We start from the raw sequence: 113,366 nt of genomic DNA on the forward strand, positions 1-113,366 counted from the left end.
GCCCTCGGCGACACCCTGAAGTTGTTACCGAAATACTGCAACGACCCATCCGACTTCACCGCAAGAACGTCCGCGAACCCGTCACCGTTGACATCAGCAGAGCTGACGTGTTTCATCCCGGCCCACCCCGAACCGACCTGATAACCACTCCCGAAAGGCGCCCTCGGCGACACCCTGAAGTTGTTACCGAAATACTGCAACGACCCATCCGACTTCACCGCAAGAACGTCCGCGAACCCGTCACCGTTGACATCACCAACGGCCACATGCTTCACCTCCGCCCACCCGGAACCGACCTGATAGCCATTGCCGAAAGGCGCCGTGGGGGAGGACTTGATGTTGTTGCCGTAGTAGTGGAGCGTGCCGTCGGCCTTGACCGCGAGGATGTCGGCGAAGCCGTCGCCGTTGACGTCGCCGATCGCGGCGTGTTTCATCGTGGCCCAGCCCGCCCCGACATTCCTGCTGTCGCCGTACGGGGCCTGGCGCGAGCTGTTGAAGTTGTTGGGGAAGTAGTGGAGCGACCCGTCGGCCTTGACAGCGAGCAGGTCGGCGTAGCCGTCGCCGCTCACGTCGGGAATACGGTTGCTGCCGGCGCCGCAGTTGCGGCTGACGACGTTACGGTAGGTCTGCCCGTTCTTACTGCCGTACGGCACACCGTTGAAGACGGTCTGCACCCGCTCGTCGCCTGGCGCGCCCATACCGGTCTTGCCGTCGCCGTTCTTGTCGAACCACGTCTCGAAGTGCAGGTGAGGGGTGTTGCCGTTGGAGCCGGTGCCGCCGACCGCGCCGAGCGGATCCCCCTGTTGCACCCGGTCGCCCACCTCGACCGAGCGGTACTTGAGGTGCAGGTAGGCGGTGAACCAGCCGCCCCCGTGATCGATCTTCAGCATGTGGCCACCGCCCCTGCCGAAGTACGACTTGATCACGGTGCCGGCGGCGGGTGCGATGAGCTTGGCGCCATCGGTCGCGCTCTGCGGCTCCTTCACCATGTCGAGCGCCGGGTAGTGGCCCCAGGTGTCGAAGCGCCATTTCTCCCCGCAGAGGAACGGCATCTGGAAGTCGGGACGGGCGCCGGCCTCGGCGGGCACGGCGATCGCGCAGGCCGCCAGGACACCGACGATGAGTAAGAACTTTCGCATGGCACGGGAACGTAGTGACGCCCTGTCATAGATCCGGCATAAGGATGAAGGACAGAGCAGGGAGGAACCGAGCCCCCGTCAAGCGTCGTGACCGGCCAGCAGCGGGTCACCTCGTCCGGCATGTCCCCGAGAGCGGAGCCGGGCGGGGACGCCCGCGCTGATGTCGGGGTTCACGGCCCCGATGACGGCCAGCAGCTCGCGGGCCCGCGCCTGGGCGGACGCCGCCGCGGCCTTGGCGCCGCGCTCGCTGTGCACCTCGGCCAGCTGGTGCAGTGCGCGCGCCTCCCAGATGGGGGAGTCGATCGAGATCGCAAGCCGGTGCGCCCGGCCGAGCCGGTGCAGCGCGATCTCGTGCTCGCCTCGCGCCCTGCTGGCCGCGCCGAGCGCCAGCCACGCCTTGGCCTCGACCAGCGGCTCGTCCACGGCGCTCGCCAGCTCGATGGCCTGACGGAGGAATTCTTCACCGATGGCGTGCCGACCCCGCTCGATCTCGAGGTAGCCGAGACCGTAGCGGGCGAACGCCTCGCCCCGCAGGTCGCCGAGGCCCTCCACTGTGCTGAGCAGGTCGGTGAACGCCTGCTCGGCCTCGTCGAGCCGGTCGGAGCCGAGCAGCAGTTCGCCGATCCGGTAGACGACCTCAGGATGGGCGCGCCGGTCCAGCGCCATGCTCGCGGTGAGCGCCTCGTGCAGGTAGGGGCGGGCCGAGTCGAGGTGGCCGACGTCCATGAGGAGCTGCCCGAGCAGCCTGAGCACGAGGATCTCCGCACCCGCGTCGCCCACCTCGCGGATCGCGCGCAGCGCGGTCTCGCACTGCTCGATCGCCTCGCCGTACAGGCCCTTCATGCCCGCTGTGAAGGCCGCCACCGCGCGCGCGAGCGCCCAGCCGTGCCGGTCATCGCAGCGCTCGAACAGACGCAGGGCCTCCGTGACGGCTGCGGTAGCCGGTCCGTAACGGTGCCGGTACGCCTCCAGCAGGCCCATCCCGGCGAGCAGGGCGGCCGAGCCTCGTGTGTTGCCCGCCGCGCGCGTGGCGAGGAGCGCGACGCGATGTGTCTCCTCCCAGTCGTCATAGTGGCCGCGGGTCTGGAACAGCGACACCGCGGTCACGGCCAGGTCCCAGCAGAGCTCGTCGAGGCCGAGCGCGGCGGCCTGGCGGACGGCGGCCACGATGTTCGCGCGTTCGATCTCATACCAGGACAAAGGGTCGGTGTCGACGATGTCCATGCCAGGGGGGTTCCAGCGGGGAGCCGCTCCGTGCACGACGGTGTAGTCGCCGCCCTGGGTCGCGCGGTGCGCACGGTCCACCAGCGCCAACCAGCCGCCCAGCACCCGTGTGACGTCCGCCTGGCTGACTTCGCGGGCGTAGATGCGGACCAGGTCGTGGAGGCGGTAGCGCATGTCCCCGGCCACCTGGAGCAACTGGGAGTCGACCAGGCTGTCGACGAGGTCTTGCGTGCCGTTCGCGGCCAGGGCCACCCAGCCGGGGATCTCAGAGGTGTCGGCCTGGGCGAGGGCGGACAGCAACCGGAGAGCGGCGGGGTCCAGGCCCTCGGTGGACAGCGCGATGCTGCTGCGGACCTCCAAGTCACCGTGCGCGAGCTCGTCGAGCCTGCGGCGTTCGTCTCTGAGCCGCTCCACCATGTGGCCGACCCGCCAGTGTGGCCGGCTGGCGAGCCTGGCACCGGCGATCCTGAGGGCCAGCGGGAGGTTTCCGCAGAGCCGGGCGAGCTGGGCGGTGGCCTCCGGCTCCGCCTGCAGCCGGTCGGCCCCTGCGACGCTGTTCAGGAATCGTACGGACTGGGCAGGCTCCAGCTCCGCCAGCTCCACCCGGCCCGCAACGGGCAGACCGGCCAGCCGCGACCTGGCGGTGATCAGCACCCCGCACCCCGCGTCACCTGGGAGAAGGGGACGTACCTGGGCTTCGTCGAGCGCGTCGTCCAGCACCACCAGCACCCGCCGCCCTGCGATGCACTCCCTGAACCTGGCCGCCCGCTCCTCCACGCCTCCCGGCAGGTCCTGCACCGGTTCGCCGAGGGCCCGCAGCAAGTTCGCGAGCACCTCTCCTGGCTCCACCCGCCGGTCAGGTAGGGCGCGCAGCCGGGCGAAGAGCTGACCGCCGGAGAAGCGCTCACATATGCGGTGCGCGACGTGCACGGCAAGCGTGGTCTTGCCTACCCCCGCCTTGCCCGTGACGATCGCGACCGGCACCACGGCGGACGTGGACTCCGGCAGCAGGACCGCCGCCAGCTCTGATGTCGTTGTCTCACGCCCGGTGAAGTCCGGCACGTCGGTGGGAAGCTGTCTCGGGCAGGGTTCCGCACGCAGGTCGAGGGCGGGGTCATCGGTGAGGATGGCCTGCTCCATTCCCTTCAGCCGCGGGCCTGGCTCGAGGCCGAGCTCATCCGTGAACGCCGCACGGGCCTCGCGGTAGACGGTCAGCGCCTCCGCCTTGGCCCCGCACCGGTAGAGGGCGAGCATGCGCAGCGCCCACAGGGGCTCCCTGAGCGGATGCTCGTCGGTAAGCGCGGCCAGCTCGGCCACCAGCTCTCGGTGGCGGCCGAGCCGCAGCTCAAGCTCCAGGCACTCCTCGAGCACAGCCCTGCGGCCGTCGTCGATGGCGGCCACCTCGGCCTCGACACCGACGAAGTCGACCCCGGACAGGAGCGGCCCCCGCCACAACGCCAGCCCGCGTCGCAGTGACGTGGCGGCGTCCCGGTCCCTGCCCTGCGCCGCCGCCTGGCGGCCCGCCTCCACGTGCGCGACCCATTCCAGCAGGTCGAGCGTGTCGGGTCCGGCCTCCAGGAGGTAGCCGCCGGGCATGGTTCTGATCACGTCGGGGCAGCCGGCCGCGGCCAGCGCCCTGCGCAGCCGCCCCACCGTGTTCCGGATCTGGCGCGCCGGTGACGGGACCGGCCCGGAGAAGCAGAACTCGACCAGACGCTCCACGGTCACCGTGTCGTTGGCACGCAGCAACATGAGCGCGAGCAGCCCGCGCTGGCGGTGCCCGAGATGGAGCACCTTCCCGTCCACGGTGGCCCTGACCTGCCCGAGAAGCTGGAATCTCAACGCCATGCGCGCCCACCCTTTTACCCACTTCGCCCCCGTTGGCCGATAATCGTCCTCCAAGGCCCCACGGCAGGTCCAGGCATTGCAGTCCTGGCTTAAAAGCCCAGCTTGACCGGGATGAACAGCGGGAAGGTGGCCACGATCGATGTTACGGATCCTTTTCACCAGCGAAGACCTCGCCCGTACGCGAGTCGCGACAGCCGATCCGCTGTGGGAGATCGCGCTCAGCATGTTCCGGCTGGCGGGGCGCAGAGGTAAAGGAGCGTTCGCCACGTGGCGCCGCCGGACCCGCCAAGAGCTGGCCAGGTCGGACAACCTGGCCACCGTACGGTGCGTCCTGGGCCCGCTCTTCCCCGCTCATGCGTCGTACTTTCCCGACTTCCTCACGCCACCCGCCGGCGTGCACGGGCTGGACGCGGGGGTCGACGCCGTGCTGAGCACGCCGCGCCCGCTGCTGCGCAGGGAACTGGACAAGCTGGCGAGGCGGACGGGCACGCCGTCATGGGCGTGGGGCCTGGCCGACGGCCGCATGGACGCCTTCCATGACCTGCGCGACGGGCTGCGCGGCTACTTCGATGCCGCCATCGCTCCCTACTGGGTCGAGATCCAGGCGATGGTGGACGCCGATCGGGCCAGGCGCGGGCGCGCGTACCTGGACGGCGGGGTCGGCCGCATGCTGGCGAGCTTCAGCCCGGTCATCCGGTGGCGGCCACCCGTACTGAGCATGGACCACCCGGTCCACCGGGACGTGCACCTCGACGGGCGCGGGCTGGTGCTGATTCCGTCGTACTTCTGCTGGGGCGCGCCCGTGGCGCTGGCCGACCCGGAGCTACCGCAGGTGCTGGTATACCCGATCGAGCGGGACCGCCCGCCGGCCACGCCGAGGAAGCCGTCCGAGAGCCCCAACGCTCGGCTGCTCGGCCCCACCAGGGCCGCCATACTGAAGTCCACCGTCGCGGGGGTGACCACGGGAGAGCTGGCCCGCCACCATGGGATCTCACCCTCCGGCGTGAGCCAGCACACCCAGGTGCTGCGCGAGGCGGGGCTCATCGTCAGCCGCAGGTCCGGCGGAAACGTGGTCCACACCGTCACGCCCCTCGGCGCCGCCCTGCTGACCGGCGGCCGGATGGATGCAGCGCCGGCATGAGAGGTCAGCCACGCGCTCGCCGCAGTCGGAACCGGTCGGGCAGGATCGCGGGCTGCCCCTGCCCGATCTGACCAGCCGAGGTTCCGCGCCGGGCTACACGGCGGCGGCCGTCCGCTCCTCGTCCCGGGGGAAGAAGGGCAGCTCGATGAGGACACGGCCGGCGGCGGCGAGGATCTGCGCGGCATCGTCGACCGGCGGATGGATCCACTGGTTGATCAGCAGCTTGACCTCCTTGGCCGCGGCGCCCGAGGCCATCACCTTGCGGTCCCAGCCCCTGGTGAAGACCCCGCCGGCGGCGCCCAGGTCCAGGCAGGTGACGTAGGGCCCGGCGGTGAAGTCGCGCAGCGGCAGTCCGAGCAGGTCGGCAGCGGCGTTGTACCCGGCGATCTTGCCCATGGGGGTGGCGTGCTGGCAGGCCTGCATGACCACGTGCTCGGCGTCGAACGCCGCCGCGGCCGTGTCGCCGGCGGCGAACACCTCGGGAAGGGCGCGCAGGCGCCGGTCCACCGGCACCCGGCCGAGGTGGTCGAGCCGGTCGGAGATCTGCCGGGTGAGCTCGCTCGCCCGCATGCCCACCGACCAGACCACCGCGTCCGCCTCGACCTTGGCGCCGTCGGAGAGGACGGCGTAGCCGTCGCCGACCTCGGTCACCGTCGTGCCGAGCCGGCGTTCGACGCCCAGCTGGTCCAGCGCCGCCTCGATCTCCTCGCGCGGGCCCGGGCCGAGCTGGTCCGCGACCACCTCTGACCGGTCCACCAGCAGGACCCGGCCTCCGGCGGCCAGTGCGGTCGCCGCTTCCAGGCCGGTGAAGCCGGCGCCCACGACCACGGCCGAGTAGTCCTCCCGTCCGCGCAGGTGGCCGGTGAGCCGCCGGGCCCCCTCCAGGGTGTCGATGTCGAAGAGCCGTTCGACGCCGGGCAGGCCCTGGGGCCGTACGAGCTTGCTGCCCGCCGCCAGCACCAGGCGGTCATAGCCGATCTCCTCGCCGTCGGCCACCACCACCCGGCGGCCGGTGTCGATCGTGCTCACCGAGGCGCGCAGGTGCCGGACGCCGATCGGGTCGAGGATGCCGCGCAGCTCCACCTTGGCCAGGTCCGGCTCCGGCTCGTACAGGCGGGGCCGCAACACCAGGTGCTCGCCCGGCGCGATGAGCGTGATGCGCAGATCCGCGTCTCCACGTGCCAGCGCCGCTCCCGCCGCGCTCCACACGCCCGCGAAACCGCCTCCGATGATCACCACGTGTGCCATCGTCCATGTCCTCTCTCAGCCTTCGCCCCCCGGAGATGTCCGGGGGCGGCAGGGAGACAAGACGGCGGGCTCAGATGTGACCGATGCGGGGAAGTTTCTCCGGATTGGCCAGTCTCCGGAAGACCGTGATCCGGCCGTCGGCGACCTCCAGGGTGTCGAGCCAGACCAGCTCGCCGCCCTGGTAGGTCGCCAGGGCCGGATAGCCGTTCACCTCGATGATCTCGAACGCGTCGGGACGCCTGATCCGGATCTGCCTGACCGCCAGCAGGGCGATCGTCTCGGCACCCCGCACCGGCCTGCGCGCGGCGGTCGCCTTGCCGCCACCGTCACCGACGTAGACGGCCTCTGGAGCCAGCAGCGCGACGAGCGCGGCCATGTCCCCCGCGTCGGCGGCCGCCTTGAACGCCCTGAGCACGCGTTCGGTCTCGGCCCTGGACGCCCGGGGCCGCTCCTTGACGACGGCGACCCGTGCCCGCGCGCGGGAGGCGAGCTTGCGGCTGGCCGCGGAGGTGTTGCCGAGCACCTCGGCGATCCGGTCGAACGGGAAGTCGAAGACGTCGTGCAGCACCAGGGCGACGCGCTCGGCGGGGGTCAGCCGCTCCATGACCACCAGCATCGCGGTGCTCACCGACTCGTCCATGACGATCCGGGCGGCGGCGTCGGGACCGGTCAGCAGCGGTTCGGGCAGCCAGGGCCCGACGTAGGACTCGCGCCGGACGCGGGCCGAGCGCAGCACGTTGTAGGACGTACGGGCTGCCAGCGTCACCAGCCAGGCCCGCAGGTCCCGCACCTCGGACAGGGCGGCGGCGGAGGCGCGCAGCCAGACCTCCTGCGTCACGTCCTCCGCCTCGGCGACGGTGCCCAGGATCCGGTAGGCCGCCCCGAAGACGGCGGGCCGGTGCGCGTTCCAGTCGGCCTCCGCCAGCGTGCCGGTGGGCTCCATCCTCGACCTCCTGCCGCCTGCCCCGGTGTCCGACCGCCGATGATAGGCAACCCGATCCGGGCCCTTCGCCGCGGGCGGGGTCGGTGGCGGAGCGAGCGTTTTGGGGCGTCAAAGCCTGGCCCTGGAGTCCGTTTTGCGCAGATTGTCGCATTCGCGCCCTGGGTAGCTCCCCATGTCGAGGTTGCACCCGCAGCCGCGCCGATCGCTCCACCACGTTAGGAGCAGCCACATGAGAACGCCGAGCCGCCTGACCGCAGCCAGGATCCTGTCCTTGCCCCGCCTCAGCGTGCCGACACCGTACCCGGACAACGACGACTCCTCAAGCCATCGCCGTCGCCGTCGCCACCGGCGCTGATCGGCGCGCAGGACCGTGCGGCCGAAGAGTCCTGCCTCGGGCCCTTCAGCCGCACGCCTCATCCCCCGGAAGGCGGAGCCTCCCTGACCGGAGCCTGCCGGAGGATCCCTTCACCCGCCTACGCGCACTGCTTCCTGTGGTAGACCGAGCAGTCGCTCCTCCAGCACTTGAAGACGGAGCAGCAGATGCTGCCCGTACAGGTCGTGTGGTCGAGGATGCAACGTGCCGTGCAGGCGGCCTGCGCGTCGCCGGTCGGTACGACCGCGGCGACGATCCGGTCCGCCAGATCGGTGATGAGCTTCATACGTCCCACCTTCTCTCCGGTGACTATTCGCACAGGGTGACCAAGCGGTAGCTGCAGTCGGTGTTGTAGCACCTCATCTTGTAACACCCCGTGTTCGGGTCGTAGCTGACCTGCACGCACACCGGACTGCACGCCGCGGCGGCCTTGACCGTCGGGATCAACCGGTCGATGAGCCTGTCCAGCATTCTGTTCTCACCTCCTTCGCTGCCTCGCAGTCACTGGGCGCGGTTTCATCGAGAGCCATCTCGTGATAACCGCGGGCTTGCAGGCGGAAGAAGCGGGCGTACGTGCCGTCCACCGCCATGAGGTCGTCGTGGTCTCCCCGCTCGGCGACGACCCCGTCCTCCAGGACGACGATCAGGTCGGCGTCCCGCACGGTGTTCAGCCGGTGGGAGATGAGCAGGCTCGTCTGGCCCGCGCGGTGCCGGCGCATCCGGGCGTGCACGTCCGCCTCGGCCTCCGGATCGAGACCCGAGCTCGGCTCGTCGAGGATCATCAGGTCCCGTCCGTCGCGGAGGAAGGCTCTGGCCAGGGCGGTTCGCTGCCACTGCCCGCCCGAGAGCACGACCCCGGTCGAGGAGTCCTCGCGGTCCTCCTCGCTGGTGAACATCCGGGTGAGCAGCGTGTCGTAGCCGCGGGGAAGGGACGCGAGCAGCTCGTCCACCCCTGCCCTCCGCGCGGCGGCGCGGATCCGGTCCAGGTCGTCACGGGCGCCGACGTCTCCCACGCCGATGTTGTCGCGGGCGGAGAAGTCGTAGGTCATGTGGTCCTGGAAGACGCCGCTGATCCGATCCCGCAGCGCGTCCGGCCGGACGTCGCGCAGGTCGACCCCGTCCCAGAGGATCGTTCCCCGGCTCGGGTCGTAGAAGCGGCAGAGCAGCTTGACGAGCGTGCTCTTGCCGGCGCCGTTGAGCCCGACCAGCGCGACGGCCGCGCCGTACGGGATGAACAGGTCGACGCCGCGCAGGATCCAGGGATGGTCGTCGCTGTAGCGGAACCACACGTCGCGCAGCTCGATCCCGCGCCGCAGCGGCGGCAGCGGCGCGGGTTCGGCCGGCACGACGAGGTCCGGCTCGGCCCTGACCACCGCCACGTAGTGGCCGAAGAGCCGCAGGTTGTGATCGGCGATCGCGATGCCGGTGACCAGGGTGTTGAGCCCGCCCTGGACGGCGACGACGGCGGCGGTGAACATCGACACGTCCCCGACGGTGAGCGCGCCCGACCGGGCCGCGGCGATGGCCCAGACGAGCCCGCCCCCGGCCACCACGGCGGACAGCAGGGCGAGCACGCCCTCCGCCGACAGCTCCTTGCGGTCCATCCGCCGCCTGCCCTCATGAGCCGTCGACAACTCCGCCATGAGGCGGCCGCGCAGGAATCCGCCGGTGTTGAAGAGCCTGATCTCCTTGGCCGCCTCGATCGTGCTGAGCAGGTTGCTGTAGAAGAGCTGCCGTCGCTCCGCCGGGCCGATCTCCCACATCATCGTCGTACGCTGGCGTGACAGCTTCAGCTGCGCGACGAGCGCCGGCACGGCGGCGCACAACACGATCAGCGTCATGGCCGGGCTGATCACGAGCACGGCCCCGACGAAGCCGATCACGGTGACGGCTGAGCGCACCAGGCCGAACGACTCGGTGACGATGCTGTCGGCCCTCGACGCCCCCTCCTGGGCCAGGCGCAGCCGGTCGAGGAAGCGCGGATCCTCGAAGGGCCGCAGCCCGGGGAACCGTGCCGTGGCCGCGAAGAGCCGGTCCGTCGTGGCGGCCACCATGGCCCGGCCGACCTGGTTGCCGAGATACCCCGACCAGTGCGGCAGGACCGCGGCGGCGACGCCGATGCCGGCCAGCCCTGCGGCCAGGCCCAGCAGCTCGGCCAGGGAGGCCGCCCCGGTGAGGCCGTCGATGACCAGCTTGGTCAGCCAGGCCGCCGCGACCGGCGCCGCAGCCGTGCCCAGCAGCGTGACCGCGTACCCGATCGCGGGAACGGCGGCGGCGCTCCACGCGGTTGCCGCCGCCTCGCGCGCGGAGGCGGTCAGGCGCACCCCCTCAACGGCCATGCCGCGCCACCAGCTTCCTGATGGTGACGGCATGGAGATCGTCGGCGTGGAAGAAGCCGTGCTCCCGTGAGTCGAAGCTGGCCTCGGTGTTGTCACCGATCAGGACGAACCTGCCGGCGGGGACGACGTCGTCGTCGACGGCCTCGCGCACGTGCTCCGGGACCGGGTCGCCGGGCAGGGCGGCGATACGCTTGATCAGATATTTGCTGCCGATCGGGTGAGGGCTCAGGACGACGGCGATCTGCCCGGTGCGCAGCGCCGCGAGACGCGTGCGCCGGGACAGGAGCCGGTCCCCGTCGGTCAGCGACGGGGCCATGCTGTTGCCGTGGACGCGGATCACCATGTACGTCGCGCGCAGCCGTACGGCCAGCAGGGCCAGACCCGCGAGCCCGCAAGCCGCCGCGAGGAACGCCCGCCTCACGGCGTCCCGACCCCGGCCAGCACGGCGACCAAGTACTGCAACACGCCCTCCCCCGGCCTGTCCGTGAGCAACGTGCGGATCCCCGTGACACAGCGGACGCGGTCCCGGTCAGGACCTGTCACGCGACGCGCAGGAGATCCACGAACCGGATGTTTCACGATCCCGCTAGCCCGGCCCTCGCGCGCCACTAGCCCGGCGCCGCCTGCCGCGGGCCAGGTGCCGGAACGGCTCCTTCCGCCGCCGAGCTAACAGGGATGAAACACGCGCGGGTGTTCCATGAACCTCACCAGACCGGCGCACGCGTGCTTGGAGCGAACGTGCCTGGCTGCCTCCGCTCGACTGACCCGAGGAGACGTCGTGACTCCTCCGCCCCCTGAAGGAGGCGGCTTCTCGCTAAGCCGCTTCCGCAGGTTCGCGAAGGGCAAGCCCTGCCCTGAGAATGTTCTTGGCCGCGTTGACGTCGGCGTGCGCGGTATGACCGCACGCCGTACAGGCGAACGCGGCCTGGGTGACGCGGTTCTCCTTCGCGCTGTGCCCGCAGCGGGCGCAGGTGCGGGAGGTGCCGGCGGGGTTCACCGCGATCAGCTTGCGACCGGCGCTTTCAGCCTTGTACGACAGGATCGTCAGGAACACCCCCCAGCCAGCGTCCAGGATGCTCCGGTTGAGGCCGGACTTCTGCGCCACATTCCGGCCGGGGACTTCGACCGTGCCGGACGCCGAGCGGGTCATGTTCGCGATCCGCAGGTCCTCGTGCACGATCACATCATAGGCGCGGACCAGGGCGAGCGCGGCCTTGTGCGCGCCGTCCAGACGTTGCCTGCGCACCCTGGCGTGCAACGCGGCCACGCGGGCCACCGCCTTGCGCCGCCGCTTGGAACCCCGTTCCTTGCGGGCCAGAGCCCGCTGCGCGGCGGCCAGCCGGTCAGCGGACGCGGCCAGGTGACGGGAGTTAGTCAGATGCTGTCCGTCGGAGGTGGTGACGAGCGAGGCCACGCCCATGTCGATCCCGGCCACCGCGCCGGTGGCGGGCAGCGGCTCGGCGGGCACGTCGTCGCACGACAGGACCACGAACCAGCGCGAGCCTTCACGCGTGACGCTGATCGTCTTCACCTGGCCGCGCACGGGCCGGTGCTGGTGGACGCGGACGTGCCCGACCCCCTGGAGGCGCATGTAGGTGGCGGTGGGGTGGCCGGGCTGGGAGTTCCACCGGCAGCCGTCGCCGTCCTTGGGCCACTCGACGGTGTCGAACCGGCCGCGCCCCTTGAACCGGGGGAAGCCCGGGGTGCGACCCGCGCGGACCCGCGTGAAGAACGCGGCGAACGCCTTGTCGAGCCGTCGCAGGGTGGCCTGCTGGGAGGAGAACGACCAACGCGCCTGCCCGTCCGCATCACCGGCGCGGATGTGTTTCAGCTCGGCCGACTGATCGCCGTACCGGACGCTCACCCCCGCCCTGGCATAGGCGGTGCGCCGGTGCTCCAGAGCGGCGTTGTACAGCTGCCGGTGGTCCTCCAGGCACGCCGCCAGCGCCGCCGCCTGCCGGGCGGTGGGGCGCAACAGGAACCGGAACGACCTGCGCACACCCCACCCCCCCATCACGTTTCGTAACGACACCGCCACGCTACCGGCTGCCGCCGACAAAATCAGGAAGGACATCCGTGATGCGCAGACCCGACCGGTCAGGGCACACTCGGGCCTTGACGGCCCTCCCGCTCCCGATTCACCCGTCGCCTCAAGACGACGGTCCCCTCGGGAGGATCTGATGGACACCAACCCGCCTCGCGAGCATGGCTCCTACGGCCGGAACCAGGTCGGCGACACGCAGCCCACCCGTGAGGGCTTCCACCCGCCGGGCCCGATGTTCATCCCGCCCGGGTTCCCGCCCCCGCCTCCTCCCGCTCCCCTTCCCGCCCCGCAGCGGCGGGCGGGGATCGTCCTCACCGGCAAGGTGGCCACCGGACTGGCGCTGGCGGCGTTGATCACCCTCGCGGGGGCGGCGCTCGGAGGCGGCGCCGTGGGAGCGCACCTGGTCGCGGCCGGCCGGCCGGCCGCGACCGCCACCGTCGCCGGCCCCAACCCGGTGTTCCGTACGGCTTCCGCCCCGTACACGGTCGCGCAGGTCGCCGAACTCGTGCAGCCGTCCGTGGTGATGATCCAGGGCCAGACCGCCGGAGGCTCCGGGGTGGTGCTGTCGGCGGACGGGCTGATCCTCACCAACAACCACGTCGTGGCCGGGCAGGATCGCCTGGCGGTGAAGTTCAGCGACGGCAGGACCGCCCAGGCCGGCGTGGTGGGCACCGACCCGGCCACCGACCTCGCCGTCATCCGCGCCGAAGGCGTGACCGGGCTGGCCAGAGCCACGCTGGGCGACAGCGACCAGCTCAAGGTCGGTGACGACGTCCTGGCCATCGGGAGCCCGCTCGGCCTCGACGGCACGGTGACGGCGGGCATCGTCAGCGCGCTGGACCGTACCGTGACCGCCGGGAACGGTCCGGACGGACGGCAGCCGCCTCCGGGCATGGGCGGGCAGGAGCAGGAGAGCGGGACGACCACGCTCGGCGGCATGATCCAGACCGACGCGGCGATCAACCCCGGCAACTCCGGCGGCGCCCTGGTCAACGCCGCCGGCGAGCTGGTCGGCATCAACAGCGCCGTCGCTCCCGAAGGGGTCAACCTGGGCTTCGCCATCCCGGTGAACACCGCCAAACAGGTATCCGAGCAGCTCATCAGCAAGGGCAAGGTGAGCCACGCGTACCTGGGGGTGAGCGTCACCGACGCGACGGGCCAGGTGGCCGGCGCGCTGATCCGGCAGGTGGTCCCGGGCAGCCCGGCCGACAAGGCGGGACTGAAGCAGGGCGACCTCCTCACCAAGATCGGCGACACGCCGGTCACGGGCGGCGACACGGTCGTCGGGCAGGTCCGTGGCTTCACGGTCGGCCAGCGGGTGCAGATCACCTACCAGCGGGACGGCGAGCCGAACACCGTGACCGTCGTCATGGCGGAGAAGCGGTAGCCCGAGGCCGGCGCGCGACCGTGGCCGGCAGCTCCATGCCGCCTTCCCGGCCGGTCCGCGGGTGCGGGCCTCGATTTGGCTGACTCACTGGATATCTGTTATACAGTTAGCCATGTCGATTCATCCGGTCACCGTGGCGGACGCGGTCGCCGACCAGCTGCGCCGCCGGTTGTTGTCCGGCCACTACCGAGGCGGAGACCAACTGCGCGACACCGAGCTGTCGCAGGAGTTCGGCGTGGCCCGGCCCACAGTGCGCGCAGCCGTGCAGACGCTGGTGGCGGAAGGGCTGCTCGATCGCGGGCGCGGACGCAGCGCGCAGGTCCGGACGTTCACCGCCGAGGACGCCATCGACCTGGGCCGGCTGCGCCGCCCGATCGAGACGATCGCCGTCGAGATGATCATTTCGCGGGCCCGGCCCCTCGCCGGCATCGCCGCGGCGGCGCGGGCGTTCTCCGCGCTGGGCGACGACGTCTCGTGCGACGTGGTCGCCGGCCATGACGTGGCCTTCCACCGGGCCGTGTTCGTCGCCGCGGGCTCGGCCCGCCTGCTGCGCACCTTCGACGAGCTCAGCGCCGAGCTGCGCCTGCTCATCGCCCAGCTTCGCCCGGCCTACGACAGCGTCTCCGACCTGGCGCGCGAGCACGAGCTGCTGCTCGACGCGTTGCGCTCCGGCGACGTCCAGCAGGCCAGGGCCGCCTGGAACGCCCACTGCGACGACTCGGAACGTTTCTACCTCGACCTCATCCAGGAGCACTCACGGTGAACTTCAACGACTTCGACGCCCTCAGCTTCGACTGCTACGGGACCCTCATCGACTGGGAGGCCGGCATCGCCACCGTGCTGCGCGCGTGGGCCGGCACGCACGGTCTGCGGATGAGCGACGAGCACCTGCTGACGGCCTATTCCGCGCACGAGGCGCAGGCCGAGGCCGACCACCCGGGCGACCTCTACCCGCGGATCCTCGCGCGGGCGATGCGTGGCCTGGGCGCGCAGCTCGGTGTGCCGGTCAGCGACGGCGAGGCCGAGTCGCTGGCGGTCTCCGTGCCCGACTGGCCGGCGTTCCCCGACTCGGCGGAGGCGCTGGAGCGTCTCTCGCGGCGCTACCGGCTCATCATCCTGTCCAACGTCGACCGCGCCTCCTTCGCCGGCTCCAACAAGCGCCTCGGCACCACCTTCACCAGCATCCTCACCGCCGAGGACGTCGGCTCCTACAAACCCGATCCCCGCAACTTCGAGGCGCTGGCGCGCGAGGCCGAGCGGCTCGGAGTGGCCGAGGGCAGGCTGCTGCACGTGGCGCAGAGCCTGTTCCATGACCACGTGCCGGCCAAGGCCGCGGGCCTGCCCACCGTGTGGATCAACCGCCGTCACGACAACGCGGGCTGGGGCGCGACACCGGAGCCGGCGGCCGGCGTCACCCCGGACTGGACCTTCACCTCCATGCGCGCGTTCGCGGACGCGGTCGACGCCGGCAACGCCTGACGCCCGCCCGAGCACGGTCCCGGACGAGCATGCCGGTCGTCGCCCAGCACGTCCCGCCTCATACGATGATCGACGCCCCGGCGCCGACATTGGAGGCTGAACGTTGCTGGATCGAGAACGCGTACGCGCTCTCCTCGCCCACCCGCGCTTCGAGCGGGCGATCATGGCGGTCATCGTGCTCAACGCGATCACGATCGGCTGTGAGACCTCCTCCTTCGTGATGGGGTGGATCGGCGAGCCTCTTCACGTCGTGGACCGCGTGGTGGTGGGCGTGTTCGTCCTGGAGCTCGCCGCCCGCCTCTACGCCCACCGGGGCGCGTTCTTCAAGGATCCGTGGAACTGGTTCGACACCGCCATCGTGGGGATAGCGCTGGTGCCCGCCTCCGGGCCGGCCTCCGTGCTCCGCACCTTGCGGATCATGCGGGCGCTGCGCCTGGTCACCGCGGTGCCCAGCATGCGCAGGGTCATCTCGGCGTTGATGGCGGCCATTCCCGGCATGGCCTCCATCCTCGGCCTGCTGATCATCATCATGTACGTGGCGGCGGTGATGGCCACCCAGTGGTTCGGGCGGACGGCGCCGGCGTACTTCGCCGAGATTCCGACCTCCCTGTTCACCCTGTTCCAGGTGATGACCGGGGAGGGCTGGCCGGACATCGCCGACCAGATCATGGATGCCCATCCGTGGGCATGGATCTTCTTCGTGACCTACATCCTGGTGTCCTCCTTCGTGGTGCTGAACCTGTTCATCGCGGTCGTCGTCAACGCCATGGACGACGAGAGCACCTCCGCGGAGGAGCAGCGCACCGACGACCGGCTCAGGGCGATCACGGAGGAGCTGGCGCGCCTGCACGCCAAGCTGGACGCCCTTTCCCCGCGGGCCGAGAGCAGGACCGGCGGGCAGGAGGACGACCCCGAAGCGTCACCCAGCCTGTCGAACGCGAGCTGACCGGCTGCGTCACCGGCAGAGCGTGAGGGCGTCCAGGCTGGGATAGTCGGTGTACCCGGCGGCTCCGTGCGTGTACAGGTGGGCGGTGTCGATCGGCTGGAGAGGGGCGTTACGGGCGAAGCGGGCCGGCAGGTCGGGGTTGGCGATGAACGCCCTGCCGTAGGAGACCAGGTCGGCCAGTCCGGAGGCGAGCGTGGCCTCGCCGGCCTCCTTGCTGGTGGCGGGGCGGTTCTCCCCGACGTTGGCGATGAGGGTGCCCCGCCAGCGGGGCCGCAGGTCGGCCAGAGCCGGATAGCGGTCGCCGTCGGTGAGGTGCAGGTAGGCCAGGCCGAGGCCGTCGATGCGCCCGACGAGGTCGCGATAGACGGGGCCGGGGTCGCTCTCCACCATGCCGAACTGCGGGTTGCCCGGCGACAGGCGCAGCCCTGTGCGGTCGGCGCCGATCGCGCCTGCCACGGCGGTGACGACCTCGACGGGGAAGCGGACGCGGCCCCCAGCCGTGCCGGGGCCGTACTCGTCGTCGCGGAGATTGGTGTTGTCGGCCAGGAACTGGTGGATCAGGTAGCTGTTGGCGCCGTGCAACTCGACCCCGTCGAAGCCCGCCGCCATCGCGTTGCGGGCGGCGGCGACGTGGTCCAGGACGGCCTGCCGGATGTCCGCCCCGGTCATCACACGGGGCGTGACGGGATCGGCCTTGCCGCCGTCCCGTACGTGGACCGGACCGGGCGTGGGCACGGCCGACGGGCCCGAGGGCACGTCGGCGGCCAGGCGCGACAAGGGGTGACCCTGCCGGCCACCGTGCATGAGCTGGGCGAAGACGCGGCCCCCGGCCGCGTGCACGGCCTCCGTGACGGCGCGCCAGCCGCGGACGTGTTCTGGCGTCTCCAGGCCCGGCATGCGCCATCCCGACTGGCCGCGGGCACTGGGCCAGATGCCTTCCGTGACGATGAGGCCGGCACCCGCTCGTTGCGCGTAGTGGTCGGCGACGATCGGCAGCGGGGTGCCGTCCTCATGAGCGCGGAAGCGCGTCATCGGGGCCATCACCATACGGTTGGGGAGCGTCAGGCGGCCGAGCCGGCAGGGCGTGAGCAGCAAGGAATCAGTCATGCCGGTACGGTAAGAGTTGACATGGATGTCAGGTTCAACCCGAGGTACGGCATGCGGATCGGTGAGCTGGCCCAGCAGACCGGCGTGAGCGAGCGGTCGCTGCGCTATTACGAGCAGCAAGGGCTGCTCCAGGCGGAGCGCACCCCTGGCGGCCACCGCGACTACGCCGACGGGGCCGTGGAGCGGGTCATCCGCATCCAGGAGTTGTTCGCCGCCGGGCTGTGCAGCACCAAGATCGCCCAGCTGCTCCCGTGCCTGGGCGACGGCAAGGGCGGCGCGGCCGTAACGGCCACACCGTGGCTGGCCGACCAGCTCACGAAGGAACGTGAGCGCATCGACCGCATGATCGGCGACCTCGTCCGTTCCCGGGATGTCCTCGACGACGTCATCAGGGAAGCCCAGGATCGCGGGTGATGATCCACCCAGCGCCCCGCCGGCGGAACGACGCGCCCTCAGCCTTTCCAGCCGCTCGCGTCCAGGAAGTCCTGCCAGGTCATGTAGGGCGCCTCGGGATGCCGCTGGTGCAGGATCTCTCCCGGCAGGGTCATGGGCGGCGCCTTGCGCGGATCGGCGAGGCCCTGCTCGACGATGGCGTCGGTCAGGGCACGAGCACCGCCGTGGCGAGGGTAGACGGCGTGCACACGATCGGCGTACCCCGCGGGCAGTTCGCCGGGGCCGCCGGTCAGGTCCAGGCCGATGCCGGTGTGCGCGACCACGATCTCCGGCGGGCGGCGGCGGGCGAACACCGGCGAATCATGGAAACCGAATGAGGTGTGCAACGCGATGCCGTCCCAGACGGTGTCGACGCGGCGGTCGGTGATGCCCTGCCTCTCCAGGAACCGGGCGGCGAAGTCGGCGCCGTCGACCTCGAAGCGCTGGCCGGTGTCTGCGCGATCGGTCAGGCCCATGTCGTGCAGCACGCAGATGAGAAACATGACCTCGGCGTCGTAGTCGCGGCCCGGCCGGCGTCCGGCCCGCGCGGCGGCCGCCCGGGCGAACAGGTAGCTGCGCAAGCTGTGGTTGCGCAGGTACGGCTGCTGAGCGTCCGTCACCAGTTGCCTGGCCGCCTTGGCGACACGGGTGGAGGGGAAGGACAGGTCGGCGTGCCCGCTCGCGGCGGCGGGAGGTGCGCCGGTCGCCAGGGCCGCCGCACCGGCCAGGCCGGCTCCCAGCACGGTCCGGCGGTTGGGGGACGAGCTCATGAGGTCTCCTTCGGGGTCATCAGCGAATGGGAGGTGTGAAAGCGATGGCGATAGGCGCTGGGTGTGATGCCCAGGGCCTTCAGGAACGCCCGGCGCATCGTCTCGTCGGACCCCAGACCGCACCTGCGGGCGATCGCGGACACACCGTCGGCGGTGGTCTCCAGCAGGATCTGGGCGGCCTCCACTCGTATCCGCTCGACGTACTGGCCAGGGGTGAGCCCGATCTCGCGGCGGAACAGCCGGGTCAGGTGGCGTTCGCTCACCATGACCCGGGCCGCCATCGCGGTCAGGGTGTGCTCTGCCGCGGGCTCGGCGGCGATCGTGTCCAGCAGGCGGCGCAGCGCCGGGTGACGCGTCGCGGGGACGGCCCCGCGCATGCTGAACTGCGACTGACCACCAGGCCGCTGCAGGAACACGACCATGTACTTCGCCACCGCACGTGCGAGTTCCGGCCCGTGGTCCTCTTCCACGAGGGCCAGCGCCAGGTCGATGCCGGCGGTGATGCCCGCCGAGGTCACGACAGATCCGTCACGCACGAAAATGGCGTCCGGCTCCACGGTGACCCGCGGGAAGCGGAGCCCCAGCTCGGCGCAGGCCGCCCAGTGCGTGGTGGCCCGCCGCCCGTCGAGCAGGCCGGCCTCCGCCAGCAGGAACGCGCCCGTGCACACCGACGCCACCCGGCGCGCGTGACCGCCGACGTCATGCAACAGGTCCAGGAACTCCTCGCCGGGACGGTCGCCGTCCGGCGGCGCGTATCCCGGCACCAGCAGGGTATCGATCGGCCGGTCGAGCTCGGACAGAGCCAGGTCCGCCCCCAGAGGCACGCCGACGTCCGTGCGCACCGGCCGCCCGTCGACGGAGGCGTGCCTGACGCGGTAACCGGCGGAGTTGTGCAGGACCTGAACCGGCCCCGCCACGTCCAGCAGAACCACACCCTCGTAGAGGGCGACCACCACGTCTTTCACGACGTCAAGCCTGCGGCCTCGCGGAGATGTCCGCAAGGACCACCAACCCACAGATCCAGACATACAGCGCTCGACTCGGCTTCGGAGGGAACGCATCTCCGCGGACCGCCGGCGAGCGAGCGAGCTCAGGCGGCTGCCCCGAGGGGAGCGAACCGGCGCGGGCGGCGGAAGCTGTCAGCGCGGTCGGCGGCCGCGGTACGTACGGCGGTACGCCGTGGGCGTGGTGGACGCGTCGCGTGACAGGTGTTGCCGGAGGTTGGCGGCCGTGCCGAGGCCGGAGCGCCGGGCCACCTCGTCGACCGGCAGGTCGGTGCCCTCCAGCAGCCTGCGCGCTTCGAGAAGGCGCTGGGCGGCCAGCCAGCGCAGCGGGGTGGTGCCGGTCTCCGCGGCGAAGTGGCGGGCGAACGTCCGCGGCGCCGATCCCGCCTGGCGGGCGAGGTCGGCGACGGTGACGGGTTCGGACAGGTGGTCCAGCGCCCAGGCGCACACCGCGGCCATGCCCTCGCCGCTGGACGGCAGCGGCCGTTGCAGGAACTGGGCCTGACCGCCCTCCCGGTGTGGTGCGACGACCAGCCGCCGCGCGACCCGGATCGCGGCCTCCGGGCCGTGGTCGGTGCGCACCAGATGCAGGCACAGGTCGATGCCTGCGGCGAATCCGGCGCTGGTCAGCACGTTCCCGTTGTCGGCGTACAGGGTGTCGGGGTCGACGTCGACAGCCGGGTAGCGGGCGGCGAGGTCGGCGGTGTCCATCCAGTGAGTGGTCGCCCGCCGGCCGTCCAGCAATCCCGCCGCGGCCAGCGCGAAGGCACCCGTGCAGACCGAGACGATCCGGGCACCGCGTGCGGAGGCGGCGCGCAACGCGTCGAGCACCGGCAAGGAGGGCTCCACCAGGGGTGCGTAACCCGGCACCACGATCGTGCCGGCCGTGTCGAGAGCGTCGAGCCCCAGCGGTGCGTGAAGGTCGAAGCCCGTGGTCGACGGGACCGGCCCCGCCGATTCGGCGCAGACGGCGAACGAGTACTCCTCGCCGCCGAACACCTCCGCGGGGATGGCGAGGTCGAAGGCGACCACCTTCGGCAGGGCCAGACCCACAACACGATGCATGGCAGGATTCTTACGCTAATAGGCTTTTCTGTCACTCGTCACCGGTCCGTCGCCCGGCGAGGATGACGATGCACGTCAAAGCAGGGAGAAGCCATGTTGTTCCTCGACGCGTCCTCGTTCACCGCCGAACGTCCATGGGGCGCCCTCGACATCACCGAGATCGACAACGCCACCGTCCGGCTGCACTGGACCGACGAGCCCTACGTCTGGCACGTGAACGACGGGCCGGAGGTCTTCGCCGTCATGGACGGCGTCGTCGACATGCACTACCGCCGCGACGGCCGGGAACATGTCGAGCGGCTCACCCCCGGCCGCATCTGCTACGCCGAGCCGGGTGACGAACACGTCGCGCATCCCGTACCCATGGCCCGCATTCTCGTCATCGAGCGCAAGGGCAGCATCTAGCCGGTCCCCACCTCGGGTGTGACGCGGCGGTTGCGCTTGATGACAAAGGCGGCCCCGCTCCTGGCAGGCACTTTGACATTTGTCACGAGGACATGTCCGCCGTCTCCGGACAAGCTGTTGCTGCTTGCAGCACGCCGGTGAACGCAGGCGGCAAGGGCCGCGTGAAAGGGCCGGCACAACTCGATGGAGGAGCACCCAATGCGAGGACGGATCACGAAAAAGGTTGCCTTACTGATCGGGTTCGCGACAGCGGCGGCCCTCGCTGTCGGGCCGGCGGGAACCAGCCAGGCGGCGAGCTCCCCCTCGGCCGCGGCCCTCTCGCTGCGGGCGTACGGGATCACCGACGACGGCCGGCTGATGGCCACGTTCACCACCGACAAGCCGGAAGAGCTCAACTGGGTCAGGCGCATCACCGGGCTGGTCACCGACACCTTCGTGATCGGGATCGACTTCCGCGTGCAGGACGGCAAGTTCTACGCCGTCGGCAACCACGGCGGCATCTACACGATCTCGCTCCCGACGGGCAACCAGGACGTGGTCGTCACGAAGGTCTCCCAGCTCCAGATGGGGCTCAAAGGCACCGCGTTCGGCGTCGACTTCAACCCCGCCGCCGACCGGCTGCGCGTGATCAGTGACAACGGCCAGAACCTGCGGCACAACCTCAACGACGGCACGACGGTGTCGGACACCTCGCTGAGCAACGGCCCCGGCTCGCCGGCCTCCGGGGTCACCGCCGCCGCCTACACCAACAACGACCTCAACGGCGACACCGCGACCACGCTGTTCGACGTCAACACCACCACCGCGCAGGTCGTCGTCCAGTCACCGGCCAACAACGGGCTGCTCGCCCCGACCGGCGCGCTCGGCATGCCGGTCGCCACGAACGCGGGCATCGACGTCTACAGCGACCTGAGCAACGGCAAGACCGTCTCGAACTCGGCCTTCGCCACCCTCGTCGTGAACGGTGACGCGACGCTCAACACGGTCGACCTGCTCACCGGCGCCGCCACCCCGATCAGCGACCCGTTCCCCCTGACCATCACCGACATCGCCGTCGCTCTCGACACCCACTGAACTGCCTCGTCCGCCCGCTGATGTGAGCCCGCGCCGCCTTCCGCGCGGGCTCACCTCCACGTGCTGTCCAGCCGCCCGGCCGGCCCGCGAGCAGGACCGGCGTCCGCCCTCCCCGATGCGAGGGCCGGGCCTGGGTCATTCATCGCGGTTCCGGCGGGCGATGTCGGTGTTGAGTGCGGTGGCGAACACCGTCCAGCCCGCGTAGGGCAGCAGGAACAGGCCCGCGCGGCGATCGGCTGACCATCCCCGCCGGACGAGCACCGCGTTGGACGCGTTGAGGACGAGGATCTCGGCGAGCGCCAGGCGCGGGTTGCGGGCCCGGAAGAACAGGGCCGGCCATGCGGCGTTGAGCACCAGGTTGCCGGCCAGGGCACTCCGGAACGCCCGGCTTTCGTCCTGGTCACCGCGAGAGATGGCCCGCGCGCCCGCATAGGCGATGAGAGCGTACAAAGGGGTCCAGACCAGGCCGAAAGCCTGGGGCGGCGGCTGCCACGACGGCTTCTTCAACCGCTGGTACCAGCCGGAGCGCGCGTCGGTGGCGAGCGCTCCGGCGACGGCGGTGGCGGTCACCGCGAGAGCCGTTTTCAGGAGGAGTTTTCCTGTCATCGCCGTCTCCTGCCCAGGTGCGACGCCACCGCACGTGAAGCCTGCGCGGTCAGCGCACGTAGACGTCGGGCTGGGGCGGGGTGCCCATGGCGTCGCCGATGAAGAAGCTCGGGTGCGGCGGCTGGTTGTAGGCGGTGTTCTGCCAGGCGAGGGCCACGCGGTACTGCGGGTCGTGCAGCAGGGTGTGGATCTTGGTGGTGGTCGCGTGGGGTGTGGCGTAGATGCGCAGGGCGCGGTCGTCGGTGGTGGGCCAGATGACCTCCTCGCGCCAGTCGCCGAGGATGTCGCCCGACAGTGACGGGGTGGCCTTGGTGCCGTTGTTGCTGTGGACGCCGGAGGCGGTCAGCAGGCGGGTCTCGCCGCCGGTGCCGTACTTGTCGATCCTGGTCTGGTCCAGCAGCTCGCGCACAGGGTCGGCGTCCCACCAGGACAGGAAGTTGGCCGAGGACGGCTGGCGGCCGACGACCGTGCCGGAGGTGTCGCGCAGCCCGTTCTGCCCCGCCCCCGCGGCCCAGGACTCGGCGCCGGGGCTGCCGGCGTAGATGTCGCCGGCCACGCCGCGCCCGGGCCCCTCGCCGTCGGAGCCCGAACCGGTGCCGGTCTGCCACAACACCTGTCCGGTACGGGCGTCGACCATGTACAGGCCGGGCCGGTCGGCCGGCTCGGAGATCTTCACGTACTCCAGGCCCGCGCGGCGGGGGTCGAGGTCGCCCAGGTGGGCGGCGTCACCGTGGCCCCATCCGACGTTCCACAGGCGGCCGCCGTCGTCGTCGATGGCGGCGGCGCCGTAGACGATCTCGTCGCGGCCGTCGGCGTCCACGTCGCCGACGGTGAGGCTGTGGTTGCCCTGGCCGGCGTACGAGCCGTTGCCCGAGGCGTTGCTGTCGAACGTCCACCGCTTGACGAGCCGGCCGTCGCGGAAGTCCCAGGCGGCGATCACGGCGCGGGTGTAGTAGCCGCGGGCCATGATGAGGCTCGGCCGCTGCCCGTCCAGGTACGCGGTGCCGGCCAGGAAGCGGTCCACCCGGTTGCCGTAGGAGTCGCCCCAGGAGGAGACGTTCCCGCGGGGCGGGTCGTAGTTCACCGTGGACAGCGCGGCGCCGGTCCGGCCGTCGAACATGGTGAGGAACTCGGGCCCGGACAGGATGTAGCCGGAGGAGTTGCGGTAGTCGGCGCTCGCGTCGCCGATGACGGTGCCGCGGCCGTCGACGGTGCCGTCGGCGGTCTTCATGGCGACCTCGGCCCTGCCGTTGCCGTCGTAGTCGTAGACCTGGAACTGCGTGTAGTGGGCGCCTGCCCGGATGTTGCGGCCCAGGTTGACGCGCCACAGGCGGGTGCCGTCCAGCTTGATCCCGTCGATGTAGACCACGTCGGTGGTGCCGGACTGGGAGTTGTCCTTCGAGTTGTCGGCCTCCCACTTCAGCACCAGGTCGAGGCGGCCGTCGCCGTCCAGGTCGCCGACGGAGGCGTCGTTGGCGTGGTGGCCCGAGCTGGGCGGGGAGAGGGGCACGTCGAGATAGCCGTTCGCGAAACGGAGCGAGGGTTCGGAGGCCGGGCCCTCGGCGCCGCCGGTGACCGGTCGGACCGTGTAGGAGGCGTCCTGCGCCGCCCCGGAGTCCAGGTAGTTGGTGGAGTCGGTGACGGTCGCGACGCGCGTGCCGCCTCGATAGACGGTGAAGGACGTGTCGCGCGGCTCGGTGCCCAGCAACCGCCAGGAGACCAGGTTGCCGTTGCCGGAGCGGACGCTGATCAGGCCGCGGTCGAGGTCTTCCGCCTGCTTGGCGTCCGCCGGGCCAGTGGGGGTGACCGTGGGGGTCGGCTCTCCGGAGTCGCCGGTGCAGGTGACGCCGTTGAGCGTGAAGGAGGCGGGCGCCGGGTTGCCGGAGCCGTTCCATGAGGCGTTGAAGCCGAACGTCGTGCTTCCGCCCTGCGGGATCGCGGCGTTGTAGCCCGCGTCCTCGGCCCTGACGGCGGAGCCGTTCTGCGTGGCGGTGGCGTTCCACGCCTGCGTGATCCGCTGTCCGGCGGTGAACGACCAGTCGAGGTGCCAGCCGTTGACGGCTTCGCCGACGTTCCTGATGGTCACGTTGCCGGTGAACCCGCCGGACCACTGGGCGGCGACGGCGTAGTCGACCTCGCAGGCCACCGCGGCGGAGGCCGGCGACTGCAGGCCGACGGCGGCCGCGGCGACCAGGCACACGGTGCTGCCGAGCGTTGTGACGAGCAGCGCTGGACGGGATAAACGTTTCATTGAACGTCCAATCGGTGTACGGATCCCGATGAGGTGCCGAGCGCCCACACGGTAAGAAGGCACTGACCAGGGTGTCAACGAGACACCGCCGGCCAGCCGGCGGGTGATTGTTACCTTTCAGGTCAGTGGCGGAAAGCGCCTTCCACGCCGCTGAAACTTTCGTGACCCGAACGGATCAGCGGCAGGGCGGAGCGGTGGACTCGCGAACGACCAGCCGCGGCCGGTAGACCAGCTTCTGATGGCGGTGCCCCGGCCGGGTCTCGTCCAGCAGCAGTTCGGCCGCGACCCGGCCCAGCTCGCGCTTCGGCTGCCACACGGTGGTCAGCGACGGGGCCAGCTGCGCGGCGAACGCCACGTCGTCGTACCCCACGACCGACATCTCCCCCGGCACCGCGATCCCCCGCTCCTTCAGGCCGCCGATCACTCCGAGCGCCGCGGTGTCGTTGAGGCAGATGATCGCGGTCGGCGGATCGGCCGCGCCCAGGACGTCCTCCAGCGCCGCCGCGGCGGTCACCGTGATGTCGGGCGACGGCACGCGGACGTCCAGCACGCCCCGGTCCGGGTCCAGGCCGGCCTTCAGGAACGCCTTACGCACCCCGGCGTGGCGCTCGGCCGTCTGCTGCACCTCGATCGACGCGCTGAGCAGGGCGATCCGCCGATGCCCCAGCGTGATCAGGTGTGCCGCGACCTGCTCACCGCCCCACTGGTTGTCCATCGACACCGAGCACAGCCGGCCGTCGGACCTGTGGTCGAGCAGCACCACCGGGACACCGCGCCCGGCCAGGGAGACCAGCGGATGCAGGTCGGCCTCGACCGGGGTGATGAGCACGCCGCGCACGCGCTGCTTCTCCAGCTCCTGCAGGTAGTGCCGCTCCCGCCCCGGCTGCAGGTCGGTGCTGCAGGTCATGAGCATGCAACCGTCCTGGAGCAGCCGGTCCTCCACCCCGCGGCACACCTCGGTGAAGAACGGGCCGGCGATGTCCAGCGTCACCGCGCCGACCAGCGGGCTGGGCATCCCTCGTAACCGCCTGGCGGCGTTGTCGGGCAGGTAGCCCATGCGTTCCATCGCCGCGTGCACGCGCCGGCGGGTCTCCTCGGCGACGAGCTCGGGACTGTTGAGGACGTTGCTCACCGTCGTCGGCGAGACCCCGGCCTCCCGGGCGACCTGGCGCATGCCGGGGCGGCGCGGCTCGGTCGAGGCGTCCCCACTCACCGCAGCACCATATCCGGCGCCTTCGACGGAGACCTCGTTCGCGTTCCCGATCGGTCAGCGGAACACCACGCGTGATCGTCTCTGCGGCGTAACGCACCCACGCTCCGCGTTCGGCCACTCGACGACCTCCTGAGAGGCTGGTGGGGTGCGGATCGAGTTGCTGGGGCCGGTACGGGCCCACGCCGATGACGGGACGCCGATCGAGATCGGAGGTCTCCGTGTCCGCATGCTGCTGGCCAGGCTCGCCCTCTCCCCTGGACGGATGGTGCGGGCCGAAGTGCTGATCGACGCGCTGTGGCCCGCCGGCCTGCCACGCGAGGCCGCCAACGCGTTGCAGGCGCTGGTGTCCCGGCTGCGCAAGGCCCTGCGGGGAGCCGGCGAGCTGGAGTCGCGGGCGGGCGGTTACCGGCTCGTGGTGCGCGGGCAGGACGTGGACGCGCACAGGTTCGAGGAGCTGGCGGCGCGCGGAAGGCGGGAGCTGGCCGCCGACCGGCCGCAGGCGGCGGCCGCCACGTTGGGCGAGGCTCTCGGGTTGTGGAAGGGCACCGCGCTGGCCGACATGACCGATGTCCCGTTCGCCGACGAGGCGGCCGCGCGGCTGGAGGAGTCGCGGGTCGCGGCGGCCGAGGACCGGTTCGAGGCCGAGGTGAGGCTCGGCAGGCACCACGAGGTCCTGGCCGGCCTGGAGGCGGCCGGCGGGCGGCACCCCCTGCGGGAACGGCTGGCCGCCCTGCGCATGCGTGCTCTGCACGCGGCCGGACGGCAGTCCGACGCGATGGCCGTGTACGAGGAGACGCGTGCCGCACTGGCCGAGCAGCTGGGCGTCGATCCCTCCCCTGAGCTGCGGGAGACGCACCTCGCGATGCTCCGCGGCGAGCTCGACGGGCCCGTCCGGCGCGCCGAGCCCCGCCTGCCACGGTGGCTGACCAACTTCGTCGGCCGGCACGATGAGGTGAAACTGCTGCTGGAGCTGCTGGAGACCTCCCGGCTGGTCACCGTCGTCGGTCCCGGCGGAGTGGGGAAGACCAGGCTGGCGGTGGAGGCCCTGACCGGGCACCCGGCTTGCCGGAGCGGCCGAGTGTGGTTCGTCCCCCTGTCCGGGGTGGACACGCCCGGCCGGCTCACCGACGCCGTGCTCGGCGCGCTGAGCTCCTCAGGTCCGCGCCGTCCCGAGCAGCGCGCCGAACCGCGGGAACCGGTAGACGCCATGGCCGCGCTGCTCACGGGCGGTGCGGCGGTGCTCGTGCTCGACAACTGCGAGCGCCTGGTGGCGGACGTCGCGGAGCTGGCCCACCAGTTGCTCGGCCGCCTGCCGTACCTGACCGTCCTCACCACCAGCAGGGAGTCCCTGGGGATCGTCGGTGAGGCGCTGTGCCGGCTCGGGCCGCTGGACGTCCCCACGACGGCAGAAGAGGCCGCCGCTACGGCATCGGTGCGGCTGTTTCTCGACAGGGCCGCCCGCGTGCGGCCCTGCTTCGCGCTGGACGAGTCGACGGTGGGCTCGGTGGTGGACGTCTGCCGGCGGCTGGACGGGCTGCCGCTCGCGCTGGAGCTGGCCGCGGCCCGGCTGCGTTCGATGAGCATCGGCCAGATCGCGAGCCGGCTGGATGACCGGTTCCGCCTCCTCGCCTCGGGCAACAGGGCGGCGCCCGCGCATCAGCGCACGCTGCGCGCGGTGGTCGAGTGGAGCTGGGCGTCGCTGGCGGAGGCCGAGCGGACGCTGGCGCGGCGGCTGTCGGTGTTCCCCGGCGGGGCCGCGGAGGCCGCGGTGGAGGCGGTGTGCTCCAGCGACGACGGGGACACCGGGGACACCGCGTACGTGCTGGGTGCGCTGGTCGAGAAGTCCATGGTGGAGGCGGACGGCGAGCCGCGGCCCCGGTACCGGATGCTGGAGACGGTGCGGGCGTACGCGGCGGAGCAGTTGCTGGAGGCTGGTGAACGGGAGGCGGTGGAAGCCCGGTTCGTACGGCATTTCCGGCGGCTGGCCGAGCAGCACGAGCCGCTGCTGCGCACGCGCGACCAGGTGTCGTCGATGGCGGTCCTCGACGCCGACTACGACAACCTGGTGCTCGCGCTGCGGATGGCCGTGGCGGCCGGCGACGCCTGCTCCGCGTGGCGGTTCCTGCCCGCCCTGACCTGGTACTGGAACATGGCGCGGTTCGATCCCAGGGCCGAGTCGCTGCTGGAGGAGGTGCTCGGCTTCGGTGACCTGCTGCCCGGCGACGTCAGGGCCGCCTTCGCCGCCGTTCGCGTGCTGGCCGGCAACAGCGGGCTGCTGCCCGGAGCGGAGCGGGCTCGCTCGCTGATCGACGATTGCGTGCGCACCGGTGCGATGGAACGCTTCCCGATCCTGGTGCCGGTGGTTCTGCCGACCGCGTTCTTCCTCGGCCTCGACGACCTGGCCGAACGCGAGCTGCGGCGGGCGCGCGGCCACGAGGACCCGTGGGCGCGGGCGTGCGCCTGCTGGGTGGAGGCGTACGTGCGCGCCGACCGTGGTGACTGGCAGGGCGGCGCGTCGGCGCGGGCGGAGGCGCTGCGCCGGTACGAGCGGGTGGGCGAACGCCAGGGGCTGGCGCTGGCGCTGGTCAGCACGGCGCGGGCCCACTCCGTCCAGGGCGAGCACGACCGGGCGATCGCGGCCGCGCACCGGGGTGTCGTCCTGGCGTCCGAGCTGGGCTCGGAGGAGGAGACCTGGCACCGGACCTGTCTGGCGACCGCACGGATGCGCGGCGGCGACCTGGAGGGCGCCTGGCGGGAGGTGGCGCAGGCACGACGGCGGATGAGCGGCCGGGCCCACCGGCACGCCGAGCTGGAGTTGCAGCGCTGCGTCGCCGACCTGCACCGCCGCTGTGGCGACGGAGCGCGGGCGGACCAGGCGCTCGATCAGCTGGAGGCGCTGGCCGGGGAGTTGTCCGTCCAGCCGGAGACGGCCGAGACCATGGTCGCGCCGGCGCGGGTGGCCACCCTGCTGGCCGCGGAGCGGACGGCAGAGGCACGGCGCATGTTCCCCGGCGCCGTCAGGGCCGCGTTCGCCGCGCGCGACGTCGCCCCGGCGGCGGAGCTGCTGGCCCGGTTGCTCCTGGCCGAGGGAGATCCGGCCGGGGCCGCCACCGCCCTGGGGATGAGCCAGGCGATCCGCGGGGTGTTCGACCAGGGCGATCCGGAGCTGCGCGACCTGGTCGCCGAGCTGGCCGAACGGCTCGGCGCCCCGGAGTACGGCCAGGCGTACCGCCGGGGCGCTCGGCTGCCCAGGGATCGGGCGCTCGACCGGCTGGCCACGTGAGCCTCAGAACCACGCCGCCAGGAAGTCGGCGTCGAAGACGAGAGGCTTGATGCGGTGCCCGGGTGGTTCCGCCCTCATCAGGTGCCGTACCAGGAAGTCCCACCTGCGCCGGTACACATGGTGTTCGTAGCCGAGGAAGAGGTGCTCGGCGCCGGGCACGATCAGCATCTCGACGTCCTTGTCCAAGGTGATGAGCCGCTCGGCCAGGCGCATCGTGTGATCGGGCAGGACGTTGGGATCCATGCCGCCGTGGATCAGCAAGAGCTTGCCCGCCAGGCGGTCGGCTCTGTCCACATTGGACACCCGGGCGTAGTCGGCCTCGCCGGGCATCCCGTGGTACAGCTCGGCGTGCCCAGCGTGCACCTGCCGTAGCTCGTGGGTCCCGCAGCTGGAGATCCCGGCCTTGTAGAAGTCCGGATGATCGAGCATGGCCCGCACGGCCTGGTGGCCGCCGGCGGAGATGCCGACCACGCCCACCCGGTCGAGGTCCATCCACGGCCGGGTACGCGCCAGGTGCCGCAGCGCGGCGACGTGGTCGGAGGCGTCGCCAAGGTTGCCGAGCGAGGCGTCGGCGAACGCCTTGTCGCGTCCCGGCGATCCCCGCCCGTCGACGGCGACCACGACGAAGCCGAGCGCGGCCATCGCCTCGGCCTCGTGGCCGAGCAGGCCGGGGTCGAAGGTGGGGTGGACACGGTTGGTCTGCGGTCCCGGGTAGGGGGTGTCGATGACCGGGTAGCGCAGGCAGGGATCGAACCCGTGCGGCCGGTACAGCACACCGTAGAGGTCTGTGACCCCGTCGGCGGCCTTGGCGCGGAACCGCTCCGGGGGCGTCCAGCCGGTCGCCAGGAGGCCGGCGATGTCCGCGCGTTCCAGCTCGACGATCACCTCACCGTTCCAGCCGCGTACGGTCGTCACCGGCGGCGTGCCGGTGGTCGATGCCGAGTCGACGAAACAGGCCCCGTTCGCCGCCACCGTCACGTCGTGGTCGAGATCGTCGTCGGTGAGCCGGGCGAAGCCGCGGCCGTCCAGCCCGGCCCGGCACACCGAGCGGCGATACGGGTCCTGCTCGACGAGCCCCGCGGCGCTGAAGTACACCACCCGCTCGGCCTCGTCGACGTGCAGGATCTCCCGGACCGCCCAGTCGCCGGAGGTCACCTGAGCGCGCAGGGCGCCGGTGCGGGCGTCGTACAGGTACAGGTGTCCCCAGCCGTCGCGCTGGGAGTACCAGAGCACCTCTGTTCCGCCGCCGAGCACCTCGACCATCGGCGGCTGCCCCTCCGCCCACTGGTTGGGCTCCACCCTGGTCCGGCCGGACTCGGTGAGCAGCGTGCGCGCCTGACCGGTGGCGGGGTCGAGCCGGTGCAGCGAGAGGCTGCGCCCGTCACGGGACTGGCGCAGGTAGTGGACCGCCGAGCCGTCGGCGGCCCACCACGCCCATCGCGTCATCACGGGCGAGACCACGGACATGGGCAGCGGTGGCGCGTGGGCCGGCACGACGGCGCCTGTCACGATGTCGAGCACGACCAGCTCGGCCAGCGGCACCCGTTCGTCGCCGGGGTGGGCGTAGCGCTGGGTGTGCAGCCGTGGGGCGCCGCCGTCCGCGGGCAGGGCTTCGACCCGGTGGTTACGGCGCACGCCCCGCTGGTCGGTCCGGTGGGTCAGCACGCGTCTGCCGTCCGGCGACCACGCCGCCGCCGGAGGCATGGCCGGGAATCCCAGTTTCCGGACCAGGACCGAGTTCTGCCACCAGTCGGGCGCGGTGGCGTAGTCGCGGTCCGCCTCCCCGTCGGACGTCAGCGCCCACTCGCGGCCGTCGGCCTGCCGGCGAACCCACAGGTTGTGGTCGCGCAGGAAGAGCGCGTGCCGCTGATCGGGAGAGGCGACCTCGACGAAGGCGGCGGCCGGGCGCGGCTCGGCTCTCTCCACCGTGCAGGTCTCCGGATCCCAGCGCCAGTACGCGCAGAAAGCGGCGAACTCGACGGCCCGGCCGGTCAGCTCGATCGTGCTGAACGGCAGCGCCGCCACGTCCACGTCCTGCCCGGACTCCTTCGCCAGCGCCGCGGCGAGCCGCTCATGGTCGAAGGCGTCGGCACGCGTGCCCGCCGCGGGGTCTACGACGACGAACCGTGTACCCGCCCGGTACCAGAAGCGGGCGCCGCCGTCGATCCACACCGGCCTGACCCTGCCACCGGACACCAGCGTGGAGCGGTGGTGCGGCAGCAGTCGCTCCGCCGTCCGGTAGGCCGTCACGTCAAGTCGTCGCATGAGTCTTCCTTTCTCTGTCGGACGGTGATGCGGGGGCACGGCCGCGCAGGACGGCGAAGGCCAGCAGGGACCCGGCCACCGACAGCAGGGCGGCGGCGGCGCTCACTGACGACATGGAGGACAGGAACGCCTCCCGCGCCACCCGCGCCAGATCGGTCGACCCCGTCGCGGCGGCCGTGGCGAGCCCGTCCGTCAGAGACGTCCTCGCCGCCTCCGGCACGCCCGCGGGCAGAGCGGCGGCGTAGCCGGCCGACAGCAGGCTGCCCAGCACCGCCACGCCCAGCGCCATGCCACCCTGCTGGATGGTGTCGTTGACCGCCGAGCCCACCCCCGCGTGCTCCCGCGGGACGGCGCCCATGAGCGTGGCGTAGACGCTCGGGGTGGCGAGACCGGTGCCGGCGCCCATCGCCGCCAGTCCCACGGCCAGGAGCGGGTAACCGTCACCCGGGCCGATCAGCGCGAGGACGCCCTGCGCGGCGGCGATCAGCAGCATGCCCGCGACGATCAGCGCCTTGTTGCTGAGCCGCCTGGCCAGCGTGGCGCCGACGAGGTTGAAGCCGGCCACGGCCACGGCCAGCGGTAGGAAGGCGAGCGCCGCCGCCATCGCCCCGTAGCCGAGAACGAGCTGGAGGAACTGCGTCAACGCCAGCTGCACCGCGGCGGTGGAGAACACCAGCAGCACCACCGACAGCGCGGCCCCGGTGAACTCGCGGTCGCGGAACAACACCGGCGGCACCATCGGATGCCGCGCACGCGACTGCCACCACGCGAAGGCGGCGAGCGCGACGACGGCCACGCTCATGGTGATCACGACCGGCGCCGACCAGCCGGCGTGCGGCAGGGAGATGATCGCCCACACCAGCGCGGCCATCCCGGTGACCGACGACAGCACTCCCAGCGGGTCGGCCCGCCGCGCCGGCCCCCGTGACTCCGGCACGACGGCGTACGCGCCGATGATCCCGAGCACGGCGAGCGGCACGTTGAGCAGGAAGACCGATCCCCACCAGAACTGCTGGAGCAGCAGGCCACCGAGCGTGGGGCCGGCCACGATGCCGGCCATGCCGACCATGCCCCAGGCCGACATCGCCTTGCGCCGCTCGTTCTCGTCGAAGACGACGATGAGGACGGACATGGTGCTCGGCATGGCCAGGGCCGCGCCCGCTCCCATCAGCGCGCGGCACGCGATGAGCTGCCATGCCTGAGTGGCGAACGCCGCCGGCAGCGAGGCCCCGCCGAGCAGGACCAGCCCGACGATCAGGAGCCTGCGGCGGCCGTACCGGTCCGACAGGCTCCCGGCGGTGACCAGCAACCCCGCGAACACCAGGATGTAGGCGTCGAGGATCCACTGGACGTCACCAGGGCCCGCCCCCAGCTCGCGCATGAGCGCGGGGATGGCCAGCGTGAGGATCATGTTGTCGACGCTGAGCACGAGCAGCGTCATGCAGAGAACGCCGAGGATCCACCATCGGCGTGGATGGGCCATGAATATCGCTCCCGCGGAGTTGGGTGGCAGGACCGCCACCGCGGTCCGTTCCGAACGCCCCCAACACTGCGCACGCGGGCTGACAGCGGCCTGACAGGCTCCCCTGAGGGGCTGTCAGGCGGCGGTCATGCGCTCTCCCACACGAAGCCGTCCGGATCGGTGAAGGACCCGGCGTCGCCGCCGATGACGAGCCGGTGCGATCCGGTGCCGTCAGGAGCGACGCCGGCGGCCTTGGCGAGGGCGCGCCGCTTGAGAAGGGAGAGCTTGACGGGGCTGGACGGAGCGGCGAACTCGACGTATCTGCGGCCGTAGCTCTTCGTCACGGCGAAGCCGCGGAAGCCGGTCGCCGCCGGGGACCGCAGCCGCACCAGGTCGCCCAGATCGCGCGCTCATGGGGCCTCACGTGGCGGCGAGCAGGGTTTCGGCCTGTTCGCGGGCGTGGCCGATGGGGTCGGCGAAAATGCTAAGGCCCTGGCCGACGAGCGCTCCTTCGTGGAGCAGCATGAGCGTCCGGCCCAGGTGAGCGGCCCTCTCCGGGGCGAGGTCCCGGGCGAGGTCGGTGAACAGGGTGAGCATCCACTGCTTCTGCCCCGTGATGATCGGATAGGCCGGGTGGGACGGATCGCTGATCTCGGCGTGGGCGTTGACCATGCTGCACCCCTTGTGGCTGTGCTGCGCGGCCCACTCGCGTGACGCGTCGAAGACGGCCAGGACGCGCGCCGCCGGCGCCGGCTCCGCGGCGTCCAGGTGGCCGGCGAGGAAGGCTCGCCAGCGTTCGTCGCGATCCGCGAGATACTCCACGACGATCTGCTCCTTGCAGCCGAACCGGTCGTAGAGGGTCTTCTTCGTCACCCCGGCCTCGGCGGCGATCAGATCCACCCCGACGGCATGGATGCCGCGCTCGTAGAACAGCCGCGCGGCGGCCTCCAGGACGCGCCGCGCGGCGGGCGTCATCGTGATCCGCTGGAGCCTGTCGCTGCTGCCCATGACACTGATTATACCGATCTGTATAGTGAAGGGAAAGGTATACAGATCGGTATAGTTAAGGACGCCGTCGTGAATCTCCTGCTCTCGATCGCTTTCGTGCTCTGCTGGAGCTCCGGCTTCATCGGGGCCAAGCTCGGCGTGGGCACCGCCTCCGCGGTCACGATCCTGATGTGGCGTTTCCTGCCCCTGGCCGTCGTCCTGGTGGCCATCGCCGCCCTCTCGGGAACGTCGTGGAGAGGCCTCACCGCGCGCGACGTCGCCCGGCAGGCCATGATCGGCGTGCTCTCGCAGAGCGGCTACCTGCTCACCGTCTACTACGCGATCCAGCTCGGGGTCTCCAGCGGCACCACGGCTCTGATCGACGGCGTCCAGCCGCTCGTCGCCGGAGCACTCGCCGGACCGTTGCTGCATCAACCCGTCGCACGCAAGCAGTGGCTCGGCCTGGGGCTGGGAGTGGCCGGCGTGACCGTGGTCACCCTGGCCGACGCCACGTCCGGCGCCGGCGCTTCCTGGTGGGCCTATCTCATCCCGCTCCTCGGCATGTTCTCGCTGGTGGCGGCCACGCTGCTGCAAGGCCGCTCCCGTACGCAGATCGCCCCCGCGGTGTCGATGACCGTGCACTGCGCCACCAGCGCCGTCATCTTCACCACGCTGGCCGTGAGCGCGGGAGCCGCGCTGCCGCCCGCCGACACCTCGTTCTGGATCGCGATCACCTGGCTGGTGGCCTTGTCCACCTTCGGCGGGTACGGGCTGTACTGGCTCATCCTGAGGCGCTCCGGAGTCACCAAGGTCAACACGCTCATGTTCCTCATGGCCCCGGTCACGGCGGTGTGGGGAGCGCTCATGTTCCGTGAGCCCTTCCACGTGCAGACCGCTCTCGGCCTGGGCGTCTGCCTCGCCGCGGTCGTGATCGTCTACCGCGGCGAGGTCTCGCCGGCCCGCGAGAACTCGCTCGTATCGAGCACCCGCGGGTGAGGGCGAGACCTCCTCGGAGGCCGCGCCGTCTCGGTCAGGGATTCTTGCCCATCGCCTGGCGAACCACGTCACGGACGCGGTCCATCATCGCGACCGGTGTCCCGACCAGGACGTTCTTGACGGCCGACTCGGTGCCCGGGTGCGGGTGCGTGGGGGCCATGGCCTCGGCGGCCTTGACCCCGGCGGCCATGCTGCGCCGCTCGGCCGGGCTGGTGTGGGCCCGGAGCTGGAGGAACTCGTAACGTTCCTCGCTGCGGGCGTGCGCCTCGACGGCGGCGCGCAACGTCGCCAGGTTCTGCAGGAAGTCGGGGGCGTCCGGGCCCGCCTCGTCCATCCGCGACAACATCTCCTTGGCTTCGTTCTCCTCGGCGAGCCGGTCGTCGACCACGGCGTCGCCGCCGTCGATGGTGCGGCGCGCGTGGGGGTGGACGATCTCCTCCTCGGCGGTCTCGTGCACGGCCAGCATCCGCACCAGCCGGCTGAACGCCTCGTCGCGCCGGCCGGCGGGCGCCTGCTCGACCTCGTCGAACAGGTCCCGGATCATTCCGTGCTGGGCCTGCAGCAGGTCGATGACGTCCGTCTCGTCCATCGTCTCCGGCGCCGTCTTCTGGTCGGTCATGGCGATCCTCCTCCGAGTCCAGGCGTGGCCTACCCGACGGAAGGAGCGGCACGCCGGCGCACGTCAAGGACTGCGGAAATGCTTACCGAATCCGGAATCTCGGGCGGGAGCGCGCAGAGACCGGACCGGGAAGCCTCGGGTAGGGCGGGGCCTCCGCACCTCTCTGACCAGCGCGAAGGAGCGCACGCACATGACCTTCAATCCGCTACAGGAGCGGGGTATCCCGCTGGACAAGCAGCTGCGCAACTGGCGTGAGCTCAACGTCACGCCGACCGATCCCGATCACGCCGACCCGTACACGCGGTGCCGGATCATCACGATGAACGGCATCGAGGTGGAGGCGATCATGTTCAGCCACCACCTCGCCCGCCACTGTCCCGACGTGGAGCTGAAACAGCAGCTGGCCCGCGTGCGTTACATCGAGGCGCAGCAGCAGAAGGCGGTCAACTGGCTGCTGCCCGGCCTGGCGTCGGTGCTGGAGACCACCATGGCCTACGAGCAGGTCGCCGTCGACCTGACCGCGTGGGTGGCCCGGATGGAGCCGGACGCGTATCTGAAGCAGGCCTACCAGTTCGGCGTGCTGGAGGACTTCGACCACCTCTACCGCTACGCCAACCTCTACGAGATGATCGAGCACCGCAAGGCCGAGAAGATCGTCGACCAGCTCACCGAGGTGATGCCCGGCCGGCCGACCTACCTGCACCACCGCAACCCCGTCGACAACGTACGCGAGCCCTACGACAGGAGCTCGGCCGCGCCCATCTCCAAGCTGCACGCGCTGACCATCATGTCGGCCGAGCAGCAGACCATGAACTTCTACATGAACGTCGGCCCGATGTACATGGAGCCCATCGCCCGGCAGCTCTACCAGGAGATCGGCCTCGTCGAGGAGGAACACGTCACCCACTACGAGTCGCTGGTCGACCCCGGCGAGAGCTGGTGGGAGATGCTGCTCAACCACGAGTACAACGAGTGCTACCTCTACCACTCGTTCATGGAGACCGAGTCCGACCCCAAGGTGAAGAACATCTGGGAGCTCCACCTCAACATGGAGCTGGAGCACCTGCGGCTGGCGGCCGAGCTGTTCAAGCGGCACGACGGCCGCGACCCGGAGCAGGTGCTCGCGCCCGAGCTTCCCGCTCCGGTGACGTTCGAGCCCAACAAGCAGTACGTGCGCGAACTCATCGCCACCCAGATCGACTACACCACCCTGGGCACCGGCTACGTGCAGGAGGCGCACGAACGCTTCGAGAAGATGCAGGAGGCGATCATGGGCGGCGAGAAGGCGCCTTCCGAGCGGGTCATCGACGACAACCGTGCCAAGTCCGGCCACGAGTACCGGCTGCAGACCGAGGGGGAGCACCCGGTCCACAGCCTGGCGTCCAACCGCTGATGCCCTTCGAGGCGGCGTCATCGCGCACGGCCGGGCAGCGAGGGGTGCCCGGCCGTCCCTCGAGGCGCCGGTCGGTCGTTGGCCACCGGTCCGTCCGGCAGGGTGGGCTGGGAGGAGGGGGCCCGGCGGCTACGGGAACGTGACGGGGACGCCGGTCAGGCGCTGGCGGCCGCTCGCCAGCGCGCCAAAATGCTCTCGTCGTCGGTGTTGCCGTGCCACGCGGCTCCCTCGGGAATCACGTACGGGAGCCAGGTCGCGTAGTCGGGGGCGTCAGGGGCGATGTCGCGCGTGCCGTCCACGCGGGTCCCGTCCGGCAACACGCTCGACTCGGGCACCCGCAGGACTCCGCCGGCCAGCATGATGGCGGTCATGAGCTGCGTCCCTCCCGTCTCACCGGTCACCGGTTCCCCCCTCAGAATAGCGCGCGCGTTCAGCAGGGCAAGGAGATCCGGTCAGCCCATCCCATAGCGTCCCGAAACCCATAGATAGGCACGCTGGGCGGCGTCCTCGTCGCCGAATAAGCTGATCAGGCGGCGGGCTCTCCCGGTGAGCACGCAGGCGAAGGCCTCGGCATAGAGCTCGGCCGCGTCCTGCCGGAAGGGCGGCGCCAGATGCGGCGCGCGCGACGCGTGCAACCGCGACCAGAACACGCCGCGCGACGGCATGCCTTCCAGATGATCCGTGGCGTGCCCCAGCTCGTGCCCGGCCACGCTGACCGACGGAGACGGCACGCTGCCGACGCCGACGCGCCGCCGGTTGGGGTCGTAGACGCCGGCGCTGCGCTCCCAGCCGCCCTGCTGGACCGGCAGCGCGACACCGCGAAGAGCCTCGAAGCCGGGCAGGTCGGGCACGGCGCCGGGCCCGACCACGATGCCGCCGTCCAGGTGGGCGGCCAGGCGGGCCCCTAAGGCTCGCGGCACGGCGGACAACGTCATGATGGCCAGGAGGACCTCGGCGGGCGGGAAGGTGCCGGGATTCCAGGCCCGGGTCAGCCGGCGCTCGAGCGCGCCCACGTGGAGCCAGCCCGGCCGCCCTCTGCTACGGCCGGCCAAACCCATCTCCCCCGGTGTCCACCCTGCACGACCGCCCAGCCGTGCCCGCAGCCCCACAGGGCGAGAGCCATCGATGGCGCGATCAACGTCGATGATCGCAAAGAACTCTAGCGAGGGTTGCGGTGCCGCGCATCCGCGCTACCCAGGCCCCCATCCGGGTGGCCGCAGGTCCACAACCGGGGCGGCCGGTCTAACCCTGCGCACGGCCGCGCTCGACCCAGGTTCGATGACCCGGTGACCGCGCGTCCTGTGGACTTGACGCGTGATCGAGTTCGACCACGTCAGCCAGTCCCCCGAGGACGTGAGGGCGCCTGACGGCGTGCCCTTCACCGTCGGCCCGGCATTCCCCGGACGTCAAGGAAGTGAATTCACATGAGCCGCAAGCTCGCCCGAACGCTCGCCGACCTCTCCCTGCTCGCTCTGCTGGCCACCGGCTGCGCAGGCGTGGACACCTCCCGGGTGACGCCCGACGCCGTGGTCCCCCTCGACCGGGCCCCGCTCTCCGACGCCGCCGGCAAACGGGTGGTCGGGATCGGCGAGGCCACGCACGGCAACAAGGAGTTCGTCCGGACCCGCGCGCTCATCATCAGGAAGCTGGTCACGGACCACGGCTTCCGCACGGTCGCCCTGGAGGCCGACTTCGGCGGCACGGCGGCGGCCAACGACTATGTCATGAAGGGCGAGGGCAGCGCGCGGGCCGCGGCCGCCGCGCTCGGCTTCGACATCTACCGGACCCGCGAGATGGCGGACCTGATCGAATGGATCCACGACCACAACACCGCTCTCCCCGACGCGGCCAAGGTGCGCCTCTACGGCTTCGACATGCAGCGCTACGACCGCAACAAGGAACGGCTGCTGCGCTATCTCGCCACGGCCGACCCCGCCCGGGTCCGCCACGCCGAGGAGTCGCTGGCCGACCTCACCGACGCCACCAGGTCCAGCCAGGACAAGGCGAAGGTGACCGCGGCCGCCACCGCCGCCGAACGGCTCGTCTCCCACATGAAGGACCATCGCGACACGTACGTGAGCCGCACCTCCGAGGGATCGTTCGTGCTCGCCGTGCACCACGCCGAGACGATCCTGCGCGGCGCGCGGTTGCAGGTGTCCGGGGGCGACTACTCCCGCAAGCGGGACGCCTGGATGGCCGAGAACGTCGGCTGGATCGCCGCCCTGGAGAGATCCGAGGGACGGAAGAAGATCATGGTGTGCGGCCACAACGGCCACATCGACAAGAGCGGCGCCGCGTTCTCGTTCGCGTCGATGGGGCGGCGGCTGGCCAAGACGTACGGCAAGGACTACTTCACGATCGGCACGGAGTTCGGCGAGAGCACCTTTGTGGCCAAGGACGAGGATTCCGGGCAGCGCAAGCGGTTCACCGTGAGCCACGACTCGCCCCTGGCCAAGCTGTTCGGCGACGAGCCGCTGGGCTACGTCAACGTCGCGCGGGCCTCGGCCAGGCCCGGCAACCGCGAACTGCTCGCCTCGGAGATCCCGATGGGCAGCGTCGGCGACGCGTTCCGGTCGGTCTACAGCCACCTGAGCTCGGCCTACACGGTGACGATGACACCCGCCCTGGCCTACGACGCCCTGGTGTACGTGCCGAAAGCCGGCCCGGTCACGCCGTTGTGACGGACGGCGGGTCACCCTCCGGCGAACGACGCCCCCTGCTCACCAGGTCTCGCCGGCCTGCCGGCGCCCATCGCCGGCGTCACGGTCCTGGCCGACCGGACGCGGCTGGCGACGATGAGCCTGCCCGATCCGGTGTGAGCTCGCCGCCGGGGCGGAAATGGCCCACCTGACGAGCAGACCGGGCGAGGCGGTCACAGCGAGCAACATCAACTTCACATAGGGTAACTCGATAATTACTTTCCGTTACTGCCTGTGGAGGCACCATGAAGTCCACCGCCCGTATGACCGCCATCCTGGCCACCGGCGCCATGCTGACCGTCGTACTCGCCACTCCCGCCGCCGCCGCTCCGGCCCCGTCAGAGGACCTGCTCAGCTCGCTGCTCGCCCTGGTGGGCAACCTCCTCGGAGGAATCCTGGGCGGCGGAGGGTCGCTCGGCATCCTTCCCGGCCTCCTCGGCTGAGCATTCACGGCCGCGCGAGGGGCGACGCCGCCGGGTCGGCTCCTGGCCTCAGGTGGGCGGCGAGAAGCTCGGCCAGGTGCAGCGGGCGGCGTTCGGGCGCGGTGTGGTTGATCTGGGTACGGCAGCTGAAGCCGTCGGCCAGGATCACCGTGTCCGGGCCGGCCCCGCGAATGGCGGGCAGCAGCTCGTGCTCGGCGCAGGCCAGTGACACCTCCATGTGCCCGGCCGTGAAGCCGAAGTCGCCCGCCAGGCCGCAGCAGCCTCCCACGGTGCTCAGCCGGGCCCCGGCGCGGGCCAGCAAATCCTGGTCGGCCTGGTGGCCGAGGACGGCGTGCTGGTGGCAGTGCGGCTGGCCGAGGACGTCACGGTCGATGGCGGGCGGCTGCCAGCCGTCGGCACGCGTGAGCAGTTCGGCCAGCGTCGTGGTCTGCTCGGCCAGGCGTGCGGCGTCGCGGTCGTGCGCCAGCAGGGCGAGAGCGTCGTCGCGGAAGACCGCCGTGCAGCTGGGTTCGAGGCCGACGACGGGGATGCCCTGCCGCAACAGCGGGGCGAGCGTGCGCAGGGTGCGGCGCAACATCCGCCTGGCGATGCCGAGCTGGCCGGTGGAGATCCAGGTGAGCCCGCAGCACAGGGTCCGCGGCGGAATGAGCACCCGGTAGCCGGCGGCTTCGAGCACCCTGACGGCGGCGGCCGCGATGCGCGGCGCGAGGTTGTCGGTGAAGGTGTCGGGCCACAGCAGCACGCTGCCGCGCTCGCCGGTGCCGCGCGGGCCCCGCCGCCGGTAGGAGTCGCTGAAGCGGGTACGCGCGAAGACCGGCAACGATCGGCGGGGTTCGATGCCGCCCAGCCGCTTGACCAGCCCGGCCAGGCCGGGAGCGTGGGTCAGCGCGTTGACCGCGCCCGGCGCGAAGGCGGCCAGGCGGGCCCACAGCGGCAGCCAGCCCATGCTGTAGTGGGCCGCGGGGCGCAGCCGGTGCGCGTAGTGGTGGGCGAGGAACTCGGCCTTGTACGTCGCCATGTCCACGTTCATCGGGCAGTCGTGCTTGCAACCCTTGCAGGCCAGGCACAGGTCGAGCGCGTCACGTACCGCATCGGAGCGCCAGCCGCCGGCGACTGGCGTGTCGGCGTGACCGTTGAGCATCTCGAACAGCAGCCGGGCCCGGCCGCGGGTGGAGTGCTCCTCCTCGCCGGTGGCGCGGTAGGAGGGGCACATGACGCCGCCGGTGTGGCTGCGGCACTGGCCGACGCCGACGCAGCGCATCACGGCCCATTGGAAGCTGCCCTCGTCGTGGGGGTAGCCGAATGCCGTGGCGGGTTCCGCGGGCGTCCACGCGCTGCCGAGGCGCAGGTCGTCCGTCGCCGCGTTCGGGGGCCCGTCCGGGGCGACGATCTTGCCGGGGTTCATCCGGTTCTCGGGGTCGAAGAGGGCTTTGACCTCGCGGAAGGCGGTCATGACGTCGGGGCCGAACATGACGGGGAGCAGCTCGGCCTTGGACTGGCCGTCACCGTGCTCGCCGGACAGGGAGCCGCCGTAGGAGACGACCAGGTCGGCGGCGCGGCGCAGGAAGGCGTGGAAGGCGGCGACGCCGTCGGCGGTGACCAGGTCGAAGGGGATGCGGGTGTGCACGCAGCCCTGCCCGAAGTGCCCGTAGAGCGCGGCCTCGCCGTAGCCGAACTCGGTGAACAGGCGGCGCAGGTCACGCAGGTAGTCGCCGAGCCGCTCCGGTGGTACGGCCGAGTCCTCCCACCCTTCCCAGGTCACCCGCATGTCCGGGACGCGGGCGGTGGCGCCGAGCCCGCCTTCGCGCAGGGCCCACAGCTGACGTTCGGCCTTTTCCTCGTCGAAGGAGGACACGTGCGGCTCGTGCCTGCTGCCGCGCAGGTCGCCGATGAGGGCGTGGGCGTGCCGGTCGGCCTCCTGCCGGGTGCGGCCGGCGAAGGACACCATCAGCCAGCCGCCGCCTTCGGGCAGCCGGGCCAGCGCCTCGGCGTTCATGTGCCGGCGGCGTTCGTCGCCGATGAGCCTGTCGTCCAGCCCTTCCAGCTGCAGCGGGCGGTGGGCGGCGACGCGCGGCACGGCCTCGGCGGCGGCGACGACGTCGGGATAGCCGAGCAGGACCAGCGTCTCGTGCTCCGGCACGGGCACGAGCTTCAGCTCCGCCCGCAGCACGGTCACCAGCGTGCCCTCCGAGCCGACCAGCGCCCTGGCCAGGTCGAAGGGCCCGCCGGGCAGCAGCTGGTCGAGGTTGTAGCCGGACACCCGGCGCGGGATGTCGGGGAAGCGGGTCACGATCTCGCCGGCGTGCTCGCCGGCGATCTCGCGCAGCCGCCGGTAGAGGCCGGCGCGGCGGCCGCCTTCCGCGAGGATGCGCTCGTACTCCTGCTCGCTGGTGGGCCCGACCCACATGCGCGTCCCGTCGTAGGTGAGGACTTCCAGGCGGGCGACGTTCTCGGAGGTCTTGCCGTAGGCCTGGGCGGTCGAGCCGCACGAGTTGTTGCCGATCATGCCGCCGATCGTGCAGTGGGAGTGGGTGGACGGGCGCGGCCCGAACATCAGGCGGGTGCCCGCGAGCCGCCGGTTGAGCTCGTCGAGGACGATGCCGGGCTCGACCACGCACGTCGCGGCCTGCTCGTCGACGGAGACCAGGCGGTCGCAGTACTTCGACCAGTCGATGATCACGGCGACGTTGCAGGCCTGCCCCGCCAGGCTCGTGCCGCCACCACGTGAGGTGATCGGCGCGCGGTGCTCGCGGCAGACGGCCACGGCCTCGACGGCCGCCTCCACGGTGCGGGGCACGACCACGCCGAGCGGGACCATCCGGTAGTTGGAGCCGTCGGTCGAGTAGGCGCCGCGGCTGCCGGGATCGAAGCGTACCTCTCCGTCCACGCGGGACCTCAGGTCCCGCTCGAGGTCCCGCACGCGCACGTACGGCTGGCCGTCGCGGCGGCGTACGGGGGTGGGAAGGTGCTCGGTCCTGGCCATGGCCATCACTTCCCCGGCTGGGACGACGTGTCATCGGATTGCCGCCTGCCCCCTCGCGCGGGCCTGAATCCCGGCCTCACGGGAGATCGCTTCTTTACGGCCCGGTCCGCTCCCACGGCTCGCCTATCCTGCGACGACAGGGAGGACGACATCGCGGGCCAGGGCGACGGGCGAGCAGATCTCGTCCGAAAAGTTCCGGCGGGGATGTCAAGGCGACGGCGGCGGCTCCGACCAACCGGTCGAAGGGGTCCCGGCCGGGGCCCCGCGCGACACGAGGAGTACGACATGAAGTTCCTGATCGGCATGCACATCAACCCGGCCGTGCTGGACGCGCTGACCGACGAGGAGAAGGCGGCGATCGGCGACGGTCACGCCAGGTTCATCGAGGCGCTGAAGGAGTCCGGCGAGCTGATCAACACGCAGGCGCTGGTCGACCCGTCCCAGGCGGCCGTGGTGTCCGTGCGCAACGGCCAGCCCGTGGTCACCGACGGCCCGTTCCTGGAGTCGAAGGAATTCCTGGGCGGCTTCTACCTGATCGACTGCGAGAACAAGGAGCGGGCGATCGAGCTGGCGGCGCGGATCCCGGACGCCGCGATCCAGGGGCTGGGGGTCGAGGTGCGGCAGGTCATGTTCGCTGACGGGCCGTCGGAGGCATGACGGCGCCGGCCGTCGAGGACCTGCTGCGTGAGCTCGCGCCGCAGGTCCTCGGCACGCTGGTACGCCGGCACGGCCAGTTCGAGGGGTGCGAGGACGCCGTGCAGGAGGCCGTGCTCGCCGCCACCGTGCAGTGGCCGGCCGAGGGGGTGCCGGGCAACCCGCGCGGCTGGCTGGTGACCGTCGCGTCCCGGCGGCTCATCGACCAGGTGCGCAGCGACCACGCGCGCCGCGAGCGGGAGTCGGCGACGGCCGCCGAGGTGGCGCCGCAGGACGTGCCGGACACCGACGACACGCTCCTGCTGCTGTTCCTGTGCTGCCATCCGACGCTGACCGCGGCCTCCCAGACCGCCCTGACGCTGCGGGCGGTCGGGGGCCTCACCACCGCCGAGATCGCCCGCGCGTTCCTGGTGCCGGAGGCCACGATGGCGGCCAGGATCAGCCGGGCCAAGCAGCGCATCAAGGCCGCGGGCAGCTCGTTCAGCCTGCCGGACGGCGCGGAGCGGGAGGAGCGGCTGCGGGTCGTCCTGCACGTGCTCTACCTGATCTTCAACGAGGGTTACACCGCCTCGTCGGGCAGCGAGCTGCACCGCGTCGACCTCGCGCACGAGGCGATCCGGCTGGCCAGGACGGTCCACGCGCAGCTGCCCGGCGACGGCGAGGTGACCGGGCTGCTCGCGCTGATGTTGCTGACCGACGCCCGCAGGCAGGCGCGTACGACGGCGGCGGGCGACCTGGTGCCGCTGGCCGAGCAGGACCGCTCGACGTGGGACCGCGCCCTGGTCGACGAGGGCATCGAGCTGGTCAAGGCGTCGCTGGCCGCCCCGGCGCTGGGGCCGTACCAGCTGCAGGCCGCCATCGCCGCGACGCACGCCGACGCGGCGACGGCGGAGGAGACCAACTGGCCGCAGGTGCACGCGCTCTACCTGATCCTGGAGCGGATCGCGCCCAACCCGATGGTCACGCTGAACCGGGCGATCGCGCTCGCCGAGACCGAGGGCCCGGCCGCGGGGCTGGCCCTGCTGTCCACGTTGGACGGCGACGAGCGGATGGCCGGCCATCACCGGCTGCTGTCCGTCCGGGCTCACCTGCTGGAGCAGACCGGCGACACGGCCGGTGCGTACGAGCATTACCGGCGCGCCGCGAAGGCCACCGCGAGCATCGCCGAGCAACGCCATCTTGAGTCACGGGCCGGGCGGGTGCGACCCTAGCCCCCCTTGACCGTGCGGAACCACGCGTTGCTGCCGGGCAGGAACTGCAGCACGATCGCCGGGACGACGAAGAGCACGGTCCAGATGCCGACGAGCGCCACGACTCCCAGCACGGTCAGCGCGGTGCGGGCGCCCGTGCTGCCCTGCCGCATGAGCTTGGCGAGGACGATCATCGCCACGGCGACGCCGATCCACAGGAGCAGGGCGAACGGGCCCGTGCTCAGAGGGGGCGAGTCCGGGCTGAGGGCGGTGAAGATCACGCCTGCGGCCAGCAGCCCCCCGAAGCAGATCCACACCGTCGAAGCGATCGTCACGGTCCGCGGCGCAGGCGTCCAGTAAACGCTCGCGTCCTGCTCGAGCGGCTCGGGCTGTGGCGTGGCCGAGCCGTCGGGTGGCGGCGGTTGGTGACCGGACGGCGTGGGCTCGGGCTCGCTCGTCATGGTCAAGCAGTTTTCCACAGGACTGCCGGGACCGGTACCGAGCCGTTTCAGAGCGCTTTCAGCGACGGTTCACCGCACCTCCTGACGATGGTCGCCCGATGCCGTGCGATCGAGCGAACAGGGGGAGCCGCGTGCCCCGTGAGACGACGACCGTCCCGGCGGGCGTGGCGCCCTGCGGAGCGGCCAGGGCTGCGGCAAGGTGATCGGGACGCGGCGGCTTCGGCTCGGCGGGCTGACCCTGGTGGGCGACCCGGAGGTCCCGGTCGTGGAGGAGGACGCGTACGCGCTGGTCGTCCCCTTGGGGCGGCAGGAGGGCGGTGCGTTGTTCCTGTACGGCCCCGCGCGCGGGACCCGGTGGGCGCCGGGGAGCGCCTGCGTGATCGTCCCGAAGGCTCTCGTGCAGCCGCCGGCCGGGTTGACGTGCCGGGAGGTTCCCGCCACGAGCGGGATCGCCCGGCTGCTGGCCGATTTCGTCACCGACGTGTGGAACGACCGGGAGGGCTTGCGGCCCGCCGACGGCCCGCGGGTGGGGATGGCGCTTGTGGGGCTGGTCTCCGCGCTGCTCCACCATCTGGGGGAGGGCGGTCACGGCGGCATGCGGCAACGGTCCGGCAGGGACGTGCTCGACCAGCGCATCCGTACCTTCATCCAGTGGCATCTCCGCGATCCCGATCTGACGCCCGGCAGGGTGGCCGCCGCCCATAACATCTCGCTCAGCCACCTGCACGGGCTCTTCGCCGAGCAGGACCTCACGGTCAGCGCCTGGATCAGGCGGCAACGGCTGGAACGCGCCCGGCGTGACCTGGCCGATCCGGCGCTGCGGGGCGTCTCCATCCAGGACGTCTCCGCGGCCTGGGTCTTCTCCCACCCGGCTGACTTCAGCCGGGCCTTCCGCCGCGCGTTCGGCCTGTCGCCCAGCGGCTTCAGGCGCCGGGCGCTGGCGGAGCCGGGGTGAGGTCCGCCCCGGCCGGCGCCTCCTGACCGGCATCTCCTGAGCAGCAGGGCGTGCGCGGCGGCCTGATGCAGCTTGCTGGCAATTGCGGCATATGTGCAGAATGAGGTCGTTCGTCGCACCATCGCTCGACCTCTCACCTCCGGAGACTCACCACATGAGCCGCACCCCAGCCATGCCGATCACTCGCGACAGCGTACCGACGAAGGCGGCCGCCGGATCATGAGAAGGTTGCTCGTCCTGGTGGCGGCCCTGACGCTGACCGCCTGCGGGCAGGCGCCCGCCACCCAGGAGACCGGTTCCGCCGCGGCGCCACCGCCCGGATTCCCCGTCACGGTCGAGAACTGCGGCCGCACCCTCACCTTCGACCGGCCGCCCGCCAAGGTCGTGACCGGCTACCACCCGTCTCTGGAAACGCTGCTCGCCCTCGGCCTGGGCGACCGGATCGCCGGCCGTACGAACTTCTCCGAGAGTGCGTTCCTGCCCGGCCAGAAGGAGCCGTATGACAAGATCCCGGAGATCTCGCCGACGATCATGCTCCCCCAGAAGGAGGTCATGCTCGCCCAGGGCGCCGACTTCGTCCTGGACAACGCGATGGCCTCCTTCGACGCCGGCGGCGGTTACGCCACCGTGGAGGAGCTGGACGCCGCGGGCTCGCCGGTGTACATCCTGGGCGGCTGGTGCAGCCCCGAGGAGACGCTCGAGTTCACCCTCGAGGACACCTTCACCGACCTGCACAACCTCGGCAAGATCTTCGGCGTGTCCGACCGCGCCGGCAAGCTGGCCGCCGAGCTGCGCGGCCGGCTCGACGACGCGCGCAAGCGCGTCTCCGGCCGGCCACCGGTCAAGGTGCTGGCCACCGACGGCGGCAAGGGCCCGGTCAACGCCTACGGCGGCGCCGGCATCACCAACCAGATGATCACCGCCGCCGGCGGGGTGAACGTGCTGGCCGACGTCAAGGGCGACTACACCGAGGTCAGCGTGGAGCAGATCAGCGCCGCGCAGCCCGACGCCATCCTGGTCAGCGAGTACGCCACCCTGCGAGGCGAGACGATGCCGACCGTGCAGGCCAAGACCGCCGACGCCCTCGCCATCGCCAGGAACAGCCCCGCGGCCAGGGCCAAGCGGGTGCTCCCCGTGCCGGTCGCGGCCCAGCATCCCGGCTACCGCAACCTCCTGGCCATCACCGACATCGCCCGCTTCCTCCACCCCGACGCGTTCCCCTCATGACCAGCGAGACACGGCAGGCGCCGGCCCAGGCCGCGAGCGCCGGAACGCCTCGCCGGCGCGGCGGCCGGTTCGCGGCGCTCGTCGTCGCGCTGGCCGTGGCCGTGGTCGCCGCGACGTGGCTGGCGGTGAGCATCGGCGCCGTGCACGTCGCGCTGCCGCAGGCGTGGGGCATCGTCGCCGACCGGCTGGTGCCCGGCCTCCTCCCGCGTACGTGGACGCCGGTGCAGGCGCAGATCGTGTGGGAGTTCCGGCTGCCGCGCGCGCTGCTGGCGCTCCTGGTCGGGGCGGGGCTGGCGGTGGTCGGAGCGGTGCTGCAGGCGCTGGTGCGCAACCCGCTGGCCGACCCGTTCCTGCTCGGGATCTCGTCCGGCGCGTCCTTCGGCGCGGTGCTCGTGCTCATTCTGGGCGCCTCCACGCTGGGCGGGCTGTCGCTGTCGGGCGCCGCCTTCGCGGGCGCGCTCCTGGCCCTGGGCCTGGTGTACGCGCTGGCCCAGCGCTCGGGCCGGCTCACCCCGTCACGGCTGGTGCTGGCCGGGGTCGCCCTGGCATACCTCTTCCAGGCCCTCTACAGCTTCGTGCTGCAGCAGGCGCAGAGCGGACGGGCGGCGCAGCAGGTGCTGTTCTGGCTCATGGGCAGCCTGGGCGGGGCCCGCTGGCACATGTTGCCGCTGCCGACCGTCGTCCTGGTCGCGGGCCTGGTCTACCTGCTGCTGCAGCACCGCCAGCTGAACGCGCTCACCGCCGGCGAGGAGACGGCCGTCTCCCTCGGTGTGAACGTGCACCGCCTGCGGATCACGCTCTTCGTCCTCACCTCCCTGCTGGTCGGCGTCCTGGTGGCCACCAGCGGCGCGATCGCGTTCGTCGGGCTGATCGTGCCGCACGCGGCCCGCCTGCTCGTCGGCGCCGACCACCGCAGGGTGCTCCCGGTCACGGCGCTGCTCGGCGCGGCGTTCCTGCAGCTCGTGGACGTCGCCGCGCGGACCGTCAACGCGCCGCAGGAACTGGCCCTCAGCATCGTCACCGCGCTGTTCGGGGTGCCGTTCTTCCTGTGGCTGCTGCGCCGGCGCTCGGTCGACCGGGCGGTGACCGTCGCATGATGCTCGACCTGCGCGGCGTCTCCGTGCGCCTCGACGGCCGCCCGATCGTGCACGAGGCCGACCTCCTGGTCGACGCCGGCGAGTTCGTCGCCCTCGTCGGCCCGAACGGATGCGGCAAGTCCACCCTGCTGCGCACGATCTACCGGGCGCTGCGTCCCTCGGCCGGGCTCATCAGCGTGGACGGCGACGACGTGCACGGGCTGTCCTGGCGCGAGTCCGCCCGGCGAACCGCCGTCGTGGCCCAGGAGACGCCCTCCGAGCTGGACTTCACCGTCGGCGAGGTCGTGCTGATGGGGCGCACGCCGTACGAACGGGTCCCCGCCGCCGACGAGGAGCGGTGCGCGCGGGCCCTCGACCGCGTCGGGCTCGCGGGCGCGGAGGCCCGCGTCTACGCCACCCTGTCCGGCGGCGAGAAACAGCGCGCGCTCATCGCCCGGGCCCTGGTCCAGGAGACCCGCCTGCTCCTGCTCGACGAGCCCACCTCCCACCTGGACATCCGCCACCAGCTGGAGATCCTGCACCTGGTGCGCGAGCTGGGTGTCGCCACGCTGGCCGTGCTGCACGACCTCAACCAGGCCGCCGCGTTCTGCGACCGCCTGTACGTCATGAGCGCCGGCCGCGTTCTCGCCGGCGGCCCGCCCGGCCAGGTCCTCACCCCCGACCTGATCGCCGAGGTGTACGGGGTGCGCGCCGTCCGCCGCACCCAGCTCGTCTTCGAACGGCTCAAGGAGGAGGAGTGATACGGCTTGAGACTTTCAACCCTTCCAGCAGGCGCCGGCGCGGAAAAGTCTCCACCTGAGGTTCAGCGATACCGTTGAAGGCATGGCTACTGGCATCCAGGACATCGCCCATGCCGTCGAGGCCGCCGCCGTCATGAGGCTGCTGCCGGCCCGCCCGCGGCTGCTCGCCCTGGGCGAGCCCACCCACGGCGAGGACATCCTGCTCCACCAGCGGAACGACCTCTTCCGGCAGCTCGTCGAGCAGGAGGGTTACCGCTCGATCGCGATCGAGAGCGACTGCATGGCGGGCCTGGTGGTGGACGACCACGTCAGCTCGGGCACGGGCAGCCTCGACGAGGTCATGGAGCGCGGGTTCAGCCACGGGTTCGGCGCGTCCGCGGCCAACCGCGAGCTCGTACGCTGGATGCGCGCCTACAACGACGGCCGGCCCGCGGCCGAGCGGCTGCGCTTCGCCGGTTTCGACGGCCCGCTGGAGATGACCGGCGCCGCGAGCCCCCGGCAGGCCATCACCGCGCTCCACGGCTACCTCGCGGCCCGGCTGGAGCCGGATCTGCTCCCCTGCTCCGCGGAAACGCTCGACCGCCTGCTGGGCGCCGACGACCGGTGGACCGAGCCCGCCGCGATGATGGACCCGTCCCGGTCCTCGGGGCGGTCGGCCGAGTCCAGGGAGTTGCGGCTGCTCGCCGACGACCTGGTGGCGCTGCTCGACGCCGAGACGCCGCACCTGATCGCGGCGTCCTCGCGCGACGACTGGGACCGGGCGCGCCTGTACGGGCGCACCGCCACCGGCCTGCTGCGCTACCACTTCTGGATGGCCGACACCGCACCGGGCCGGGTGGCGCGGCTGCTGGGCCTTCGGGACTCGATGATGGCCGCCAACCTCCTCGCGCTCGCCGAGCGGGGCCCGACGCTGGTCCACGCCCACAACGCCCATCTCCAGCGGGAGAAGAGCACGATGCGGCTGGGCGACCTGCGGCCGGAATGGTGGAGCGCCGGCGCGCTCGTGAGCGCCCGCCTGGGCGAGGGGTACGCCTTCCTGGCCACGGCCATCGGCACGATCCGGCACCAGGGGGTGGGCGCCCCTCCCCCGGACACCCTCGAAGGGCTGCTCTCCACGACCCCGCACGACCACTACGTCGTCGACGCCCGCCTGCTGGCCGCCGCTGTCGGCGACCAGCCGCCCGCCCCTCGCCTGTCCCCCTGGTACGGCTACTTCCCGCTGAACCCGGCTCACCTGACCGGGAACGACGGGATCGTGTTCGTCAAGGACGTGCCGCGCAACCCCTGATCCTCGCTTCCGCCGTCCTCACGCCCGGCGTCGCGGGGTGAGGATCACGACCGCCCGATGCCTACGGCTTGACGCATGCCCATATCGGCATATGATTGCTGCCCATGGCACGAGCAGCGACGACGTCGGACGTCTTCAACGCGATCGCCGAGCCGCAGCGCCGGGAGATCCTGGTGCTGCTGCGGGCGGGTGAGCGGCCGGTGACCGAGTTGGCCAAGGAGCTCGGGATGACCCAGCCGCGCGCGTCCAAACACCTGCGGGTGCTCCGGGAGGTCGGGCTGGTGCGGGACCGCAAGGCAGGCAAACAGCGCCTGTACGGCCTGGACGCCCGCGGGCTGCGACCCATCCACGAGTGGACCGGCGGGTTCGAGCGGTTCTGGAACGAGAGCTTCGACCGGCTGGACGCGTACGTGCAGGACCTCAAGCAGGCAAGGCAAGAAGGCGGTAACCGATGAGCGAGCAGGGACACGGAGCGCCGGCGCAGTCGGCGACGGCCGACCGCGAGATCGTGATCTCCCGGGTCATCGACGCCCCGCGGGAGCTGGTGTTCGAGGCATTCACCGAAGTCCGGCACCTGTCGCGGTGGTGGGGGCCGGAGGGGTTCACCACCACCACGCGGTCCTTCGAGTTCCGCGTCGGCGGGGAGTGGGACTTCGTGATGCACGGACCGGACGGGACGGACTACCAGGAGTGGATCACCTGGACCGAGATCGCCACGCCGGAGCGGATCGCGCTGCTGCACGGCGAACACCGCGGCGACCCGAACGCCTTCGAGTCGGTCCTCGCGTTCGCGCCCGACGGGGCGGCGACCCGGATCGAGATGCGCACGGTGTTCCCCACCAAGGAGCTGCGCGACGAAGCGGTCGAGAAATACCACGCGATCGAGGGCGGCCGGCAGACCCTGAGCAACCTGGCCGCCTACGTCACCGAGATCGTTCGGAAGGGAGCTGAGGACTGATGCCCGGGAAGGTGTTCTTCAGCGTGTCGATGTCGCTGGACGGTTTCATCGCACCCGAGTCCCTCGGGGATCTGATGGGGCGGCAGTGGATGGAACTGCAGCGGTGGATCTTCCCGCAGCGCTTCTTCCGGGAGAACTTGAAGCTCGGCGAGGGCGGCGAGGAAGGGCGCGACAACGACATCGTGCGGGAGACGTTCGAGCGCACCGGCGCGAGCGTGATGGGCAAGCGCATGTTCGACGCCGGCGAGCGGATGTGGCCGGAGGAGGCGCCGTTCCACACGCCGGTCTTCGTCGTGACGCACGAGAAGCGTGACCCGTGGGAGCGGCCGGGTGGCACCACCTTCCACTTCGTCAACGACGGCATCGAGACCGCGCTCGACCAGGCCCGCGAGGCCGCCGGCGACCGGGACGTCCGCATCGCCGGCGGCGGCGCGACGATCCTGGAGTACGTGAACGCCGGCCTGGTCGACGAGTTCTCGATCGCGCTCGCACCCGTGCTGTTCGGCTCCGGAATCCGCCTGTTCGAGGGCGTGGACGCGGGCCGCGTGGCCCTGGAGCCGGTCCGCGCGGAGCCGACGCAGCGGGTGACCCACCTGACCTACGCGGTCCGGGGGCGGTGAAGGCGCGCTCCTCCTGATCCAGACAACAGCGCTCAGGCCTTCGGGGCCTGCGCGATGCGCACCATGGTTCCCGACGGGTCGCGGAACGCGCAGTCGCGCGTTCCCCAGGGGTGGTCGATGGGCTCCTGCAGCACCTCGGCGCCGGATTCGCGAACCGCTTCGAAGGTCGCGTCGAGATCGTCGGCGCGGAAGACGATCATCGGCAGCAGGCCCTTGGTGAGCAGGTCGTGGAGGGCGTCGCCGTCGGCCTCCGACCGTCCGGAGTGCGGGGTGGAGAGCACGTATTCGGGGGCCGGCAGGCCGGGGCTGCCGAGGGTGACCCAGCGGCCCTCGCCGGAGGGCACGTCGTTGCGCACTTCGAGGCCGAGCGCGTCGCGGTAGAAGGTGAGCGCCTCGTCGACGTCGTGCACGGTGATGTGGCAGTTGTGGAGTGAGATGGTCATGCGGAAAACGTTAGGTAACCGGCTCGCTGTCCGCTTCTTCGATCCTGCTCGGCGCGTCCTTGGTCGGCCGGGTGTGCACCTTCGCCACGCACGGGGGCATCGCCGCCACGGCGCGGTGCTCCCGCGCGCGGTAGGCGCTCGGCGTCTCCCCCACGAGCTGGGTGAACCGGGAGCTGAACGAGCCGAGCGAGGTGCAGCCCACCGCCATGCACGCGTCGGTCACGCTGACGCCCGTGCGCAGCAGCGCCATCGCGCGTTCGACGCGGCGGGTCATGAGGTAGTTGTACGGCGTCTCGCCGTAGGCCTCCCGGAACTGCCGCGAGAAGTGCGCCGGCGACATGAGAGCGTGGCGGGCCAGCGTCGGCACGTCGAGCGGGCGGGTGTATTCGCGGTCGATCAGATCCCGAGCCCGCCTCAGGTGCACGAGGGTGGCGAGGTCTTGCCGGGTCATGGGGAAAGGGTATACCCGCCCTACCGGACCTGCGGGAATGGCGGTACGTCACCGGCGGGGCTCCCACCGGAAGATGCGGGAGGCCAGCGTGACGGCCACGATGACCCAGCCCAGCGTGGGCCCGAGGAGAAGCAGGGAGTCCGCGAGGGGGACGCCGCCGTTCCAGGCGTTGACCACGAGTTCGGTGGCCGAGCCGCCGGGAAGCAGCCGCTTGAGCAGGGCGAGCTCCTCGGTGCCGGAGATCCCCACCCAGCTGGCCACGGCGATGGTGCCGATGCTGACGGGCAGCGTGGTCACCTGGGCGTGCTCGGCGGAGTTCGTCAGGCCCGCCGTGGCGAGTCCCAGGCCGAGCATCATGATCACCATCGCGAGCACGGCCGCCGCCAGGAGGAGAACGTTGTCGGGCGCGCCCGCGACCGTGGCCAGCACGGTCATGATCGCGGCCACCTGGAGCAGCGAGATGACGGTGATCGGGAGGAGCAGCCCGGAGAGGATGCCGGTGTCGCCCGCCGCGGTGGAGCGCAGCCGCTTGAGGAAGAGGTTCTGCCGGCGTGCCGCCAGCGTGGTCACCGTGGTGGCGTAGAGCCCGAAGGCCCCCACGGTGAACATCACCACCGCCGCGATGTATCCGAGGCTGCCCAGAGCGGCGAAGACGTCGTGCCGGTAGATGAAGAACGAGCTGACCGCCACGGGCATGACGAGGCTGGTGACCAGAACCAGCCGGTTCCGGAAGATCTGGACCAGCTCGCTGAGAGCGATCGAGAGCATGGTGAAATGTCCCTTTCTCGGTGAGAGGGGTGGTCTAGTCGCTGCCGAGGGCGCGGAAGACGTCGTCCAACCGGGTCGGCCCGGCTTCGAGCCCTTCCAGCTCCACGGCGTGGTCCTGCGCCCATCGGAGCAAGGTGTGCAGGTCCTTCTGCAGGCCGAAGGTCTCGATGCGGAACGTCCCGTCGCTCTCGCGCGTGGCCTGCAGCGGCAGCACGGGTGCGTGAGCGGCCAGGGAGAAGCGGATGGCGGCGGGCAGGGTCCGGGTCAGCTCGGAGACGGTCCCTTCCCTGTGGAAGGCCCCTCGGTGCATGAGCCCGATGCGGTCGGCGCGTTGCTGCGCCTCTTCCAGGTAGTGCGTGGTGAGGACGATGGTCGAGCCGTCGTCGCGCAGCCTGTCCACGGCGTCCCACAGGTCGTCCCTGGACTGGATGTCCAACCCCGTGGTGGGCTCGTCGAGGAAGACCAGCTGGGGCGTTCCGTACACGGCGGTGGCGAAGTCGAGCCGCCGCTTCTCGCCGCCGGAGAGCTGCGACACCCTGGTGCCGGCCTTGCGGGTGAGGTCGACGACGCCGAGCACGCGTTCGACCCTGTCGGTGCGCTGGGAGAGCTTGCCGAACAGCCGTACGGACTCCCTCACCGTCAGGTCGGGAGAGAACCCGCTCTCCTGCAGCATGATGCCCATCCTGGACCGCACCGCCCGCCGGTCGCGCGGGCTCTGCCCGAAGACCCGCACGGTGCCCGAGCTGGGCGTACGGTGGCCTTCGACGACCTCCAGGGTCGAGGTCTTGCCCGCTCCGTTCGTGCCGAGCAGGGCGTAGAACTCCCCGGGCCGCACGTGGAAGGACAGGTCTTTCACGGCGTGGAAGTCGCCGTACTTGAGGTTCAGACGTTCGACGTCGATGACTGGTGTGGAGGCCATGCACCTGATCCCATCCGTTGCCACGCTCGTCCACCAGTGGGACTGCGTCATGACAGGACCATGACGTTTCTTCCGCGATGACATGACGCAGCGTCACTGTCGAGACGGACGAAACGGCAGAATACTGGCGGAAGACCCTTGTCGTTGGAGCCCGGAGCCGCACATGATGAGCCTCTTCGTCCCCGGTCGGACGCCGGCCACTGACGCGTGAAAGGACGACGATGACCACCGTGGTGCTCGCCGACGACGAGGCCCTCCTCCGCAAGGCGCTGGCGTCGCTGCTGCCCCTCGAAGGCGAGATCACCGTGCTCGCCGAAGCCGAAGGGGGCGAGCAGGCCGTGCAGGCCACGCTGCGGCACCGGCCCGACGTGCTCGTCATCGACCTGGAGATGCCCGGCATGGACGGGCTCGACGCGGTCGCGGAGCTCCGCAAGGAGCGTCCTGACCAGGTGATCCTCATGGTGACCCGCCATGCCAGGCCCGGCGTGCTCCGCAAGGCGCTGAAACTCGGGGTGCAGGGCTTCGTCAGCAAGTCCGCGGAACCGGCGCACATCGCCTCGGTCATCACGACGCTGCACGAAGGCAAACGCTGGATCGACCCGGACGTGTCCGCACTCGCCGTCGTCGACGACTGCCCGCTGACCGACCGGGAGATCGATGTGCTGCGGGCGACCGGCGAGGGCTACGCGGTCGCCGACATCGCCGCCCGGCTCCACCTGGCGGAGGGCACGGTGCGCAACTACCTCTCCAACGCCATGCAGAAGACCCAGACCAGGACCCGGCACGAAGCGGCACGCTACGCGCGCGAACACGACTGGTTGTGAGCGGTCCGGCGCGAGCCCTCGCCTGGCCCCGGGGGTCCGCCGGCAGACCCCCGGGCCGCGAACCTCACGAGATGCTGCGTCCTTCCACCGCGTCGAGCTGCAGCGGGCCGGCCCCCGCGTCGCCGCGCACGCCGAATCCGTACCGGTAGCCGGCCCGCACCTCCGGGTCCGACAGCGCGGGCAGGTGCTCCAGCGTGGCGGCGGTGACGAGTTCCCAGCCTGACCCGGTGTCGGCGTAGACGGCGGCCCGGTCGCCCACCAGCGACAGCGCGAACCGGCCGCCGTCGGGAATGCTCACGCCCTGCTTGACGCCGAAGACCGCGAGCCCGCCCGGCACCTGGGGTCCGCGCACCTCGAAGCCCACGGACTTCTGGGTGTTCACGTAGAACGCCACCACGTCCGTCCTGCCGTCCTGGACCAGGCCCGCGTAGACGGTGTCCATGTCGGTGGAGTCGCCCTGGAACTTCCTGATGGTGATCGCCGTGCTGAACGCCGGGTTACGCGGCGACACGCTCGACGACATCAGGCCGAACCAGCCCGCCGACGGGTGGGCGGCCGACAGCGCGCCGTCCGCGTACGTCACGTGCGGCAGCTCCTTGTTCTCCGGCTCCGCCCGGTGCACCTGGTAGTCCCCGGCGCCGTCGAAGGTCTCGTCGAGCTCCAGGTTGGCGAAGGCGTCAGGGGATGGCGGCACGGAACCGGCCTCCGGCGGCAGCCGGAACGTCACCCGCTGCTCCTGGCGCGAGTAGGACGCGCACACGACCGGATGCTCCTGGTCCGCCGGCTCGTACGCGGTCAGCCTCGTCTCGAACGTACGGCTCGCGCCGGTGCGCAGGCCGGTCACCCGCAGCGCGTCCGGGTCGACGGTCACGCCGTCGCAGGACGTGAGCCGGACCTTGCCCGCCATGGGCTGCACGTCCCGGTTGGTCACGGTGAAGGTGACCGTGGAGCCGATCCGGCCGCGTTCGGCGGTGGCGGCGGTGACGTCGATGTTGCGCCGGTCCGGGCCGGGCACCGCGGTGGTGGCGAGGCCGAGCCGGTCGATCTCGTACGAGCCCGCCCAGTCGGACCCGACCGAGCCGCGCACCCACACCTTGACCCTGGAGATCGCCTCGCGCGGGGCCCAGCGGGACAGGTCGAGCGTGAGCCGGTTCCAGCCGAGCGCGGGGTCGATCGCGCCGACGCCCTCCGCCACGGCGCCGTCGCGCCCGTACACGCGGATCTTGGCGGAGAAGGCGTTGCCCGGCTTGAAGCCGTCGTCGGCGTTCTCCGGCACCCTGATCGAGACCGAGAGCCGCGACGTGCGCGTGGCGTCGAGCGGCTCGCCGAACACCACGTCGGCGCCCTTGTACGACTTGGCGTACTGCGACCAGCCGGGCAGGTCGCGGTCGAAGCGGACGCGCAGCGCGTGCCCGCCGTCGACGGCGACGCGCTCCACCGCGGCGGCGTTGTCCGACGGCCGCCAGCCGCCGGTGTCCGTCTCGAAATCGGAGATCACCCGCTCGGCCACCGGCTTGGCGTCGAGCTGCACACCGACCGTGGCCGGCGGCTTCCTGACGGCCAGCTCGGCCGGGTCGAAGCCGGGGATGACGTCCTTCCAGTCGGAGATCCCGATGATCTCCTTGGCGAACTCGGTCACCTCCAGCGACCGCTCGGTGTCGATGCCGGCGAACACCTCGTGGATCGGCTTGCGCTCGCCCGCGTTGGACGCCGCCGCGTGCTCCTCGTCCCACGTCCACAGCCCGAGCCGGAGCCCGCCCTCCTGCTTGTGGTCGACATGCCGGTGCAGGATGAAGGAGTCGATGCCGTCGGCGAAGGCGACCTTGTAGTAGGCGTACGCGTAGGCCGCGGCCTGCAGCTTCAGCTCCTTGTCGGAGTAGTCCTGCGAGTTCAGGCCCTGCTCGGAGAGGATCACCCGCCGCCGCTCGCCGCCGTACGTCAGGTGGTCCTGGGCGAGGTAGCGCGGCAGCAGCTCGATGTTCTTGAAGGTGATCCGCATCGTGTCGAAGCCGTCCGTGGCGGTCTTGTCGTTCCAGAACGCCGGGTTGAACAGGTTCTCCGGGTACGGGTGGTAGGCGATGTTCCAGTCGAAGTCGCCCTGCCGCTTGGTGAGCGCGTTGAGCCCGTCGACCACGTCACGGCCCTTGTAGGTGTACTTCGGGTCGTCGTTGGCCGCGCCGGTCCAGAAGTGCGTGAGGGAGGTGTAGACGCGCGCGGCGGCGTCGGCCTTGCGCACGGCCTGCCAGGTCAGCCGCATCGCCCGGGTGTACTGCTCCAGGAAGACGTCCCGCTCCTGCGGACCCATGTTGTACCAGAACTGCTGGGCGTCGATCTCGTTGCCGACGATCCAGCCCCATGCCCGGCCGTGCCTGGCGTCGGCCCGGCTGTAGCGCTGGGAGAAGAACTCCATCGCGGCCGTGAAGTGCGCCTCGCCCTCGGCCGTCTTGGTGTTGAAGGCGTAGACCGTGCCCTTGCCCAGCTCGGCCTCGGGGTGGATGAGGGTGCGGGCGGCGGAGTTGGGGGCGGTGCTGTTGTAGACGAGGATGATCAGGTTGACCAGCATCCCGTTGTCCGACAGCGGCTTGACCTGGGCGTCCAGCCCGGCGACGGCGCCGCGGTCGAAGTAGTAGGTCTTTCCCTGGGAGACGAACTCGATGGTGTTGCCGGGCTCGCCGGGCCCGGCCGTCATGACCGAGTCGAGCGCGAGGTTGATGCCGGCGTGCTGGACGCCGATCTCCTCGGCATCATCGGACATCTGCACTTGCAGACCCTTTTTGCCCGACATTTCAGGATATGGGGCTTGGCTGGTGGACGCGAAGCTCAACTGGTCGGCATAGTGCACCTCGCCCAGCGGCCCCTCCGCGCCCACCGCGAGGAACTTGTCGTACAGCCGGTCCTGGTCTCCGTCCATGCGCGGCACCTCGACACGGAACTCGCCCGCCTCGACGGTCGCGACCGGCGTCTCTCCGGTGTGCGTGTCCTGCCACGTGTCGAGCGCGTACAGCTCGGCCGGCCCGGACGCGGTGCCCGTGATGGTGACCACGCTCTCGCCGACCTCCACTCCGGTCACCCCGCCGGTCCCCTCGCGCGGGGCCGCCGCGTGCGCGGGCAGGCTCACGAACATCGCCGGTACGGCCAGCGCCAGGGCGATCAATAACCGCATTGTCAACTACCTCCTACTTGGCCCAGTCCTCGTCGCCCCAGGCGTTCTTCTTGATCCCGGCCTCGATGCCGCGCTCCCACCACTTCTGCAGGTCGGCCAGCTCCGCCTCCAGCGAGCGCTCGCCCAGCAGGTAGCCGTCGAACACGTCGCGGAACGAGGTGCCCTCGGGGCCGCCGGGCAGCGCGGTCACCCGGAACGGCTTGCCCCACTCACCCTCCAGCAGCCCCGCGGTCTCGGCCGACGGCTCGACACCCTCGACGGCGGGCAGGCCGCCGGTCGCGTCCAGCCACGGCTTGATCGCCGGCGAGCTCATGTACTGCAGGAACTTGACGGCCGCCGCGTACTTCTCGTCCTTGACCGTCGACGGGATCATGTAGCTGGTGCCGCCGATCGACGCGCCGTAACGGGCGGGGGCGTCCGTCGACAGCGACGTGGTGTCCTTGGTGATCGTCGGGAACGGCATCGTGCCGAGCGGGAACTTCGCGTCCGCCTTCAGCGCCTCGACGGCGAAGTCGGTGCCCCACGACATGGCGGCCTTGCCGGAGACGAAGTCGCGGTAGCCGACCGTCGCTCCGCCGTCGGCCACGCCCGTCCAGTTGGGGGTGCCGCAGTCGAAGAACTCCTTGTAGATCTTGAGCGACTCGGCGACCTCGGGCGTCCTGGTGGTGAGCGTGCCCTCCTTGATCACCTTGCTCATCGACTTCTCGGTCACGGTCGGCGCCTTGCCGGGCTCTCCGGTGGCGTCGAACTGGTTCCACTCGTCGTAGTACTTGTCGATGAGCTGGGTGCTGACCGCCTCCCACGTCCAGCCCGCGGCCAGGCCGCCCTTGTCGAGCGCGACCGGGTCGAAGCCGGCGTCCTTCAGTTTCGAGCAGGCGGACCTGAAGTCCTCCCACGTGGCCGGCGGCTGCTCGATGCCCGCCTTGGCGAAGGCGTCCTTGTTGTAGAACAGGCCGATCGCGACCAGGTTGAACGGGATGTACTCCAGCTTGCCGCTCTCCTTGCTGAGCGCCTTGGAGACGCCGGGGCCGTAGTACTCCTTCCTGAACACGTCGATCCAGCGCTGGTTGCCCGGCACGTACGGGTTGGGCTTCTGCAGCTCGGCGTCGAGCGCGTGCACCTCGTGAGCCTTGTGCGGCGGCTGGTTGAAGACCAGCTCGGGCGCGGTGCCGGCGGCGAGTTGGGTGGTGATCGTCTGCGAGAAGCCGTCGAGGGGCAGCACCTGGGTCTTGACCTCGACGCCCGGCTCGCGTTTCTCGAAGGAGTCGACGAGCGCCTCCCAGGCCGGGCCGAAGCTGCTGCCGCTGGCGTTCCACTGGTTGGGGCCGGCCAGCGTGATCGTGATCTTGCCGCCCGCGCCGGTCGCCGACGTGTCGCCGGTGCCCAGCAGGCCGCAGCCGGTCACCGCGAGCAGCAGGGCCGAGGCCGCCAGCCCGCTCTTGGGGGGTGTTCTCATGGGGAGCCGCTTCCTTTCTTGGTTGATACGTTTCAACGAACCGCGGCCCTCACTTGCCGGAGACGATGCCGCCCTGGATGCCGGCCAGGAACCACTTGGACAGGAACGTGAACAGCACCACCAGCGGAAGGCTGGCCAGAACGTAGCCCGCGAACAGCGGACCCCACTGCTGCGCGTTCTGGTTGGCGAAGAACGCCAGCCCGGCGGGGATCGTCCGGTACGCATCGGTCTGCACTGTGAGCAGCGGCCAGAAGTAGTCGTTCCACACGCCCAGCACCGTCATCAGCGCCACCGTGCCGATGACGGGCCGGGACAGCGGCAGCATGAAGGCCAGGAACAGCCGGGTCCCGCCCGCGCCGTCGACCCTGGCCGCCTCGAAGATCTCCTCAGGGACCTGCGCCATGTAGGTGCGCATGATGACGATCCCGAGCACCGTGTTGGCGGTGACGTGCGGGACGATCAGCACGAGCCTGCTGTCCAGGATGCCCAGATCCCGCATCAGCACGAAGAGCGGGACCAGGCTGGTGATCGAGGGCACCATGAGCAGCGCCGCGATCAGCCCGAACAGCGCGCCGCGACCGGGGAAGCTGAAGCGGGCGAAGACGAACGCCGCGGCCGGGGCCAGCACCAGCGTGCCGGCGATGGCCAGCCCCGCGACCACGAACGAGGTGAACAGGTAGGGGCTGACCTGCTCCCAGGCCACCGCGTAGTTGTCCAGGTGGAACGGCCAGGCGGGCGACCAGTAGCCGGCGAAGAACTGCTCGTTGTCCTTGACCGAGGCCGCCAGCATGAAGAGGTAGGGGAACAGCCCGGCGAACGCCAGCACCGCCAGCACGGCCCCCGCCACCAGGTCTGTCCTGCGCGTGCGGCTCATGCGTCCGCCTTCCTGCCCAGCGTCAGCGCGACCAGGCTGACCGCGAGGGTCAGCACGAACAGCACCGTGCCGAGCGTCGCCGCGTACCCCCAGCTCGTGTCCACGAAGGCCGCGTCGAGCATGCGCAGCACCGGCACCTGCGTGGCGTTGTCGGGCCCGCCCCCGGTCATGATGTGCGCCTGCATGCCGTACTGCAGCACCGATATCACCGCCAGCACGAACAGCAGCTTGACGTCGCGGAACATCATCGGCAGATCGATGCTCCAGAAGCGGCGCAGCCGGCCGGCGCCGTCGACCTCGGCGGCCTGGTAGATCTCCGCCGGCACGTTCTGCAACGCCGACAGGAAGACGAGGAACGGCAGGCTCGCCACCCACGGGAAGCCGATCGTCATCAGCGCGACCAGCGCGGTGTCAGGATCGCCGATCCAGTTGCCCGCCAGCCCGTCCAGCCCCATCGCGCGCAGCGCGCTGTTGATGACGCCGTCGCGCGGGTCGTACATGAACTGCCACAGCAGCACGTTGACCACCGCGGGGAAGGCCAGCGGGAGGATCAGCAGCGTGCGGAACACGAAGCGCAGCCGCTCGCTCGACAGCGACATCACCAGCTCGGCCGCCAGCAGCGGGAACACCCACATGAGCGTGACCGCCCAGACGAAGATGACGCCGATGTTGCGGAACGAGGCCCACCACAGGTCGTCGCCGAGCATCGTCAGATAGTTCTCGAAGCCGACGAAGGGCGACTCGAAGCCCGGCCGCCACTCGAAGAGCGAGTGGACCATGCCGTTCAGCGCCGGGTAGTACGAGAACGCCGCGAGCAGGGCGAACGTGGGGAGGAGGACGAGGTAGACCCCCCACGGGGGCCGGCGGCGCGCCTTTGTGCTGGTCACGATCGAACTGCCTCTCAGCTTGCCGTGTCCCGCGCCCGGAACGCGTACGACCCCGAGCCGACCCGGTAGACCGCTCCCCCGCCGTCCAGCCGGTCGAAGGTCACGCACTCCGCCTGGCCGGCCGGCACGCCGCCCTCGGTCACCCGCTCGGGCGGCGCGGGCACGTGCACCTCGGCGCGGGTGTTGGGCGGCAGGACGACGTCCAGCGCGAAGCGGTCGCCCTCCAGCCGCCAGGCGACCTCCACCCGGCCGTGCCGGGTGCGGTGCGCGGTCGTCGCCCAGGTGATTCCGCCGCCCGGCCGCGGCCGCACCACGACGTCGGCGTAGCCGGGCGACCCCGGGGCGAGCCCGCCGACCGTCCGGTACATCCAGTCGCCGACGGCGCCGTACGCGTAGTGGTTGAAGGAGTTCATGCCCGGGTCCTGCAGCCCCCGGTGGTGGCTCCATGAGTCCCAGCGCTCCCACATGGTCGTCGCCCCGCCGTGGACGACCGGGTAGAGCCAGGACGGGAAGGTGTCCTGCGTCAGCAGCCGGTAGGCCACGTCCAGCCGCCCGGTCGAGGTGAGCGCGTCCAGCAGGAACGGCGTGCCGAGGAAGCCCGTCGACAGGTGGCCGCCACGGGCCTCGATGTCGCCGGCCAGCCGGGCGGCCGCCCTGGGCAACTCGTGCTCCTCGAACAGCCCTGCCGTGACAGCCAGCACGTAGGCGGTCTGCGTGCCCTCCGCCAGCACGCCTGGGCCCTCGACGAAGGCCGCGCGGAACGCCTCCCGCACGCGGCCGTACAGCTCCAGGCAGGCCCGCTCGTCCGCGTCGCGGCCGAGCACGGCGGCGAGCCCGGCGAGCTGCCGCGCGGACAGCGCGAAGATCGCGGTGCCGACGAGCCGCTTGGACGTCTCGGCGCCCGTCGACAGCCAGTCGCCGAACCCCTCCTCCGGGAAGATCCCGCCGTCGGAGCGTTTGTCCAGGTACGCCAGCCAGCGCGCCATCGGCTCGAAGCAGGCCGCCACCACCCGCGTGTCGCCGCGCAGCCGGTGCATCGCCCACGGCAGCATCACGAGCGCGTCGCCCCAGCCGGGCGAGCCCGCCTCCTTGGCGTCGGGCGACAGCCCGCGGCCGGAGAGCACGTCGGGCACCACGTGCGTGACGGCGCCGTCGTCGCCCTGCGCGGCCACCACGTCGTCCAGCCAGCTGCGCAGGAACCGGGCGACGTCGTAGTTGAACAGCGCCGTGGGCGCGAACGCCCAGATGTCGCCCGTCCAGCCGAGCCGCTCGTCGCGCTGGGGGCAGTCGGTGGGGACGGCCAGGAAGTTGCCCCGCTGCCCCCACACGATGTTGCGCTGCAGCCGGTCGAGCCGCTCGTCGGAGCAGGTGAACTCGCCGGCCGGCTCCATCGCGGCATGGGCGACCCTGGCCGTGATCCGCTCCGGGGCCGCGCGCAGCCCCGACACCTCGACATAGCGGAAGCCGTGGAAGGTGAAGCGTGGCTCGAACGTCTCGGGCCCGTCCCCGCTCGGCAGGAACTCGTCCGTCGCGCGGGCCGAGCGCAGGTTGGCCAGGTGCGGCCCGCCCTCGTGGTCGAGGACCTCGGCGTGGCGCAGCACCACCGGGCGCTCCCGGCCGGCGCGGCCGGTGAGCCGGACCCAGCCGACCAGGTTCTGGCCGAAGTCGGCGATCCACACGCCGGGGCCGCGCTCCCACACCGCGACGGGCTCCAGCTCCTCGTGCACCCGGATCGGCGGCGCGACGGCGGCGGTCACCCGGCCCGCGGGCGGGCTCACGGGCACCGCGGGCGCCCAGCCGGAGTCGTCGAACCCGGGAGCCGTCCAGCCGTGCGGCTCCGCGGCGAGGTCCTGCCGCTCGCCGTTCTGCAGGTCGGCGTAGCGGATCGCGCCCGTCCCCGCCCGCCACCCCGGGTCCGTGCGCAGCCGGGTCACGCTGCCGTCGTCGTGCAGGATCTCCAGCTCGGCGCGGAAGGCCGGCCTGCGGCCGTACTGGAAGGGGCCGAACCAGCTGATGTGGCCCGCGTACCAGCCGTCGGCGAGGATCGCGCCGATCGCGTTGCGGCCCTCCGACACGAGCTCTGTGACGTCGTAGGCCTGGTACGTGATCCGGTGGCGGTAGTCGGTCCAGCCGGGCGCCAGGTGGTCGGCGCCCACCCGGCTGCCGTTCACGTGCACCTCGTGGACTCCGAGCGCGGTGGCGTAGAGCCTGGCCCTGCGCACCGGCGACGGCACGTCGAACTCGCGCCGCACGTAAGGGCTGGGCCGGTCGGCGATCGGCTCGCGGCCGTGCGGCGGGTCGCCGTGCAGGCCCACCTCCTCGGCCAGCGACCACCCCGAGTCGTCGAACCCGGGCTGCTCGAACCCGTCCTCGGGCCGGTCGCCGGCCCGCCACCTGCCGCCGGACGTGACGGTCACCCCGCCCGCCGCCGCCACGGGCACGAGCTGCGCCAGCGCCGGCCGCCCCTCGACCACGACCTCCAGCCGCACGCACAGCCCGGACCCGCCGGCCCTGATCGCCAGCACGTTCTCGCCCGGGACCACCAGGTCGCCCGCGTCGGCCACGAACGCGCCGTCCCGCGACTCGCCGGCGACCGGCGCACCGTTGACGTACGCCGCCACCTCGTGGCCGCCGCCTATCACCAGCCGCGCCGACAGCGGCCGTGCCCCGCCCGGCACCTCGAACCGCGTACGGAACGCCCCGAGCGGCGAAGGGGACGGCCCGAGCCGGCCGGCGACCCACATGCGCGGCACGTTCTCCAGCGACGGCAACCGCTCCGAGCCGGGCACCACGGGCGTGCCGATCCAGCCCGCCGTCCAGCCGGCGGTGTCGCCGAGCCCGGTCTCGAACCAGCGGGCGGGACCCCACTCCGACCAGGTGCCGCTCTCGTCGGCCACCTTGACGCGCCACCCGTAGCGGGTGCGCGGCCGCAGCTCCGCCCCGCCGTACGGGATGTCGTACGTGACGGCCGAGGTCACGGCGTCGCTGTCCCAGACCAGCTCGGCCCCCTCGCCGGCCGGATCGCCCTCCCGCGCCACGATCACCCGGTACGCGCTCTGCGCGCGCCCGCGCCCGGCCCCGGTGATCTGCCACGAGAACAGCGGAGCGCTCACATCCAGGGCCAAGGGCTCGGCCAGTCCTTCGACCCGGGGATCGGTCACGGCCAGCTGCATGCAGGGGCTCCCTACTATTTGAAACATTTCAATCCTCGCGCACCGTAAGCAGGTGGAGGTACCCGCGTCAATGCCTGCCTGGAAAATCGGAGCGCGGGTGTCATGTAGATGAAACATTTCAATGGCTACACTGGGTGTTCCTGCCAGGTGACCAGAAGGGCTGTCCACCGGTGACCGACATCCACAAGCCGGCCCAGCGCCGCCGGCTCAGCATGGTCGACGTCGCCGCCCACGCCGGCGTGTCCGTGGGAACGGTCTCCAACGTGCTCAACCGGCCGGAGCTGGTCGCCAAGCCGACGCTGCGCCGCGTGCGCGCCTCCATCAAGGCGCTGGGGTTCGTGCCCAGCGCTCCCGCCCGGCAGCTGCGCGGCGGTGCGGGCCGGTCCGTGGGCGTCATGGTTCGCGACATCGGCAACCCGTTCTTCACCGAGGTGCTGCCCGGCATCGAGACCCGGCTGTCGCAGGAGGAGCTGCTGCTCGTGCTCTGCAGCTCCAGCGACTCGGTCGAGAAGGAGGCCTACTACCTGCAGATCCTGGAGCAGCACCGGGTGCCCGGCATCCTCATCACGCCCGCGGGTGACGACATCTCCCACCTGGTGGAGCTGCGCCGGCGCGGCATCGGCATGGTGCTGCTCGACCGGCCGGGCGCCGACTCCCAGCTCTGCGCGGTCGCGGTCGACAACGTCAGGGGCGGCGAGCTGGCCGGCGCCCATCTGCTGTCGCTCGGCCACCGGCGCATCGGGTTCCTCAACGGGCCGTCGATCGTGCGCCAGTGCGCCGACCGGCGCCAAGGGCTGGACAACGCGGTGCGCGCCGCCGGGCTCGACCCCGGCGAGGTGATCACCGAGGTCACCCTGCCCGCGCTCACCCCGCGCGAGGGCGAGGCCGCGCTCGAGCGGCTGCCCCTGCGCGAAGGGCCGACGGCGCTGTTCTGCGTCAACGACACGGTGGCGCTGGGCGCGCTGCGCGGGCTGGAGCAGCGCGGCATCGGCGTCCCGCACGACATGGCGGTCATGGGTTATGACGACGTGGAGTTCGCGGCCGCGCTGTCGCCGTCGCTGACCTCGATCCGCCAGCCGAAGCACCAGCTCGGCCACGCCGCCGCGGAGCTGCTGCTCACCGACGCCCGGGGCGACCCTGGCCACTGGCACCAAGAGATCGTCTTCCAGCCGGAGCTCATCGTCAGAGCGTCGACCGGCGCCTCCCTGTCCCGGCCGGGCCAGTAGGCGGTGTCCGGCATCGTCGTGCGGCGGGTTGTTCCACGACGGCCGGCCCCGAGCGGGGCGCTCCGAGCCGGCCGCCGTGCTGTCTGAAGCGGCGCAGCCGCCCATGGGCGAGATGGTGCAGCTCAGGAGCGGGTTCCAGCTCAGGGTGGAGGTCGCCTACGCGGCCGGGTACACCGGCGGCGGCACGATGCGGCTGAACCCGATGGAGATCCTGGAGGCCCGCTGGTGCGCCCCCGACGACCTGCCGGAGGGCCTGCTGGAGTCGCACCCGGCGGCTGATCGAAGCGTCACGCCCGTAGGGGAGGCGGCGACTCACTGATCGCGCCGCGCCGTCACCGCGTACGCCTGTCGCCGTCCCCGCCGAGGGTGTCCCTCCTCCGAAGGGCCCGCCGGGCGGCGAGCCCGACGCCGCTCGCGGCCAGGATCCCGGCGGCCATGACGGGCACCCAGTCCCCCAGCCGGACGTACGGCGTGACCTCCATGGACAGCGGCACGTCGATCACGAAGGCACCTTGGTACCCGGGGCCGTACCAGGCCAGCGGCCTGCCCCGGGCGTCGAACGCGGCCGAGGTCCCGCCGGCTTCCACGAGCACGGCAGGACGGCCGGACTCGACCGCGCGCACGGCTTCGAGGCCGGCCTGCTGCGCGTGCGCCCAGCTGCCGTGGAACGTCGTGAGCGAGCCCTGCACGAGGGTGAGGTCCACGCCCATGACGGCCAGCCGGCGCCGCATGTCGGGAAAGGCGGACTCGTAGGAGATGAGCGGGCCGACCCGGTGACCTGCGACGTCCAGGACGGTGAGCCCGCCGCCGGTGGACCGGTCCTCCGCGGCCGCGTCGGTGTGATCGGCCAGCCAGCCGAGCAACGGCCGCAGCGGGATGTACTCGCCGAACGGCACCAGTCGCTGCTTGACGTAGGTGTTCACGACGCCATCCGCGGTGTACTGGTACGTCGTCTTGGCGATCTGCCCGGATGAGCCCCTGGCGTCCACGTTGACCAGCAGATCGCTGCCCACCTCGGCGGCGGCCATCCGCAGCCGGCGATCCACGTCGGGCCGCCGCGCCGGATCGAACGCCACGCTGCTCTGCCCCCAGACGACGACGTCGTGATCGCGGCCTGCGAGCTCGCGGGTCAGCCGCAGGTTCTCGGCCAGGCGCCGGGCCGAGCCGGGCACGTCGCCTGTCTGCACACCGGCCACGCGCATGGTGCCCGTCACGGCGGGCTCCGGCCGTACGAGCCCGTAGCCGACGGCGAGCACGGCCAGCGCTACGGCGGCCCCCGCGCCCACCAGCCGGGTTCGCTGCCCGGCGCCGGGCAGCACGGCGGCGGCGAGCCCGGCGTTGACGGCGACCAGCACGAAGCTCAGCAGCCACACGCCGCCGAGCGCGGCCGGCGCGAGGACGGGCGGCACGCGCCACTGGCTCGAACCGAGCACCCCCCACGCACCGGCCAGATGTTCCCACGAGCGCAGGACCTCGACGACGACCCAGGTAGAGGGCAACACCAGCAGCGCCGCGACGACCCGGGCCACGGAGACCCGGCGGAGCAGCCCGTACGCGACAAGCCCGAACGGCACCCAGGACAGGCCCGCGATCCCCAGCACGAGCGGCGCGAACACCCCCAGGGAGTGGAGCACCCAGTGGTGCAGGACCGCGAAGAAGCCCACGGCCGCGAACCAGCCGCGCCATGCCGCTTCGGCGTACGATCCCGCCCTCGCGGCGAGCACGACGAGCGGAGCCAGCCCGGCCCACGCCCACCACCAGGCGCCGACGGCGGGAAACGCCGGCGCCAGGCAGGCCCCCGCCGCCAGGGCGAGGACACGCCCGCGCAGGCGGACCGCCCGGGTGGCCCTCGCTGGAGGGGTGGACGTGGCCCGCACAGGCGCCCCCTACCCGCCGGCCGGATCGGCTCACCACCTGGCCGGCGGGCGTTGGAGCCCGCGGAGCCCGCGGGATAGGGTGCTGTCGGGTGGTTCGTGCCACTCCACACCCCGAGGATCCTCGTCGAGGCGTCGCCCACCCGGGCTTGAGGATCGGGCCGGCTCGCCGGTCGCGCCTCCCGACTTGTGGGAGGTGCGTGCCCGTTGAGCGTTCGTACGATCGTCACCGTGGTGGCGGCAGGCACGGCGGCCAGCATGGCCTTGGGGGAGTTCGTCCCGTTCTTGGCCTCGGTGGGCGCGGAATTCGACCTGTCGCTCACTGCCACGGGCCTGCTGTCGTCAGCCATCACGCTGGTCGCCGGGCTCACCTGCCTGCCGCTGGGGTTATGGGTGGATCGGCATCGGCTGCGCGGGATCTTCGTGGCCGGTCTGGTGGCTCTGGGCGTGGCGGGGCTGGCAGCACCGCTCGCCGGAGGCGCGGCGGCGCTGTTCGCGCTGCGCGCGATCCAGGCGGCCGGCTACGCCCTCGTGGTGATCACGGGGCCGAGCCTGCTGGCTCGCCTGCTGGAGGGCAGGTCACGGGAGACGGCCCTGGCACTGTGGGGGGTGTGCATCCCGTCCGGGCTCGCGCTGGCCGGCGCCGGCGGCGGTCTGGTCACCGGCTGGCGCGCCGAGGTCTCGGGCGTGGGCGCGATCACTTTGATGGTGGCCGCGCTGGCCGGGACGTTGCCGCGCGACGACCGGCGCGGCCGGGAGAACGGCCGGGCCTGCTCGCGTCGCGGACCCGGCGCGACGTGGCCGGTAGCCGCCCTGGCGGCCGGGTTCGCGCTGATCGCCTCGGTCGGGGTGAGCGTGGTGACCGTGCTCCCGGCGTACCTGGCGGCCGAGCGGAGCGTGCCCGGATCACAGGCGAGCCCGCTGGCCGGGCTGGTCTCGGCGGCCAGCGTTCTGGGCAGCCTCGCGGCCGGAGCGGCGCTGCGCGCCCGGATCCGGCCGGGCCGGCTGATCACCGCGGCCCTGCTCGTGATCCCCTTGACCGCCGGCGTCTTCACGCAGGCTCCGGTGGCGGTGGCGACCGTATGCGCGGCAGGGGTGCTGGCGGTCAACGGGCTGGCCGTCTCGGCGGTGTTCGCGGCGCTTCCCGCGGTGGCCGGCGACCGCATCGCGTGGAGCGTCGGAGCGGTGACGCAGTCGGGCAGCCTGGGCACGCTGCTCGGAGCGCCGGCGTACCTGTGGGTCGCCGAGACGGGCGGATGGAGCTCGGTGACGGTGCTGACGGCGGCGATCGTGACCGGCGGGGTCTGTTGCGCCACGGCGGCCCTCAGCGGCCGGCTGCGGTAGCCCGTACCTCTTCGTCTTCCGCCGTCGAGGTGTCGTGTGGGCGCGCGTTCCGATCGTCTTGTTGAGTGGAGGGCACACGCCGGGCTCGGGCCGGAGTTCGAGGACGCGGTATCGCCCTGACCCGCCCGACGGATGGAGGAGGACACGCGTGAAGTACGTGCTGATGTTCGTGGAGACCGAGGAGTTCGCCAAGGAGCTGGAGGAGATGGGCGAGAAGGAGCGGGATGCCGCCTTCCAGGCGGTGGGCCGCTGGTTCGCCGAGCACGCCGGAAAGATCACCCACCACACCCACCTGGCGCCGGTGCACACCGCGACCACGGTGCGGCTCGGCCCCGGGGAGCCGGTGGTCACGGACGGGCCGTTCGTGGAGGGCAAGGAAGTGGTCAGCGGATTCGCCGAGGTCGAGGTGGCCGACCTGGACGAGGCGCTGGAGCTGGTCCGCTCGTGGCCGGCCTGCCCGCTCGTGGAGATCCGCCCGATCTCGTGAGCGGGGACTCGCCCGCGGCCGCGCGGTCCTCGTCCGGGAGCCCGGCACGCAGGTCACTCGTGCTGCTCCGCGCTCCGCAGGTACGCCGCCACGCGGAGCCTGCCGCCGTACTCGGCCCAGCCGAGCGGGGTCGAGTCGTGCTCGGCGTCCCTGATCGTGAGGTCGGCCCCGAGCTCGACGAGCGTCCTCGCGGTCTCCACGTCGTCGTTCCAGGCCGCCGCGTGCAGCGGGGTGGCACGATGCAGGTGGTTCACGTCGAAGCCGAGTCCGGCCAGCAGCCGTACCACCGCGGGCCTGCGCAGCTCGGCCGCCCTGGTGATCAGGTCGGGAGTGCGGGCGAGCGCCCGGGCCAGTGGCGCCGGTCCTGACGCGGCCACCGCGCCGGCGTCGGCACGCATGCAGGCGGCGGTGAACGCGTCCGCCTCGTCCAGCACGGTCGACGCGCCCGCCGCGGCGAGGAGCTCCGCGACCTCGGTGTGCCCGTGCAGCACGGCCAGCTCGTACGGTGTGCGCCCGCCGAACGCGGGATGCCCGCCGAGGCCGTCCGCCTCCGCGCCGTGCGCGAGGAGCAGCCGGGTCCGGCGCGGGCCGCCCCGCAGCGCGGCGGCGGCGAGTTCGTCGCGCACCAGCTGCTGCGGCGATCGCAGCGCCGGGCCCAGCCGGACCTGCCACGGCCCGCCCTCCCCGCGCCCGAGACCGAACTCCAGCAGCAGCTCGAGGTGGGCGGTGTCGTCGGAGAAGGAGCCGCCGAGCCCTCTGTTGTAGAGGGCCTGGCCGTCGTTGGGGTCGGCGCCCGCCTCCAGGAGCAGCCTGGCCAGCTCCGGACCCCGCGGGTGCGGCGGCTGGTCTCCCTCCCCGCCGCCGAACGCGCCGGTGAGCGCCGTGAACGGGGAGGCCAGCCCGTCCCACAGGAAGCCGGCGTTCGGGTCGGCGCCGTGGTCGAGGAGGAGCCGGGCCGCCTCCACGGGCCGGCCGGGCGGGTCGAGGCGGGCGTAGGCCAGGTACAGCAGCGGCTCCCACCCGAACGGTCCGCCCTGCGCGCGGGCCAGGCCGGGGTCCGCGGCCAGCGCGCCGGCCAGGGCACCGGCCGAGCCGGTGGCCGCCATCGTGAAGACGTTCGCGGTGGACGGCCACGGGTGCCGGGCGAGCAGCCGGCCGGCCCCACCGGTCCTGCCCCGGTCGCCCTGGCCGTAGGTGAGGCAGGCGAGCCGCAGGAACTCCTCCTGCGGGTCCTCGCGCGGCGCGACACGGTGCGGCGAGCGGGTGTAGCGCTCGACGGTGCCGATGTGCTCCTTCAGCCGGGGCCAGCTCGCGAAGCCGTACATGCGGGCGGTGACGAGCTGCGCGTCGGACAGCCTGGGCGTCCGCGGGGGCCGGGGATGGAACTCGGCGACGAGCCCGCGCGCCTCGGGAGCGCCCGCCCTCATCTGCTGGAGGAGGGTCTTGGCCTGCTTGCGGAGCCGTTGGATGCGGGGGTTGTCGGGCAGGCGGTGGATGGGCACGATGGCCTCCTTTCCGTCTGGCCTGGTGTCCGCATGGTCAGGCCGGAAAAGAGGTCGGGCCGGGGTCGTTCGGTGACCGTCAGGTGGGCTTGGCCCTTTCCGCGGACCGGTGGCGTCCTGAGCGCGCACCGTCCAGCGTACGTTGCCTCGGGGACTCGCGCAGGTCCGCGACCGGCGCGATGCCTGTTTCTTCAAGACAAGGGAAATTTGCCCCCAATCCTGTCCCCCCACCTGCCGCTACGTCCCTTTATGTCGTGATTGCCCGGTCGGCGAGGGAAGCAACGTCACCATCCACGAAGCCAGGAGCTCAGAGGGAGGGTTCTCGATGACCTACCACCCTGCGCGGCAGGTGACCGGCTGGGTCGGCTGGATCTGGTTCGGCGGCATGATGATGGTCCTGGCCGGGCTGTTCAACATCATCACCGGTCTGGCCGCCGTCCTCGCCAACCGGATCTACGTACAGACGCCCAACCGGCTGCTGCTCTTCGACGTCACCACCTGGGGCTGGCTCCATCTCTTCCTGGGCGTGCTCGTCCTGGCCACGGGCATCGCCGTCACCGCCGGCCAGAGCTGGGCCCGAGTGGTCGGCGTCATCCTGGTGATGCTGAACGCCCTCACCCAACTGACCTGGATCGCCGTCAACCCCTGGTGGTCGCTGGCCGTCATCGCGGTCGACGTGCTCGTGCTGTACGCGCTCATCGTCCACGGCAGCGAAGCCAAGGCCGACCGACCGTGAGGATGCGGTCAGGCGGAGCCCCTCGCCCGGCACGGGCGAATCACTGAGGTGAACGGTTGTGGAAGGTGACCTCCGGGTTGGCGGTGGACGGGCCGTCCAGCAGCGGCCGGTGTTCGCCGCGCAGATGCCGGTCGAAGAAGGCGCCCACGTACGCCGTCGTGATCTCGCCCGAGCGCTTGCCCGGCAGCGGCGCTGAGGGGTCGGTCATCCCGACCTGGCCGCCCAGGACGGGCAGGTCGATGAAGGTGAAGTGGCCGGAGCCGGCCACGGTCAGCCAGCGTTTCCAGCCGTCCAGGCGCCGCCAGTCCCGAGGCCAGCTCGTGTCGTCGCCGGCCGGCGAGTGGGCCTCGGTGCCGAGCATGAGGAACGGCCGTCCACCGAGTCCGGCCTTCGGCACCGGCGCGAAGAACGTGCCGTCCATGTTCGCCCCGGCGCGGACGCGGCGGTCCCGGGCCATGACGCTCGCCGCGGCGTTGCCGCCGAGCGAGTGGCCCGCGGCGCCGATCCGCCGCGGGTCGATCATCTTCGATCGTTTCCAGGCCGTACGGGTCAGCTCGTCGACGACGAAGGAGAGGTCCGCCGCCCGGCCGGCGGCGGCCCTGGCGAGCAGCTTCTTGCTCGCCGCGTCGGAGGGCGCGCTCTCCACCTTCTCGCACGCGACGCAGGTGAGCATGCGACCGCCGGGAAAGCTGGTGCCGTACGACTCGTAGGCGTGGTCCACGAGCGCGACGACGTACCCCTTCGATGCGAGCTCCTCGGCGAGCGTGGTCAGGGTGGCGCGGTTGAGCGTGAAGCCCGGCGAGAGCACCACCAGGGGGTGGCGGCCGCCGGCGGGGGCGGCGCCGGCGCGGGCGTTCGTACGGACCCCTGCGAGCAGTTCCGCCTCGAAGCGGGTGTCGAGCTTCTGGCCCTTGAGCAGGAGACGGGCCTCGCCGGTGGTCATGTAAGGGGCGGCGCCCCCGCCGCCGCGGGCCGGGTAGTACACCGACACCATCAGCTCCCGCGCGCCAGCCTCGGGCTGCCACGGATCGCGACGCTCGCGGTCGACGAGGTGCAGGACGTCGCGGCCGACCTTGTGGCGCCCGGTGGGGGCGGGGATGGCGATGCGGGTCGGGGAACCGTCCGCGGCGGCCGCAGCGGCGGGCGGCGGCGCCGACAGCGGCAGGGTCAGGGTGAGCACGGCGGCCGCGGAGACGCGGATGGCACTGATCATGCGTAGCAGCGTAGGAACTGCGGCACCGTGCCCGGCATGCCCGAAAGACCAGCCTCACCCCTGACTTTCGTCAGGGATGAGGCGGTCAGCGCCGTAGCCGTACAGGAAGACGTGGACGCCGGAGGCGATCACCTGGTCGGCCTCCCGCCGGCTGGGGGCGGGAGCGTGGTGCGGCGCACCGGCGGCTGAGATGAGCAACATGAGCTGGACGGCCGCACGCTCGGGGTCGTCCGCGTGGAGCAGGCCCCCCGCCGTCCACTGCCGCAGGTGCTCGGCGAGCCGGCGCAGGACGCGCCGGGGACCGATCTCCTGCCAGGCGTCGATGGCGGCCTGGGGGATGTGCCCGGCCTCGGCGTTGACCTGGCGGACGAGCGCGAAGTGCTCCGCGTGCTCGGTGGCCATCGGGGCGGTGAGGGCTCGGCCGAACTCCACGAGGTCGGCCTCCAGATCGGTGATCTTGTGCAGGTGCCGGTCGATGATGGCGATCTGGGCGTCGGCCGCCCGGCCCGCGCTCTCCTTGATGACCGTCTGGAAGAGCTCGGCCTTGTCGGCGAAGTGGTTGTAGATCGTTCGCGTGGACACCCCGGCCGCCGCGGCGATCGCGTCGATGCCGGCACGGGTGTAGCCGTCGCGGGCGAACACGGTCAGAGCGCCCGCGAGGATGGCCCTGCGCTTGTCGGCCAGCCCTCCAAGGGGGCGACGTCTCGCCCTGTTGTCGCTGGTCATTTCACCTCAGTTACAGTCAGCGTTTTACTTGTTGCCATACACGTTGTACTTTACCTGCATCAGGCACCGACAGGAGAGACCCATGATCAGAATTGGCATCATCGTCGGCAGCACCCGCCCGCACCGCAGGACGGCCGTCGCGGCCCAGTGGGTCGCCGAGGTCGCCGCGCGGCACGCCGCCGTCGCGGCGGGACAGGCCTCCTTCGACGTCGTCGATCTGGCCGAGCACGGGCTGCCCCTGCTGGACGAGCCCGTGCCCGCGATGTTCGGCGACTATCGCCACCCGCACACCCGGCGCTGGGCGCGGACCATCGCGTCCCTGGACGGATTCGTCTTCGTCACGCCGGAGTACAACCGCGGCATGCCCGCCGCGCTGAAGAACGCGATCGACTACCTGTTCGCCGAATGGAGCAACAAGGCGGCCGGGTTCGTCAGCCACGGCGTGCACGGCGGCACCCGCGCCGTGGAGCAGCTGCGGCTGTCCATGACCGAGCTCCAGGTCGCCAACGTCCGCACCCAGGTCGCGCTGTCGGCGTTCACCGACTTCGAGCTCACCGGCCCCACCGACCCCGGCGTGATCACCCCCGGCCCGCACCAGGAGGAGACCCTCGTCGAGCTGCTCGACGAGGTCATCAGCTGGTCACGGGCGCTCAGGCCGCTGCGCGCGGACGCCCCGCAGGAGGCGCTCCGCTGACGCCGGGCGATCAAAGGAGCGGTACACCTCCGGAGCGGCCGCGTCCTGGTCACCGCCCGGGCGCCAGGTCGCGCCCGAGCCGGGCGAGGGCCTTGCCGGCATCAGGGTGGTTGAGCTGGACGAGGATGTCGCGGGCCTCCCGCCAGGCGCGCAGGCTCTCGCCGGTCTCACCGCCGGCCTGGTGGGCGTCGCCGAGCAGGAGCAACGTCTCGGCCTGACCGTACTGGTCGCCGAGGTGTCTGAGCAGGTCGATGGCGCGGGTGAAGCAGACGACGGCCTGCTGGTGCGAGCCGAGGTGGTGGTGGGCGAAGCCCAGGCTGTCCCAGGTGGCCGCCTGGCCGCGCCGATCGCCCGACTCCTCGTGCATCCACAGCGCCCGGCCGCAGTGCCTGAGGGCTCTGTCGTAGTCGCCCAGCAGGCCGTGGAGCCAGCCGACGGCGTTGAGCGCCCGAGCCTGCCAGGCCGGCAGCCCGGCCTCGGTGTAGAGCTCCATGGCTCGCTCCGCGTGGACGAGCGCCTCCGCGTACCGGCCCTGCCGTTCGAGCACGCCGCACAGGTTGCCGTGGACGTGCGCCCGGTTGCGCTCGTCGCCGAGGGCTTCGTACAGGTCGAGGGCCGACCGCAGGTGGGTGTGAGCGTCGTCGTGGCGGTCGAGGCGGCGGAAGGCCCAGCCGAGGCGGCGGCGGGCGTGCGCCTGCGCCGCCCGGTCGCCGAGGCGCCGGGCCGCCTCGAGGCCGGTGGTCTGGACGGCGACCTGGTCGTGCAGGTGCGAGTGCAGATCCAGGTAGTCGTAGAGCGCCATGGCCAGCCGCCACGCCTGCGCGTCCAGCCCCGACCGCGCCGCGTCCTCGACGGCGGCGAGCAGCGCCGCGTGCTCCACGGCGAACCACGCCAGCGCCTCCCGCTGGTCGCGGTGCTCTTCGGCGACGACACCGGCCGGCGGCTCGTCCAGGGGGATGTCCTGGTGCGGGTCGAGCAGCCGGCCGGCCTGCTCCGCGGTGTGGATGTAGTGGTCGTTGAGGCGGCGCCGGGCTGCGCCCCGCTCCTCGGGCGGATCGTGGAGGCCGGCCAGCTCTCCGGCGTACGCGCGCATCAGGTCGTGGAAGGCGTACCGGCCGGGGGCGTCCTCGGTGACGAGGTGCGCGCCCGCCAGCCTCTCCAGCAACGAGCGGGCATCGCGCAGGGGGATGCCGGCCAGGCTCGCCGCCGCGGCGACGCCGATGCGCGGCCCGCGGTGCGTCGCCAGCGCTCGGAACATGCGCGCCGGCTCGTCGCCGAGGATCCGGTACGACCACGAGAACACGGCCCTGACCCGGGTCGCCGGGTCCCCGGCGTCGAGCGCGTCCAGCACCCCGGGAGCCTCACGCAGGTCGTCCGCGATGGCGGCCAGCGGGACGCCGGGCCGCACGGCAGCGCGGGCGGCGGCGATCGCCAGGGCCAGCGGCAGCCGGCCGCATCTCGCGATGAGCTCGTCCACGGTGTCCGGCTCGGCGGCGACCCGCGTGTCCCCCAGCTGGCGGGCGAGCAGTTCCCTGGCCTCGCCGCTCGTCGGCAGGTCCAGCGGCAGCGAGACGGCGCCTTCCTTGGCGACCAGGGCGGGCAGCCGGTCGCGGCTGGTCACCACCACGACGCAGCCGGGAGAGCCCGGAAGCAGCGGGCGCACCTGGCCGGCGTCGCGGGCGTTGTCAAGGACGATCAGCATCCGGCGGCCGGCCAGCAGGCTGCGGTAGAGCGCCGTCTGCGCGTCCAGGCCGGACGGCACGCCCTGCGGCGGCACCCCGAGCGCGAACAGGAACCCGCGGACCGCCTCCTCCGGCGCCACCATCGACCCGCCGGGATCGAATCCCCGCAGGTTCACGTACAGGTGCCCGCCCGGGAAACGGTCGCGGACACGGTGCGCCCAGTGCGTCACCAGCACGGTCTTGCCGACGCCCGCGCTACCTGACACGACGGCCATCGCCACCGCCGTCGGCTGGAGCGCGGCGTGATCCAGCAGGCCGTCGAGCCGGGAGAGCTCGCCGCCCCTGCCGACGAAACCGAAGGCGTCCATGGGCAGCTGGGACGCGGCGACGGGCGGGGGCGGCCGCTCCGGGAGCGGGCCGGGCTCGGCGGCCCGCAGGATGCGTTCGTACAGGGTCTGGAGCTCCTTTCCCGGATCGAGGCCCAGCTCGTCCCGCAGCTTCTCCCGCGCCCGGTGGTAGGCGTCGAGCGCGTCGGCCGCGCGGCCGGCGGCGGTCATGGCCCGCATCAGCGACGCCACCAGCGACTCGCGCAGCGGATGGCGCTCGACCAGGGCGGTCAGCTCGGCGGTGACCTCGTGGTGGCGGCCGGCGGCCAGCTCGAGCTTCGCCCACTCCTCCCAGGCCGCCAGCCGCTTCTCCTGGAGGGTGCGCACGTCGCCGGCCAGCGCTGGGCAGTCCACGCCGCCCAGCGGATCGCCCCGCCACAGGGCGAGCGCCTGCCTGAGCACGGCGGCCGCGTGCGCGGGCTCGGCGTCGCGCGCGGACGCGACGAGCTCCTCGAACTCCGTCGCGTCCAGCCGGCCGGCGCCGGACCGTAGCTGGTAGCCGCCGCGTACGGTGGTGATGACGTCGCCACCCGCCCCGGCGGCGGCCAGGGCCCGCCGTAGTTTCGACACCAGGTCCTGGATCTGGCGGCGGGCCGAGGCGGGCGGCTCCTCCCACACGACCTCGATGAGGCGGTCGACCGTCACCGCGTGGCCGGCGCTCAGCAGCAGGGCCGCGAGCGCCCTTTCCTGGCGAGGCCCGTGCAGGGGGATCTTGCGCCCGCCGGCCCGCATGTCCAGCGGGCCGAGGACGCCGAACCATAGATCAGCCACCGATTGCCACCCCGCGAAAAGTTCACATCACGCGAAGTTCGATGTTACCGGCCGACAGCGCACCGAGTCAGGACTTCTGTCTACACGACCGCTCGGGAGTGCGCGCCCCAGCACCGCGCGGGCGGCACCCCCCGGGGTCAGCCTGACGGCACGAGGCGGCCTTCGGCGCGCCGCCCGAGCAGGGCCAGCAGCAGCGCCATGAGCACGGCGCAGCCGACCAGGCCCACGCGATCGAAGGTGGTCGTGGCCATGACGGCGGCGCCGAACAGGGTGTGGGACACCAGCGCCCCTCCGGCCAGCCAGACCCGGTGCGCGTCCGTCCAGCCCGCGCCGGACCAGCGGTGGAGCAGCACGACGGCGGCGACGGCGACGGCGGCGGCCAGGATCATCGCCACGACCGCCCACCAGCCCCTGCCACCGACCGCCGGGACGATCGGGATGAGCAGGCCGAGGAAGGCGGCGGTGGCGAGCGCGGCCAGCAGGCCCACGACGGCGGGCTTCGGCGCGCTCGCGCCGGCCGGGGGCGCCGGCGTACGGCCGGGAAGCACCTTCAGGGCGAGTACGGACAGCACCACGCCCGCCACGGCGAACGCGGCCAGCGCAGGCAGCGGCGCCTGGTAGCCCGGATCCATGACCGGCGGGATGAGCACCCGCAACACGGCCACACCGAGGAGCGCGACGACGCCGACGCCGACCAGCCCACCCCGCCGCAGGTAGGGGCGGTCGCGGTGGGCCGGGTGCAGGAGATCCGTGAGCATGATCGGGATCATCACGCTGAACACGGCGTGGTAGCCGATCTGCGACTCCCAGTAGGTCGTGTTGAGGCCGAACACGCGCGGCCCCCACTCGGCGGCGTGATAGAGGGTGGGGCTGGTCAGTGCCTGCAGCCCGATGCCGTCCTCGGCGAGCTCGTACACCAGGGCGAGGACGAGCAGGCTCGGCCAGCCGCCGCCGGTGCGGCGCACCGCCTCCCTGATCAGCAGCACGCCCGCGCCGTACATCGGCACCAGGAGCGGCAGCAGCCAGATCATGCTCAGCGGAAGCGCGCCGAACGTCATCTCCGCGCAGATCGGCGCCAGCGCGACCAGTGTCCACGCGGCTCTCTTGCGCCCCTTCGTTCCCGTTCCTGTCATGACACGGCTCCCGCCCTCGACTTTTACTTGGCGGGGTAAAAAGTAACTCAGCCAAGTAAAATTGGCAACGTGGCGGTGCGGTCGGCAGGGACGTGGAGGCATCGGCGGGGCGAGAAAGACACCAGCCCGGACATATGCCGATAACGGCCGCTCCCGTACGATGATCAGTCCAGCCCCAGGTCGATGAAGGCGTGAGATTCCATGCGTGACGGCGATCAGGCCACAGGATGGGACGAGGCCGGAGACGGCGTGGTCCCGCCGGGCATCGACCCCACCCAGCCCAGCATCGCCCGCGTGTACGACTATTTCCTCGGCGGCAAGGACAACTTCGCCGTCGACCGCGCCGTCGCCGAGGAGGCCCTGCGGATCGCCCCCGACGCCCGCGAGGCGGGGCGGGCCAACCGGGCCTTCCTGCGCCGCGCCGTGGAGCACATGGTCACGGAGGCCGGCATCCGGCAGTTCCTGGACATCGGCTCAGGGCTGCCCACGCAGGGCAACGTGCACGAGATCGCGCAGGCGAAGGCGCCGGAGGCCCGCGTGGCCTACGTCGACAACGACCATTTCAAGTCTGGTTGTGCACACAAAAGTGTCCGCCTGGAGCGGCACGGTATGACACACATGGGCGATTGACCCCCTGCAAAGGAAACCCCGGCGCAGCCCTCCTTGGCGCTCTCGCGAACGCAGACAGGGGAACTGTGCCGGGGGCTGACGCGACGGTGCGGGACGCAGTGGCACAGGTGTGAGCGAGCGCCAGTCAACCGCACCGTCGCGCGTCGAGAGAGGGATCAGCAGGGCTCTCTAGGGCTGATCCTGCGGATACTCCACTTTGAGAATGTCGGCCTCCAACTCGCGCGCGAACGCCCCATCGCGCCGCTGTCCCGGGTGCTTCATGTACCAGAGCCGATGAGCCCTGCCCGACCAGCAGGTTTCATCGGCATCAATCGGAGTTCCGTATGTGACCGATTTGTCTTGAATCTTGTCCGATTCTGCAGTAGATGGCGAGCATACCCCTTGAGACCATGGAACTGGGCGACAGAGAGGCGTTTAAGCCATCGCCAAAGGGAATTCTTGGCGACAAAAGGAAAATGGGTTTCGGATAACACCATTGAGAAAGTAGGTAAAGAAATTGCCGAAGAGTACTCGCGTTCGGCTGGCCGTCACCGCCCCAGCATTTGGAGTGCTATTGGCGATGTTCTCGCTCGGCACAGGGGCATCCGCATTAGCTTCCGAAGCCGGCGCCATGGCGCGCCCCACCGGTTGCAGCTATGAAGTTCGTAAAACCTGGGGGTCGACCGCCCGTTGCAGTAGCGCCAACGGCGGCTCCTACCGAGCTGCCGTCATATGCAAGGACCCGGAGAACGGGAGAGTGCAGGACTTCTATGGCGGATGGAGGCAGACGGGAGATTCCTACGCGTACTGCCAGGGAAACTACCGGGCCTCTTCCGCAGGCATCGAGACCTCCGTCTCCAACAAGTCCTGAGAACGGCCAGATCGATCGAGAAAGGATCACAGAAATGATTAAGATATTCACGACACTGGTCGCCACCACGGCGATTGCGGTCCTCGGGCTCCAAGGGGCGGCCACTGCGGCACCTGCGTCCCGCGTGGGCTCTGTGCCCGCCTCGGAAGACGTGTCCACCATGGGCTGGCCGACAGGGTGCTACAACGGCAGGTACCTGTCTGACGGCTGGGAGGCTCAATGCAGTAACAGCAACGGCGGACACTACAAAGCGGTCATAAATTGTTCGCCTTTGAACGGTGGCCCCGACATCGTTCGCGAGGCGCCAGTTTGGAGGAGCAAGGCGAAGTCCATCGTCTTCTGTCCGACGATGACTCTTCGCCTGACCGGCGGCATCCTCCAAAGGTCTTACTAAACAGAAACTGGCCTACTGGACCGTAGCCCGGTTACGGGTGACGTGATGTAGAGCAGGTCCTGATCCCGGAAGAACGCCGTGGAACGAGGACGGATCCGGCGTCGCGGACTTCGCCCGGCGCCTGGCCACCGACACCGAACGTCCTGGGTTCGTCGCGGTGCTGGCCGGACAGGACGGCAGGCCGTTGGGCTTCGGCACGGCGTGGCCCACCCGCAGCCCCTTCCCCACCGGCCGCGCGTACGACAGGGTGCGCGGCGAGCTCGGCGAACAGGCCGTACGGCTCCTGGTCGGCGCTCTGGAGGTCGACGAGCTGGCGGTCGCCCCGCACGCACGCGGACGAGGGCTGGCCGGCCAGATCCTCGACCTGCTGTGCGAGGGCGCGCAGCGGAGCTGGCTGCTGACCTCGCCCCAGGCCTCCGGCGCGATCAGGGTGTACGAACGACTCGGCTGGGAGCGCCTGACCGGCCCGGAGGCGAAGGTGGCGGTGTTCACGAGAGGATGGCAAGCCGAATCTATATAAGCAGATGATATAAAAGGCTTATGGATTCCGCACCCATGAGCCATCTTGAGCTGGCCGCCGGGCTCGGCCGGGTCAGGACGATGATGCGCCTGATCGACGTGCCCAGAGACCTGTCGATCACCGCGCTGTCCACGCTGGCCAACCTCGAACGCCTGGGCGCCCGCCGCCTCACCGAGCTGGCCACGCTCGAAGGCGTCACCCAGCCCGCCATGACCCAGCTCGTCTCCCGGCTGGAGCGCGAGTCGCTGGCCGAGCGGCGGGCCGACCCCGCGGACGGGCGGGTCGTGGTCGTCGCCATCACCGAGCACGGACGGGCCGAGCTGGCCAGGCGGCGGGGCACGCAGGCCAAGCGGCTGGCCGAGTTGCTCGCCGAGCTCTCGGAAGCCGACCGCGCCGCCATCGCCGCCGCCCTGCCCGCCCTCGAACGGCTCACCGCCCGCGCCCTCGGCGCCACGCCGCCGGACCAGGGAGCGGCCTGATGACGCGGGCCGACGCGGCGGGCAGCCCGTTCCGCCAGCCCAGGGCCGTGTGGGCGGTGGCGTTCGCGTGCGTCATCTCCTTCATGGGCATCGGGCTCGTCGACCCGATCCTGCCCGCGATCTCCGCCGACCTGAACGCCTCGCCGAGCCAGGTGACGCTGCTGTTCACGAGCTACCTCGTGGTGATGGCGGTCGCCATGCTGGTCACCGGCTGGGTGTCCAGCCGCATCGGCGCCAAGTGGACACTGATCGCCGGGCTCGTGCTGATCGTCGTCTTCAGCGCGCTCGCCGGCAGCTCGGGAAGCATCGGCGGCATCATCGGCTTCCGCGCCGGCTGGGGCCTGGGCAACGCGCTGTTCGTGGCGACCTCGCTGGCCGTCATCGTGGCCGCCGCCAGCGGCGGCTTCTCCGGCGCGATCATCCTGTACGAAGCCGCGCTCGGCCTGGGCATCGCGGTCGGCCCGCTGCTCGGCGGCGCGCTCGGCCACATCAGCTGGCGTGGCCCGTTCTACGGCGTCGCCGTGCTGATGGCGGTCGCGCTGGTCGCAACCATCCTGCTGGTACGCCCCCAGCCCAGACCACCTCGCAAGACCTCGCTGCTCGATCCGATCAGGGCCCTGCGCCACCGCGGCCTGCTGATCATGAGCCTGACGGCGCTCTGCTACAACTGGGGCTTCTTCACCGTGCTCGGCTACGCCCCCTTCCCGATGGAGCTGGACGCCATCCACCTCGGGCTCGTCTTCACCGGCTGGGGCCTGATGGTGGCGATCTTCTCGGTGGCCGGCGCGCCCTGGTTGCAGCGGAAACTCGGCCTGGCCCGCACGCTCTACGGCAACCTCGCGCTGTTCGCGCTGGTCGTCTTCGTCATCGCCGCCTTCACCGACAGCCCGCCCGTCCTGATCACCGCGGTGATCGTCGCGGGCGTGTTCATCGGCGTCAACAACACGCTGACCACCCAGGCCGTGATGATGGTCGCGCCCGTGGAGCGGCCGGTGGCCTCGGCGGCGTACGGGTTCGTGCGCTTCATCGGCGGCGGGCTGGCGCCGTTCGCGGCCGGCAAGCTCGCCGAGCACTTCAACGTGCACGTGCCGTTCCTCATCGGCGGCTGCGCGATCCTGCTCGGCATCGCCATCCTCGCCACCGGTCACCGCGAGCTGGCGCGCGCCGAGCGCAACCAGGCCGAGGCCGACACCCACGCGGGCGAACCGGCCGGAGCCACCACGAGTTGAGATCGACGGGCTCCGGCACGGCTCAGGTCATCGCGCCCGCACTCCGAGCAGCGCCCGGTAGGCGGGCTTCGGCGCCAGGTTCTCGTCGAGCAGGCACGCCGCGCCCTCGCCGTCGAACCAGCCCGGCACCCACGAGTGGCGGTCGGTGAAGCCCCAGACGGTGAACTCCTTGCAGGCCTCGACGCTCAGGCAGTCGGTGAGCGCCCGGCGGTAGTAGTCGGCCTGGGTGGCCAGCTTCTCGGGGGTCACGGGCAGCACCATGCGCACGTCCAGCTCGGTGACCGCGATCTCCAGGCCCAGGTCGGCGAAGCGGCGCATGACGTTCGCCCAGTCGCCCGGGTAGTCGTACTGGATGCCGAGGTGTCCCTGGAAGCCGACGCCGTGGATGGGCACGCCGCGCGCCTGGAGGTCCTTGACCAGCGAGAGCGTGGTCTCGATCTTGGGGGTGTTCCATTCGATGTTGTAGTCGTTGATGAACAGCTTGGCGTGCGGGTCGGCGCGGTGGGCCCAGCGGAAGGCGTCGGCGATGTAGCCGGGGCCGAGGTTCGTCAGCCAGATGTTCTGCCGCAGGCTGCCGTCCTCCTCCGCCACCTCGTTGACGACGTCCCACGCCCTGATCTTGCCCTTGTAGCGGCGGACCTGGGTGGTGATGTGGTCGCGCAGGATCCGCTTCAGCTCGGCCGGGGTGATCGAGCCGTCGGCGACGCCCTCGGTCAGCCAGGCCGGGAGCTGGTTGTGCCAGACGAGGGTGTGGCCGCGTACGCGCTGGCGGTTGCGGTGGGCGTTGTGGACGAGGGCGTCCGCGTCGGCCCAGGTGTACGCGCCGCGCTCCGGCTCGACGGACTCCCACTTCATCGCGTTCTCGGCGGTGACGTGGTTGAACTGGTGGTTGAGCACCTTGCGGTAGTCGGCCTCGTCGCGCAGGGCGGCGATGTCGACGGCGGTGCCGATCCTGATGCCGTGCTGGTGGGCCAGCTCCCGCAGGTCACGCGGCTGGCGCGGGCCGGCGTACGCGGGAGCGGGCAGGGCGAGCATGAGCGCCAGGGCGATGATGAGGGGCTTCACCGGCGACCTCCGATGCGAAGCGTGCGGGGGCGACCGCGTTTCCGAAATTTTCTGACATACGTCGATAATTTCTGCGGTCGCGGGAAACGTAAGCGCTCCGCAGCCCTTCGTCAACACCCTGGTCCACGCCGGGACACCGCACCTTTCACCCCATACGGCGAAATGTTGATCTTTGCGGTGATACTGATGAGGCGCGAGGTTAGAGCGTTGCTGTCTGTTCTTAATGGTGCACCGATGCTACGGTTTGTCCCCAGCTTGCTACGCGATCAGTCGCGAGGCGGCAACACAGCGTTCCCCCCGCGGGAACGCCTGGTTAGACACGCTCGCCTGGCCGTCACGGCCTTGAGGACCACCGATGTCAGCACTTGCCTCTTCCCCCGCTCCGCGAACGTTCACCCCGCGGCACCGCGCCGCCCTCGCGTTACTCGGGGGACTGGTCGTCACGGTGCCGGCCTGGCTCTGGGTGCTCTCGTTGGCCCCTTCCGGCGCCACCGGACTTGTGGCGGCCGTCGGCGGAGTGGCGGCGGCCCTGCTGTCCTGCGCCGCCGCCGCGCTCGCTCACCAGCAGGCGGCCACCCGCGCGCTCCGCGAGCAGGCGGACCGGGACGGCCGGCGGGTCGCCCTGCTGGAGCGGGAGGCCCTGCGGCTGGCCGAGAAGACCCTGCCGGAGCTCGGCGGCCAGGTACGCGAGGGCGTGCCCACGGTCGACGCGCTCGCCAAGGTGACGCAACCGTCCGACGACCTGCTCCAGCGGCTGGTCAAGGCCGCCGGCCACGAACTCGACCTGCTCGCCCGCGAGGCCGCCGCCGCCCGGGCGGCGGGCGCGTCGCTGGAGGCCGAGGTCGTCAGGCTGGCCGACGAGGCGCTGCCCGAGCTGGTCAAACGCGTCCAGTCGGGCCACCAGCCGGTGGACGACGCCCTGAAGGAGGTGCGCCAGCCGGTGCACGGCCCGCTGCGCGGGCTGCTGAGCGAGGCGGCGCGGCAGATCGGCGAGGGCGAGCGCAAGGGCACGGCGGCGATGCGTGCCTGCGCCGGCGCCGCCGCCCGCGTCCAGGCCCAGGCGACCAGCCTGCTGGCCCGGCTGCGCGAACTGGAGGAGCGGTACGGCGACCAGGAGGACGTCTTCGCCGACCTGCTCGACCTGGACCACCGGGTCTCCCAGACGGGCCGGCTGGCCGACAACATCGCCCTGCTGAGCGGCGGCCGTTCCGGACGCAGGTGGACCAGGCCGATCACGATGGAGAGCGTGCTGCGCGGCGCCATGGGCCGCATCGGCGCCTACCGGCGCGTCCGGCTCCACTCGACCAGCACGGTCGCGGTCGCCGGGTACGCCGCCGAGGGCGTGATGCACGCGCTGGCCGAGCTGATGGACAACGCGGCCGCCTTCTCCGCCCACGGCACCGAGGTCCACGTCTACGTCGAGGAAGAGGACAACGGCGTCGTGGTCACCATCGAGGACAGCGGCCTCGGCATGCGCTCCCGGGAGCGGCACCGCGCGGCCAAGCTGGTGTCCGAGCCGCTCGACCTGCGGATGTTGTCGGGCACCAGGCTGGGCCTGGCCGTGGTGGGCCGCCTGGTCGACAAGTATGGACTGATGGTCAGCTTCCGGCCCTCGGCCAGAGGCGGCACCGGCGTCGTGGTGCTGATCCCGCGCCGCCTGATCACCCGGCCGCGCCCGGACGACGAGCCGCCCGCCGTGGCCACCGCGCCCGCCGTGCCCGCTGCGCCCGCCGTGCCCGCTGCGCCCGCCGTGCCCGCCCCCGCGCCGCCGGCGCCCGATCCGGAGGAGGAGACCCAGGGGCCGCTGCCCAAGCGGCGCCGCGGCCAGACCCTCGCCGAGGCGACCAGGGACAGGCCCGCCCCGGCCGCCGAGCGCGTACGCGACGGCGGCGACCCGGCCGCCAGGGTCGCCGCGTTCCGCCAGGCCGGCGGGCGCGGGCCCGCCGCGAGCCCCGACTCCTGACCGGCTTTTCGATTCACAGATAGGAGGCAGGGGCCGACGTGCGGGACGCGCGCCCCATTCTTTCCCGATGAACTCTACGGACGCCTTGACGACCACGGACAGCAGTCTCGACTGGCTGCTGGAGAACCTCAGGGAGAAGACCCCGGGCATCGCCCACGTGCTGGTCCTGACCAGGGACGGGCTCAAGCTCTGCCACACCTCCGGGCTCGACCGGGACCGTGCCGACCAGCTCTCCGCGCTGGCCTCCGGGATCCAGAGCCTGTCCGTGAGCGCGTCGGCCGAGTTCGGCACCGCCATCGGGTCCGGGCAGGCGATGGTGGAGTTCCCCGGCGGCCTGCTGCTGATCGTGCCCGCGGGCGCGGGCGCCCATCTGGCCGTGATCGCCGCGGAGGACGCCGACGTCGGCCTGGTCGGCCACAACATGAACGAGCTGGTCGAGCAGATCGGCACCTACCTCAGCGCGGCGCCGCGGCCGGCGGCCGGCGGTTCCAGATGAGGCAGCGGCCCGTCGACGACGAGGCTCCGGACCGGCTCTACATGGTCACCGGGGGACGCACCCGCGCCGACGAGAGCACCTTCGACTCGGTGTCGCTCATCGTCAGCGAGTGCGAGCCCGCCCCCGGCATGCAGTCGGAGCACGCGAAGATCCTCCGGCTGACGCGGCGGCCCACGGCGGTGGTGGAGCTCTCCGCGCAACTGCGGCTGCCGGTCAGCGTGGTGAAGATCCTGCTGTGCGATCTGCTGGACACGGGCCGGATCACCGTACGCCATCCGTCCGCGCTGCGGTCGGCCCGGCCGAGTCCTGAGCTGCTGAAGGAGGTGCTGGTTGCCCTCCAGAACTTCTGAGCGCGCACCGCTGCGCGCGACCGCGGCGGACGCGCTGAAGATCGTGATCGTGGGCGGCCTGGGAGTGGGCAAGACGACCATGGTCGGCGCGGTGAGCGAGATCCGCCCGCTCAGCACCGAGGAGGTCATGACCGAGGCGGGCGCCGGCATCGACGACACCCGCCGGGTGCGCGGCAAGACCACCACCACGGTGGCCTTCGACTTCGGCCGGATCACGCTGACGGAGAGCAAGGTGCTCTACCTGTTCGGGGCGCCCGGCCAGCAGCGCTTCTGGTACGTCTGGGACCAGCTCTTCTCGGGCAGCCTCGGCGCGGTCGTCCTGGTGGACACCCGCAGGCTGCAGGACTCGTGGTATTCCATCGACCGGCTCGAACACCACCGCATGCCCTTCGTCGTGGCCGTCAACCGGTTCACGGAAGGGCCGGGCGTGGACGCCGTACGCGATGCCCTGTCGCTGCCGCCCTCGGTGCCGCTCGTCGACTGCGACGCCCGGCTCCGGCACTCCTGCAAGGACGTGCTGGTCACGCTCCTGCGCCACCTCACCACCTGGTACGCCCCCGCCCAGGAGACCCTGTCATGACGGAGAAGGCCGCGCTGTCCGGCTATCCCGACCACGCCGACGCCGTGCCGCTCCACGGGCCGGCCCTCGACGAGGACCCGGACGAGCTCTACCGGCGGCTCCGGCGCGAGCACGGCACCGTGGTGCCGGTGCTGCTCGACGACGGCGTACCCGCGTGGTTCGTGATCGGCTACCGCGAGCTGCACCACGTGTTCGGCATGCCGCACCTGTTCGGCCGCGACTCCAGGCGCTGGAACGTGTGGGACCACGTGCCCCCTGACGGGCCCCTGACGGCGACCTTCCGCTGGCAGCCGACGGTGTTGTTCACCGAGGGCGCGGAGCGGCAGCGGCGTACGGGCGCGATCGGCGACGCCATGGACGGCGTCGACCGCACGGAGCTGGCCATGCTGGCGGAGCAGGTGTCCGACCAGCTGATCGACGGCTTCGCCGGCGACGGCAGGGCCGACCTGGTCACCCAGTACGCCAGACGGATCCCGGCCCAGGTCATCGCCCGGCTCATGGGGATGCCCGAGGCCGACATGGACGACGTGGTCACGAACGTCAATGTGGTGCTCGACGCCACCAGCGAGACCTACGCGGCCTACACCTGGCTCCGCGACAGGATGAGCACGCTCATGGCCGCCAAGCGGGAGGTTCCCGGCGACGACATCGCCTCGCGGCTGATCGCGCACCCGGCGGGGCTCGGCGACGAGGAGGCGGACATGGATCTCGGGGTGATGCTCGTCGTGGCCAACACCCCGACCGCGGGCTGGATCAGCAACACGCTCCGCCTCATGCTGGTCAACGACCGGTTCTCGATCACCTTGCAGGGCGGCCGCAGCAGCGCCGGGCAGGCCATGAACGAGGTGTTGTGGCGGGATCCGCCTCTGCGCAACGCGCCGGGACGCTGGGCGACCCAGGACTGCGAGCTGGGCGGGCGCCGCATCCGCAAGGGCGACCTGCTGGTGCTCGGCCTGGCCGCCGCCAACGCCGACCCGCAGGTGCAGCCGGCGGACGAGTCCGATCCCGGCGCGAACCGGGCCCACATGTCCTTCGGGCACGGCGAGTACAGCTGCCCCTATCCCGCGCCGGAGCTCGGCGAGGTCATCGCCGAGACCGCGGTCGAGGTGCTCCTCGACCGGCTGCCCGACGTGGATCTCGCGGTCCCGCCGGACGCGCTGCGCTGGCGGCGGTCGATGTGGATGCGGAACCTGGAGACGTTGCCGGTGCACTTCAGCCCGACCGCTCCCCGGCAGGGCTCCTGGGACGGGGTGTAACGCCGGAGGGGTCATACCGGGCGAATCCCGACTCAATTGGGATATTGACGAAAAATCCTTACATGGTACTCATAGATCGAGTCGGAAAGTTTCAGTACCTCCTCAAGGTTCGTCCGGAGCCCACCCCCTAGGAGGACGCGCATGGCGCGTAACCCGTCCACCGACCCTCCCGCCGACTTACTCGGCCCCGTCCAAGGCGAAGTCTCCTGGTTCTGCTGCGGAACCGCATGGGGACCGTGCAGCAGCACAGGAAAGGGCGCCTGCGGCACCTGCAACTCGGGAAGCCTGCAGCACGCCTGGCCGAACGCCTCCGACGCCTGCTGGTCGATCACCCGTCCCGACAGGTGCGGCGTCAGCCTCTCCCGCAGGACCTGCGGATTCCGGCACCGCACCACGTCCCTGTGCGGTGGCGCCAGCGTCGTCACCGCGATCGCCGACTGCGGCCCGCAGACCGACCTGTTCTGCGGCGAGCGCAGCTGCTGCGGCTCGACCTGCGCGAACAACCGGCTGATCGACCTCACCCCGGCGGCCTACAGCCGCATCGCCAGCCTGTCCACCGGCCTGCGGCCGTGCGAGATCGCGACCGGGTGAGGGGGCGACGATGAGAAGCAGAAGAGACCTGCTCAAGTCCGCCGTGCTCGGCGGCGGCGCCGGCGTGGTCGCCGCCACAGCGCTGGGCTCGCTCGGCCCCGAGGCCGCCTTCGCGACCACGTCAGGCCCCGACCTCGAACCCGGCGCCCCCGACCCCGACTTCGCCGAGGGCCGCATCCGTTCGATCAAGGACAACACGCTCCTCGTCCTGGGCTCGAACGCGGTGTTCCACCGCATCAGGGTCGTCGACGGCACGAGCCTGTGGAAGCTGGGCCCCGTACCGTTCGACCAGGCCAAGCCCGGTGACGGCCTTTACGCCCGCGGCGTGCGCATGCCGGACGGCGAGCTCGCCGCCGAATCGGTGTGGCTGAACATCGTCAACATCAAGGGCCACATCACGAACATCAAGGACCAGACCCTCCACCTCGACCACCACGGCAAGGAAGTGCTCTGCCACGTCGTGGCCGGGAAGTCGGTCGCCATCCGGTCCGACGCGCCGCCGTCCTCGGACCTGTCGATGCTGAAAGTGAGCCAGCACGTGCAGATCCTGGGCGCCTGGCGGCCGGACACGAACGAGGTCGACATCGCCACCGTCTTCTCCCCGCACTAGGAGCGTCCACATGCACGGGATCGCCGCGTCGCAGCCGTACGTGATCGCCCTCTTCCTGGTCTGGGCGGGCCTGATGAAACTGCTCAGCCGGCGGATGCGGGCAGGGGCGGGGCACACCGCCCTGGCCCGGCTGGTCGGCCCGGCGCGCGCGGTCCCCGCGTTCCGGCTCGTGGCGCTCGCAGAACTCGCGGTGGCCGCCGCGCTCCTGCTCCCACCCCTCCTTCCGCTGGAGGCCGCGGCCGCCGCGGCGCTCTGCGCCGGCTTCCTCGCGTACCTGGCCTACGCGCACGTCGCCGCGCCCACCGCGTCGTGCGGGTGCCTCGGCACCCACTCCCGCCCCGTGGACCTGCGCGCCTTCGCCCGCGCGGCGTTCCTGCTCGTCGCGAGCCTGCTCGCGCTCCCCGCCGACCCCGGCCCGCCGCTCGCGGCGCTCGCCCTCGCGGAGGTCGCCGTCCTGCTGGCCCTCTCGGCGGAGCTGGACCGCCACTGGCTCGTCCCCTCGCGGCGCCTCCTGGTACGGCTGCGCCGCCCCCTCGCCGCTCCCCCTCCGGCACAGGTCCCGCTGGCGACCTCGCTGCACCTGCTCTACCGCAGCCCCGCGTACTGCTCGGCCTCCGCGCAGCTCACCACGGACGTCCAGGACACCTGGGACGAGGACGGCCTGCGCTTCGTCGTCTACGGGGCACGCGAGCGGACGGCGGTCTTCGCCGTCCCCCTCACCGGCGACGACCCCTCGGCCGTCCGGGTCACCCTGGTCCGCGAGCCGACGGGCGTCTGACCGGAGGCCATCGGGCACGCATTGCCGGGGCAGGTGGTACAGAAGGGATGAATACCCCCACAATGGGGTGATGGGATTTCCTCCGCAGCCTCAGGAACCACAGCCCGGCTACGGTCCCCCGCCCGGCCAGGGCGGCTACGGGCCTCCTCCGAGCCAGGGCGGCTACGGATCTCCTCAGGGCGGCGACTACGACCCGCCGACGGTCCCGGCCTCGCCGTACGGCCCGCCCGGCTACTCCGGCCCGATCCCGTACGGTTCCCCGCCCGAGCAGCCCAACAAGGTGCTGATCGTCAGCGTGGTCGCGGCCGTGGCGGTGATCCTGCTGGCCGGCGGCGCGTACAGCGTGTACGCGTACACGGGTGCCCCGGACCCGGTCCCCACCGTCGCCCTGCAGACCCCTTCCCCGTCGCAGTCGGACGCTCCGTCGAGTTCGGCGTCCGGCGAGCCCACGTCCAGCCGTCCATCCGAGCCCAGCGCCGATCCCACGTCGGAACCCTCAGCACAGCCGAGCACCAACCCCGGCGAGCCGAACCGCCCCGAGCCCGGGGCGCCGATCACGCACGACGAGTTCCCCCACTGGAAGTTCCGCCTGGACGGCGTGAGCTTCACCGCCGACAAGACGGGCGGCTGGACGTACGACAGCTGCGACACGCTGGACGGGCAGGGCGAGCTGGCCAGGAACCAGTGCGAGCGCGCCGTCGAGCTCGCCTACTCGGCCTACTCGGGGCACCTCAAGGCGGTCCAGGTCATCATGTCGTTCCCGAACGAGGCTGCCGCCAAGACCGCCGCGACGCGCCTGGCCAAGCTGCCCGCCAAGGCCGTGAAGTGGCGCCGCGACCAGGTGCTCGACGACTTCGTCTACGGAAAGATCCGCTCAGGAGCGGTCGAGAAGTACGTCGTCGTCACGGCCGTCACCGCCGACAGGACGGCCCGTGCCAAGGCCACGAAGTTCCACCACTACCTCCAGGCGGACCACAAGAACTACTTCCTCTTCCGCGACCTGTGAGCCCCCGGGCCGAGCCGGTGGACGGCGGCGCACGGCGGCCGTCCTGAGCCCCGAGACCGCGGGTCCCGAGTCCCCCGAACCTCGGGGACACACACGATGCCCCCCGGTCAGCAGCGGCGGCGCACGCCGATAGCGTCTGCATCATGTTCGACTCCCACCAGGCCTCGGGGCTTCGATGATCGGCGCCATCGCGGACGACTTCACCGGTGCGACCGACGTCGCGGTGGCCCTGCGCCGCCGTGGCATCCCCACCGTGCTGTTCTTCGGGCTTCCGCCGGAGGCGGCGGAACCACCCGGGCACGACGCGGTCGTGATCGCGCTGAAGACCCGGACCGCCCCCAGGGCGGACGCGGTCGCGCAGTCGCTCGCCGCGCTCGGCCGGCTGCGCTCGCGCGGCGTCCGCCAGGTCTACGTCAAATACTGCTCCACGTTCGACTCCACGGCCGAGGGGAACATCGGGCCGGTCCTCGACGCCCTGGCCAGCGCCATGGACGTGCCCCTGGTCGCCATGACGCCCAGCTCGCCCGAGCATGGGCGCACGCAGTACAACGGCTACCTCTTCGTCGGTGACGTGCTGCTCGCCGAGTCGCACATGCGGCACCATCCCCTGACCCCGATGACCGACTCGTACCTGCCGCGCCTGATGGAGGGCCAGAGCGCGCACCGGGCGGGCGTCGTGACGCTGGCGCAGGTCCGGGCCGGGGCGATGGGGCGGCGGCTGGCCGAGCTGCGGGCGGAGGGCGTGCGCTACGCCCTCGTCGACGCCGTGGACGACGCCGACCTCGTGACCGCGGGGCGGGCGCTGGCGAGCGCGCCGCTGGTCGCGGGCGCGGCCGGGCTCGCCGGCGGGCTCGCCGCGGCGCACGCGCGGTCCGGGCACGACGACCCGCCCGCCCCGGCGCCGCAGGGTGCCGCGGCGGTGCTGGCGGGCAGCTGCTCGGCCCGTACGCTGGAGCAGGTCGCCGCCATGATCGAGGCGGGCAGGCCGGCCTACCGGCTGGACGCGCTGGCCGACCAGGACCCCGGGTCGCTCGCCCGGGACGCGCTCGCCTGGTACGACACGCTGGACGTCGAGGCCGGAGCGCCCCTCGTCTACGCATCGGCCGAACCCTCGGTGTTGCGCCGCGTGCAGGAGATCGTGGGCGCGGAGCGGTCGGCCGCGATCCTGGAGTCGGCGCTGGGCCGCGTCGCGCAGGGGCTGGTCGAGCGGGGTGTCACCCGCGTGGTCTCGGCCGGCGGCGAGACCTCGGGGGCCATCGTGAGCGCGCTCGGCGTGCCGGGCGGGCTGATCGGCGTGGAGGCGGCGCGGGGCGTGCCCTGGATCCACACGGCCTCCGGTCTCGCGCTCCTGCTCAAGTCAGGCAACTTCGGCGACGCCGGCCTGCTGGTGGACGCCTCACGATAACCCGCAGGCCCGAACCGCCGGCCGAGCCCTCTCAATGACCCCGGCGAGCCCGAGCGCCGACCGGACCCTCACAACGACTCCGCGAGCCCGAACCCGCCGACCGGGCCCTCACGAAGACCCGGTCGAGTGGGAGGCCGGGCGGCGGCGCGGGGCGTATCCCTGGTCTGGCCACGCACTCAGCGGGCGTATCCCTGGTCTGGCCACGCACTCAGTCGAGCAGCCCCCGGTGGCGGGCCGCCGCGGCGGCCTGGGTGCGGGTGGACACCTCCAGCTTGGCCAGGATGTTGGAGACGTGCACGCTCACGGTCTTCTGCGCGATGAACAGCCGCTCGGCGATCTCCCGGTTGGTGAGCCCCTCCGCGACCAGGCGGAGCACCTCGGACTCGCGGGCCGTGAGCCCTCCGCCGCCGGCCCCGTGGCCACCGCCGGAACGGCCCCCGCGCCCCGCACCGCCGGAACGGCCCCCGCGCTCCGCGTCTCCGAAGCGGGCCCTGCGGCCGAAGTCGTGCAGCGCGTTCTCCAGCGGCGCGGCACGCAGCTTGCCCGCCGTCTCCCTGGCGAGATCCCACTCCGCCTGGGCCTCCTCGCGGTCGCCGGCGGCGAGCAGCGCCTCGGCCAGCCGCCAGCGGGCACGGGCCGTCTCGTAGACGAACCCGTAGTCGAAGGTCTCCACCACCTGCCGCCACAGCTCCACGTCGAGCCGGCCGTGCGCGCGGTGCCACTCGGCCTCCACGCGCAGGCCCCAGGCCCGGCCCTCGGGACCGAGATGGTTGCCTTCGCCGGTGGGGCCGGCCTCGATGGCGTCGCGGGCGCGGCGGCGCAGGGCGTCGGCGCCGTCGGTGCTGCCGAGCTCCGCCAGCGCCCACAGCCCGATGGCGGCCAGCCGGATGTTGCCCGCTTCGCCGTCGGTCAGCCGGGCCATGACCGCGTGCACGTGGTCGAGCGCGGCCTGGGGGTCGCCGTTCCACAGGGCGTGCTCGGCGGCCAGCCCCCGGGACATGTAGGCGGCCAGGTCGTCGGACCAGAACGGCCGCAACCACCCCAGCCGGCTCTCCACCGCCGGCAGGCCGCGCCCCACCTCGACGAACAGCGCGAAGGACGACAGGATGGCCTCGGGCAGCGTGCCCACCCGGGCGGGGAAGCCGCCCGCGACCGTCTCCGCCTCGTCCCACTCGCCCGCGACGTAGTGGATGAGGAAGCGCAGGAAGCGAAGGTCGGTGCCGTAGGTGCTCCACTTGAGGCCGGTCTCGAACGCCATGCGGATGCCCTCGTCGGTCACCTCCGCCGCGTGGTCGAGCAGGCCGCCTTCGTAGTGGATGCGGGCGTGGTGAAAGCGGGCGCGCAGGTCCATCGCCAGGTCGCCGGAGCCTTCGGCGGCGGCGATGTTGACCAGCTCGTGGGCCCTGCCGGCGTCACCTCGGTATTCGACGTAGGTGGCCAGCGTGAGCAGCGCCCCGACCTCGGCGTCTCTGGCCCCGGACGCGCGGGCGACGTCGAGCGCGCGGGCGGTGAGGCCCTCGATCTCGTGGTGGCGCGGGCTCCAGAGCAGCGTGCGGGCCTGGGTGGCCAGGGCGCGGGCGAGCTCGGGCCGGTCGCGCGCCGTCTCGACCGCGCGCTCCGCCGCCGCGATCGCGGCCTGCTGGTCGTCGACCTCGTAGAGGTAGTAGGCGAGCCGCTCCAGCACCTCGGACGTCGGTGGCAGGGCCCTGAGCTGGATGATCGCCCGGTGGTTGTCGCCGCTGCCGGCCGCCGTGACGGCGCTGCGGAACGCCAGCCCTTCCCGGCTCTCCCCGGCGAGCCCGGCCGCCCCGTCGACCCGCTCCCACAGGCTGAGCGCCCGCTCGTAGTGCTCGTGGGCCTCGGCGGGCGCGCCGAGGAGCGCGGCCTGGCGGCCCGCCTCGACGGAGGCCGCCAGCGCCCCGGCCAGGTCGTGGCCGGCGAGATGGTGGTGGGCCAGCTCGGCGGGAGAGGACAGCAACCGGGCGAAGGCGGCGTGCAGCCTGGTGCGCTCGCCGGGCAGCAGGTCGGTGTAGACGGCCTCCTGCAGCAGCGCGTGGCGGAAGGCGTAGCCGTAGCCGTCGACCCTGAGCAGCCCGCGCGAGACGATCTCCCGCACCGCCTCCTCGAACTCCGCCAGCGGCAGCCCTGACACCTCCCGCAGCAGCTCGTCCTCCACCCTGCGCACCGCCACGGCGGCGGCCCGCAACACGCGCTGCCCGGCCTCCGACAGCACCTCGACCCTGGTCATCAGCAGGCTGGCGAGCTCGTCGGGCAGCTCGTCACCCTCGGCCATGGCCGCGAAGAGCTCCTCCGCGTAGAACGGGTTGCCGTCGGCCCTGGACACGATGAGCCCGAGCTCCCGGACGCCCACCTCACCCATCGTGGCGACATAGTCAGACATGTCGCCCTCGCTCAGCGGCCCCAGCTCGACGTGCGTCACCGTCGGGAGCCGCTTCAGCTCCGCCAGCACCGAGCGCAGCGGATGGCGGCGGTGGAGATCGTCGGTGCGATAGGTGCCGACGACGCAGACGCGCTCGGTCTGCACCATGCGGCTGAGGAAGACCAGCAGGTCACGGGTGGACCGGTCGGCCCAGTGCAGGTCCTCGATCACGAACAGCACCGGCTGCACGTCGGCCAGCAGCCCGAGCAGCGACCCGAACAACCGCTGCTGGGTGAGGCCCGCCGACTGCGCGCTCTCCGTGCCGGGGAGCAGCTGGCCCAGCATCGGATGGGCGGCGGCGGCCTCGCGCACCTTCGGCTCCGCGCCGCGCAGCGCGTCGGCCAGCGGCAGGTAGGGCAGCGCGTCGCCCAGCTCGGCGCACTGGCCGGCCAGCACGTGGAAACCCCATTCACGGGCCTCGGCGACAAGCTCGGTGACAAGCCGGGTCTTGCCGATGCCGGCGTCACCGCCGACGAGGGCGACGCCCGCCATGCCGTCGGCGGCCGACCGCACCACCCGCACGAGCCTGGCCAGCTCGGCAGAGCGCCCGACGAGGAGACCTTTCACGCCAGAAACGATGCCACGCCCCTCCGACACTTTATTGGTCCGGGGAAACGGCCTCCGATTGGCCCTGATCTCCCTACCAAAAGCATTTTACGCTGCTCTTTCGTGATTCCTCCAACAACGTACGCCCTCTTCGTGACCGCCTCGCTCGCCCTGATCCTCATCCCGGGGCCGAACCATCTCTACATCACCGCCAGAGGCCTCGCCCAGGGCCGGGCGGCCGGCCTGGCCAGCGCGCTCGGCGTGGAGATCGGCACACTCGTGCACATCGCGGCGGCCGCCGCGGGCCTGTCGTACGTGATCTCGCAGTCGGCGGCGCTCTTCGCGATCGTCAAGTGGGCGGGCGTCGCCTACCTCGTCTACCTGGGCATCCGCGCGTTCACCGGCAAGGACGCCGAGACCGGGACACCGCTTCGGCAGCCGCTGCGCAAGGTGTTCCTCGAAGGCGTGCTGGTCAACGTGCTCAACCCCAAGGTGGCGCTGTTCTTCCTGGCGTTCCTGCCGCAGTTCGTCGACCCGGGCGCGGGCTCCCCGACCGTGCAGGTGGTGGTGTTCGGGCTCACGGCGCTGCTCCTGGGGCTGGTGTCGGACGTCGTGTACGCGTTCGCCGCCGGCGCGCTGGGCCGCCGCCTGCGCCGCAGGGCCAGGGCGCTGCGGTACGTCAGCGGCGTCGTCTACCTCGGTCTGGGAGTGGCCACCGCGTTCGCCGGAAGAAGATGATCCGTGCCGGTGCCGAAGCCGCGCCGCGGGACGGGTACGGCGGTTCAGAGAGCCAGCGCGGCCGGGATGCGGTCGAGCACGGGGTGGGGCGCGAGCCCGTACGCGTAGAAGTCGACCGCGAGCGCGCCCGCCGCCTTGGCGCCGCGGGCCTTGGCCACCAGCCGGTCGGCCGAGTCGCTGTCGGGATGCCCCGGCCGCAGCACGGCACGCACCTCACGATCCTTGCCCACGGACCGCAGGTAGGCTGCCACGTCGTCGGCCACCCTGGCCGCGTCGCGCGCGTAGGCCAGCACCCCGAAGGCGGGCACCAGGTCGCCGAGCGCCACCAGGTCGACGCCGAGCTGCCAGGCGTCATGGGCGGCAAGCCCCGGCGTGGGCAGCCCGTCGGCGTAGCCCTTGACCGCGCCCGTGGAGTCGATGAACACCAGCTTGGAGCCCTCGTCCGCGACGGCGGAGGCCACCTCGGACACGAGCGTGGTCACGGTCTCCGACCGGGCCCTGGCGTAGGCCACGACCTCCGGCCCCGCGTACGCGGTCAGCGCCGCCCTGGTCACCTCGCCCTGCGCGGCCGGGTCGCCGTCGAGCACGCCGCCCACGATCCGCGCGCACTCGTCGCGCGCCACGTCGGCGTTCACGCCCAGGTCGGTGGCCCTGCGCATGCAGTAGTCGCAGAAGCAGAGCCCGAACAGGTAGGTGTCCATCGGCCCGAGCGGCACGAACGAGCGCTGCGGTCTGAGCGGCCTGAAGTGCAGCGACTCGGCCACCACGCTGTCGACTCCGAGCCCGGCCACCGCCCTGGCCAGCGCGACCGCGTATTCGCGCACGTCGGGGTGGGCGGGGCACAGGTCGGCGAGCGAGCCACGGTCGCCGAAGCAGTCGCGGACGGTCACGTCCGGATGTCTCTCGCCGAGCGTGGCGTTGCGCAGGAAGACCGTCCATCCGTGGAGCTTCATGGAGCGCTGCGCACAGGCCTCGCGAAGCCCGTCGAAAGCATCCTGGTAGCCCGGCACGGGAGCGAGCCGGAGCCCGGCGAACAGGTCGGGTGGCGGGGTGAAGTGGGCGCCGTCGTGGCGGACGGTCAGCCGGGACAGTCCGTGCGGGGTGACGTCGCGTGAGGCGTGGTGCACGGCGCCGACGGTGACGCCGCGCACGCCGTACGCGCTGATGTTGTCGAGCACCCGCTCGACGCCCTCGCCGCGCAGGTCCTCGACGAAGGCGTATACCGAACTGTCCACAAACAGACCTTAAGCGCTCTTGTGCGCGACGAAGTCGATCTCCACCAGGATGTCCATCAGCTCGGACCCCACGGTGGTGCGTACGGGGAAGGGCGGGTTGAAGTACGACTTGTACACCTCGTTGTACGCGGCGAAGTCGCGCTTGAGGTGCTGCAGGTGGACCGTGGCCTTGACCACGTCGTCGAAGCCGAGGCCGTGCGCGGCGAGGATGGCGCCGAGGTTGCGCATGACCCGGTGGGTCTGGGTGGCGACGTCGTCGCCGTCGACCTCGCCGGTCTGCGGGTCGATCGGCCCCATGCCGGAGGTGTAGACGAAGTCGCCCACCACGAGCCCTTGGGAGTAGGCGCCGATCGGGGCGGCGCCCTCGGTGGTCCTGAGCTCCTTCTTCACGATTTCTCCCTAGAAGTTGGTGTGTATCGTGCCCACGACACGGTAGTCCTGGTCCACCAGAGGCAGCTCGCGCCACTTGTCGAACGCGGTGCACGGGTGCGAGATGCCGAAGGCCAGCAGGTCGCCGACCTCCAGCCCGTCGCCGCGCACCAGGGCGTGCTGGTCCTGCATCCTGGTGACGGTGACGCCCGCGCGCCGCGGGACGGGCAGCCCCTCGTCGTACGGCGCGTCCCGCTTGCCCATGCCGACGACCGCCAGCCCCGGCTCGGGCGTGGAGAGCACGTGCGCCCACACCTCCAGCGCCGGCCGCAGCTCGCCCTGGATGCGGGTGAACGGCGTGCGCTCGCGGTAGTAGCCGTCGTCGTGGGTGACGTAGGCGCCGCTGCGCAGCAGGATGCGGGCCTGGGTGGCGACGAGCTCGCGCCCGATCACGTCGAACCACTGGCTGCCGCCCACGGTCAGGATCGGGTCGCGGACGCGGAGGTAGGCGAGCGCCTCCTGCAACGAGTCCAGATATTTCCGCACATCGTCGGCGGTCTTGAGCGCGCCCTCGTACCCCGCGATCCCCGCCGGCTCGACCCCGGGCGTCTCCTGCGCGCAGGCCACCACCGCCAGCAGGTCGTCCAGCGAACGGCACCCGGCACGCCCGCCCTCGTGCCCCAGCTCCACCAGCACCCGGAACGGCCGCGACCCCGCGTGGCGGGCCAGGATGCCGATCCCGGCCACGGAGTCGGCGAAGCTCAGGAACTCGAACGCGGGATCGCGCTCCAGCTCGCCGGCCGCCCAGGCCAGCCCCGCCGGGTCAACGACCTGGTTGGCGACCATGATCCGGCTCGCCCCGAACCCCCTGGCCGCCTCGGCCTGGCGCGGCGTGGCGACGGTCAGACCCCAGGCGCCCGCTCCGAGCTGGAGCGCGGCGATCTCGGCGGACATGTGCGTCTTGACGTGCGGCGCGAGCTCCATGCCGTGGTCGCGGGCGAAGGCCGCCATCGTCGCCACGTTGTGCTCGAGCGCGTCCTGGCGCACCACCATCAGCGGGAAACCGAGCGCTCCGTCGAAGATCGACCGCCCGAGCGTCTCCTGCACAAGCTCCCTTTCCCTCAGCGTCCGACGCCATCCTGACATCCCTGACATCCCGGGCATCCCGGCATCACGGCTTGAGCGCCCGCCCAGATGTGGCGCCGGTCAGCTCTCCCCCGGCCAGCACGCGCACCCCCGACACGAGCACGTCGTCCACGCCGGACGCGAGCGTGCGCGGAGCGGCGTACGTCGCCAGGTCGGCCACCGTGTCAGGGTCGAACACCACCACGTCGGCCGCGAACCCGCCCCGCACCAGCCCTCGGTCGGCCAGCCCGAACCGCCGGGCCGGATGCGCCGCCAGATGCACCGCGGCCTGCTCCCACGTCCAGTCGCCGAGCTCCCTGACATGCCGGCCAAGGAACCGGGCGAAGGCGCCGAACCCACGCGGATGCGGATGACCGCCCACATAGATCCCGTCGGAGCCGCCGGTCTGGGACGGATGGCGCAACATCCGGCGTACGGACTCCTCGCCCTCGGGGCCCTCGTCGGGGCGGGCGGACACCACGCCCGCCTCCAGCCGCGTCTCCGTCAGGAGGCGGCGGCAGAACGCGGCCGGGTCCAGCCCTGCCCGCTCGGCCGCCGCCACCATGGTCAGGCCCTCCGCCCACTCCAGCCCGGGCGCGTGCGAGACGGTCAGCCTCGGCCAGGTGCCGGCCAGCGTCGGCCACCAGTCGTCCAGCCCGTCCGAGGCGATCATCTCCAGGGCGCGGTCGGTCTCGGCGCCGGGCACGGACGGCGGCAGCACGACCATGGCCAGGATCGTGTTGCCGCGCAGGTAGGGGTAGGTGTCGAAGGTCAGGTCGACGCCCTCGCCGAGCGCCTGCTCGACCAGCGGCAGCAGCACGCCGGCGGGGCCGTGCAGATGGGAGACGTGCACGGCGGCGCCGGAGCGCCGGGCGATGTCCACGACCTCCGCCATGCCGACCCCGGCCTGCGGACCGTAGGCGCGCATGTGGGTGACGTAGGGGAGCCCGCCGAGCGGGGCGCACAGCGCGGCCAGCTCCTCGGCGGAGGCGTAGCGGCCCGGCAGGTATTCGAGCCCGCTCGACAGGCCCGCCGCGCCCTCGGAGAGCCCGCGCTCGACGTGCCGCACCATCGCCGCGAGGTCTCCCGCCGAAGCGGGAGCGGGCGACGGGCCCATGACGTCGTAGCGGATGGTGCCGTGCGGCAGGAGGTAGGCGGTGTTCAGCGCCACCGCCCGGTCGTAGCCGTCGAGCAGCTCTCCCACGGTCAGCGGCCCGTCCTGAGGAGCCCGGCCGGGCAGAGCCCCGCCCCGCGGCGCCCCGTCGGACAGCGGCCCGTCGGACAGCGGCCCGTCGGACAGCGGCCCGTTGACGGCGGCGAAATAGCGGGCGGCGTAGGCGACGGTCGCGGCCGAGCCGGGCGCGAAGGACAGGCCGTCCTGCCCGAGCACGAACGTGGTCACCCCCTGCCGGAGCGCCGCCCGCTGCACGACCGGGTCGAACACGGCCGCGTCACCGTGGGCGTGGCAGTCCACGAAGCCGGGCGCGACGAACCGGCCCGTCGCGTCGATCACGGTCTCGGCCTGCGCATCGCCCAACCTGCCGACCGCCGCGATCCTGTCGCCGGAGACCGCCACGTCCGCCCGGAACGGCGGGGCGCCCGTGCCGTCGAGCACCCTGCCGCCGCTGATGACTACGTCGAACCTCACCCAAGGATTCAATCAGAGCCGCGGTACGGCTTCTGGCCGCACTCCACGGACTCGTTGACCGGATGTTCGGCCAGCAGGTCGCGGGCCTGCGAGCGGGCGAGGTTCCAGCCGTTCCACGGATCGGGACGGTCCAGCCCGTTGGCCTCGACCACGTCGGCGAGCACGCAACTGCGCTGCGGCTCGGGCAGCCGGTCCAGGGCCGGCACCGCCTCCGCGCCGAGATCGCCAAGGTAGTCGGAGTCCAGCTGGGTGCCGCCGCGCACCTCCACCTGCGAGTACGCGACCCGCAGGTCGGGGTTCACCACCGCGAACGCGCCCAGGCCGAGCGCGGTGACCAGCACGACCGTACGCGGCAGCCAGCCGGAGCCGCGCCCCGCGAACCGTACCGCCCCGGCCAGCAGCACCAGCGCGAACAACGATCCCAGCCACCAGACCGCGGCCTGCACCGACAACCGCAGCCTGGACAGGCCGTAGGCGTCGGTGTAGAGGTTCATGCGGTGCAGCGCCGAGACCAGCACCACCATCGTCAGCCCGCACAACATCGCGAGCAGCCCCGCCAGCACCCAGCGCTCGCGCCGCTCCGCCTTCAGCAGCCCGCCCGCCACGGCCACGATGCCCAGCACGAACACGCTGACCACGACCAGCTGGAAGAAGCCCTGCCTGGCGTACTCGGCGTAGGTGAGCCCCGCCGTCCTCAGCACCCGGGCATCGCCCCCGAACAGCGCCGTGATCTGCACCGCCACGAACGACGCGAACAGCAGGTTCACCGCCGTGAGCGGCACCAGCCAGATGCTCCTGCTCACCTTGAACTTCTTCTGCGGCCCCACGGGATCGTTCACCGGCCGCAGCGCGACCAGCACCACGGCGGCCAGCAGCACGGCGAAGAGCACGAAGAGGAAGATCCGCAGCGGCGCGGACTCCACCCAGTCCGGCGTGGTGGTCAGCCGCTCCAGATAGCTGGCGAACACCGCGTCCGCCGAGGCGAACAGCAGGCCGAAAACCGCCAGCAGCACCGCCGTGATGGCCAGGGCGGCCAGCGTGGGCATGACGCGCCGCCTGGCCTTCAGCTTCTTCAGCGGCCCGGCCAGGAACCAGTGCACGGGACCCAGCGCGAGCACCACGGACACGCCGCCCCTGATCACGCCCAGCCAGCCCGCGCCCGCCCCGGAGACCGCCAGCGCGCCCAGCCCGGCCCCCGCCACGAGCAGGATCGCGACCAGCCAGTCGGCGTCGCGCACCGCCGCCATGGCGATCAGGAAGTACGCCAGCACCCCGAACGCCACCGTCCACGGCGTCATCCGGCGCGTCACAGCCGGGAACGCCGCCGCGCCCAGCACCAGCGCCACCAGCACGAACCCCAGGCCCACCTGGGCGTCCGGCAACGCCACCGCCGCGAACACCCCGGCCCCCACCGCGGCGGGCAACAACCAGCGGGGCGCGTCGGGCAGGTCGGGCTTGGGGAACAGCGGCGGCGGCACGTACGGCGGCGGCCCCACCGGCCCGCCCCCAGGCCCCACCTGAACGCCCGGGCCCGCGTAGGCGCCCGGCCCCAAGGGGACCCCCGGTCCGGCCTGGCCGCCCGCGGGACGTGCCGGTCCGGACGCCGCGCCGCCGTGACCGGCCATCGCCCCCGCCTGCCAGCCCGCGCCTCCCGCCTGCCCGCGGTAGGGACCCACCTGGTACGCCACCGCAGCTGTGCGCCGCGCTGACCCCGCCCCCATGGCCACGCCCACGGCGCCCATGACGGCGACGCTCACGACGAGCGTGACCAGGGCGAATCCGGCTCCGACCGCGATACCGGCGAACGCGGCGGCGAACAGCCCCACCGCGAACCCGGCCAGCACCCCGATGACCCCGCCGCCGATCATCCTGGCGTAGCTCGCGCCGACGGGCGGCGACCCGCCGGGCACGGTCGCGTCCACGGCTCTCCCCCCAGCCGTCGCCACGACGCCACCGGCCGCATGACCCGCCGAGGCCGCCGCAACGGGACCGGCGTCCGCCGCGGGAGCGCCCTCGACACCACGGCCGGCCTCCGGTGCGCGCCGTGTCGTGGCGCCTTCGGCAGGCGCCGGATCCCCGCTGCCACCGGGGGACGAAGGTCCGGTCGCGACGCTCATCACGGCGCCGGCGGGAGCGGCCTGAGTACCCGGCGATGTCCCCGGCGATGTCCCCGGCGATGTCCCCGGAGATGTCCCCGGAGATGTCCCCGGAGATCCCGGCTGTGACCTTCCGCCGTCCGCCGTCGCGGCCGCGCCCTCCACACCGTCGGTCCCCCGTCCCGCGACAAGCCCCGCAACGGCCCCCGCCGCTGGAACGGCCTCCGATGCGGCTCCCGGTGCGGAAGCGGCAGCCGGCGCGGAACCGGCCTCAGGCGTCGGAGCGCCCGCCGGTGCGGGAGCGGCCTCAGGCGCCGATGCGGTGACCGCGCCGCGGCCGGCGGCGGGATCGGCGGCGGGATCAGCGGCGGGATCGGCGACGTCCCTTTCCAGCGCCTCGCTCCCGACGGCCGGCGACCGTTCGTCCCCCGTGCTTCGTTCGTGTTCCAATGGCGTGTCCGCCATCGTCGTCCTCCCTGGTAATTCGACGACCATCCGGCACCCCGGCCGGTCGTCGATGCGGATGGAACCCCCGTGCAGCTCGACGATCTCCTTCACGATGGCCAGCCCCAGTCCCGCGCCTCCCGCGTCGGCGGTGCGTCCCGCGTCCAGCCGGGAGAAGCGTTCGAAGACGCGTTCCCTGGCCGCCGCCGGGATGCCGGGCCCCGGGTCGGTGACGGCGAGCCGTACCGCGTCGCCCTCTTCGGCGCCGCTGACGGTGACCACGCCGCCCGGCGGGCTGTGGCGTACGGCGTTGTCGAGGAGGTTGGACAGGACCTGGGCGAGCAGGTCGGGGTCGGCGCGCACCCCCAGCCGGCCCGGGACCACCCACCGGATGGTGACGTCGTCGCGGGCCAGCGACGCCTCGCGGACCGCCTGCTCGACGTGCCGCGCCAGTTCGACGGGCTCGGGCTCGATGAGGCGGACCCCGGAGTCCAGCCGCGACAGGTCGAGCAGCTGGGCGACGAGCCGTCCGAGCCGCTCGGTCTGGGCGAGCGCCGTCGACATGGTGACGGGGTCGGGCGCGGAGACGCCGTCCACGACGTTCTCGAGGATGGCGCGGAGCCCGGTGATGGGCGTGCGGAGCTCGTGGCTGACGTTCGCGACGAGCTCGCGCCGCTGCCGGTCGACCTCGCCGAGGTCGGCCGCCATCGCGTTGAACGCCCTGGCCAGCTCCCCCACCTCGTCGCGCGAGGTGGCGCTGACGCGCAGCGTGTAGCTGCCCTTGGCGATCGTCTGGGCGGCGCTGGCCATCTGGCGCAGCGGCTTGGTCATGCCCATGGCCAGCACCTGCACCATGATCAACGCCAGGACGACGGCGACCGCGATGCGCACCTCGCCGGCCAGGCCGGAGGCGATGCCGACCTCGTTCACCACGAACGCCGTGCCCACGGCCAGCACGATGACGATGCCGAGCTTGACCTTGATCCGGCCGAGGAAGTCGAGCGGCCTCATTGGCGAACCAGCGCGTAGCCGACGCCGTGGACGGTGCGCACCACGTCGGAGCCGAGCTTGCGGCGCAGCGCCCGTACGTGGCTGTCGACGGTCCTGGTCGCGGCGGCTTCGGAGAAGCCCCACACGTCGGACAGCAGCCGGTCGCGCTCGAAGACCTGTCCCGGCCGCTCGGCCAGGCGCCGCAGCAGGTCGAACTCCGTCCTGGTGAGCTGCGCCTCCACGCCGCGCACGAACACCCTGCGCGCCGCGGTGTCGATCTCGACCTCGCCGACCCTGATCACGGTGTCCTCGACGGCGAGCTGGGAGGCGCGTTCGACCCGGCGCAGCAGCGCGTGGATCCGCGCGACCAGCTCGCGCATGCTGAACGGCTTGGCCAGGTAGTCGTCCGCGCCGACGCCGAGCCCGACGAGCACGTCGGTCTCGTCTCCGAGCGCGGTCAGCATGAGCACGGGCACCGGCCTGGCCGCCTGCATCCGGCGGCACACCTCTAGTCCGTCGAGACCGGGCAGCAGCCGGTCGAGGATCACCAGGTCGGGTTCGGCCCTGCCGTACTGGACGAGGGCGTCCTGCCCGTCGCCCGCCACCCTGACGTGGAAGCCCTCGGCCGCCAGCCTGTTCCTGACGGCCAGGGCGATCGTCACATCGTCCTCGACCACGAGGATGCGCCGCTGCTCTGCCACGTACGGAAGCCTAGAAGCGCCCTGTGCAGACGACACTGCTGAATCTGTGCACATCCGGTGCAGACTGGGCGGGTGAACACCGCCGCATATCTGCGCCGCCTCGGCCTGCCCGGTCTGCGAGGCGCTCCCGTCAGCGTCGAGAACCTGCGGGCGCTGCACGTCGCGCACGTCGAACGGGTCCCGTACGAGGTCCTGGAGATCTGGCTGGGCCGCCCCACCACCGTCGATCCCGTCGAGTCGGCCGAGCGGATCATCCGCGGCCGGGGCGGCTACTGCTACCACCTCAACGGCGCGTTCTCCGAGCTGATCGGGGCACTCGGCTACGACGTGACCCGGCATGTCGGCGGCGTCCGGACTCGCGGCATCGGGCCGGGCGTCACCGGCAACCACCTGGTGCTCACCGTGCGCGGCCTGCCGGCTGACGGCAACCCTGGCGGCGAGTGGCTGGTCGACGTCGGGCTGGGCGACGGCCTCCACGAGCCGATCCCGCTGGTCGCCGGCTCCTCCCGGCAGGGCCCTTTCACGTACGGGCTGCGCCCCTCGGAGGTCGCGCCCGGCGGCTGGCGGTTCGACCACGATCCGAGTGGTTCGTTCGAAGGTATGGATTTTGATCCGGCGCCCACGGATATATCGGCCTTCGTCAGCATGCATGACCATTTGACGACGTCTCCGACGTCCGGGTTCGTCCGGGTCGCCGTCGTGCAACGGCGCGACGGCTCGGGCGTCGACCTCCTGCGCGGGCTGGAGCTGCGCCGCGTGGGGACGGGCGCGCACACGATCATGCTGGACACGGCCCGCGACTATTTCGCGGCCCTGGCGGACGTGTTCGCGCTGCCGCTCGACGACGTGAGCCCCGAGGAGAAGGAGAAGCTCTGGCGCAAGATCGACGAGGCGCACAGGGCCTGGCTGGCAGGCGATCCCGCATGATGGCCACGCGTGCGCACGGGCGCTATCGTGCACCTCGAGATGGGTGAGACCAGCAAGCTGGCCGGCCGCTACCGGCTGCTCAACCCCCTGGGCGCGGGGTCCGTCCTCCTGGCCTTCGACGAGGTTCGCCATCGCGACGTCGCGGTCAGGCGGCTGCGCGTGCCCGCCGAGCTGCGTGACGCCGCGCTGCACGAGGCCCGCAGGGCCACCACGCTGCGGCACGCCTCGATCGTGCGGGTGCTGGACGTCGTGATCGAGGATCGCACGCCGTGGCTGGTGATGGAGTTCGTCTCGGGCGCCTCGCTGGAGCAGGCCGTGCGCTCGCGCCGGCCGCTGCCCGTCCCGCAGGCGGCGCGGGTCGGGGTGTGCGTCCTGTCGGCGCTGGCCACGGCGCACGAGGCGGGCGTCGTGCACGGGCGGGTCGATCCCGGCAACGTGCTGCTCACCACGACGGGGCGAGCGGTGCTCACGGGGTTCGGCTTCCCCAGCCTCAGCATGCTGCCGTCGGCCGACCTGTGGTCGATGGCCGCCACGCTGCACTTCGCGATCGAGGGCCGCCCGCCCGGCCAGATGCCCGCGGAGGGCGCCGACCCGCTCAGGTCCCTGGTCAGAGCGATGTTGCACCCGGCGGGGGCGCCGCCGATGGACGTGGTGCGCGAGACGCTCGACCGGCTGGCCGTGGACCGCCCGCTCGACGCGGTCATCGCGGCCTCGGGCCCGCTGCCGCCCGCGGGCGCGGCCGCGATCGGGCTGGCCCTGCTCGACGGGCTGCTGGCCGTCGGCGAGTTCCACGGCGGGGTGCAGCCGGGCAACGTCATGATCGACGGGAGCGGGCGGGCGCGGCTCCTGCCGCTGCTGCGCGCGGGCACGCTGCCCGCCTACACCGCCCCCGAGGCCACCCAGAGCCAGGAGGCCGACCTGTGGTCGCTGGGCGCGACGCTCTTCGCCGCGGTCGAAGGTGCTCCCCCCGCCCCTGGCGCGCGGCTGACGAGGGCGGGAGCGCTGGCGCCTGTCCTGTTACGGCTGCTCGCGGGGCATCCGCAGGACCGCCCGACGCCCGACGAGCTCCGCTCCGGCCTTCTCGCGATCATGGCTCGACAGGGTTGAAAGACTGCGCAACGATTGCGATACATCGCGAGCGGAACAACGGCGGCGGCCCCACTCGTTGGACAGGCGACGCACAATGTGGAAGAGGCGGGGCGCGCGCTCCGCGTTCGGAGGATGTTGAGGATGTCGCCAGTCCAGAAGTACGCCATTGGCGCAGGCGCCGCGGTCCTGCTGTCGCTGATGATCTTTGGCACCGGCTTTGTCACCCTGCTGGTTGTCCTCGGCGTGGTCGCCGCTCCGGTGATCGGTTACCTGATGCTCGACCCGTCACAGCGCGAGCGCCTCAAGAGGGCGCGCAAGCGCGGCATCGGCCGCTGAGCCCGCCCGGCGGAGGCCTCAGGCCTCCGCCGCGGTCAGCGCCGCCTGCACCCGCTGGGTCACCCTGCGCTCGACGTAGAACGACAGGAACGGCACCGTGCCGCCCAGCATGACACCGAGCATGTACGGCCACGTCCAGCGTGCCTTCATGCCCAGGTTCATGACGGTGACGAGATAGATCATGTAGAGCCCGCCGTGGATGGGGGCGATGATCTTCGACAGGGCCGGCTCGTCGAAGCCGTAACGCAGCACCATGCCGACGCACAACACCAGCAGCATGACGCCGACCACGTATGCCAGCACCCGGAAGGGCTTCAGAGCCGATTCCACGATTTAACCTTCCAGAGCCATCTCAGGGGACTTGCCACGTTCCCGATCCGCTCGTACGGCGTCGCGTACGAAGTGGAACCACATGAAAACGGCGAATCCGGCAAAGATCCACCAGTTGGCGGCGTAAGCGAGGTTACGCCAGGTGAGCGTGCCGCCGACCACGGGCGGGTCGACCTTGACCTGTGCCAGCGAGCCCGACGGCGGTTGCGCGACGACATAGCCGGCGCGCACCTTCTGCCCCGTCCACAGGTTGACCAGCTCGCCCGTGGACACCGTCTGCACCTGACCGGCCGGCAGGCCCTCGCCGCGGCGCTGCACGCTGTCGGTGCCCTGCTGCGGGCGCAGCCTCCCCGGCACCGCGATCCGGCCCTCGGGAACGGCCGCCACCGCGGGATCGTCCGGCGTCTTCACCCAGCCGCGCACCACCGGCATCAGCGTGCCGTCGTCGAGCCGGAGCGGCGTGAGCACCCAGTAGCCGTGGTCGCGGGAGACGTTGCCGCCGGGGGCGTCGACGTCGGGCCGCCGGTCGGCCACCAGGAGCTGGCGCCCGGCGTCATAGGAGCCCTCCGCCGTGACCCTGCGGCCGACGGCCTCACCGTTCAGCTGGGAGCTCACCTGGGCGAGCGTGGTGACCGCGACAGGCGCGGGGTCGGTGGAGGCGCGCGGCTTCCCCGAGTCGTTGAAGACGCCGAGCTGCCAGCGGCCGAGCAGGATGAACGCGATGAGGACCCCGATGGTCAGCAGGTGCAGCCCCAGCATGCGCGGGGAGAGCAGGGTCCTCAGCATGTTGTCAAAACTATCCGCCGGGTGGGGTGGTCCCCTAATCAGGCCGCCCCTGCGGCAGGGCGTGCCCCACCCCTACAGATCCCGCCAAACTCCGCAAATGTCACAGGCGCTCACGCTAAGCTGCTGCTCATGTCTGACCAGCATATCGACCCGGCGGGCAACACCCAGCAGTTCCGCGCGTTCGCGCAGCGGCGCGAGCAGGAAGCCTCGGTCCCGCCGAAGAAGTCGCCCATCGTTCCCATCATCGCCGTCGTCGTCGCGGTCGTGATCGTCGGCGTCGTCGCCTTCCTCCTGCTCCAGTAGGCATCCGGCCAGGACGACCCGCCGCGGAGGCCGTGGCGGGTTTTCGTCGTTCCTGCGATGGTTCTCACTCTGGACCCGGTCCGCGACCGCTCCGTACATTGGACATTACGTCCAATAGATGCGCCGCGGAGGTCACATGGCTGGGATAGTGATCGTCGGCGCCGGCCTCGCCGGCGTCTGCATGGCCATCAAGCTCAAAGAAGCCGGCCACCACGACTTCGTCATCCTGGAGAAGGCCGGCGACCTGGGCGGCACCTGGCGCGACAACACCTATCCCGGATGCGCGTGCGACGTGCCGTCGCACATGTACTCCTACTCGTTCGACCTCAATCCGGACTGGTCGCGGATGTTCGCGCCGCAGCGGGAGATCCACGACTATCTGCGGTCATGCGCGGACAGGCACGGGGTCACCCCGCACATCCGGTACGCCAAGCACGTCACCGCCCTCGAGTACGACGACGCCCGCCGCGACTGGACGGTCACCACGGACGACGGCGCCACGCTGCGGGCGAACGCCGTGGTCTCCGCGATCGGCGCCCTGCACATCCCCAGATACCCCGAAATTCCGGGACGCGAGTCGTTCGCCGGACCGGCCATGCACTCCGCCTCCTGGGACCGTACCGTCGACCTGACCGGCAAGCGGGTCGCCGTCATCGGCACCGGCGCCTCCGCCGTACAGTTCGTCCCCCAGATCGCCCCCGTCACCCGCCGGCTCACCGTCTTCCAGCGCACGGCGCCCTGGCTGCACCCCAAACCCGATTTCGCCATCCCGCCCCGCGCCCGCGACGCCCTGCGCCTGCCCGGCATGGCGAGGACGCTGCGCACCGCCCTCTACTGGGCCCTGGAGTCACGCGCGCTCGGATTCGCCGTCGACCCGCGGCTGATGAAGGCGCACGAGAAGCTGGCGCTCAGGCACCTGGCAGCCCAGGTCCCCGACCCCGACCTGCGCCGCAGGCTCACCCCCGGCTACCTCATCGGCTGCAAGCGCATCCTGATCTCCAACGACTACTACCCGGCCCTGATGAGGGACGACGTCAACCTGGTCACCGACGAGATCACGCAGATCAGGCCGCACTCGATCGTGGACGCCGCCGGCCGCGAGCACCCCGCCGACGCGATCATCTACGGCACCGGCTTCCGGGTGCTGGACTCGCTCGCCGAGCAGCACATCGTCGGCAGGGGCGGCGTGAAGATCCAGGAAGCCTGGCAGCACGGCATCCAGACCTACTACGGCATCACCACCTCCGGCTTCCCCAACCTGTTCTTCCTGCTCGGCCCCAACACCGGCCTCGGGCACAACTCCGTCGCCTTCATGATCGAGTCGCAGGTGCGGTACGTGATCGGCTGCCTGCGCCTGCTGTCCAGGACCCGGGCCAGAGCCCTCGACGTCAGGCCGCAGGCGCAACGGGCGTTCGACCGGAGGTTGCGCGAACGGCTCGACCCGCTCGTGTGGAACGCGGGCGGCTGCCGATCCTGGTATCTGGACGAGCACGGAGTGAACAGGACGATCTGGCCGGGCTTCACCTTCGAGTACTGGGCGCGTACGCGGAAGGTGAAACCCGGCGCCTACCAGCTCATCTTCTAGCCGGCTGCACGACCATCGCGCTGCCGCCGCCCCGGCGGCTCGGCTCGGCCACGGCCTGGATCCGGCCCCTGCCGACGAACTCCAGCGCCGTCGCGGCGCCGATCTCCGGGTTGAGCGCGAAGCCGTGCCCCCTGGCCTCCAGCTCGGCCCCGTGCTCGTCCAGGAACGCCTGCTCGGCCTGCGTCTGCTCGGTGTTGCGCTGGGTGGCGCGCGGCGCGGCCAGCGCGTCCGGCAGGCTCATGCCGAACTCGTACCGGTTGACCAGGATCTGCAGCACGGTCGTGATGATGGTCGAGCCGCCCGGCGAGCCGGCCGCCAGCACCGGCCTGCCGTGGTCGAACACCAGCGTCGGCGCCATCGACGAGCGCGGCCGCTTGCCGGGGCCCGGCAGGTTCGGGTCGCCGGGCGCAGGGCCGAACGTGAAGTCGGTCAGCTCGTTGTTGAGCAGCACACCCCGCCCCGGCACGACGATGCCGTTGCCGCCGGTGGACTCGATGGTCAGGTTGTAGGCCACCACGTTGCCCCAGCGGTCGGCGACGACCAGATGAGTGGTCTCGGGGCCTTCCGTCGCGATCGGCGCGGCGCTGCCCGTAGGGTGCGGGCACGGCTCGTACTGGCCGTCAGGGCTGCCGGGCGCGGCCGGGTGCGCCATCGCCGTGTCGCCGATCCGGCAGGCCCGCTCCTTGGCGAAACCGTCGGACAACAACTGCTCCAGCGGCACGCCGGGGACGTCGCCGACGTACGCGCCGCGGTCGGCGAAGGCCAGCCTGGACGCCTCCAGATACTCGTGCAGGCCGACCTCGGGCAGCGCCTCCAGGATGTTGAGCGCCTCCCCGACCGTGGAGCCGCCGGAGGACGGCGGGGCCATGCCGTACACGTCCATGCCCCTGTAGGAGATCTTTGTGGGCTCGCGCAGCAGCGCCCGGTAGGCGCGCAGGTCGGACAGCTCCATCAGGCCGGGCCGGACGTCACGGGTGCTGCCGGGGGTGACCGGGGGGCGCTTGACGGTGGCCACGATCTCCTTGCCGAGCTGACCGCCGTACAACCAGCTGGGGCCGCGCCTGGCCAGCTCGCGGTACGTGGCCGCGAGCTCCGGATTCCTGAAGACCGAGCCGACGGGCGGCGGGGCGCCGTTCGGGAGGTACAGCTTGGCGGTGGAGGTGAAGTCCTTGAAGCGGCCGGCGTTGGCGGCGGTCTGGTCGTGGAAGGTCTGATCGACGACGAAGCCCTTCGACGCCACCTCGATGGCGGGGCGCAGCGCCTTGCCGAGCGACATCGTGCCGAACCTCCGCAGGGCGAGGTCCCAGTTCGCGACCGTGCCAGGCACTCCGGCGGACAGGCCGCTGGTGACGCCCTCCTCGAACGGGATGCCCTCCAGCGTCGTCGCGGTCATCGCCCGGGGCGCGGTCTCGCGGCCGTCGATCGTGAAGACCTTCCGCTTCCCGGCGTCGTAGTAGACCATGAAGCCGCCGCCGGCCAGGCCCGACGAGTACGGCTCCGTGACGCCGAGCACCGCGCCGGCGGCGACGGCGGCGTCCATGGCGTTGCCCCCCTTCCTGAGCACGGAGACGGCGGCCTTGGAGGCGTCGAGGTCGACGGTGGCCACGGCGCCGCCGTACCCCTCCGCGACCGGTACCTTCTGCTGGGGCCGGGCCGGCGCGGGCGCCGCCGGCACGAGCAGGACGAGGACTGTTGCTGCGGGAACGATCACTCGGCGCATGGTGTCCACGATGACCCAGGTACGCCCGTCGTGGTAGGGCCCCCTCACACGCAGGGATGATGCGCTGGTCAAAGCCTTGATCTAGCGTTGTTGACGTGCGCAGGAAGTACGGATTCGATCCCTACCTCGCCCTCATCGTGACCGCCGCCCAGTTCGTCATCGCGAAGGGCGCCTCCTGGGGGCAGCGGCTCTTCAGGGAGCCGCTCGACCCCTATGCCTACGGGCTTCTGCTGGTCGGGCCGATGGCGATCCTGCTGCACCGGCGTTTCCCGCTGCTCACGACCGCCGTCGCGCTGGCCGCCAACGACCTGTTCCTGATCGCCGGGTACGCCTACGGCCCCAGCTTCATCAGCCCGGCCGTCCTGCTGTTCCTGCTCGTCACGCGGGGCAGGCGGCTGATGGCCTGGACCATGGCGGCGGCGACGCTGGTGTCGTTCATCGCCTACGCCTGGCTGATGGGCAACCGCGACGTCCTGCACAGCGTGTGGATCCTGACCTTCATCATGCTGCTCATGGTGCTGGCCGAGCTGGTCAGGATCATCAGGGAACGCCGGGCCGAGCGCGAGCGCACGGCGGAGGAGGAGGCCAGGCGGCAGGCCAGCGAGGAGCGCCTGACCATGGCGCAGGAGCTGCACGACGTGCTCGCGCACAACATCTCCCTCATCC

At 71.8% G+C, this 113,366-nt stretch carries 101 protein-coding genes and 1 pseudogene (1 of these 102 cut by a window edge); 51 read left to right on the forward strand and 51 right to left on the reverse strand.

All coding sequences use genetic code 11. The features are described 5' to 3' along the window. Together ACZ6SA_RS22585 and ACZ6SA_RS22590 are read right to left on the reverse strand one after the other, a co-directional pair. Window positions 1-1,139, reverse strand: a 1,139-nt coding sequence (locus ACZ6SA_RS22585; RefSeq protein WP_465830118.1) for an FG-GAP-like repeat-containing protein, incomplete at its 3' end; no start/stop codon positions are given. Between the two features lie 78 nt (window positions 1,140-1,217). Next, window positions 1,218-4,211: an AfsR/SARP family transcriptional regulator gene (locus tag ACZ6SA_RS22590; RefSeq protein WP_465830120.1), complete on the reverse strand. Its 2,994-nt coding sequence runs from the start codon at window positions 4,209-4,211 to the stop codon at window positions 1,218-1,220. Window positions 4,212-4,350: 139 nt separating this feature from the next. Between ACZ6SA_RS22590 and ACZ6SA_RS22595 the strand changes: the two genes are divergently transcribed. Next, window positions 4,351-5,352: an ArsR/SmtB family transcription factor gene (locus ACZ6SA_RS22595; RefSeq protein ID WP_465830122.1), complete on the forward strand. Its 1,002-nt coding sequence runs from the start codon at window positions 4,351-4,353 to the stop codon at window positions 5,350-5,352. Between the two features lie 93 nt (window positions 5,353-5,445). Here ACZ6SA_RS22595 and ACZ6SA_RS22600 read toward each other — a convergent pair whose 3' ends face one another. The 7 genes from ACZ6SA_RS22600 to ACZ6SA_RS22630 form a co-directional block, all read right to left on the reverse strand. Continuing rightward, window positions 5,446-6,600 carry an NAD(P)/FAD-dependent oxidoreductase gene (locus ACZ6SA_RS22600; RefSeq protein WP_347643492.1) on the reverse strand — a complete coding sequence of 385 codons (1,155 nt, stop codon included), beginning with the start codon at window positions 6,598-6,600 and terminating at the stop codon, window positions 5,446-5,448. Window positions 6,601-6,670: 70 nt separating this feature from the next. Further along, a complete protein-coding gene (gene sigJ, locus ACZ6SA_RS22605) occupies window positions 6,671-7,543 on the reverse strand; it encodes an RNA polymerase sigma factor SigJ (protein WP_465830124.1) in 873 nt (290 codons plus the stop codon). Between the two features lie 473 nt (window positions 7,544-8,016). Further along, the gene (locus tag ACZ6SA_RS22610; protein WP_347643490.1) at window positions 8,017-8,202 is read right to left on the reverse strand and encodes a hypothetical protein; all 186 of its coding nucleotides are present in this window, start codon (window positions 8,200-8,202) and stop codon (window positions 8,017-8,019) included. 23 nt (window positions 8,203-8,225) lie between these two features. After that, complete coding sequence (locus tag ACZ6SA_RS22615; RefSeq protein ID WP_347643489.1) at window positions 8,226-8,387, reverse strand: hypothetical protein; 162 nt, start codon at window positions 8,385-8,387, stop codon at window positions 8,226-8,228. Continuing rightward, a complete protein-coding gene (locus ACZ6SA_RS22620) occupies window positions 8,360-10,255 on the reverse strand; it encodes an ABC transporter ATP-binding protein (protein WP_347643488.1) in 1,896 nt (631 codons plus the stop codon). Before ACZ6SA_RS22620 ends, ACZ6SA_RS22615 begins: the two co-directional genes overlap by 28 nt. After that, complete coding sequence (locus ACZ6SA_RS22625; protein WP_347643487.1) at window positions 10,245-10,676, reverse strand: S26 family signal peptidase; 432 nt, start codon at window positions 10,674-10,676, stop codon at window positions 10,245-10,247. Before ACZ6SA_RS22625 ends, ACZ6SA_RS22620 begins: the two co-directional genes overlap by 11 nt. Before the next feature lie 393 nt (window positions 10,677-11,069). Next, entirely contained in the window at window positions 11,070-12,254 is a 1,185-nt protein-coding gene (locus ACZ6SA_RS22630) for an RNA-guided endonuclease InsQ/TnpB family protein (protein WP_465830128.1), read from the reverse strand. Window positions 12,255-12,435: 181 nt separating this feature from the next. On the opposite strand from ACZ6SA_RS22630, the gene ACZ6SA_RS22635 reads away from it, so the two are divergent. The 4 genes from ACZ6SA_RS22635 (at window position 12,436) to ACZ6SA_RS22650 (ending at window position 16,111) form a co-directional block, all read left to right on the forward strand. After that, window positions 12,436-13,686 (forward strand): S1C family serine protease, encoded by a 1,251-nt coding sequence (locus ACZ6SA_RS22635; protein ID WP_465830130.1) that lies wholly within the window; start codon window positions 12,436-12,438, stop codon window positions 13,684-13,686. Window positions 13,687-13,798: 112 nt separating this feature from the next. Next, window positions 13,799-14,449 (forward strand): GntR family transcriptional regulator, encoded by a 651-nt coding sequence (locus ACZ6SA_RS22640; protein WP_347643485.1) that lies wholly within the window; start codon window positions 13,799-13,801, stop codon window positions 14,447-14,449. After that, entirely contained in the window at window positions 14,446-15,165 is a 720-nt protein-coding gene (locus ACZ6SA_RS22645; protein WP_465830133.1) for a haloacid dehalogenase type II, read from the forward strand. Before ACZ6SA_RS22640 ends, ACZ6SA_RS22645 begins: the two co-directional genes overlap by 4 nt. Before the next feature lie 103 nt (window positions 15,166-15,268). Further along, entirely contained in the window at window positions 15,269-16,111 is an 843-nt protein-coding gene (locus tag ACZ6SA_RS22650; protein WP_347643483.1) for an ion transporter, read from the forward strand. Between the two features lie 9 nt (window positions 16,112-16,120). On the opposite strand, the gene ACZ6SA_RS22655 is transcribed toward ACZ6SA_RS22650, so the two are convergent. Next, complete coding sequence (locus tag ACZ6SA_RS22655) at window positions 16,121-17,218, reverse strand: alkene reductase (RefSeq protein WP_347643482.1); 1,098 nt, start codon at window positions 17,216-17,218, stop codon at window positions 16,121-16,123. A 51-nt stretch (window positions 17,219-17,269) separates the two neighbouring features. Between ACZ6SA_RS22655 and ACZ6SA_RS22660 the strand changes: the two genes are divergently transcribed. Further along, window positions 17,270-17,632 (forward strand): MerR family transcriptional regulator, encoded by a 363-nt coding sequence (locus ACZ6SA_RS22660; RefSeq protein ID WP_347643481.1) that lies wholly within the window; start codon window positions 17,270-17,272, stop codon window positions 17,630-17,632. Between the two features lie 38 nt (window positions 17,633-17,670). Here ACZ6SA_RS22660 and ACZ6SA_RS22665 read toward each other — a convergent pair whose 3' ends face one another. The 3 genes from ACZ6SA_RS22665 to ACZ6SA_RS22675 form a co-directional block, all read right to left on the reverse strand. After that, window positions 17,671-18,420, reverse strand: coding sequence for an HD domain-containing protein (locus tag ACZ6SA_RS22665; protein WP_347643480.1), 750 nt, complete (start codon window positions 18,418-18,420; stop codon window positions 17,671-17,673). Then, entirely contained in the window at window positions 18,417-19,376 is a 960-nt protein-coding gene (locus tag ACZ6SA_RS22670) for a GlxA family transcriptional regulator (protein ID WP_465830367.1), read from the reverse strand. The genes ACZ6SA_RS22665 and ACZ6SA_RS22670 overlap by 4 nt, the downstream gene beginning before the upstream one ends. A 183-nt stretch (window positions 19,377-19,559) precedes the next feature. Next, complete coding sequence (locus ACZ6SA_RS22675) at window positions 19,560-20,489, reverse strand: helix-turn-helix domain-containing protein (protein WP_347643478.1); 930 nt, start codon at window positions 20,487-20,489, stop codon at window positions 19,560-19,562. Between the two features lie 93 nt (window positions 20,490-20,582). Between ACZ6SA_RS22675 and ACZ6SA_RS22680 the strand changes: the two genes are divergently transcribed. Together ACZ6SA_RS22680 and ACZ6SA_RS22685 are read left to right on the forward strand one after the other, a co-directional pair. Next, window positions 20,583-20,894 (forward strand): hypothetical protein, encoded by a 312-nt coding sequence (locus ACZ6SA_RS22680; protein WP_347643477.1) that lies wholly within the window; start codon window positions 20,583-20,585, stop codon window positions 20,892-20,894. A gap of 198 nt (window positions 20,895-21,092) precedes the next feature. Then, window positions 21,093-21,968, forward strand: coding sequence for a DUF4394 domain-containing protein (locus ACZ6SA_RS22685; protein WP_465830137.1), 876 nt, complete (start codon window positions 21,093-21,095; stop codon window positions 21,966-21,968). Window positions 21,969-22,103: 135 nt separating this feature from the next. On the opposite strand, the gene ACZ6SA_RS22690 is transcribed toward ACZ6SA_RS22685, so the two are convergent. The 3 genes from ACZ6SA_RS22690 to ACZ6SA_RS22700 form a co-directional block, all read right to left on the reverse strand. Continuing rightward, on the reverse strand, window positions 22,104-22,574 hold the full coding sequence (locus tag ACZ6SA_RS22690) for a TspO/MBR family protein (protein ID WP_347643475.1): 471 nt from the start codon (window positions 22,572-22,574) through the stop codon (window positions 22,104-22,106). Window positions 22,575-22,623: 49 nt separating this feature from the next. Beyond that, entirely contained in the window at window positions 22,624-24,825 is a 2,202-nt protein-coding gene (locus ACZ6SA_RS22695) for a rhamnogalacturonan lyase family protein (RefSeq protein WP_465830139.1), read from the reverse strand. A gap of 175 nt (window positions 24,826-25,000) precedes the next feature. Continuing rightward, complete coding sequence (locus tag ACZ6SA_RS22700) at window positions 25,001-26,038, reverse strand: LacI family DNA-binding transcriptional regulator (RefSeq protein WP_465830141.1); 1,038 nt, start codon at window positions 26,036-26,038, stop codon at window positions 25,001-25,003. Window positions 26,039-26,183: 145 nt separating this feature from the next. Between ACZ6SA_RS22700 and ACZ6SA_RS22705 the strand changes: the two genes are divergently transcribed. Then, window positions 26,184-29,321 carry an AfsR/SARP family transcriptional regulator gene (locus ACZ6SA_RS22705; RefSeq protein ID WP_465830143.1) on the forward strand — a complete coding sequence of 1,046 codons (3,138 nt, stop codon included), beginning with the start codon at window positions 26,184-26,186 and terminating at the stop codon, window positions 29,319-29,321. A 3-nt stretch (window positions 29,322-29,324) separates the two neighbouring features. Here the strand turns inward: ACZ6SA_RS22705 and ACZ6SA_RS22710 are convergent, their stop codons facing one another. The 4 genes from ACZ6SA_RS22710 to ACZ6SA_RS22725 all read right to left on the reverse strand — a co-directional run bounded on the left by ACZ6SA_RS22710 (window position 29,325) and on the right by ACZ6SA_RS22725 (window position 34,056). Further along, window positions 29,325-31,586, reverse strand: a complete 2,262-nt coding sequence (locus ACZ6SA_RS22710; RefSeq protein ID WP_465830145.1) for a S9 family peptidase — start codon at window positions 31,584-31,586, stop codon at window positions 29,325-29,327. Continuing rightward, window positions 31,573-33,069: an MFS transporter gene (locus ACZ6SA_RS22715; RefSeq protein WP_465830147.1), complete on the reverse strand. Its 1,497-nt coding sequence runs from the start codon at window positions 33,067-33,069 to the stop codon at window positions 31,573-31,575. The genes ACZ6SA_RS22710 and ACZ6SA_RS22715 overlap by 14 nt, the downstream gene beginning before the upstream one ends. 125 nt (window positions 33,070-33,194) lie before the next feature. Beyond that, window positions 33,195-33,437, reverse strand: a complete 243-nt coding sequence (locus ACZ6SA_RS22720; RefSeq protein WP_465830149.1) for a hypothetical protein — start codon at window positions 33,435-33,437, stop codon at window positions 33,195-33,197. Window positions 33,438-33,468: 31 nt separating this feature from the next. Next, window positions 33,469-34,056, reverse strand: coding sequence for a TetR/AcrR family transcriptional regulator (locus ACZ6SA_RS22725; protein ID WP_347643468.1), 588 nt, complete (start codon window positions 34,054-34,056; stop codon window positions 33,469-33,471). Window positions 34,057-34,125: 69 nt separating this feature from the next. Here ACZ6SA_RS22725 and ACZ6SA_RS22730 point away from each other — a divergent pair, with 69 nt between their 5' ends. Further along, the gene (locus tag ACZ6SA_RS22730) at window positions 34,126-35,031 is read left to right on the forward strand and encodes a DMT family transporter (protein WP_347643467.1); all 906 of its coding nucleotides are present in this window, start codon (window positions 34,126-34,128) and stop codon (window positions 35,029-35,031) included. 34 nt (window positions 35,032-35,065) lie between these two features. Here the strand turns inward: ACZ6SA_RS22730 and ACZ6SA_RS22735 are convergent, their stop codons facing one another. After that, the gene (locus ACZ6SA_RS22735; RefSeq protein WP_347643466.1) at window positions 35,066-35,650 is read right to left on the reverse strand and encodes a hemerythrin domain-containing protein; all 585 of its coding nucleotides are present in this window, start codon (window positions 35,648-35,650) and stop codon (window positions 35,066-35,068) included. A 190-nt stretch (window positions 35,651-35,840) separates the two neighbouring features. Here ACZ6SA_RS22735 and ACZ6SA_RS22740 point away from each other — a divergent pair, with 190 nt between their 5' ends. Next, entirely contained in the window at window positions 35,841-37,043 is a 1,203-nt protein-coding gene (locus tag ACZ6SA_RS22740) for a hypothetical protein (RefSeq protein ID WP_347643465.1), read from the forward strand. Between the two features lie 155 nt (window positions 37,044-37,198). Here ACZ6SA_RS22740 and ACZ6SA_RS22745 read toward each other — a convergent pair whose 3' ends face one another. Together ACZ6SA_RS22745 and ACZ6SA_RS22750 are read right to left on the reverse strand one after the other, a co-directional pair. Beyond that, window positions 37,199-37,414 (reverse strand): hypothetical protein, encoded by a 216-nt coding sequence (locus ACZ6SA_RS22745; protein WP_347643464.1) that lies wholly within the window; start codon window positions 37,412-37,414, stop codon window positions 37,199-37,201. A gap of 81 nt (window positions 37,415-37,495) precedes the next feature. Then, window positions 37,496-38,095 (reverse strand): hypothetical protein, encoded by a 600-nt coding sequence (locus tag ACZ6SA_RS22750; RefSeq protein WP_347643463.1) that lies wholly within the window; start codon window positions 38,093-38,095, stop codon window positions 37,496-37,498. Window positions 38,096-38,467: 372 nt separating this feature from the next. Here ACZ6SA_RS22750 and ACZ6SA_RS22755 point away from each other — a divergent pair, with 372 nt between their 5' ends. Further along, window positions 38,468-39,724, forward strand: a complete 1,257-nt coding sequence (locus tag ACZ6SA_RS22755) for an erythromycin esterase family protein (protein ID WP_465830154.1) — start codon at window positions 38,468-38,470, stop codon at window positions 39,722-39,724. Between the two features lie 263 nt (window positions 39,725-39,987). After that, window positions 39,988-40,185, forward strand: a complete 198-nt coding sequence (locus tag ACZ6SA_RS22760; protein ID WP_347643461.1) for a hypothetical protein — start codon at window positions 39,988-39,990, stop codon at window positions 40,183-40,185. A 4-nt stretch (window positions 40,186-40,189) separates the two neighbouring features. Here the strand turns inward: ACZ6SA_RS22760 and ACZ6SA_RS22765 are convergent, their stop codons facing one another. Continuing rightward, window positions 40,190-43,168, reverse strand: coding sequence for an FAD-binding and (Fe-S)-binding domain-containing protein (locus ACZ6SA_RS22765; RefSeq protein WP_465830156.1), 2,979 nt, complete (start codon window positions 43,166-43,168; stop codon window positions 40,190-40,192). A 285-nt stretch (window positions 43,169-43,453) separates the two neighbouring features. On the opposite strand from ACZ6SA_RS22765, the gene ACZ6SA_RS22770 reads away from it, so the two are divergent. Continuing rightward, on the forward strand, window positions 43,454-43,825 hold the full coding sequence (locus ACZ6SA_RS22770) for a YciI family protein (protein WP_347616292.1): 372 nt from the start codon (window positions 43,454-43,456) through the stop codon (window positions 43,823-43,825). Then, a complete protein-coding gene (locus ACZ6SA_RS22775; protein ID WP_347643459.1) occupies window positions 43,822-45,033 on the forward strand; it encodes an RNA polymerase sigma factor in 1,212 nt (403 codons plus the stop codon). Before ACZ6SA_RS22770 ends, ACZ6SA_RS22775 begins: the two co-directional genes overlap by 4 nt. Here ACZ6SA_RS22775 and ACZ6SA_RS22780 read toward each other — a convergent pair. After that, on the reverse strand, window positions 45,030-45,473 hold the full coding sequence (locus tag ACZ6SA_RS22780) for a hypothetical protein (RefSeq protein WP_465830162.1): 444 nt from the start codon (window positions 45,471-45,473) through the stop codon (window positions 45,030-45,032). The genes ACZ6SA_RS22775 and ACZ6SA_RS22780 overlap by 4 nt on opposite strands. A gap of 199 nt (window positions 45,474-45,672) precedes the next feature. Here ACZ6SA_RS22780 and ACZ6SA_RS22785 point away from each other — a divergent pair, with 199 nt between their 5' ends. From ACZ6SA_RS22785 to ACZ6SA_RS22820, 8 genes are all read left to right on the forward strand, one after another. Then, window positions 45,673-46,428 (forward strand): helix-turn-helix domain-containing protein, encoded by a 756-nt coding sequence (locus ACZ6SA_RS22785; protein ID WP_465830164.1) that lies wholly within the window; start codon window positions 45,673-45,675, stop codon window positions 46,426-46,428. A gap of 219 nt (window positions 46,429-46,647) precedes the next feature. Beyond that, entirely contained in the window at window positions 46,648-47,655 is a 1,008-nt protein-coding gene (locus tag ACZ6SA_RS22790) for an ABC transporter substrate-binding protein (protein WP_465830166.1), read from the forward strand. Then, window positions 47,652-48,752: a FecCD family ABC transporter permease gene (locus ACZ6SA_RS22795; RefSeq protein WP_347643455.1), complete on the forward strand. Its 1,101-nt coding sequence runs from the start codon at window positions 47,652-47,654 to the stop codon at window positions 48,750-48,752. Before ACZ6SA_RS22790 ends, ACZ6SA_RS22795 begins: the two co-directional genes overlap by 4 nt. Then, window positions 48,749-49,492 (forward strand): ABC transporter ATP-binding protein, encoded by a 744-nt coding sequence (locus tag ACZ6SA_RS22800; protein WP_465830168.1) that lies wholly within the window; start codon window positions 48,749-48,751, stop codon window positions 49,490-49,492. The genes ACZ6SA_RS22795 and ACZ6SA_RS22800 overlap by 4 nt, the downstream gene beginning before the upstream one ends. Window positions 49,493-49,574: 82 nt before the next feature. Continuing rightward, the gene (locus tag ACZ6SA_RS22805; RefSeq protein ID WP_465830170.1) at window positions 49,575-50,780 is read left to right on the forward strand and encodes an erythromycin esterase family protein; all 1,206 of its coding nucleotides are present in this window, start codon (window positions 49,575-49,577) and stop codon (window positions 50,778-50,780) included. 104 nt (window positions 50,781-50,884) lie between these two features. After that, window positions 50,885-51,235: an ArsR/SmtB family transcription factor gene (locus tag ACZ6SA_RS22810; protein WP_465830172.1), complete on the forward strand. Its 351-nt coding sequence runs from the start codon at window positions 50,885-50,887 to the stop codon at window positions 51,233-51,235. Beyond that, the gene (locus ACZ6SA_RS22815; RefSeq protein WP_347643452.1) at window positions 51,232-51,738 is read left to right on the forward strand and encodes an SRPBCC family protein; all 507 of its coding nucleotides are present in this window, start codon (window positions 51,232-51,234) and stop codon (window positions 51,736-51,738) included. Before ACZ6SA_RS22810 ends, ACZ6SA_RS22815 begins: the two co-directional genes overlap by 4 nt. Beyond that, window positions 51,738-52,358: a dihydrofolate reductase family protein gene (locus ACZ6SA_RS22820; RefSeq protein WP_347643451.1), complete on the forward strand. Its 621-nt coding sequence runs from the start codon at window positions 51,738-51,740 to the stop codon at window positions 52,356-52,358. Before ACZ6SA_RS22815 ends, ACZ6SA_RS22820 begins: the two co-directional genes overlap by 1 nt. A 32-nt stretch (window positions 52,359-52,390) precedes the next feature. Here the strand turns inward: ACZ6SA_RS22820 and ACZ6SA_RS22825 are convergent, their stop codons facing one another. From ACZ6SA_RS22825 to ACZ6SA_RS22840, 4 genes are read right to left on the reverse strand one after another with little or no spacing between them, the layout of a single operon-like run. Then, the gene (locus ACZ6SA_RS22825) at window positions 52,391-52,801 is read right to left on the reverse strand and encodes a VOC family protein (RefSeq protein ID WP_347643450.1); all 411 of its coding nucleotides are present in this window, start codon (window positions 52,799-52,801) and stop codon (window positions 52,391-52,393) included. Window positions 52,802-52,811: 10 nt separating this feature from the next. Continuing rightward, on the reverse strand, window positions 52,812-53,252 hold the full coding sequence (locus ACZ6SA_RS22830; protein WP_443155339.1) for a helix-turn-helix transcriptional regulator: 441 nt from the start codon (window positions 53,250-53,252) through the stop codon (window positions 52,812-52,814). A gap of 48 nt (window positions 53,253-53,300) precedes the next feature. After that, entirely contained in the window at window positions 53,301-54,020 is a 720-nt protein-coding gene (locus ACZ6SA_RS22835) for an ABC transporter permease (protein ID WP_347643448.1), read from the reverse strand. A gap of 34 nt (window positions 54,021-54,054) precedes the next feature. Then, window positions 54,055-54,939 carry an ABC transporter ATP-binding protein gene (locus ACZ6SA_RS22840; RefSeq protein ID WP_347643447.1) on the reverse strand — a complete coding sequence of 295 codons (885 nt, stop codon included), beginning with the start codon at window positions 54,937-54,939 and terminating at the stop codon, window positions 54,055-54,057. Window positions 54,940-55,160: 221 nt separating this feature from the next. Between ACZ6SA_RS22840 and ACZ6SA_RS22845 the strand changes: the two genes are divergently transcribed. Further along, window positions 55,161-55,763, forward strand: a complete 603-nt coding sequence (locus tag ACZ6SA_RS22845; protein ID WP_347643446.1) for a response regulator transcription factor — start codon at window positions 55,161-55,163, stop codon at window positions 55,761-55,763. Window positions 55,764-55,827: 64 nt separating this feature from the next. Here ACZ6SA_RS22845 and ACZ6SA_RS22850 read toward each other — a convergent pair whose 3' ends face one another. From ACZ6SA_RS22850 to ACZ6SA_RS22870, 5 genes are read right to left on the reverse strand one after another with little or no spacing between them, the layout of a single operon-like run. Continuing rightward, window positions 55,828-58,926: a DUF5722 domain-containing protein gene (locus tag ACZ6SA_RS22850; RefSeq protein WP_347643829.1), complete on the reverse strand. Its 3,099-nt coding sequence runs from the start codon at window positions 58,924-58,926 to the stop codon at window positions 55,828-55,830. A 13-nt stretch (window positions 58,927-58,939) separates the two neighbouring features. Further along, window positions 58,940-60,382, reverse strand: coding sequence for an ABC transporter substrate-binding protein (locus ACZ6SA_RS22855; protein WP_347643445.1), 1,443 nt, complete (start codon window positions 60,380-60,382; stop codon window positions 58,940-58,942). Between the two features lie 49 nt (window positions 60,383-60,431). Then, entirely contained in the window at window positions 60,432-61,256 is an 825-nt protein-coding gene (locus ACZ6SA_RS22860; RefSeq protein ID WP_347643444.1) for a carbohydrate ABC transporter permease, read from the reverse strand. Beyond that, window positions 61,253-62,143: a carbohydrate ABC transporter permease gene (locus ACZ6SA_RS22865; protein ID WP_465830178.1), complete on the reverse strand. Its 891-nt coding sequence runs from the start codon at window positions 62,141-62,143 to the stop codon at window positions 61,253-61,255. Before ACZ6SA_RS22865 ends, ACZ6SA_RS22860 begins: the two co-directional genes overlap by 4 nt. A 14-nt stretch (window positions 62,144-62,157) precedes the next feature. Then, window positions 62,158-65,316 carry a family 78 glycoside hydrolase catalytic domain gene (locus ACZ6SA_RS22870; protein ID WP_347643442.1) on the reverse strand — a complete coding sequence of 1,053 codons (3,159 nt, stop codon included), beginning with the start codon at window positions 65,314-65,316 and terminating at the stop codon, window positions 62,158-62,160. A gap of 170 nt (window positions 65,317-65,486) precedes the next feature. On the opposite strand from ACZ6SA_RS22870, the gene ACZ6SA_RS22875 reads away from it, so the two are divergent. After that, window positions 65,487-66,542, forward strand: a complete 1,056-nt coding sequence (locus ACZ6SA_RS22875; RefSeq protein WP_443155346.1) for a LacI family DNA-binding transcriptional regulator — start codon at window positions 65,487-65,489, stop codon at window positions 66,540-66,542. Window positions 66,543-66,618: 76 nt separating this feature from the next. Further along, on the forward strand, window positions 66,619-66,861 hold the full coding sequence (locus ACZ6SA_RS22880; protein ID WP_465830181.1) for a hypothetical protein: 243 nt from the start codon (window positions 66,619-66,621) through the stop codon (window positions 66,859-66,861). Window positions 66,862-66,874: 13 nt separating this feature from the next. Here the strand turns inward: ACZ6SA_RS22880 and lnt are convergent, their stop codons facing one another. Then, window positions 66,875-68,419: an apolipoprotein N-acyltransferase gene (lnt, locus tag ACZ6SA_RS22885; RefSeq protein WP_465830183.1), complete on the reverse strand. Its 1,545-nt coding sequence runs from the start codon at window positions 68,417-68,419 to the stop codon at window positions 66,875-66,877. A 204-nt stretch (window positions 68,420-68,623) separates the two neighbouring features. On the opposite strand from lnt, the gene ACZ6SA_RS22890 reads away from it, so the two are divergent. Both ACZ6SA_RS22890 and ACZ6SA_RS22895 read left to right on the forward strand, forming a co-directional pair. Then, entirely contained in the window at window positions 68,624-69,760 is a 1,137-nt protein-coding gene (locus tag ACZ6SA_RS22890) for an MFS transporter (RefSeq protein ID WP_465830185.1), read from the forward strand. Window positions 69,761-69,908: 148 nt separating this feature from the next. Continuing rightward, the gene (locus tag ACZ6SA_RS22895; RefSeq protein ID WP_465830187.1) at window positions 69,909-70,247 is read left to right on the forward strand and encodes a YciI family protein; all 339 of its coding nucleotides are present in this window, start codon (window positions 69,909-69,911) and stop codon (window positions 70,245-70,247) included. 53 nt (window positions 70,248-70,300) lie between these two features. On the opposite strand, the gene ACZ6SA_RS22900 is transcribed toward ACZ6SA_RS22895, so the two are convergent. Next, complete coding sequence (locus ACZ6SA_RS22900; protein ID WP_465830189.1) at window positions 70,301-71,749, reverse strand: ankyrin repeat domain-containing protein; 1,449 nt, start codon at window positions 71,747-71,749, stop codon at window positions 70,301-70,303. Window positions 71,750-72,074: 325 nt separating this feature from the next. On the opposite strand from ACZ6SA_RS22900, the gene ACZ6SA_RS22905 reads away from it, so the two are divergent. Further along, window positions 72,075-72,485 (forward strand): DUF7144 family membrane protein, encoded by a 411-nt coding sequence (locus tag ACZ6SA_RS22905; protein WP_347643435.1) that lies wholly within the window; start codon window positions 72,075-72,077, stop codon window positions 72,483-72,485. 40 nt (window positions 72,486-72,525) lie between these two features. On the opposite strand, the gene ACZ6SA_RS22910 is transcribed toward ACZ6SA_RS22905, so the two are convergent. Next, entirely contained in the window at window positions 72,526-73,698 is a 1,173-nt protein-coding gene (locus ACZ6SA_RS22910; RefSeq protein WP_347643434.1) for an alpha/beta hydrolase family protein, read from the reverse strand. Window positions 73,699-73,752: 54 nt separating this feature from the next. Further along, on the reverse strand, window positions 73,753-74,424 hold the full coding sequence (locus tag ACZ6SA_RS22915) for a TetR/AcrR family transcriptional regulator C-terminal domain-containing protein (RefSeq protein ID WP_465830192.1): 672 nt from the start codon (window positions 74,422-74,424) through the stop codon (window positions 73,753-73,755). An 82-nt stretch (window positions 74,425-74,506) separates the two neighbouring features. Here ACZ6SA_RS22915 and ACZ6SA_RS22920 point away from each other — a divergent pair, with 82 nt between their 5' ends. Then, a complete protein-coding gene (locus ACZ6SA_RS22920; protein ID WP_465830194.1) occupies window positions 74,507-75,118 on the forward strand; it encodes an NADPH-dependent FMN reductase in 612 nt (203 codons plus the stop codon). A 49-nt stretch (window positions 75,119-75,167) separates the two neighbouring features. Here ACZ6SA_RS22920 and ACZ6SA_RS22925 read toward each other — a convergent pair whose 3' ends face one another. Both ACZ6SA_RS22925 and ACZ6SA_RS22930 read right to left on the reverse strand, forming a co-directional pair. Continuing rightward, entirely contained in the window at window positions 75,168-77,957 is a 2,790-nt protein-coding gene (locus ACZ6SA_RS22925; protein WP_465830196.1) for an AfsR/SARP family transcriptional regulator, read from the reverse strand. Window positions 77,958-78,094: 137 nt separating this feature from the next. Then, the gene (locus ACZ6SA_RS22930; protein WP_347643430.1) at window positions 78,095-79,090 is read right to left on the reverse strand and encodes a hypothetical protein; all 996 of its coding nucleotides are present in this window, start codon (window positions 79,088-79,090) and stop codon (window positions 78,095-78,097) included. A 201-nt stretch (window positions 79,091-79,291) separates the two neighbouring features. Between ACZ6SA_RS22930 and ACZ6SA_RS22935 the strand changes: the two are divergent. From ACZ6SA_RS22935 to ACZ6SA_RS22950, 4 genes and pseudogenes are all read left to right on the forward strand, one after another. Beyond that, window positions 79,292-79,648: pseudogene (locus ACZ6SA_RS22935) on the forward strand (SAM-dependent methyltransferase); the annotation flags it as partial. A gap of 1,437 nt (window positions 79,649-81,085) precedes the next feature. Next, a complete protein-coding gene (locus ACZ6SA_RS22940) occupies window positions 81,086-81,484 on the forward strand; it encodes a GNAT family N-acetyltransferase (protein WP_465830369.1) in 399 nt (132 codons plus the stop codon). Between the two features lie 35 nt (window positions 81,485-81,519). Further along, complete coding sequence (locus tag ACZ6SA_RS22945) at window positions 81,520-81,963, forward strand: MarR family winged helix-turn-helix transcriptional regulator (RefSeq protein ID WP_347643427.1); 444 nt, start codon at window positions 81,520-81,522, stop codon at window positions 81,961-81,963. Beyond that, window positions 81,963-83,192, forward strand: coding sequence for an MFS transporter (locus ACZ6SA_RS22950; RefSeq protein WP_465830199.1), 1,230 nt, complete (start codon window positions 81,963-81,965; stop codon window positions 83,190-83,192). The genes ACZ6SA_RS22945 and ACZ6SA_RS22950 overlap by 1 nt, the downstream gene beginning before the upstream one ends. A gap of 27 nt (window positions 83,193-83,219) precedes the next feature. Here the strand turns inward: ACZ6SA_RS22950 and ACZ6SA_RS22955 are convergent, their stop codons facing one another. Continuing rightward, on the reverse strand, window positions 83,220-84,257 hold the full coding sequence (locus ACZ6SA_RS22955) for an endo-1,4-beta-xylanase (protein ID WP_465830201.1): 1,038 nt from the start codon (window positions 84,255-84,257) through the stop codon (window positions 83,220-83,222). Between the two features lie 355 nt (window positions 84,258-84,612). Between ACZ6SA_RS22955 and ACZ6SA_RS22960 the strand changes: the two genes are divergently transcribed. From ACZ6SA_RS22960 to otnK, 10 genes are all read left to right on the forward strand, one after another. Next, complete coding sequence (locus tag ACZ6SA_RS22960; RefSeq protein WP_465830203.1) at window positions 84,613-86,220, forward strand: sensor histidine kinase; 1,608 nt, start codon at window positions 84,613-84,615, stop codon at window positions 86,218-86,220. A gap of 67 nt (window positions 86,221-86,287) precedes the next feature. Beyond that, window positions 86,288-86,716, forward strand: a complete 429-nt coding sequence (locus ACZ6SA_RS22965) for a roadblock/LC7 domain-containing protein (protein WP_347643423.1) — start codon at window positions 86,288-86,290, stop codon at window positions 86,714-86,716. Continuing rightward, on the forward strand, window positions 86,713-87,066 hold the full coding sequence (locus ACZ6SA_RS22970; RefSeq protein WP_465830206.1) for a DUF742 domain-containing protein: 354 nt from the start codon (window positions 86,713-86,715) through the stop codon (window positions 87,064-87,066). The genes ACZ6SA_RS22965 and ACZ6SA_RS22970 overlap by 4 nt, the downstream gene beginning before the upstream one ends. Further along, entirely contained in the window at window positions 87,047-87,646 is a 600-nt protein-coding gene (locus tag ACZ6SA_RS22975) for a GTP-binding protein (protein WP_347643421.1), read from the forward strand. Before ACZ6SA_RS22970 ends, ACZ6SA_RS22975 begins: the two co-directional genes overlap by 20 nt. Next, the gene (locus tag ACZ6SA_RS22980) at window positions 87,643-88,902 is read left to right on the forward strand and encodes a cytochrome P450 (protein ID WP_465830208.1); all 1,260 of its coding nucleotides are present in this window, start codon (window positions 87,643-87,645) and stop codon (window positions 88,900-88,902) included. Before ACZ6SA_RS22975 ends, ACZ6SA_RS22980 begins: the two co-directional genes overlap by 4 nt. A 141-nt stretch (window positions 88,903-89,043) precedes the next feature. Continuing rightward, on the forward strand, window positions 89,044-89,493 hold the full coding sequence (locus tag ACZ6SA_RS22985) for an RlpA-like double-psi beta-barrel domain-containing protein (protein ID WP_347616316.1): 450 nt from the start codon (window positions 89,044-89,046) through the stop codon (window positions 89,491-89,493). 10 nt (window positions 89,494-89,503) lie between these two features. Then, entirely contained in the window at window positions 89,504-90,103 is a 600-nt protein-coding gene (locus tag ACZ6SA_RS22990) for a cell wall protein (protein ID WP_347643419.1), read from the forward strand. 10 nt (window positions 90,104-90,113) lie between these two features. Then, window positions 90,114-90,881 carry a MauE/DoxX family redox-associated membrane protein gene (locus tag ACZ6SA_RS22995; RefSeq protein ID WP_465830211.1) on the forward strand — a complete coding sequence of 256 codons (768 nt, stop codon included), beginning with the start codon at window positions 90,114-90,116 and terminating at the stop codon, window positions 90,879-90,881. Window positions 90,882-90,951: 70 nt separating this feature from the next. Next, window positions 90,952-91,887 (forward strand): hypothetical protein, encoded by a 936-nt coding sequence (locus tag ACZ6SA_RS23000; protein ID WP_465830213.1) that lies wholly within the window; start codon window positions 90,952-90,954, stop codon window positions 91,885-91,887. Window positions 91,888-92,062: 175 nt separating this feature from the next. Next, entirely contained in the window at window positions 92,063-93,292 is a 1,230-nt protein-coding gene (gene otnK, locus ACZ6SA_RS23005; protein ID WP_465830215.1) for a 3-oxo-tetronate kinase, read from the forward strand. Window positions 93,293-93,500: 208 nt separating this feature from the next. Here otnK and ACZ6SA_RS23010 read toward each other — a convergent pair whose 3' ends face one another. Then, a complete protein-coding gene (locus tag ACZ6SA_RS23010) occupies window positions 93,501-96,299 on the reverse strand; it encodes a helix-turn-helix transcriptional regulator (protein ID WP_347643415.1) in 2,799 nt (932 codons plus the stop codon). A gap of 102 nt (window positions 96,300-96,401) precedes the next feature. Here ACZ6SA_RS23010 and ACZ6SA_RS23015 point away from each other — a divergent pair, with 102 nt between their 5' ends. Further along, window positions 96,402-97,016, forward strand: coding sequence for a LysE family translocator (locus ACZ6SA_RS23015; RefSeq protein ID WP_443155372.1), 615 nt, complete (start codon window positions 96,402-96,404; stop codon window positions 97,014-97,016). Between the two features lie 44 nt (window positions 97,017-97,060). Here the strand turns inward: ACZ6SA_RS23015 and ACZ6SA_RS23020 are convergent, their stop codons facing one another. The 6 genes from ACZ6SA_RS23020 to ACZ6SA_RS23045 form a co-directional block, all read right to left on the reverse strand. Then, a complete protein-coding gene (locus ACZ6SA_RS23020) occupies window positions 97,061-98,251 on the reverse strand; it encodes a hypothetical protein (RefSeq protein WP_465830218.1) in 1,191 nt (396 codons plus the stop codon). A gap of 9 nt (window positions 98,252-98,260) precedes the next feature. Beyond that, window positions 98,261-98,644 carry a RidA family protein gene (locus tag ACZ6SA_RS23025; RefSeq protein WP_165975130.1) on the reverse strand — a complete coding sequence of 128 codons (384 nt, stop codon included), beginning with the start codon at window positions 98,642-98,644 and terminating at the stop codon, window positions 98,261-98,263. A gap of 6 nt (window positions 98,645-98,650) precedes the next feature. Next, on the reverse strand, window positions 98,651-99,727 hold the full coding sequence (locus tag ACZ6SA_RS23030) for an alanine racemase (protein ID WP_465830220.1): 1,077 nt from the start codon (window positions 99,725-99,727) through the stop codon (window positions 98,651-98,653). Window positions 99,728-99,791: 64 nt separating this feature from the next. Next, window positions 99,792-101,393 (reverse strand): N-acyl-D-amino-acid deacylase family protein, encoded by a 1,602-nt coding sequence (locus ACZ6SA_RS23035; protein ID WP_465830222.1) that lies wholly within the window; start codon window positions 101,391-101,393, stop codon window positions 99,792-99,794. Window positions 101,394-101,401: 8 nt separating this feature from the next. Further along, complete coding sequence (locus tag ACZ6SA_RS23040) at window positions 101,402-104,944, reverse strand: DUF4153 domain-containing protein (RefSeq protein ID WP_465830224.1); 3,543 nt, start codon at window positions 104,942-104,944, stop codon at window positions 101,402-101,404. Continuing rightward, window positions 104,941-105,624: a response regulator transcription factor gene (locus ACZ6SA_RS23045; RefSeq protein ID WP_443155375.1), complete on the reverse strand. Its 684-nt coding sequence runs from the start codon at window positions 105,622-105,624 to the stop codon at window positions 104,941-104,943. The genes ACZ6SA_RS23040 and ACZ6SA_RS23045 overlap by 4 nt, the downstream gene beginning before the upstream one ends. 72 nt (window positions 105,625-105,696) lie before the next feature. On the opposite strand from ACZ6SA_RS23045, the gene ACZ6SA_RS23050 reads away from it, so the two are divergent. From ACZ6SA_RS23050 to ACZ6SA_RS23060, 3 genes are all read left to right on the forward strand, one after another. After that, window positions 105,697-106,551: an arylamine N-acetyltransferase family protein gene (locus tag ACZ6SA_RS23050; RefSeq protein ID WP_465830227.1), complete on the forward strand. Its 855-nt coding sequence runs from the start codon at window positions 105,697-105,699 to the stop codon at window positions 106,549-106,551. 9 nt (window positions 106,552-106,560) lie between these two features. After that, window positions 106,561-107,658 carry a serine/threonine-protein kinase gene (locus ACZ6SA_RS23055; protein WP_465830229.1) on the forward strand — a complete coding sequence of 366 codons (1,098 nt, stop codon included), beginning with the start codon at window positions 106,561-106,563 and terminating at the stop codon, window positions 107,656-107,658. A gap of 123 nt (window positions 107,659-107,781) precedes the next feature. Beyond that, window positions 107,782-107,976: a hypothetical protein gene (locus ACZ6SA_RS23060; RefSeq protein ID WP_132340063.1), complete on the forward strand. Its 195-nt coding sequence runs from the start codon at window positions 107,782-107,784 to the stop codon at window positions 107,974-107,976. Between the two features lie 18 nt (window positions 107,977-107,994). Here the strand turns inward: ACZ6SA_RS23060 and ACZ6SA_RS23065 are convergent, their stop codons facing one another. Both ACZ6SA_RS23065 and ACZ6SA_RS23070 read right to left on the reverse strand, forming a co-directional pair. Then, on the reverse strand, window positions 107,995-108,306 hold the full coding sequence (locus tag ACZ6SA_RS23065) for a DUF3817 domain-containing protein (protein WP_347643407.1): 312 nt from the start codon (window positions 108,304-108,306) through the stop codon (window positions 107,995-107,997). Between the two features lie 3 nt (window positions 108,307-108,309). Then, window positions 108,310-109,092 carry an SURF1 family protein gene (locus ACZ6SA_RS23070; protein ID WP_347643406.1) on the reverse strand — a complete coding sequence of 261 codons (783 nt, stop codon included), beginning with the start codon at window positions 109,090-109,092 and terminating at the stop codon, window positions 108,310-108,312. 129 nt (window positions 109,093-109,221) lie between these two features. Between ACZ6SA_RS23070 and ACZ6SA_RS23075 the strand changes: the two genes are divergently transcribed. Continuing rightward, window positions 109,222-109,395: a hypothetical protein gene (locus ACZ6SA_RS23075; RefSeq protein WP_347643405.1), complete on the forward strand. Its 174-nt coding sequence runs from the start codon at window positions 109,222-109,224 to the stop codon at window positions 109,393-109,395. A gap of 136 nt (window positions 109,396-109,531) precedes the next feature. Next, complete coding sequence (locus tag ACZ6SA_RS23080; RefSeq protein ID WP_465830232.1) at window positions 109,532-110,980, forward strand: flavin-containing monooxygenase; 1,449 nt, start codon at window positions 109,532-109,534, stop codon at window positions 110,978-110,980. On the opposite strand, the gene ggt is transcribed toward ACZ6SA_RS23080, so the two are convergent. Beyond that, the gene (gene ggt / locus ACZ6SA_RS23085; protein WP_347643403.1) at window positions 110,970-112,748 is read right to left on the reverse strand and encodes a gamma-glutamyltransferase; all 1,779 of its coding nucleotides are present in this window, start codon (window positions 112,746-112,748) and stop codon (window positions 110,970-110,972) included. The genes ACZ6SA_RS23080 and ggt overlap by 11 nt on opposite strands. A 47-nt stretch (window positions 112,749-112,795) precedes the next feature. On the opposite strand from ggt, the gene ACZ6SA_RS23090 reads away from it, so the two are divergent. Beyond that, a protein-coding gene (locus ACZ6SA_RS23090; RefSeq protein WP_347643402.1) for a sensor histidine kinase crosses the window boundary here: on the forward strand, window positions 112,796-113,366 show its 5' portion. It continues 536 nt past the right edge of the window; only the first 571 of its 1,107 coding nucleotides appear in the window; its start codon is at window positions 112,796-112,798; its stop codon lies beyond the right edge, outside the window.

Source organism: Nonomuraea sp. NPDC049378 (assembly GCF_055586745.1).

Excerpts from the sequence above, each read along its gene's own strand:
- ACZ6SA_RS22965 (WP_347643423.1), top strand. The coding sequence starts at position 86,288 with ATGAACTCTACGGACGCCTTGACGACCACGGACAGCAGTCTCGACTGG.
- ACZ6SA_RS22600 (WP_347643492.1), bottom strand. The coding sequence starts at position 6,600 with ATGGCACACGTGGTGATCATCGGAGGCGGTTTCGCGGGCGTGTGGAGC.
- ACZ6SA_RS22985 (WP_347616316.1), top strand. The coding sequence starts at position 89,044 with ATGGCGCGTAACCCGTCCACCGACCCTCCCGCCGACTTACTCGGCCCC.
- ACZ6SA_RS22715 (WP_465830147.1), bottom strand. The coding sequence starts at position 33,069 with ATGGCCCATCCACGCCGATGGTGGATCCTCGGCGTTCTCTGCATGACG.
- sigJ (WP_465830124.1), bottom strand. The coding sequence starts at position 7,543 with ATGGAGCCCACCGGCACGCTGGCGGAGGCCGACTGGAACGCGCACCGG.
- ACZ6SA_RS22945 (WP_347643427.1), top strand. The coding sequence starts at position 81,520 with ATGAGCCATCTTGAGCTGGCCGCCGGGCTCGGCCGGGTCAGGACGATG.
- ACZ6SA_RS22615 (WP_347643489.1), bottom strand. The coding sequence starts at position 8,387 with ATGCTGGACAGGCTCATCGACCGGTTGATCCCGACGGTCAAGGCCGCC.
- ACZ6SA_RS22685 (WP_465830137.1), top strand. The coding sequence starts at position 21,093 with ATGCGAGGACGGATCACGAAAAAGGTTGCCTTACTGATCGGGTTCGCG.
- ACZ6SA_RS22755 (WP_465830154.1), top strand. The coding sequence starts at position 38,468 with ATGAGCCGCAAGCTCGCCCGAACGCTCGCCGACCTCTCCCTGCTCGCT.
- ACZ6SA_RS22905 (WP_347643435.1), top strand. The coding sequence starts at position 72,075 with ATGACCTACCACCCTGCGCGGCAGGTGACCGGCTGGGTCGGCTGGATC.
- ACZ6SA_RS22775 (WP_347643459.1), top strand. The coding sequence starts at position 43,822 with ATGACGGCGCCGGCCGTCGAGGACCTGCTGCGTGAGCTCGCGCCGCAG.
- ACZ6SA_RS22725 (WP_347643468.1), bottom strand. The coding sequence starts at position 34,056 with ATGGGCAGCAGCGACAGGCTCCAGCGGATCACGATGACGCCCGCCGCG.
- ACZ6SA_RS22870 (WP_347643442.1), bottom strand. The coding sequence starts at position 65,316 with ATGCAGCTGGCCGTGACCGATCCCCGGGTCGAAGGACTGGCCGAGCCC.
- ACZ6SA_RS22840 (WP_347643447.1), bottom strand. The coding sequence starts at position 54,939 with ATGGCCTCCACACCAGTCATCGACGTCGAACGTCTGAACCTCAAGTAC.
- ACZ6SA_RS22740 (WP_347643465.1), top strand. The coding sequence starts at position 35,841 with ATGACCTTCAATCCGCTACAGGAGCGGGGTATCCCGCTGGACAAGCAG.
- ACZ6SA_RS22990 (WP_347643419.1), top strand. The coding sequence starts at position 89,504 with ATGAGAAGCAGAAGAGACCTGCTCAAGTCCGCCGTGCTCGGCGGCGGC.
- ACZ6SA_RS22780 (WP_465830162.1), bottom strand. The coding sequence starts at position 45,473 with ATGACGAGCGAGCCCGAGCCCACGCCGTCCGGTCACCAACCGCCGCCA.
- ACZ6SA_RS22830 (WP_443155339.1), bottom strand. The coding sequence starts at position 53,252 with ATGACCCGGCAAGACCTCGCCACCCTCGTGCACCTGAGGCGGGCTCGG.
- ACZ6SA_RS22760 (WP_347643461.1), top strand. The coding sequence starts at position 39,988 with ATGAAGTCCACCGCCCGTATGACCGCCATCCTGGCCACCGGCGCCATG.
- ACZ6SA_RS22845 (WP_347643446.1), top strand. The coding sequence starts at position 55,161 with ATGACCACCGTGGTGCTCGCCGACGACGAGGCCCTCCTCCGCAAGGCG.
- ACZ6SA_RS22620 (WP_347643488.1), bottom strand. The coding sequence starts at position 10,255 with ATGGCCGTTGAGGGGGTGCGCCTGACCGCCTCCGCGCGCGAGGCGGCG.
- ACZ6SA_RS22690 (WP_347643475.1), bottom strand. The coding sequence starts at position 22,574 with ATGACAGGAAAACTCCTCCTGAAAACGGCTCTCGCGGTGACCGCCACC.
- ACZ6SA_RS23040 (WP_465830224.1), bottom strand. The coding sequence starts at position 104,944 with ATGAGGCCGCTCGACTTCCTCGGCCGGATCAAGGTCAAGCTCGGCATC.
- ACZ6SA_RS22695 (WP_465830139.1), bottom strand. The coding sequence starts at position 24,825 with ATGAAACGTTTATCCCGTCCAGCGCTGCTCGTCACAACGCTCGGCAGC.
- ACZ6SA_RS22930 (WP_347643430.1), bottom strand. The coding sequence starts at position 79,090 with ATGACAGGAACGGGAACGAAGGGGCGCAAGAGAGCCGCGTGGACACTG.
- ACZ6SA_RS22860 (WP_347643444.1), bottom strand. The coding sequence starts at position 61,256 with ATGAGCCGCACGCGCAGGACAGACCTGGTGGCGGGGGCCGTGCTGGCG.
- ACZ6SA_RS22910 (WP_347643434.1), bottom strand. The coding sequence starts at position 73,698 with ATGATCAGTGCCATCCGCGTCTCCGCGGCCGCCGTGCTCACCCTGACC.
- ACZ6SA_RS22675 (WP_347643478.1), bottom strand. The coding sequence starts at position 20,489 with ATGCATCGTGTTGTGGGTCTGGCCCTGCCGAAGGTGGTCGCCTTCGAC.
- ACZ6SA_RS22680 (WP_347643477.1), top strand. The coding sequence starts at position 20,583 with ATGTTGTTCCTCGACGCGTCCTCGTTCACCGCCGAACGTCCATGGGGC.
- ACZ6SA_RS22655 (WP_347643482.1), bottom strand. The coding sequence starts at position 17,218 with ATGACTGATTCCTTGCTGCTCACGCCCTGCCGGCTCGGCCGCCTGACG.
- ACZ6SA_RS23075 (WP_347643405.1), top strand. The coding sequence starts at position 109,222 with ATGTCTGACCAGCATATCGACCCGGCGGGCAACACCCAGCAGTTCCGC.
- otnK (WP_465830215.1), top strand. The coding sequence starts at position 92,063 with ATGATCGGCGCCATCGCGGACGACTTCACCGGTGCGACCGACGTCGCG.
- ACZ6SA_RS22850 (WP_347643829.1), bottom strand. The coding sequence starts at position 58,926 with ATGCGGTTATTGATCGCCCTGGCGCTGGCCGTACCGGCGATGTTCGTG.
- ACZ6SA_RS22820 (WP_347643451.1), top strand. The coding sequence starts at position 51,738 with ATGCCCGGGAAGGTGTTCTTCAGCGTGTCGATGTCGCTGGACGGTTTC.
- ACZ6SA_RS22770 (WP_347616292.1), top strand. The coding sequence starts at position 43,454 with ATGAAGTTCCTGATCGGCATGCACATCAACCCGGCCGTGCTGGACGCG.
- ACZ6SA_RS22795 (WP_347643455.1), top strand. The coding sequence starts at position 47,652 with ATGACCAGCGAGACACGGCAGGCGCCGGCCCAGGCCGCGAGCGCCGGA.
- ACZ6SA_RS22665 (WP_347643480.1), bottom strand. The coding sequence starts at position 18,420 with ATGAGCTCGTCCCCCAACCGCCGGACCGTGCTGGGAGCCGGCCTGGCC.
- ACZ6SA_RS22950 (WP_465830199.1), top strand. The coding sequence starts at position 81,963 with ATGACGCGGGCCGACGCGGCGGGCAGCCCGTTCCGCCAGCCCAGGGCC.
- ACZ6SA_RS22995 (WP_465830211.1), top strand. The coding sequence starts at position 90,114 with ATGCACGGGATCGCCGCGTCGCAGCCGTACGTGATCGCCCTCTTCCTG.
- ACZ6SA_RS22825 (WP_347643450.1), bottom strand. The coding sequence starts at position 52,801 with ATGACCATCTCACTCCACAACTGCCACATCACCGTGCACGACGTCGAC.
- ACZ6SA_RS23070 (WP_347643406.1), bottom strand. The coding sequence starts at position 109,092 with ATGCTGAGGACCCTGCTCTCCCCGCGCATGCTGGGGCTGCACCTGCTG.
- ACZ6SA_RS22640 (WP_347643485.1), top strand. The coding sequence starts at position 13,799 with ATGTCGATTCATCCGGTCACCGTGGCGGACGCGGTCGCCGACCAGCTG.
- ACZ6SA_RS22610 (WP_347643490.1), bottom strand. The coding sequence starts at position 8,202 with ATGAAGCTCATCACCGATCTGGCGGACCGGATCGTCGCCGCGGTCGTA.
- ACZ6SA_RS22735 (WP_347643466.1), bottom strand. The coding sequence starts at position 35,650 with ATGACCGACCAGAAGACGGCGCCGGAGACGATGGACGAGACGGACGTC.
- ACZ6SA_RS22745 (WP_347643464.1), bottom strand. The coding sequence starts at position 37,414 with ATGACCGCCATCATGCTGGCCGGCGGAGTCCTGCGGGTGCCCGAGTCG.
- ACZ6SA_RS22800 (WP_465830168.1), top strand. The coding sequence starts at position 48,749 with ATGATGCTCGACCTGCGCGGCGTCTCCGTGCGCCTCGACGGCCGCCCG.
- ACZ6SA_RS22805 (WP_465830170.1), top strand. The coding sequence starts at position 49,575 with ATGGCTACTGGCATCCAGGACATCGCCCATGCCGTCGAGGCCGCCGCC.
- ACZ6SA_RS22855 (WP_347643445.1), bottom strand. The coding sequence starts at position 60,382 with ATGAGAACACCCCCCAAGAGCGGGCTGGCGGCCTCGGCCCTGCTGCTC.
- ACZ6SA_RS23060 (WP_132340063.1), top strand. The coding sequence starts at position 107,782 with ATGTCGCCAGTCCAGAAGTACGCCATTGGCGCAGGCGCCGCGGTCCTG.
- ACZ6SA_RS22790 (WP_465830166.1), top strand. The coding sequence starts at position 46,648 with ATGAGAAGGTTGCTCGTCCTGGTGGCGGCCCTGACGCTGACCGCCTGC.
- ACZ6SA_RS22595 (WP_465830122.1), top strand. The coding sequence starts at position 4,351 with ATGTTACGGATCCTTTTCACCAGCGAAGACCTCGCCCGTACGCGAGTC.
- ACZ6SA_RS22635 (WP_465830130.1), top strand. The coding sequence starts at position 12,436 with ATGGACACCAACCCGCCTCGCGAGCATGGCTCCTACGGCCGGAACCAG.
- ACZ6SA_RS22960 (WP_465830203.1), top strand. The coding sequence starts at position 84,613 with ATGTCAGCACTTGCCTCTTCCCCCGCTCCGCGAACGTTCACCCCGCGG.
- ACZ6SA_RS22660 (WP_347643481.1), top strand. The coding sequence starts at position 17,270 with ATGCGGATCGGTGAGCTGGCCCAGCAGACCGGCGTGAGCGAGCGGTCG.
- ACZ6SA_RS22710 (WP_465830145.1), bottom strand. The coding sequence starts at position 31,586 with ATGCGACGACTTGACGTGACGGCCTACCGGACGGCGGAGCGACTGCTG.
- ACZ6SA_RS22980 (WP_465830208.1), top strand. The coding sequence starts at position 87,643 with ATGACGGAGAAGGCCGCGCTGTCCGGCTATCCCGACCACGCCGACGCC.
- ACZ6SA_RS22590 (WP_465830120.1), bottom strand. The coding sequence starts at position 4,211 with ATGGCGTTGAGATTCCAGCTTCTCGGGCAGGTCAGGGCCACCGTGGAC.
- ACZ6SA_RS22915 (WP_465830192.1), bottom strand. The coding sequence starts at position 74,424 with ATGACCAGCGACAACAGGGCGAGACGTCGCCCCCTTGGAGGGCTGGCC.
- ACZ6SA_RS22920 (WP_465830194.1), top strand. The coding sequence starts at position 74,507 with ATGATCAGAATTGGCATCATCGTCGGCAGCACCCGCCCGCACCGCAGG.
- ACZ6SA_RS22815 (WP_347643452.1), top strand. The coding sequence starts at position 51,232 with ATGAGCGAGCAGGGACACGGAGCGCCGGCGCAGTCGGCGACGGCCGAC.
- ACZ6SA_RS23080 (WP_465830232.1), top strand. The coding sequence starts at position 109,532 with ATGGCTGGGATAGTGATCGTCGGCGCCGGCCTCGCCGGCGTCTGCATG.
- ACZ6SA_RS22970 (WP_465830206.1), top strand. The coding sequence starts at position 86,713 with ATGAGGCAGCGGCCCGTCGACGACGAGGCTCCGGACCGGCTCTACATG.
- ACZ6SA_RS22765 (WP_465830156.1), bottom strand. The coding sequence starts at position 43,168 with ATGGCCAGGACCGAGCACCTTCCCACCCCCGTACGCCGCCGCGACGGC.
- ACZ6SA_RS22835 (WP_347643448.1), bottom strand. The coding sequence starts at position 54,020 with ATGCTCTCGATCGCTCTCAGCGAGCTGGTCCAGATCTTCCGGAACCGG.
- ACZ6SA_RS23000 (WP_465830213.1), top strand. The coding sequence starts at position 90,952 with ATGGGATTTCCTCCGCAGCCTCAGGAACCACAGCCCGGCTACGGTCCC.
- ACZ6SA_RS22810 (WP_465830172.1), top strand. The coding sequence starts at position 50,885 with ATGGCACGAGCAGCGACGACGTCGGACGTCTTCAACGCGATCGCCGAG.